101 protein-coding genes, 1 pseudogene and 1 riboswitch (1 of these 103 running past the window's edge) are annotated in these 115,343 nt (G+C 68.8%); of the genes and pseudogenes, 52 read left to right on the forward strand and 50 right to left on the reverse strand.

All coding sequences use genetic code 11. From position 1 onward, the window contains the following. Window positions 1-332, forward strand: a 332-nt coding sequence (locus tag GLP40_RS15630; protein ID WP_230329627.1) for an integrase core domain-containing protein, incomplete at its 5' end; no start/stop codon positions are given. Here the strand turns inward: GLP40_RS15630 and GLP40_RS15635 are convergent. Together GLP40_RS15635 and GLP40_RS34845 are read right to left on the reverse strand one after the other, a co-directional pair. Next, the gene (locus GLP40_RS15635) at window positions 320-499 is read right to left on the reverse strand and encodes a hypothetical protein (RefSeq protein WP_154788679.1); all 180 of its coding nucleotides are present in this window, start codon (window positions 497-499) and stop codon (window positions 320-322) included. The genes GLP40_RS15630 and GLP40_RS15635 overlap by 13 nt on opposite strands. Before the next feature lie 391 nt (window positions 500-890). Continuing rightward, a complete protein-coding gene (locus tag GLP40_RS34845; RefSeq protein WP_196054690.1) occupies window positions 891-2,801 on the reverse strand; it encodes a CHAT domain-containing protein in 1,911 nt (636 codons plus the stop codon). A gap of 1,006 nt (window positions 2,802-3,807) precedes the next feature. Between GLP40_RS34845 and GLP40_RS15645 the strand changes: the two genes are divergently transcribed. From GLP40_RS15645 to GLP40_RS15665, 5 genes are all read left to right on the forward strand, one after another. Continuing rightward, entirely contained in the window at window positions 3,808-5,259 is a 1,452-nt protein-coding gene (locus GLP40_RS15645; RefSeq protein WP_328290217.1) for a lipase/acyltransferase domain-containing protein, read from the forward strand. A 367-nt stretch (window positions 5,260-5,626) separates the two neighbouring features. Beyond that, on the forward strand, window positions 5,627-6,610 hold the full coding sequence (locus GLP40_RS15650; RefSeq protein WP_328290218.1) for an RNA polymerase subunit sigma-70: 984 nt from the start codon (window positions 5,627-5,629) through the stop codon (window positions 6,608-6,610). Between the two features lie 61 nt (window positions 6,611-6,671). Next, the gene (locus GLP40_RS15655; protein ID WP_328290219.1) at window positions 6,672-7,271 is read left to right on the forward strand and encodes a maleylpyruvate isomerase family mycothiol-dependent enzyme; all 600 of its coding nucleotides are present in this window, start codon (window positions 6,672-6,674) and stop codon (window positions 7,269-7,271) included. A 755-nt stretch (window positions 7,272-8,026) separates the two neighbouring features. Then, window positions 8,027-8,296 (forward strand): hypothetical protein, encoded by a 270-nt coding sequence (locus tag GLP40_RS15660; RefSeq protein ID WP_154788681.1) that lies wholly within the window; start codon window positions 8,027-8,029, stop codon window positions 8,294-8,296. A 25-nt stretch (window positions 8,297-8,321) separates the two neighbouring features. Continuing rightward, a complete protein-coding gene (locus GLP40_RS15665; protein ID WP_154788682.1) occupies window positions 8,322-8,495 on the forward strand; it encodes a hypothetical protein in 174 nt (57 codons plus the stop codon). A gap of 161 nt (window positions 8,496-8,656) precedes the next feature. Here the strand turns inward: GLP40_RS15665 and GLP40_RS15670 are convergent, their stop codons facing one another. The 4 genes from GLP40_RS15670 to GLP40_RS15685 form a co-directional block, all read right to left on the reverse strand. Continuing rightward, window positions 8,657-9,289 (reverse strand): pentapeptide repeat-containing protein, encoded by a 633-nt coding sequence (locus GLP40_RS15670; RefSeq protein ID WP_230329628.1) that lies wholly within the window; start codon window positions 9,287-9,289, stop codon window positions 8,657-8,659. A 9-nt stretch (window positions 9,290-9,298) separates the two neighbouring features. Next, entirely contained in the window at window positions 9,299-9,436 is a 138-nt protein-coding gene (locus GLP40_RS15675; protein WP_154788683.1) for a hypothetical protein, read from the reverse strand. 356 nt (window positions 9,437-9,792) lie between these two features. Beyond that, window positions 9,793-10,260, reverse strand: coding sequence for a zinc-binding dehydrogenase (locus tag GLP40_RS33270; RefSeq protein WP_196054691.1), 468 nt, complete (start codon window positions 10,258-10,260; stop codon window positions 9,793-9,795). After that, the gene (locus GLP40_RS15685) at window positions 10,203-10,700 is read right to left on the reverse strand and encodes an alcohol dehydrogenase catalytic domain-containing protein (RefSeq protein ID WP_196054692.1); all 498 of its coding nucleotides are present in this window, start codon (window positions 10,698-10,700) and stop codon (window positions 10,203-10,205) included. Before GLP40_RS15685 ends, GLP40_RS33270 begins: the two co-directional genes overlap by 58 nt. 144 nt (window positions 10,701-10,844) lie before the next feature. On the opposite strand from GLP40_RS15685, the gene GLP40_RS15690 reads away from it, so the two are divergent. Further along, on the forward strand, window positions 10,845-11,405 hold the full coding sequence (locus GLP40_RS15690) for a TetR/AcrR family transcriptional regulator (protein ID WP_196054693.1): 561 nt from the start codon (window positions 10,845-10,847) through the stop codon (window positions 11,403-11,405). Window positions 11,406-11,467: 62 nt separating this feature from the next. Here the strand turns inward: GLP40_RS15690 and GLP40_RS15695 are convergent, their stop codons facing one another. Together GLP40_RS15695 and GLP40_RS15700 are read right to left on the reverse strand one after the other, a co-directional pair. Beyond that, complete coding sequence (locus GLP40_RS15695; RefSeq protein WP_154788686.1) at window positions 11,468-11,782, reverse strand: hypothetical protein; 315 nt, start codon at window positions 11,780-11,782, stop codon at window positions 11,468-11,470. Next, window positions 11,779-12,597, reverse strand: coding sequence for a GH25 family lysozyme (locus GLP40_RS15700; protein ID WP_154788687.1), 819 nt, complete (start codon window positions 12,595-12,597; stop codon window positions 11,779-11,781). The genes GLP40_RS15695 and GLP40_RS15700 overlap by 4 nt, the downstream gene beginning before the upstream one ends. 643 nt (window positions 12,598-13,240) lie before the next feature. Here GLP40_RS15700 and GLP40_RS15705 point away from each other — a divergent pair. Both GLP40_RS15705 and katG read left to right on the forward strand, forming a co-directional pair. Beyond that, complete coding sequence (locus GLP40_RS15705) at window positions 13,241-13,654, forward strand: Fur family transcriptional regulator (RefSeq protein WP_154789001.1); 414 nt, start codon at window positions 13,241-13,243, stop codon at window positions 13,652-13,654. A 52-nt stretch (window positions 13,655-13,706) separates the two neighbouring features. Next, entirely contained in the window at window positions 13,707-15,920 is a 2,214-nt protein-coding gene (gene katG, locus GLP40_RS15710) for a catalase/peroxidase HPI (RefSeq protein ID WP_328290220.1), read from the forward strand. A gap of 173 nt (window positions 15,921-16,093) precedes the next feature. Here katG and GLP40_RS15715 read toward each other — a convergent pair whose 3' ends face one another. Continuing rightward, complete coding sequence (locus tag GLP40_RS15715) at window positions 16,094-16,621, reverse strand: hypothetical protein (RefSeq protein WP_154788689.1); 528 nt, start codon at window positions 16,619-16,621, stop codon at window positions 16,094-16,096. Window positions 16,622-16,989: 368 nt separating this feature from the next. After that, complete coding sequence (mmuM, locus tag GLP40_RS15720; RefSeq protein WP_328290221.1) at window positions 16,990-17,922, reverse strand: homocysteine S-methyltransferase; 933 nt, start codon at window positions 17,920-17,922, stop codon at window positions 16,990-16,992. Window positions 17,923-17,952: 30 nt separating this feature from the next. Between mmuM and GLP40_RS15725 the strand changes: the two genes are divergently transcribed. Continuing rightward, a complete protein-coding gene (locus tag GLP40_RS15725; protein ID WP_328290222.1) occupies window positions 17,953-18,804 on the forward strand; it encodes an alpha/beta fold hydrolase in 852 nt (283 codons plus the stop codon). Between the two features lie 55 nt (window positions 18,805-18,859). Here GLP40_RS15725 and GLP40_RS15730 read toward each other — a convergent pair whose 3' ends face one another. Further along, window positions 18,860-19,606, reverse strand: a complete 747-nt coding sequence (locus tag GLP40_RS15730; protein ID WP_154788691.1) for an SCO6745 family protein — start codon at window positions 19,604-19,606, stop codon at window positions 18,860-18,862. Window positions 19,607-19,844: 238 nt separating this feature from the next. Here GLP40_RS15730 and GLP40_RS15735 point away from each other — a divergent pair, with 238 nt between their 5' ends. Both GLP40_RS15735 and GLP40_RS15740 read left to right on the forward strand, forming a co-directional pair. Then, on the forward strand, window positions 19,845-20,555 hold the full coding sequence (locus GLP40_RS15735; protein ID WP_328290223.1) for a metal-dependent hydrolase: 711 nt from the start codon (window positions 19,845-19,847) through the stop codon (window positions 20,553-20,555). Window positions 20,556-20,637: 82 nt separating this feature from the next. Further along, window positions 20,638-21,132 carry a phosphoribosyltransferase gene (locus tag GLP40_RS15740; RefSeq protein ID WP_154788693.1) on the forward strand — a complete coding sequence of 165 codons (495 nt, stop codon included), beginning with the start codon at window positions 20,638-20,640 and terminating at the stop codon, window positions 21,130-21,132. Between the two features lie 82 nt (window positions 21,133-21,214). Here the strand turns inward: GLP40_RS15740 and GLP40_RS15745 are convergent, their stop codons facing one another. The 6 genes from GLP40_RS15745 to GLP40_RS15770 all read right to left on the reverse strand — a co-directional run bounded on the left by GLP40_RS15745 (window position 21,215) and on the right by GLP40_RS15770 (window position 25,634). Beyond that, window positions 21,215-21,706 (reverse strand): peptidylprolyl isomerase, encoded by a 492-nt coding sequence (locus GLP40_RS15745; protein ID WP_154788694.1) that lies wholly within the window; start codon window positions 21,704-21,706, stop codon window positions 21,215-21,217. Window positions 21,707-21,929: 223 nt separating this feature from the next. Further along, window positions 21,930-22,316 carry an SMU1112c/YaeR family gloxylase I-like metalloprotein gene (gene gloA2, locus GLP40_RS15750; protein WP_154788695.1) on the reverse strand — a complete coding sequence of 129 codons (387 nt, stop codon included), beginning with the start codon at window positions 22,314-22,316 and terminating at the stop codon, window positions 21,930-21,932. Window positions 22,317-22,414: 98 nt separating this feature from the next. Next, window positions 22,415-22,906: a Gmad2 immunoglobulin-like domain-containing protein gene (locus GLP40_RS15755; protein WP_154788696.1), complete on the reverse strand. Its 492-nt coding sequence runs from the start codon at window positions 22,904-22,906 to the stop codon at window positions 22,415-22,417. Between the two features lie 164 nt (window positions 22,907-23,070). After that, entirely contained in the window at window positions 23,071-23,508 is a 438-nt protein-coding gene (locus tag GLP40_RS15760) for an Hsp20/alpha crystallin family protein (RefSeq protein ID WP_154788697.1), read from the reverse strand. A gap of 179 nt (window positions 23,509-23,687) precedes the next feature. After that, complete coding sequence (locus tag GLP40_RS15765; RefSeq protein ID WP_154788698.1) at window positions 23,688-24,068, reverse strand: hypothetical protein; 381 nt, start codon at window positions 24,066-24,068, stop codon at window positions 23,688-23,690. A gap of 234 nt (window positions 24,069-24,302) precedes the next feature. After that, window positions 24,303-25,634 carry a phosphoribosyltransferase gene (locus tag GLP40_RS15770; protein ID WP_154788699.1) on the reverse strand — a complete coding sequence of 444 codons (1,332 nt, stop codon included), beginning with the start codon at window positions 25,632-25,634 and terminating at the stop codon, window positions 24,303-24,305. A 680-nt stretch (window positions 25,635-26,314) separates the two neighbouring features. Here GLP40_RS15770 and GLP40_RS15775 point away from each other — a divergent pair. Both GLP40_RS15775 and GLP40_RS15780 read left to right on the forward strand, forming a co-directional pair. Then, window positions 26,315-27,451, forward strand: a complete 1,137-nt coding sequence (locus tag GLP40_RS15775) for a CapA family protein (protein ID WP_154788700.1) — start codon at window positions 26,315-26,317, stop codon at window positions 27,449-27,451. A 176-nt stretch (window positions 27,452-27,627) separates the two neighbouring features. Continuing rightward, a complete protein-coding gene (locus GLP40_RS15780; RefSeq protein WP_154788701.1) occupies window positions 27,628-27,963 on the forward strand; it encodes a hypothetical protein in 336 nt (111 codons plus the stop codon). Between the two features lie 86 nt (window positions 27,964-28,049). On the opposite strand, the gene GLP40_RS15785 is transcribed toward GLP40_RS15780, so the two are convergent. From GLP40_RS15785 to GLP40_RS15795, 3 genes are all read right to left on the reverse strand, one after another. Next, window positions 28,050-28,901 (reverse strand): fructosamine kinase family protein, encoded by an 852-nt coding sequence (locus tag GLP40_RS15785; RefSeq protein WP_154788702.1) that lies wholly within the window; start codon window positions 28,899-28,901, stop codon window positions 28,050-28,052. A 77-nt stretch (window positions 28,902-28,978) separates the two neighbouring features. Beyond that, window positions 28,979-29,770 (reverse strand): helix-turn-helix domain-containing protein, encoded by a 792-nt coding sequence (locus tag GLP40_RS15790; RefSeq protein WP_154788703.1) that lies wholly within the window; start codon window positions 29,768-29,770, stop codon window positions 28,979-28,981. 89 nt (window positions 29,771-29,859) lie between these two features. Further along, the gene (locus tag GLP40_RS15795) at window positions 29,860-30,726 is read right to left on the reverse strand and encodes an NmrA family NAD(P)-binding protein (RefSeq protein WP_154788704.1); all 867 of its coding nucleotides are present in this window, start codon (window positions 30,724-30,726) and stop codon (window positions 29,860-29,862) included. A 322-nt stretch (window positions 30,727-31,048) separates the two neighbouring features. On the opposite strand from GLP40_RS15795, the gene GLP40_RS15800 reads away from it, so the two are divergent. Further along, window positions 31,049-32,254: a WD40/YVTN/BNR-like repeat-containing protein gene (locus GLP40_RS15800; protein WP_154788705.1), complete on the forward strand. Its 1,206-nt coding sequence runs from the start codon at window positions 31,049-31,051 to the stop codon at window positions 32,252-32,254. Window positions 32,255-32,257: 3 nt separating this feature from the next. On the opposite strand, the gene GLP40_RS15805 is transcribed toward GLP40_RS15800, so the two are convergent. The 3 genes from GLP40_RS15805 to GLP40_RS15815 form a co-directional block, all read right to left on the reverse strand. Further along, the gene (locus GLP40_RS15805) at window positions 32,258-33,844 is read right to left on the reverse strand and encodes a DUF4153 domain-containing protein (RefSeq protein WP_230329629.1); all 1,587 of its coding nucleotides are present in this window, start codon (window positions 33,842-33,844) and stop codon (window positions 32,258-32,260) included. A gap of 411 nt (window positions 33,845-34,255) precedes the next feature. Continuing rightward, window positions 34,256-35,293, reverse strand: a complete 1,038-nt coding sequence (locus GLP40_RS15810; protein ID WP_154788706.1) for a HAMP domain-containing sensor histidine kinase — start codon at window positions 35,291-35,293, stop codon at window positions 34,256-34,258. 34 nt (window positions 35,294-35,327) lie between these two features. Then, window positions 35,328-36,005, reverse strand: a complete 678-nt coding sequence (locus GLP40_RS15815) for a response regulator transcription factor (protein WP_154788707.1) — start codon at window positions 36,003-36,005, stop codon at window positions 35,328-35,330. 119 nt (window positions 36,006-36,124) lie between these two features. Between GLP40_RS15815 and GLP40_RS15820 the strand changes: the two genes are divergently transcribed. The 4 genes from GLP40_RS15820 to GLP40_RS15835 all read left to right on the forward strand — a co-directional run bounded on the left by GLP40_RS15820 (window position 36,125) and on the right by GLP40_RS15835 (window position 38,984). After that, on the forward strand, window positions 36,125-36,718 hold the full coding sequence (locus GLP40_RS15820; protein ID WP_196054694.1) for a hypothetical protein: 594 nt from the start codon (window positions 36,125-36,127) through the stop codon (window positions 36,716-36,718). A gap of 83 nt (window positions 36,719-36,801) precedes the next feature. Further along, entirely contained in the window at window positions 36,802-37,362 is a 561-nt protein-coding gene (locus tag GLP40_RS15825; RefSeq protein ID WP_154789005.1) for a copper chaperone PCu(A)C, read from the forward strand. Further along, on the forward strand, window positions 37,355-38,584 hold the full coding sequence (locus GLP40_RS15830) for a Dyp-type peroxidase (RefSeq protein WP_328290224.1): 1,230 nt from the start codon (window positions 37,355-37,357) through the stop codon (window positions 38,582-38,584). The genes GLP40_RS15825 and GLP40_RS15830 overlap by 8 nt, the downstream gene beginning before the upstream one ends. Before the next feature lie 64 nt (window positions 38,585-38,648). After that, complete coding sequence (locus tag GLP40_RS15835; protein ID WP_154788708.1) at window positions 38,649-38,984, forward strand: YnfA family protein; 336 nt, start codon at window positions 38,649-38,651, stop codon at window positions 38,982-38,984. Window positions 38,985-39,135: 151 nt separating this feature from the next. Here GLP40_RS15835 and GLP40_RS15840 read toward each other — a convergent pair whose 3' ends face one another. After that, a complete protein-coding gene (locus GLP40_RS15840; protein ID WP_328290225.1) occupies window positions 39,136-39,771 on the reverse strand; it encodes a TetR/AcrR family transcriptional regulator in 636 nt (211 codons plus the stop codon). Between the two features lie 121 nt (window positions 39,772-39,892). On the opposite strand from GLP40_RS15840, the gene GLP40_RS15845 reads away from it, so the two are divergent. Further along, window positions 39,893-41,356: an MFS transporter gene (locus GLP40_RS15845; RefSeq protein ID WP_154788709.1), complete on the forward strand. Its 1,464-nt coding sequence runs from the start codon at window positions 39,893-39,895 to the stop codon at window positions 41,354-41,356. Beyond that, window positions 41,353-42,039, forward strand: coding sequence for an SGNH/GDSL hydrolase family protein (locus GLP40_RS15850; protein ID WP_154788710.1), 687 nt, complete (start codon window positions 41,353-41,355; stop codon window positions 42,037-42,039). Before GLP40_RS15845 ends, GLP40_RS15850 begins: the two co-directional genes overlap by 4 nt. 115 nt (window positions 42,040-42,154) lie before the next feature. Here GLP40_RS15850 and GLP40_RS15855 read toward each other — a convergent pair whose 3' ends face one another. Continuing rightward, window positions 42,155-42,505 (reverse strand): hypothetical protein, encoded by a 351-nt coding sequence (locus tag GLP40_RS15855; protein WP_154788711.1) that lies wholly within the window; start codon window positions 42,503-42,505, stop codon window positions 42,155-42,157. A gap of 190 nt (window positions 42,506-42,695) precedes the next feature. Between GLP40_RS15855 and GLP40_RS15860 the strand changes: the two genes are divergently transcribed. Further along, window positions 42,696-43,679, forward strand: a complete 984-nt coding sequence (locus tag GLP40_RS15860) for a glycosyltransferase family 9 protein (RefSeq protein WP_328290226.1) — start codon at window positions 42,696-42,698, stop codon at window positions 43,677-43,679. Between the two features lies 1 nt (window position 43,680). Here GLP40_RS15860 and GLP40_RS15865 read toward each other — a convergent pair whose 3' ends face one another. Beyond that, window positions 43,681-43,869 carry a hypothetical protein gene (locus GLP40_RS15865; RefSeq protein WP_154788713.1) on the reverse strand — a complete coding sequence of 63 codons (189 nt, stop codon included), beginning with the start codon at window positions 43,867-43,869 and terminating at the stop codon, window positions 43,681-43,683. Between the two features lie 92 nt (window positions 43,870-43,961). On the opposite strand from GLP40_RS15865, the gene GLP40_RS15870 reads away from it, so the two are divergent. Beyond that, entirely contained in the window at window positions 43,962-45,014 is a 1,053-nt protein-coding gene (locus tag GLP40_RS15870; RefSeq protein ID WP_196054695.1) for a hypothetical protein, read from the forward strand. On the opposite strand, the gene GLP40_RS15875 is transcribed toward GLP40_RS15870, so the two are convergent. Beyond that, window positions 44,965-45,291, reverse strand: coding sequence for a hypothetical protein (locus GLP40_RS15875; protein ID WP_154788714.1), 327 nt, complete (start codon window positions 45,289-45,291; stop codon window positions 44,965-44,967). The genes GLP40_RS15870 and GLP40_RS15875 overlap by 50 nt on opposite strands. A 195-nt stretch (window positions 45,292-45,486) precedes the next feature. Here GLP40_RS15875 and GLP40_RS15880 point away from each other — a divergent pair, with 195 nt between their 5' ends. After that, window positions 45,487-45,822 carry an RNA polymerase-binding protein RbpA gene (locus tag GLP40_RS15880; RefSeq protein ID WP_040857934.1) on the forward strand — a complete coding sequence of 112 codons (336 nt, stop codon included), beginning with the start codon at window positions 45,487-45,489 and terminating at the stop codon, window positions 45,820-45,822. Window positions 45,823-45,998: 176 nt separating this feature from the next. Here the strand turns inward: GLP40_RS15880 and GLP40_RS15885 are convergent, their stop codons facing one another. From GLP40_RS15885 to GLP40_RS15910, 6 genes are all read right to left on the reverse strand, one after another. After that, on the reverse strand, window positions 45,999-46,781 hold the full coding sequence (locus tag GLP40_RS15885; RefSeq protein ID WP_328290303.1) for an ABC transporter permease: 783 nt from the start codon (window positions 46,779-46,781) through the stop codon (window positions 45,999-46,001). Between the two features lie 92 nt (window positions 46,782-46,873). Continuing rightward, on the reverse strand, window positions 46,874-47,866 hold the full coding sequence (locus tag GLP40_RS15890; protein WP_154788715.1) for an ATP-binding cassette domain-containing protein: 993 nt from the start codon (window positions 47,864-47,866) through the stop codon (window positions 46,874-46,876). Continuing rightward, on the reverse strand, window positions 47,863-61,536 hold the full coding sequence (locus GLP40_RS15895) for a non-ribosomal peptide synthetase (RefSeq protein WP_154788716.1): 13,674 nt from the start codon (window positions 61,534-61,536) through the stop codon (window positions 47,863-47,865). Before GLP40_RS15895 ends, GLP40_RS15890 begins: the two co-directional genes overlap by 4 nt. A gap of 390 nt (window positions 61,537-61,926) precedes the next feature. Further along, window positions 61,927-63,912, reverse strand: a complete 1,986-nt coding sequence (gene lnt, locus GLP40_RS15900; RefSeq protein ID WP_154788717.1) for an apolipoprotein N-acyltransferase — start codon at window positions 63,910-63,912, stop codon at window positions 61,927-61,929. Beyond that, complete coding sequence (locus GLP40_RS15905) at window positions 63,902-65,497, reverse strand: amidohydrolase (protein WP_328290228.1); 1,596 nt, start codon at window positions 65,495-65,497, stop codon at window positions 63,902-63,904. Before GLP40_RS15905 ends, lnt begins: the two co-directional genes overlap by 11 nt. Before the next feature lie 54 nt (window positions 65,498-65,551). Then, window positions 65,552-65,983: a MarR family winged helix-turn-helix transcriptional regulator gene (locus GLP40_RS15910; RefSeq protein ID WP_154788718.1), complete on the reverse strand. Its 432-nt coding sequence runs from the start codon at window positions 65,981-65,983 to the stop codon at window positions 65,552-65,554. Between the two features lie 61 nt (window positions 65,984-66,044). Between GLP40_RS15910 and GLP40_RS15915 the strand changes: the two genes are divergently transcribed. Beyond that, window positions 66,045-67,040, forward strand: a complete 996-nt coding sequence (locus GLP40_RS15915) for an LLM class flavin-dependent oxidoreductase (RefSeq protein WP_230329631.1) — start codon at window positions 66,045-66,047, stop codon at window positions 67,038-67,040. Here the strand turns inward: GLP40_RS15915 and GLP40_RS15920 are convergent. From GLP40_RS15920 to GLP40_RS15930, 3 genes are all read right to left on the reverse strand, one after another. After that, on the reverse strand, window positions 66,982-67,476 hold the full coding sequence (locus GLP40_RS15920) for an FxsA family protein (protein ID WP_154788719.1): 495 nt from the start codon (window positions 67,474-67,476) through the stop codon (window positions 66,982-66,984). The genes GLP40_RS15915 and GLP40_RS15920 overlap by 59 nt on opposite strands. Window positions 67,477-67,556: 80 nt before the next feature. Next, on the reverse strand, window positions 67,557-68,219 hold the full coding sequence (locus tag GLP40_RS15925; RefSeq protein WP_328290229.1) for a response regulator transcription factor: 663 nt from the start codon (window positions 68,217-68,219) through the stop codon (window positions 67,557-67,559). An 86-nt stretch (window positions 68,220-68,305) separates the two neighbouring features. Beyond that, window positions 68,306-69,547: a sensor histidine kinase gene (locus GLP40_RS15930; protein WP_328290230.1), complete on the reverse strand. Its 1,242-nt coding sequence runs from the start codon at window positions 69,545-69,547 to the stop codon at window positions 68,306-68,308. Window positions 69,548-69,636: 89 nt separating this feature from the next. On the opposite strand from GLP40_RS15930, the gene GLP40_RS15935 reads away from it, so the two are divergent. Beyond that, window positions 69,637-70,407 carry a TSUP family transporter gene (locus GLP40_RS15935; protein WP_328290231.1) on the forward strand — a complete coding sequence of 257 codons (771 nt, stop codon included), beginning with the start codon at window positions 69,637-69,639 and terminating at the stop codon, window positions 70,405-70,407. 9 nt (window positions 70,408-70,416) lie between these two features. Here the strand turns inward: GLP40_RS15935 and GLP40_RS15940 are convergent, their stop codons facing one another. Continuing rightward, complete coding sequence (locus GLP40_RS15940) at window positions 70,417-71,241, reverse strand: TetR/AcrR family transcriptional regulator (protein WP_328290232.1); 825 nt, start codon at window positions 71,239-71,241, stop codon at window positions 70,417-70,419. Between the two features lie 187 nt (window positions 71,242-71,428). Here GLP40_RS15940 and GLP40_RS15945 point away from each other — a divergent pair, with 187 nt between their 5' ends. The 3 genes and pseudogenes from GLP40_RS15945 (at window position 71,429) to GLP40_RS15955 (ending at window position 75,786) form a co-directional block, all read left to right on the forward strand. Next, window positions 71,429-72,955, forward strand: coding sequence for a TldD/PmbA family protein (locus GLP40_RS15945; protein ID WP_407671606.1), 1,527 nt, complete (start codon window positions 71,429-71,431; stop codon window positions 72,953-72,955). A 21-nt stretch (window positions 72,956-72,976) separates the two neighbouring features. After that, window positions 72,977-74,374 (forward strand): TldD/PmbA family protein, encoded by a 1,398-nt coding sequence (locus tag GLP40_RS15950; RefSeq protein ID WP_328290305.1) that lies wholly within the window; start codon window positions 72,977-72,979, stop codon window positions 74,372-74,374. Between the two features lie 606 nt (window positions 74,375-74,980). Next, a pseudogene (locus tag GLP40_RS15955) lies at window positions 74,981-75,786 on the forward strand (S1C family serine protease). 9 nt (window positions 75,787-75,795) lie between these two features. Here the strand turns inward: GLP40_RS15955 and GLP40_RS15960 are convergent. Continuing rightward, window positions 75,796-76,065, reverse strand: coding sequence for a helix-turn-helix transcriptional regulator (locus GLP40_RS15960; protein WP_154788720.1), 270 nt, complete (start codon window positions 76,063-76,065; stop codon window positions 75,796-75,798). 78 nt (window positions 76,066-76,143) lie between these two features. Between GLP40_RS15960 and map the strand changes: the two genes are divergently transcribed. From map to GLP40_RS15980, 4 genes are all read left to right on the forward strand, one after another. Next, on the forward strand, window positions 76,144-76,911 hold the full coding sequence (gene map / locus GLP40_RS15965; protein ID WP_154788721.1) for a type I methionyl aminopeptidase: 768 nt from the start codon (window positions 76,144-76,146) through the stop codon (window positions 76,909-76,911). Window positions 76,912-77,230: 319 nt separating this feature from the next. Then, window positions 77,231-77,938 carry a hypothetical protein gene (locus GLP40_RS15970; protein ID WP_154788722.1) on the forward strand — a complete coding sequence of 236 codons (708 nt, stop codon included), beginning with the start codon at window positions 77,231-77,233 and terminating at the stop codon, window positions 77,936-77,938. 119 nt (window positions 77,939-78,057) lie between these two features. Further along, window positions 78,058-78,720 carry a TetR/AcrR family transcriptional regulator gene (locus GLP40_RS15975; protein WP_154788723.1) on the forward strand — a complete coding sequence of 221 codons (663 nt, stop codon included), beginning with the start codon at window positions 78,058-78,060 and terminating at the stop codon, window positions 78,718-78,720. A 304-nt stretch (window positions 78,721-79,024) separates the two neighbouring features. Further along, window positions 79,025-79,405 carry a PPOX class F420-dependent oxidoreductase gene (locus GLP40_RS15980; protein ID WP_328290233.1) on the forward strand — a complete coding sequence of 127 codons (381 nt, stop codon included), beginning with the start codon at window positions 79,025-79,027 and terminating at the stop codon, window positions 79,403-79,405. 386 nt (window positions 79,406-79,791) lie between these two features. On the opposite strand, the gene cobN is transcribed toward GLP40_RS15980, so the two are convergent. Then, window positions 79,792-83,427 carry a cobaltochelatase subunit CobN gene (cobN, locus tag GLP40_RS15985; RefSeq protein ID WP_328290234.1) on the reverse strand — a complete coding sequence of 1,212 codons (3,636 nt, stop codon included), beginning with the start codon at window positions 83,425-83,427 and terminating at the stop codon, window positions 79,792-79,794. A 47-nt stretch (window positions 83,428-83,474) separates the two neighbouring features. Then, a riboswitch (adenosylcobalamin-variant (AdoCbl-variant) riboswitch) is annotated at window positions 83,475-83,544 on the reverse strand. A 182-nt stretch (window positions 83,545-83,726) separates the two neighbouring features. Here cobN and GLP40_RS15990 point away from each other — a divergent pair. Continuing rightward, window positions 83,727-83,981 (forward strand): hypothetical protein, encoded by a 255-nt coding sequence (locus tag GLP40_RS15990; RefSeq protein ID WP_154788724.1) that lies wholly within the window; start codon window positions 83,727-83,729, stop codon window positions 83,979-83,981. A 245-nt stretch (window positions 83,982-84,226) separates the two neighbouring features. Beyond that, window positions 84,227-85,426: a precorrin-3B synthase gene (gene cobG / locus GLP40_RS15995; protein WP_154788725.1), complete on the forward strand. Its 1,200-nt coding sequence runs from the start codon at window positions 84,227-84,229 to the stop codon at window positions 85,424-85,426. Window positions 85,427-85,587: 161 nt separating this feature from the next. Here the strand turns inward: cobG and ddaH are convergent, their stop codons facing one another. Continuing rightward, the gene (gene ddaH / locus GLP40_RS16000; protein ID WP_230329632.1) at window positions 85,588-86,460 is read right to left on the reverse strand and encodes a dimethylargininase; all 873 of its coding nucleotides are present in this window, start codon (window positions 86,458-86,460) and stop codon (window positions 85,588-85,590) included. A gap of 154 nt (window positions 86,461-86,614) precedes the next feature. On the opposite strand from ddaH, the gene GLP40_RS16005 reads away from it, so the two are divergent. From GLP40_RS16005 to GLP40_RS16020, 4 genes are all read left to right on the forward strand, one after another. Continuing rightward, entirely contained in the window at window positions 86,615-87,052 is a 438-nt protein-coding gene (locus GLP40_RS16005) for an Lrp/AsnC family transcriptional regulator (RefSeq protein WP_154788726.1), read from the forward strand. Window positions 87,053-87,137: 85 nt separating this feature from the next. Further along, window positions 87,138-87,773 (forward strand): precorrin-8X methylmutase, encoded by a 636-nt coding sequence (locus GLP40_RS16010; RefSeq protein WP_154788727.1) that lies wholly within the window; start codon window positions 87,138-87,140, stop codon window positions 87,771-87,773. Then, entirely contained in the window at window positions 87,770-89,344 is a 1,575-nt protein-coding gene (cobJ, locus tag GLP40_RS16015; RefSeq protein WP_154788728.1) for a precorrin-3B C(17)-methyltransferase, read from the forward strand. The genes GLP40_RS16010 and cobJ overlap by 4 nt, the downstream gene beginning before the upstream one ends. A gap of 36 nt (window positions 89,345-89,380) precedes the next feature. Continuing rightward, window positions 89,381-89,926 (forward strand): PadR family transcriptional regulator, encoded by a 546-nt coding sequence (locus tag GLP40_RS16020; protein ID WP_328290235.1) that lies wholly within the window; start codon window positions 89,381-89,383, stop codon window positions 89,924-89,926. A 16-nt stretch (window positions 89,927-89,942) separates the two neighbouring features. Here the strand turns inward: GLP40_RS16020 and GLP40_RS16025 are convergent, their stop codons facing one another. Further along, on the reverse strand, window positions 89,943-90,689 hold the full coding sequence (locus GLP40_RS16025) for a cobalt-precorrin-6A reductase (protein WP_154789017.1): 747 nt from the start codon (window positions 90,687-90,689) through the stop codon (window positions 89,943-89,945). Then, the gene (locus tag GLP40_RS16030) at window positions 90,686-91,243 is read right to left on the reverse strand and encodes a hypothetical protein (RefSeq protein WP_328290236.1); all 558 of its coding nucleotides are present in this window, start codon (window positions 91,241-91,243) and stop codon (window positions 90,686-90,688) included. The genes GLP40_RS16025 and GLP40_RS16030 overlap by 4 nt, the downstream gene beginning before the upstream one ends. A 1,118-nt stretch (window positions 91,244-92,361) precedes the next feature. Here GLP40_RS16030 and GLP40_RS16035 point away from each other — a divergent pair. The 8 genes from GLP40_RS16035 to GLP40_RS16070 are packed head-to-tail and all read left to right on the forward strand — an operon-like array spanning window position 92,362 to window position 99,922. Continuing rightward, entirely contained in the window at window positions 92,362-92,907 is a 546-nt protein-coding gene (locus tag GLP40_RS16035; RefSeq protein WP_154788731.1) for an MSMEG_0572/Sll0783 family nitrogen starvation response protein, read from the forward strand. Window positions 92,908-92,916: 9 nt separating this feature from the next. Then, window positions 92,917-93,975, forward strand: coding sequence for an MSMEG_0568 family radical SAM protein (locus GLP40_RS16040; protein WP_154788732.1), 1,059 nt, complete (start codon window positions 92,917-92,919; stop codon window positions 93,973-93,975). 1 nt (window position 93,976) lies between these two features. Then, window positions 93,977-95,440, forward strand: coding sequence for an MSMEG_0567/sll0787 family protein (locus GLP40_RS16045; protein ID WP_154788733.1), 1,464 nt, complete (start codon window positions 93,977-93,979; stop codon window positions 95,438-95,440). Beyond that, the gene (locus GLP40_RS16050; RefSeq protein WP_154788734.1) at window positions 95,437-96,360 is read left to right on the forward strand and encodes a carbon-nitrogen hydrolase family protein; all 924 of its coding nucleotides are present in this window, start codon (window positions 95,437-95,439) and stop codon (window positions 96,358-96,360) included. The genes GLP40_RS16045 and GLP40_RS16050 overlap by 4 nt, the downstream gene beginning before the upstream one ends. Then, complete coding sequence (locus GLP40_RS16055) at window positions 96,353-96,673, forward strand: MSMEG_0570 family nitrogen starvation response protein (RefSeq protein WP_154788735.1); 321 nt, start codon at window positions 96,353-96,355, stop codon at window positions 96,671-96,673. Before GLP40_RS16050 ends, GLP40_RS16055 begins: the two co-directional genes overlap by 8 nt. Then, complete coding sequence (locus GLP40_RS16060) at window positions 96,670-97,938, forward strand: MSMEG_0569 family flavin-dependent oxidoreductase (RefSeq protein ID WP_196054696.1); 1,269 nt, start codon at window positions 96,670-96,672, stop codon at window positions 97,936-97,938. The genes GLP40_RS16055 and GLP40_RS16060 overlap by 4 nt, the downstream gene beginning before the upstream one ends. A gap of 8 nt (window positions 97,939-97,946) precedes the next feature. Then, on the forward strand, window positions 97,947-98,798 hold the full coding sequence (locus GLP40_RS16065; protein ID WP_154788737.1) for a carbon-nitrogen hydrolase family protein: 852 nt from the start codon (window positions 97,947-97,949) through the stop codon (window positions 98,796-98,798). After that, window positions 98,798-99,922, forward strand: a complete 1,125-nt coding sequence (locus tag GLP40_RS16070) for an MSMEG_0565 family glycosyltransferase (protein ID WP_154788738.1) — start codon at window positions 98,798-98,800, stop codon at window positions 99,920-99,922. Before GLP40_RS16065 ends, GLP40_RS16070 begins: the two co-directional genes overlap by 1 nt. A 175-nt stretch (window positions 99,923-100,097) precedes the next feature. On the opposite strand, the gene GLP40_RS16075 is transcribed toward GLP40_RS16070, so the two are convergent. Both GLP40_RS16075 and GLP40_RS16080 read right to left on the reverse strand, forming a co-directional pair. Then, on the reverse strand, window positions 100,098-100,742 hold the full coding sequence (locus GLP40_RS16075) for a flavodoxin domain-containing protein (protein ID WP_154788739.1): 645 nt from the start codon (window positions 100,740-100,742) through the stop codon (window positions 100,098-100,100). 16 nt (window positions 100,743-100,758) lie between these two features. Continuing rightward, window positions 100,759-101,718, reverse strand: coding sequence for a 1-phosphofructokinase family hexose kinase (locus GLP40_RS16080; protein WP_196054697.1), 960 nt, complete (start codon window positions 101,716-101,718; stop codon window positions 100,759-100,761). Between the two features lie 290 nt (window positions 101,719-102,008). Between GLP40_RS16080 and GLP40_RS16085 the strand changes: the two genes are divergently transcribed. The 3 genes from GLP40_RS16085 to GLP40_RS16095 are packed head-to-tail and all read left to right on the forward strand — an operon-like array spanning window position 102,009 to window position 106,773. Then, complete coding sequence (locus tag GLP40_RS16085; protein WP_154788740.1) at window positions 102,009-102,401, forward strand: hypothetical protein; 393 nt, start codon at window positions 102,009-102,011, stop codon at window positions 102,399-102,401. After that, window positions 102,398-103,954: a bifunctional aminoglycoside phosphotransferase/ATP-binding protein gene (locus tag GLP40_RS16090; RefSeq protein WP_154788741.1), complete on the forward strand. Its 1,557-nt coding sequence runs from the start codon at window positions 102,398-102,400 to the stop codon at window positions 103,952-103,954. Before GLP40_RS16085 ends, GLP40_RS16090 begins: the two co-directional genes overlap by 4 nt. Next, entirely contained in the window at window positions 103,951-106,773 is a 2,823-nt protein-coding gene (locus tag GLP40_RS16095) for a cation-translocating P-type ATPase (protein ID WP_230329633.1), read from the forward strand. Before GLP40_RS16090 ends, GLP40_RS16095 begins: the two co-directional genes overlap by 4 nt. Window positions 106,774-106,853: 80 nt before the next feature. On the opposite strand, the gene GLP40_RS16100 is transcribed toward GLP40_RS16095, so the two are convergent. The 5 genes from GLP40_RS16100 to acsA are packed head-to-tail and all read right to left on the reverse strand — an operon-like array spanning window position 106,854 to window position 112,226. Further along, on the reverse strand, window positions 106,854-107,102 hold the full coding sequence (locus tag GLP40_RS16100; RefSeq protein ID WP_154788742.1) for a phosphopantetheine-binding protein: 249 nt from the start codon (window positions 107,100-107,102) through the stop codon (window positions 106,854-106,856). Window positions 107,103-107,106: 4 nt separating this feature from the next. Then, window positions 107,107-108,453, reverse strand: coding sequence for a dihydrolipoamide acetyltransferase family protein (locus GLP40_RS16105; RefSeq protein WP_328290237.1), 1,347 nt, complete (start codon window positions 108,451-108,453; stop codon window positions 107,107-107,109). A 1-nt stretch (window position 108,454) separates the two neighbouring features. Next, on the reverse strand, window positions 108,455-109,423 hold the full coding sequence (locus GLP40_RS16110; RefSeq protein WP_154788743.1) for an alpha-ketoacid dehydrogenase subunit beta: 969 nt from the start codon (window positions 109,421-109,423) through the stop codon (window positions 108,455-108,457). Beyond that, window positions 109,420-110,412, reverse strand: coding sequence for a pyruvate dehydrogenase (acetyl-transferring) E1 component subunit alpha (gene pdhA, locus GLP40_RS16115; protein WP_407671608.1), 993 nt, complete (start codon window positions 110,410-110,412; stop codon window positions 109,420-109,422). The genes GLP40_RS16110 and pdhA overlap by 4 nt, the downstream gene beginning before the upstream one ends. Continuing rightward, window positions 110,409-112,226, reverse strand: coding sequence for an acetate--CoA ligase (gene acsA / locus GLP40_RS16120; RefSeq protein ID WP_230329634.1), 1,818 nt, complete (start codon window positions 112,224-112,226; stop codon window positions 110,409-110,411). Before acsA ends, pdhA begins: the two co-directional genes overlap by 4 nt. A 180-nt stretch (window positions 112,227-112,406) precedes the next feature. On the opposite strand from acsA, the gene GLP40_RS16125 reads away from it, so the two are divergent. Next, window positions 112,407-113,054, forward strand: coding sequence for a DUF2267 domain-containing protein (locus GLP40_RS16125; RefSeq protein ID WP_154788744.1), 648 nt, complete (start codon window positions 112,407-112,409; stop codon window positions 113,052-113,054). 79 nt (window positions 113,055-113,133) lie between these two features. Continuing rightward, the gene (locus GLP40_RS16130) at window positions 113,134-114,285 is read left to right on the forward strand and encodes a site-2 protease family protein (RefSeq protein ID WP_154788745.1); all 1,152 of its coding nucleotides are present in this window, start codon (window positions 113,134-113,136) and stop codon (window positions 114,283-114,285) included. 24 nt (window positions 114,286-114,309) lie between these two features. On the opposite strand, the gene GLP40_RS16135 is transcribed toward GLP40_RS16130, so the two are convergent. Continuing rightward, a protein-coding gene (locus tag GLP40_RS16135; RefSeq protein ID WP_154788746.1) for a hypothetical protein crosses the window boundary here: on the reverse strand, window positions 114,310-115,343 show its 3' portion. The gene runs 538 nt beyond the window's last position; the window shows 1,034 of its 1,572 coding nt (coding positions 539-1,572); its start codon lies off the right edge, out of view; the stop codon is at window positions 114,310-114,312.

The raw sequence follows: 115,343 nt of genomic DNA on the forward strand, positions 1-115,343 counted from the left end.
CGGGGCGGTTTGACACCTGCACCTGCATGCCGATATCGAAGGACCTACCTTCATCTCCACAACAGCACGGCGACAACAAGATTCGCGCTTTTACATCACGACCTCCCTATCACCTATCAGGACACACCAACGCGTGGGCGGAATCGTTCAACGGAACCCTGAAGAACGAACGAGTGAACCGCACCCAATACCCGACCCGCGAACACGCCCGAAAGGACATCACCCGCTATATCGAGTTGAGGTACAACCAGATTCGGCTTCACTCCGGAATTGACTACCACACACCGAACGAAGTAGAGTCCGAGTGGTTCCAGCGGAATCAGGCAGCTTGAGATAACCAAAACCTCGCTGTCCGAAAACTTTCCGGCCCCTCAAGCTCGTCGAAAGTTTCGCCGTTGTCTTCACGTAGGCCCAGACCGACTTCGACAACTCCAGGAAGTGCGAGCAGATCGAACTCGACGGCGTTCTTGGCTTGCACGATTTCGGCCGGAATCTCCACGGAGGACTTCCTCAAGACGTCGATCCCAATGGTATCGCTTGCCGGCACAGCAGAACCGAGCATTCGACGAGTCCATACTCATGTCCTCTACCTCGGAATTCGAGTCATCGATGAGCGAACGGCGTACAGCACGACCGTCGTTCGAAGCCCGGGCGCATTCGCGCCGACAGGTCTCCTAATAAGAGCCCCGAGCTGATCGGCGCCGCCGCGACCTCCGGGATCGGCAAAACCGCCCTGACCAAGATCAACCGTGTAGGCACCGTCACCGTCGCACTCCACACATGCCATCGCGCGGATGCGGCGCCATGGTCGCCCACCGCTCGCGCGACACACCCGACCATTTTCATCACCGACCTCGCAGTCGGATCCGGTTGCAGGCACCCTGCCCGAATCAGGAAGAGATGAGGCTGAAAGGCATCATCCTCGTGGGATCGGCCGAGACGCAGGTCGTGACTGCCCGCGCCAGATCGTCCGGGTCGGTGTTGAGCGCTTTGAGGAGCTGTTTGAGGAACTGCGGGCCAACGGTTTTGGCGGCGATCTCCCACAGCGTTCCCGCGACGGTCGCGACACCGGCGTAGGCCAGCGCGTGCGCCACCGACGTCGCGGGCGTAAAGGTGTTGGCCCGCCCGGATTCGCAGGCCACCACCACCGCCCACGGTGTGGCGGTCAGGTCGAGGCAGCTAAGTTCACCGAGCCCGAGGGCGGATGACGCCGAGGCTTTGATACCGGCGCGGGCATAGTCGAACACATCGCTGCGGGTGTGGCAGAACAACACCAGCGCGGTGCCGGGCCGGGCAGCCCCACGGATCTGTTCGATGGTCAGTGCCGCGGTGTCGGATTCGGAGTCGAACTCCATCAGCGATACCGGCAGCGCACGAAACACCTTGCTGACCGCTGCGGGTAGCTCCACCGCCCGATCGGCGATGATGCACACCCGCTCGACCCGCGGTGGACTGGTGGGGTCGGGCTCGCGTTGTTCGATCGCGCGGTGGTGGGGGTGGAATCGGGCGATCCCGCGAGCACCGATCAGGGTGCCGCCGCGGTATTTGAGGGTCTCCCACGGAATCCAACCGGTGAATCCCAGGCTGTTGATACGCACGCGGTCATGTGCCGCGAGAGCGTCGAGGATCGGGGTCAGCGATGCGCTCAGCGTTTCCCGCAATGGCCGGAAGATGAGGACCTCGTCGGTGGGAGGTTTGAGACTGATCTCGAGCAGCTGTCGGATGGTGGCCCTGGGCAGCGGCGCCGTGACGACCTCGACCTGCCCCCGGTGCTCGATGAGGGCGACCACGTCGGTTCCGGAGACGAAGGTGTGGCACACGGTGTCCTGCAGCGGGTGCTGCTGCCGAGTCCACCAGCAGGTCATCGCCCGCACACACTGGGCCGCGCCTTGCCGTGAGAGCTCGTCGGGACGTTCGGCCAGGGCCGCGATCACACCGGTGTAGTGATGTCGGACCCGCGCGACGTAGCCGGCACGGACAGGGCTGTACATCGGATCGGGCTGGGTGAGCAAGATGGTGTCCAAGCGTCGCACGGACTCGAGTAGCCGCGGCGTCGGCAACGCTGGATCGAGCTCGGTCATCAACAGATTCATCAGCAGGTGGTGATCACGATAGGCGTCTCGCCACGCCAGCGCTCGCGCCTGTGCGGCCGCGGTCTCTTCACCACAGACCGACAGTGCCCGCGCGGCTGCCACCATCGACCACCCGAACACCCGGTTCGGGTCATCGACATCGGCCAACGCGTTGACACGACTCACCAAGCGGTGGGCGCGTTTACGGATCGCACGGCCGGGTCGGCCCGATAACGCGCCTTCGTCCGGCGGGCGATTCCTCAACGCCAGAGCGAGTTCGCAGCCCAGAAGCATCGCCTCGAACTCGAGCAAGGCCAGACGTCGTGTCGGGTACGTCGCCGAAGCTTGTTTCCCTGCCAGTATTTTCGCGCCGACGATCACCTCACGGCAGTGGTGGCGGTATCGCCAGATGATCTGGTCGCGGGCGGAGTCCATCTTGATGATCTGGTAACTCATCTCAACCCACTGCAGCGCGCACCGTGAATGTTCGGTGAGAAACAGCAGGGCGACCTCTGTGGCCACCCGGGTCGGTTCGGTATGCAGTCGCCGAGTGAACTCGTCACCTGCCTCGATGGCGGTACTCAATTCCGTCAAGACCACGTCCGGTACGCCAGCGCCGACCCGGGCGTCGCGGGCTAGGGCCAGCGCGGCTGCCAAAGCCTTACTGGCCGCGTGCACATCGGCGTCCGTGATGCCCCCTCGACCGGACCCGACAGCCTCCACACCCACCGGACCCTCCATATCACTCGACACTCGCTGACGGCCACGACTGCATCATCAGGAGCCAAACCTGTTGCCGCCGAAGACGATACCGCTAAATAGCCGGCGCAGCCTGTGGTTTTCCGCGACGCGAACGCTCTGAGCCTTCAACAGCGTGGAGACTAGGGGTGGCGGCACACCGGAGCCTCGACAGCCACACTGCCCGTGAACCGATCCCCGCGGCCGCCGCCATGGTCTCGAAGTGCCGGGTAGCCGAGCCTTCCAGAGGCAGTGGCGCAATACCGGGTTGGCGACAGGGAACGCCGCCCGAACCACGTCGTGCAGCTGCTGATTGGCGGTTCGGCAGGTCATCACGGCTTCGGAGTCGGCGCCGTGAACGGCCCGTGTGACGATGTCTTCCTGCTCGGCGCTGATCAGATTCTCGAAGTAGGCCGCGCGAGCCGACTCCGCTCGGTCGCGGGAGGCAACAGATCACCGAAGAAGCAACACCCCAACTTTCCGTCACAGTGACGCTAGCTTCCCCGCAAAAGGACGCCACGAATCCTCACCCGCGAGCCGCCAACGACCCCAAACGCCTCCGGAACTGACAAATAGACCGAGAATCCCTCCGGAACTGACAACTAAAGTGCGACAACGAGAGCGGAATCCGTCGCATCCAACCTGTCAATTACCAGGTCAGGACTGCCAACTAAACTGCGAACGGACACGTAGAGCCGACCAGAGGACCCACGATCGAGACGGCAAATTCGACTGAGATGTACGGCTACCCCGAAAAGCTTTCAGGTATTGGGGATGTCATTGACCCCGCCCTGGCGAAGCCTGGCGCTGTAGGCCGAACAGTCCGAATCGGCGGCCAGATCCCAGCATGATTTCTCGTTCGCCGGCTTTCGCACCGTTGAGCGCGAACCCGATCGGCCGCTCTGGAGACTTTCGGCCCTTACAGAGATCATCAACGACGGGGAGATTTGTGGGAAAGCGGCTGGTATCCGAACATCTTTGATTTCGGAGGACAAACGTGGCCAAGAATGATCTTGTCGTTGTCCTGCCCGGCATCATGGGTAGTACCTTGGCCAAGCACGGCCACATGGTGTGGGAGCCGTCAGCCGGAGCGGTGCTCCGTGCGATCGCCACCTTCGGTCACAGCATTAAAGACCTACAACTCCCAGACGGGATCGGCGATGATCGGCCGGGTGACAAAGATCCTGGTGGCGGGGTCGAGCCGGTTGCGCTGATGCCCGATGTTCATGTGCTTCCGGGGATCTGGACGCCGATCAAAGGCTACACGGCGCTGCTGCAATGGCTGAACTGCCTTGGCTTCCGTGAGGGAAATCCAGCTGGGCCGCCAGGAAACCTCTTGCCTGTGCCCTACGACTGGCGTTTGTCCAACCGTTACAACGGCAAACGCCTCGCTGGCATTCTCGAGCCTGCACTCGAACGATGGCGCGCCCAAGGAGGCCCTTATGAGGACGCCAAGATCTGTTTCGTGTGCCACTCCATGGGCGGACTTGTGGCCCGTTGGTACATCGCTCATGGCGGCGCCGAGATAACACGCAAACTCGTCACGCTCGGTACCCCATACCGCGGTGCCGCTCGCGCCGTTGACCAGCTCGTTCGCGGAATACCTCAGGGCCTCAGCCAGTTCGCGCTCGATCTGACCTCCTTGGCGCGAAGCCTGCCCTCCGCGTATCAACTGCTCCCGAGTTACGCCTGCATCGAGCAAAAGAACAACACTGCGCTGGCCCCAGCAAAGCAGACAAAACTGCTGCGCCTTGATGAGGTCCAGTCCGTCCCCGAGCTGGCCGGCTGCCGTATCAGAGACGCGATGCGGTTCTACGACGAATTGGAAACTGTCGAAAACGCCGACCGGAACATCCGAGCCATGCGCAACCCGCTCACGGGCACTCGGCAGCGGACCGGCACGACTTTGACGATCAGCGATACTACTGTCACCCTGCTCGACACCTACCGTGGAGAGGACCTGGGTGGCGACGCCACCGTTCCTGCGGTCTCTCTCCCCCGCGGTATCCCTTTAGACGATCCCACCATCAAGCACTATGCCGACAAACACGGCAATCTGCAGTGCAACCCGGCTCTGCTCGAAGAGATCGACGCGGCTGTCAGCATCGGGCGGGTTGTGGCAAGGGAACTTCCACTGCCCATCGTGCAAGTACGTGTCGATGTTCCCGAGTTGATCTTGTACGGCGAGGATCTTCCCGTGGTCGTCGACCTGGACGGCGCTAGTGACCCGATCCAAGTGACCGTCACCGACGAGATCGGCCACGTGCTCGATCGACAGACGCCGAAACCAGTAGACGGCACGGCAACAGCACACTTCACCGACCTGCCACCCGGCGCCCACATCATCGACGTCACCGGCACCAACCCCCAATGGCTGGTCGGACCAGTCAGCAGCGTCAGCCTCGTCTGGTCGGACCAAGAACTGGCTCGCCACGGCCTCGAAAGTTGAGCGTGACCTTCATTCCACCAACTTCCCTACGGGCTGAATGGCTGCTTCCGAGATATGCGCGGTCCCAGATTCCAGGCTCGCCCGAGAATTCGGGCCGGGTCCGGTCGCATACGTCTCACGAATGGCTGCTGGAGGGTGGTTCAGGGACCTTGTGTCAGAGTTCCCGGATATCGAGAAGTGTTCCGGTTCGGTCGAGAACTCGACGGTACATCTGCCGCACCTTGGAGTTGGGGCGGCAGCCGCGCTGCGCGCAACGTTTCTTCCTGCACATGTTTGCACCGCCCGGTTACATCCACCGGGGCCGACACCCGCTGCGTCAGTGTCGGTGGCGGGCAGCATCACAAAGGGGCCGGTCTAGCATGGGGTGGTGCGATCATCGACGGGCCAGGCGTCGCTGGATCCCAGCGCTCTCGAGGCCCTACGAGTTCCGTTGACGGGGTACTGCTATCGCCTGCTGGGCTCGGCCGCCGACACCGATGACGCTGTGCAGGAAACGCTGATCCGCGCCTACACCCGCTTCGATGCCTACGACCCGGGCCGGGGGCGACTCTCCACGTGGGTGCATGCCATCGCTACCAATGTCTGCCTGGACATGCTGCGCGCCGCACGCCGTCGAACGCTGATGTGGGAGGGCCCGGCGCCGGGCGGTTTCGATCCTGATGCGGTGTTACCCGCCGACCGGTGGCTGGACCCCATGCCCGACGCTCGCCTGATCGACGCCGCCGATCCGGCCGAACTCGTCGTCCAACGCGAATCGGTGCGTCTGGCATTCGTTGCGGCGCTACAGCACCTGCCGCCGCGCCAACGTGCCGTACTTGTCCTGCGGGAGGTCCTGGCGTTCACCGCGGCCGAGACCGCGGACATGCTGGGAGTCAGCACGGCTGCGGTGAACAGCGCGCTGCAGCGCGCCCGCGCGACCCTCACCACGGCCCGGAAAACCGACCTGGATCCGCTCGATCCCGACTCCTGTGTCGACCGTGACCTGGTGCAGCGATACGCGACAGCGTTCGAAGCCCACGACGTCGACGGGTTGGCGTCGCTACTGTGCGAGGACGCCGAGTCGGGCATGCCGCCGTTCGCATGGCGGATGACAGGGCGCGAGACGATCGTCAGCGTGTTCGCCGCCGCCGATGGATGCGTGGGCGATCGCCTCGTACCGACACAGATCAACGGGTCGACCGGGTTCGGCCAATACCGTCCCGATGCCGACGGCGTGCTCCGGCCCTTCGCGCTGCTCGCCGTGGAAGCGCGGTCGGGGCGGATCGCGCGGTTGGTGACCTTCCTCGGCGCTGGGGACCGGTTTGCGCAGTTCGGACTACCCGAGACGATCGGACCACGGATCAACCGATGACTTCCGCCGGCCTCGTTCGTAGTAGAGGTGACCCTCTTTCCTACGACGAATAGGTCAGCCCGTGACATCCACCGACCACACTGCCCTGGTACGCGAGCACACGGTCGCCGAACGCGTACGCCTCGCCGATCTCCTTGCCACGCTCACCTCCGACCAGTGGGCGACGCCCTCGCTGTGCGACGGCTGGCGCGTCCGCGAGGTCGTCGCCCACATGACCATGCCCTATCGAACCGCACCGCTGAGATTCCTGCGGGGGATGGCCGCCGCTCGCTTCTCGTTCAACAGGTACGCCGACAACGCCGCACGTAGTGACACCGCCAGGATGTCCGACGCCGACCTGCTCGCTGCCCTGCGCGACAACGTGCAACACCCGTGGCGGCCGCCGGGCGGCGGCGCGGTGGGCGCACTGAGTCATGACGTCATCCACGGTCTCGACATCACCGAACCGCTCGACCTGCCCCCTGCGCCGCCGGACCGGATCGCCGTGGTCCTGAACCAGCCCGGTCCCCGCTCCTTCGCCTACTTCGGGGTGGACCTGACCGGCAGGCAACTTCGTGCCTCAGACGCGGACATCGTCCTCGGTTCAGGCACCCCGATCACGTTGAGCGCCAAGGAGATCCTGCTCACCGTCACCGGCCGACGGGCACTTCCACCCACCTGACAGGCCCCGGCTATGGGAGCGGTCCAGCACCCTTGCCTCGGAAAAGGTGGTCGCAAACGTCGCCGTATTCGCGCCGCTTCGGTGAGAAACCTTGGAATCGGCCGGCAGGGTCGTCACTCTCGAGCCCAGATGAGGGATCACCGTCAGTGACGGCCCACTCGGACGCTGTGATCCACCGTCGGCTACGCGTCGGGAACATCGCAGCGATGCCAACGCCAATCTGTGTATCTCCCCCGATTCCATTCGAGCCCTTGATCTCCGGCTCCTCCAGCGGGTCGGGCCACTACTGGTGAACCGTCTCGGGTTTGCGGCCGCCGTGGACTTGCCACGCCGATCGCCGACGCAGGCGATCTCCATCGGCGACGCGACTGGACGCAACCCGTATCGGTCATCTGGACGAGAGTGCGGCCATCGGCCTCGGTGACGAAACCGGTCGAGGTCGCCCACCCACCGACGCGGTCGCTCGCTCCAGCAGATCGGTATCGATCGAAACTGCGATGCTGGCCGGTACGACCGACGCAAGTCCGCTGCGCATCGCGGTGTTGAGTGCGCGTTGCCGTGCGCTGGGTCTCTCGTCGCGTGTTCGACGATGTCAATATCGGTGTGAGTGTCGCCGCATCGAACGGCGACCTCGAGGTGTTCGGAGCGGGTGGTCGTTGCGGCGTCGTCCAGCGGTGCACCCGGTTTCATCTCGAAGTCTTGAACCCACCGCGGCAAGGCTGCGGTTCGGCGGATCCCCAGCGGAGGCTCCCGCCTTGAAACGACCGGTGCGCGTGGAGATCTGGGGCGGTGGTGAGCATCAGGTCAAAGGAGCGTGGATGACGATGTGGTTGTCGGTGTGGAACGAAGCCGTCTGGCTGCAACTGACCCCCGACACCACCGCGGCGGAGGTGTCTGCGTTCTGGTCGGCGGTCGAGGCCGGCGACAAACCCGCTCGCAACATCCTGCTCAGTCAACCGGTCGGCACGGGCCCGCTGGAGCTGGGCGGCCAGACCGGGAGTGTACCTCCGGGTAGCATGTGGTGACACGATTCTGGAAGGGGGACATGTGATGTCGTCGAACAGTCACCGCGAGCAGGTCGATGATCCACGCGCCCGATGGCGCCGCCTGCCCGCCGAACCTGCCCACTACGTCGAGGAAACCCACGTCGACGGGAGTTCGTCCAGCTATACGGTGCCTGCCGTCGATCCGACCCAGGACTTCACTCGTCTCTATGGTGGCTAGCACCTGGTCAGGCAGCCTCGTTGGCGGCACACCATTCCCGCACTTCGCGACGCTTGTGCACCGAGTAGTTATCCACCGGTCAACCGGCCCGGATCAACGTGCCACCCGTCGATTACCACATCAACTTTCTCGGACGAGGCACTAGCTACCCGGCATTGGGACTAGCCGTCCAGTACCTGCACGCCGAGGCTGGTGGCGAGGACGATCGCCTGATTCGCATCGATGATCGTGCGGGTGATTCTGGTTGTCAGTGGGTCGAGTGCAGAGATGTCGCTGCCCCGCAGGTCGGCATTGGTGAAGTCGGCTTTGCTGAGCCAGGCGCCGGATAGGTCGACGTCGTGGAAGGTGGCTTTCTGGCAGCGAGCGAAGGTGAGGTCGGCTTCGCGCATGCGTAAGCCGGTGAAGGTGGTGCCGCGCAGGTCGGCTCCGGGGAGTCCGACGAAGGACCAGTCACCGCCGGTTGCCCGCAGCAGGGTGAAGGTGCAGCGATCGAACATCGTGCCGGTCAATTTGCATGTGGTGAAGGTGGTTTCGAAGAACTGGCATGCGACGAAAGTGCAGTTCAGGAAGCCGGTGTTGGTGTGGGTTGACTGGCTGAAGGTCACGTTACGGAAAGCGCATTCGGTGAAAACCGTGTTCTGGGTGGCGATTTCGCTCATGTCGATGTCGAGGAACTCGACACGGGCATGGCGTTCGTCGACCAGTTCGCGCTGATACCAGTCCTCACCGCGGACGGTAGTCTCGGTCGGTGGTGCCTGCTCACCGTTCCTGCGATCAGCCATGGCGCGCCGCAACAATCAAGGTCATGAGGTGACCGTGGCGGAGTGGAGGATTTCAGCTCCGCGACCGTTGCCGGGAGGCGCGGGGCGGACCAGGTCGCTGAGCTTCGCGCCGACTTGTTCGACGTCGGCAATCTCACGGCAGAGGGTGTCGTAATCCAACGGGTCTCCTTGGTCGATGGCGTCTCCGCAACCACTGTGCAGACCGAGCGGCGGATCGCGATGGACAGGCGCGCAAATTGATCGATACTGTCGAGAATTTCGATACAGACGGTCGTTTCCTGCGATAATTCCCCTGGATTCAGCTGACTGGGACACAATCGGCGGACCGGCGCGGTGGAACTCGGCTTTGTTCTTCTGGGGTGGGTGCGATCAGCACCTGCGTGCGTCGCCTCGTTCCCGCGGATCGCGGTGCGGCCGCGCGGCCTCGGCATGTTCTCCCGGTTTCTCACCGCTGGACTCGCTCGAGACCCGTCACCGGACACCGCCCCGATCGGGCGGGTGATCAATCGAGCCGATTATCCCGCTCCGCCATCGGACACCGAGTTTCCCGGCGCGCCGATCGTCAGGATAGCTTTCCCTGGCTGTCGGCCCCGCCGAATCCTCTCCAACGCCCCCGCAGCCTCGGCCCAGTCCTCGATGCTGCCGATGTGCGGGACCACCACCCGCCGTGCCGCCAGACCGACCAGATGCTCGAGGTCTGACCACAGATCCGGGTCACCATCGGAATAGACGAAGTGGGTCAACGAAAACCCTTGCCCTGCACCGAGAGCCGAGAAGAAGTCGAGAGTCAGCGGCTGGTCGCTGGCTTGGCCGAACCACACCACCCGCCCCTGCGGGGCGACCGCGGCCACGGCCCGGGAGCCGATAGGACCACCCACGGATTCGAAGACGAGATCGTAGCGGCCCTCGAACCTCTCCTCCTCCGCTACGCGGATATGCGCGCCGGCGGCGCGCAGATGCTCGCGTGGCTCGCCGGCGCGCACGACGGCAACCACTTCTTCCGCGCCTTCTTCGCGCGCCAGCTGCACCAGCGGAAGCCCACCCCGCCTGACGCGCCGGTGATCAGCACCCGCAGACCACGCAGATCCCCGGCCGTACGGACCAACCGCCGGGCCACCAGCCCTGCCAAGGGCAGCGCCGCGCCCACGACGGAGCTCACCGAATCCGGCAGCCTGACCAGCTTCGGTGTGTCGACGGCGAGTATCTCCGCGGCGGCGCCGCCTCCGGGCAGGTGAGTCAGCACACGTGCCCCGACGGGCAGCGCATCGGACGCAGGATCGGTCTCGATAACCGTGCCCGCACAATCGATGCCGATCCGCCAAGGGCGCTCGGCCATCTGCATGTACAGCACGTCCGCGCGATTCAGTCCGACAGCCTCTACCCGGATCAGCGTGTGCCCAGGGCCCGGGCGCGGTTCGGTCACGGTCTCCAACCCGACTTCCGGCTGCCCAGGCCGGCACTGCACGAGACGACGCACGACACTCTCCTCAAAACGAAAGTATGACTATCGCTTTGAGTGAAGCAGAAAAATGGAAGTCTGTCTACCAGTTCAGGTAGGGTGAGAGACGTGGGAACCGAACGGCCCAACTCCACCCCCCGGCGCGACGTGACACGCAACCGCGGGCGCATCCTGGCCGCCGCTCGACGGGTCTACCGCGAAAACGGCGCAACCGCACCCAACGACGTGATCATCGCCGCCGCCCAGGTCGGTCTCAGCACCTTCTATCGCCACTTCCCCACTCGGTCCGACCTACACAGAGCACTGATGGACGAACTCGTCACGGCAGCAACGGAAATCGCCGAACGGGCCGACAACACCGAGGACCCGTGGACCGCATTCAGTGATGTCTTCCGCCACGGCTGCGTACTCGACGACGCCGACCTCGCCCTCTTCCACAACCTCGCCGCCGGCACCCCCGAACTCGCAGCCCACGCCGCTGAACTCACCGCCCGCATCGTCACCCCCAGCCTGAACCGCGCCCAGTCAGCGGGTCTGCTGCCGGCCACCCTCGACACCGATACCGTGGTCGACCTCATGACCGCTGCCCACACCGCACCCACTGCGGAACGCCGAGACATCAGGGCCAGCGTTATGCTGGCCGGACTTCGGCACCCGCGACCGGTCTGACCCCTCTACCGAGGAAGCCATATCCGTCATCGACCTGGATCTGCTCGGCGAAGGCGGCGTGCTCAGGTCTTCGGCTGAGGCACGGTGCGCGGCAGCACGAGATCGAGCACATGGCGCGGAGCATCGCCGCGGATCTGCGCGGCAGCCGTCTCGCCGGTAGTGACAGTACCGATGGACAGGGTCGGCGCAGGGTTACCGGTCAGCGCCGTGTACAGGGTCTTGACGATGCCCAGCACGCCGAGGATGACCGTGACCACGGCCGCCGCCGGATGCCATTGCCGCTGCACGGTGAGCAGCAGTGTCGTTGCGGCGGTGCCGAAGGTGATCACCTCGCCGAGGACGGCCACGATCGTCTTCTGATGTTTACCGAGTTTCATGGCTTGATGGCTCCTTTCAATGTTCGCACCTCGGCCATGAGGTCGTTGACGGTCGTGATGAGCCCGGCGAGCGCGTCGACGGGCGTAAGGTTCCGGCCTTCGCCGTTGTGGCCGAGCTGCGGCCAGCCCTGACCGTTCGGGCCGCGTAACTGGTCCCAGATGTCCTGCAATTGCTGGGCTTGCTGTGGTGTCATGTCGCCTCCGATCAATGCGATGAGATCCTCGATGTCGCCGCGGAATGCGTTGGCGTCCAACTTCATCCCGACGATGGACGCTTGATCGCTGAACTGCCAGATGAGCGGTTGCGCGTTGCCGTAGGGCGTCCATCCCTCGCCGGAATCGCCGCCTGCGGCGGCATAGATGTCGCGGGCGTAGCCGCTGCCGCCCGGGTATGCCGACGCGACAAGTCCGGGCACCTGCGACAGGTCAGGAGACCCGATCCGTTCCCAATACCATTGCGGCAGATAGGTAAGCGTGACGTTCACTCCGACGTCATCGAAAGCCCGTACCAGTGCCCAGAAGTCGTCGATGTCACCACTGTCGGACTCGAAGTCGATCATCGCGTTCGGGCCGCCATTGTTGGCCAGCCATGTCCGCACCTGCGCGGCCGGTGCGCAGTCGGCGATGGCGTAGTGGTAGCCGATGATCGGCAGGTCGATCGCCTGCGCAGATGCCAGGAATTCGGGCCACGTCGGGTCTTGCAGATAGTCGCCCTCGGAGACCTTGGCCTCGATCCATGAAAAGCCCTCAGCGGCGATTTCGGAGATGCTGATGCCCGCCTGCCAATTCGAGATGTCCACGCCGTACAAAGTCATCGGGCTCGACCGCCTTTCGCCCGAGCATTCTTGACCGGCGTCTGGGCCGGCATTTCCGCGTGTGTGAGTTCGCTACGTCGCAGGCTCCGAACCAGCACCCGACCATCGCCGCGGTGTTCGAACGGTGCCCAACGTGGAAGAGCGGGTGAAATAGGCATGACAAAGCCCTCTGCTCGATTGCTCTATTCGGGTGATGATCTCGGATCGCTTTGGCGGCCCGCTACTTTCATTAACAACCCGAACTGGTTGCCCGGCAACCCCTTTGCTGATCGGTTTTGTTCGTTTTCCGGATCCCCGCCCGGAAGGACAGCCTGGCCGCGTATTCCGACTGCCTCGAACGCAAGATCGTGGTGCTCGAACCCGAGGGCCGCGGTGATCTTCGGCAAGGCTGGCCTACATCGTCGAGACCGGTCCCGAGCGCTGTCAGGTCGTTGTCGACGCACCAGATCCCGTGCCGGAAATCGACGCCGCCCGAGCCCCGGGGTGGCTATGTTCCGACGTGGGCCGGTAGCCATGGGGTGCGCGGGTGGCCGTCGCGCGGCGCGGTTCGGCTTTTCCCGATCCAACCTTCCGCAAAGACTTGATTGATTCCAGAAAAAGGGGCAGACTTCGGATTGTGCCCACGCCTACGGAGTTCGAGAGCATGTTGCGCGGGGCCGCTCTGCGTGTGACCGCACCGCGGCTTGCGGTGCTGACCGCGGTGCACGAACACCCCCACTCGGATACGGACTCGATCCTCGGTTTCGTGCGCGAGACGCTGGGCGGGGTTTCACATCAAGCGGTGTATGACGTGTTGAAGGCCCTGACCAGCGCGGGGCTGGTTCGCCGTATCCAACCGATGGGGTCCGTGGCGCTATATGAGACGCGCGTCGGGGACAACCATCACCATGTGGTGTGCCGGTCGTGCGGCGTGATCGCCGATGTCGACTGCGCCGTGGGCGACGCGCCCTGCCTGACCGCCTCCGACGACAACGGCTTCGCGCTCGACGAGGCCGAGGTCATCTACTGGGGCCTGTGCCCCGAATGCTCGAAAACTGCTGCGACACAAGACAAGTAGCGGCCACAATCGTGGCCGACAGCCCGATGATCACTCGCTGAAAGGACACACCGTGCCTGAAGAACACCCGCCCATCGGTGAAGCCAATACCGAACCCGCCGCGGCCGGTGGCTGCCCCGTCGCGCACGGCCGGCTCAAGAACCCGGCCGAGGGCGGTAACGCCAACCGTCAGTGGTGGCCCAACCAGCTGAACCTGAAGATCCTGCAGAAGAACCCGGCCGTCGCCAACCCCATGGACGCCGACTACGACTACGCCGCCGAGTTCAAGACCCTGGACCTGGCCGCGGTCAAGCAGGACATCGTCGAGGTCATGCACACCTCTCAGGACTGGTGGCCGGCCGACTTCGGCCACTATGGCCCGTTCTTCATTCGCATGGCCTGGCACGCCGCCGGCACCTACCGCATCCACGACGGCCGCGGTGGAGCCGGCGCCGGCATGCAGCGTTTCGCGCCGCTGAACTCCTGGCCCGACAACGCCTCCCTCGACAAGGCGCGTCGCCTGCTGTGGCCGGTCAAGAAGAAGTACGGCAAGAAGCTGTCGTGGGCCGACCTGATCGTCTACGCCGGTAACGTCGCCCTCGAGGACATGGGCTTCCGCACCTTCGGCTTCGGCGGCGGCCGCGTCGACCAGTGGGAGCCCGAGGAGGACGTGTACTGGGGTCCGGAGACCGAGTGGCTCGGCGATGCCCGCTACACCGGCGAGCGTGACCTGGAGAACCCGCTGGCCGCGGTCCAGATGGGTCTGATCTACGTCAACCCCGAAGGCCCCAACGGCAACCCGGACCCGCTGGCCGCGGCCGTGGACATCCGCGAGACCTTCCGCCGCATGGCCATGAACGATGTGGAGACCGCGGCGCTCATCGTCGGTGGCCACACCTTCGGCAAGACCCACGGCGCGGGTCCGGCCGACAACGTCGGCCCCGAGCCCGAGGCCGCCCCGCTCGAGGAGCAGGGCCTGGGCTGGAAGTCCTCCTTCGGCACCGGTGTCGGCAAGGACGCCATCACCTCCGGCCTCGAGGTCACCTGGACCCCCACCCCGACCCAGTGGGACAACTCCTTCCTGGAAACCCTCTACGGCTACGAGTGGGAGCTGTCCAAGTCCCCGGCCGGCGCCCACCAGTATGTCGCCAAGAACGCCGAGGAGATCATCCCGGACGCGTTCGACGAGTCCGAGAAGCGCCTGCCGACCATGCTCACCACCGACCTGTCGATGCGGCTCGACCCCATCTACGGTGAGATCACCCGCCGCTGGCTCGACCGCCCCGAAGAGCTGGCGCAGGAGTTCGCCAAGGCCTGGTACAAGCTGACCCACCGCGACATGGGTCCCAAGGTCCGCTACCTGGGCCCGGAGGTGCCAGAGGAGACCCTGCTGTGGCAGGACCCGATCCCGGCCGTGGACCACGCGCTCATCGACGCCGCCGACGTCGCGGCGCTGAAGGCCAAGATCGCGGACTCGGGTCTGACCGTGGCGCAGCTGGTGTCGACCGCATGGGCGGCGGCCTCGTCGTTCCGTGGCTCGGACATGCGCGGCGGTGCCAACGGCGGCCGCATCCGCCTGCAGCCGCAGGCCGGGTGGGAGGTCAACCAGCCCGACGAGCTGGCGCAGGTGGTCCGGGTGCTCGAGGGCATCCAGGAGTCCTTCGACAAGCCGGTGTCCTTCGCCGACCTGTTGGTGCTGGCCGGCAACGTCGGTGTCGAGCAGGGCGCCAAGGCCGCCGGCTTCGACGTCGAGGTGCCGTTCCGTCCGGGCCGCGCCGACGCCACCCAGGAGCAGACCGACGTGGAGTCCTTCTCCGCGCTCGAGCCGGCGGCCGATGGCTTCCGCAACTACCTGGGCAAGGCCGCCCGCATCCCGGCGGAGTACTTGCTCCTGGACAAGGCCAACCTGCTGACCCTGTCGGCGCCGGAGATGACCGTCCTCGTCGGTGGTCTGCGGGTGCTGGGTGCGAACTACAAAGGTTCGCAACTGGGTGTGTTCACCGACAAGCCGGGCGCGCTCACCACCGACTTCTTCGTGAACCTGCTCGACATGTCAACCAAGTGGGAGCCGTCCTCGGCCGACGACGGCACCTACGTGGGCAAGGACCGCGCCACCGGCAAGACCGTATGGACCGGCTCCCGCGTCGACCTGGTCTTCGGCTCCAACTCGCAGCTGCGCGCGCTGGCCGAGGTGTATGCCGAGGACGACTCCAAGCAGAAGTTCGTCACCGACTTCGTCGCCGCTTGGAGCAAGGTCATGGAGCTGGATCGCTTCGACCTGGCGTGATGACGCCGGTCTGATCCATCGGTAGCACGATGCCCCCGAACCGAACGGTTCGGGGGCATCGTGCGTGCGGCGTAGGTGGCGCGGTGTGACGATGGTGGTCCGGGGCCCACGGCGCACGCCTCGCAGCAAACGCGGCATTCACCCCGAAAACCCGACGGAGCCCGGACGAAGAGCTAATCGACGGCGGTTACGGTGCGGACGCGGCCGATGAAGCGGCCAGCGATATCGCTGCCGTCGTGGTTGTAGGCGTTCATCAGATCGGTCAGTTCCTCGACGAGCGCACGCAGCGCTGACGAGTCGAAACCATCGGCATCGGTCGCCCACCCGGGCGGGATATTGCCGACAGTGATGAGAATGCCTGCATCGTAAGGAGTTTCGACGATGTAGGTGAGCCGGTCGGGCGCATCGCGCAAGGCACTGCGAGTGACGAGGTCGCCGTCGCCGTCGGGGAGGGTGAGGATGCGGGCCAGGGCGATGTCCTCGCCGATCATCTCCGCGATGCGCGACAGGCTCGCGTGCCTGCCCGGACGATCGTGGCGCGCACCGTAGCATCGGTCCCCTGTCCGGTGAGCTCCCCCGCCGGTCTTGCTCAGCAACCGGTCGAGGATGCGCTGCGCGGCCGCCCGCTCCGCTTCCCCGGTGCGCGGATGCTCGATGAGGCTGCGCAGCCGCTGGATTCGACCGATCGTCACCGTAGCCATGCTCTCCCCTTCCGACGCCTGCAGCACCCGATCATGCCAGCGGCAGCAACCGCAAGGCCAGACGCGGACACAACCGCACCGCCCCCGCGCGGCGGGCAGATCAGCGCGCCCCACCACCGGGTCCCCGGTGATCGGGGTCGGCGGAAAGCCCCAATCGTCGGCGGCCGACGGTCTCACCAGCAGCTCACTGCACACTCCACGGCCATCGCAGCGGGTCCAATCGATGTGCAGGCGAAGCGGTTCCATTTATCGCAGCGTTCCGGTTCGGCTGACCGGATCACGGCGACTGCGTCATGATCCGGTCAGCGAACACAATGTCTCCGGACCGCATGAGAATAACCTTGAAACATGCGCATGTCCGCATGTGATTATTCATGGTTGGGCTCTTCAGGCGATCGGCGACCAGCCGAGGCGACAATCGCGGCCAACCGCTCGATATCGGCGGGCAGCACCCGGCAGCATCCACCCACTATGGCCGCACCCGACTCCATCCACTCGACCGCCTGGGCAGCGGAGAATCGCGGCTCCCCCGTCCAGCACCGGCGCTCATCGTTCCAGCCCTCCCCGCTGTTCGGGTAGACGATCACCGGCTTGCCGGTCACCTCCCGCGCGAGCGTGATCGCGACCGCGACATCGTGTGGCGCGCAGCAGTTCACGCCCACCGCGACGATCTCAGGGACCCCGGCGGCGATGGCGAAGGCTTCCCGCAGCGGCTGCCCGGCCCGGGTCCGTTCACCGTCGACGGTGTAGCTCAGCCAGGCGGGCACCCCGCTGCCGTCGAGCAGCCCGGCGAGCGCCTCGGCCTCGTCGATATCCGGGATCGTCTCCAGCGCAAGCACATCCGCGCCGGAGTCGGCCAGCACCTCCAGGCGCGGCAGATGCCAACGCTTCAGCGCGGCGAGGGAAAGACCATAGCGGCCCCGGTATTCGGACCCGTCGGCCAGCGCCGAACCATAGGGGCCGATCGAGGCGGCGATCCAGCGCTCACGACCGTCCTCGATCTCGTCCCGCGCCGCGCACGCGAGTTCGACGCTGCGCCGCAGCAACCGCGCGGCGTGCTCACGATCGATCCCGCGCGCCGCGAATCCCTCGAACGATGCCTGATAGCTCGCGGTCGTCGCGATGACCGCGCCCGCCCGGAAGAACGCGGCGTGCACCGCCCGGATCTCATCGGGCGCGTCCACGAGCAGCCGCGCCGACCACAGCGCGTCGGACAGGTCGTGCCCGCGCGCTTCGAGCGCGGTCGCCAGTCCGCCATCGGCCACCGCGACCTCGCCCACCGGGATTCCGAACTCGGCCACCAAACTGAAACCTGTTCTACTGTGGTGCGGGTGGATGTCACATACGAGAACACCCGACGCGAGATCGCCACCGACAAGGGCGTCCTGCGCTACCACGAGGCCGGCGACGGTCCTCCCCTGATTCTGCTGCACGGTTCCGGAATCGGCGTGAACGGGTGGCGCAACTTCCGCGACAACCTCGGCTTCTACGCCGACCACTTTCACTGCTACGTCCTCGAATTCCCCGGCTTCGGCGTCAGCGACCCGGTCCCCGGGCACCCGGTCCTCACCGCTGTCGACTCCGTCGTCCGCTTCATGGACGCGTTGAACATCGATTCCGCCGCCATGATCGGCAACTCCATGGGCGCCGTCGTCGCCGCGAATGTCGCCATGCACCACCCACAGCGGGTCGAGAAGATCGTCGCCATCGGCGGCGTCGGCCACAGCCTGCTCGCCGCCAACCCGAGCGAAGGCACCCGACTGCTCCAGGAATTCGCCGACGAACCCACCCGCGAGGGTCTGCTGCGCTGGCTGCGCTGCATGATCTACGACCCCACGATGATCACCGACACCCTCGTCGAGGAACGCTGGAACGCCGCCATCGAACCCACCGCCCAGGCCAGTCTGAAGGCCATGTACGGGTCCGAAGCTCTTGCGCTGCAACAGCAGTTCCTGGAGAACTCCCCCACCCCGCCCTACTGGTCCATGCTGCACAAGATCAAGAGCCCGGTCCTCATGGCCTGGGGCGCCGACGACCGACAGTGCCCCACCGACATGGCGCTCATCCCGCTGCGGCAGATCCCCCATGCCGAACTGCACGTGTTCCCCACATGCGGGCACTGGGTCATGTATGAGGCCAAAGAGGCCTTCGAACGCGTCACCCTCGAATTCCTGCACCGCTGAGCAGAATTCCCGGACGGGCTCGGAACGCACGCACCGAGCCCACCGCCGAGCGCGGTCAGCGGCCGCCGAACACCGTCGCCTGACAGGCGTTCAGCAGTGTCACCAACTCCTCGCCCTCCTTGTCGTCGAGCACCGCGAACGCGGGCGCGATCAGATCCTCCGTGATCGACTCCGCCTGCATCCAGCGGCCCTTCAGTTCCGCGGTGATCTCGTCGAACGGTTCCGGCCACCCGAAGTTCCGCGCCTGATCCGGACCGGCCTTCAGCGGCGAACCCGCGATCAGCACCGCCTGCAACGGCGTCAGGCCACTACCCAGCACGCCGACCAGGTGCAGACCGCCACGCAGCTCCCGCAGGACGTGGATCAGCTGCAACACCAGCCCGGGCGCGTCCTCGGCCTGCGGCAGCGCCCGCCAGCCCGCGAACAGCGGCGCACCCACCGGATTCGCGGCCGCCACCACCCGCTGTAGCAGCTCGGCCAGACGGTCCGAGTCCTCGAAGGCGGAAAGCTTGCGGCGGCCGAAGTCCTGGCATGCCTTCAGGTACCCCAGGGCGGCCACGTCGGCCGGAGTCGAGGCGGTGGCCTCCCACGCCTCCCGGATGGCGTCGGGACGGAAGAAGCCGAAGGCCGCGGTCACCACATCGGCGTCCACATCGCCCAGGACACCGCCACGACCGCGGGTGTAGCCGGGCATGAAGCCGGGGACACCGGTGCCGTCGGCGAAGGCTCGCGCTTCCCGGGAGAACATGAATCCCCCACCGATCTGCTGGATCTGATCCTTCACCGCGGACGCTACCGACATGTCCGTTCCTCTCTGAGCGGAAAGCGCAATCGATCCGAGACTATTTCAGCGCCCCGAGCGGCCGCACGCTGGCCACCCGAATGTGACCGGGAAGGCACCCGCCACACCAAACCGACTGTCCCGAAACACATTTGCCGTATGAAAGCGACGCACCACCGGAATCCCCTGCCCAGCAAGGCCCCTCCGCCCACCGCAGGAGCGGAAAGGCCTGTCGGTCACATCCGCTAACCTTCAAGCGGTGCTAGGACATTCACATGCGACCAGCGGCGCGCTCGCCTGGTCGGCGGCGGCTGCGGCGCTACCGTTCACCGTCTTGACCTATCCCGCAGTGCAATCCGGGGCCATCGGCTCCGTCGATCTGGTGATGGGCACCTTCCTCACCGCGGGCGCCGCGCTCCTGCCCGATGCCGATCACCCCTCCGGCACCATTTCCCATGTGCTGGGGCCGATCTCGCACTACGCGTGCAAGTTCATCTCGTGGATCTCCGGCGGGCACCGCCACGGCACCCACTCCTTCGCCTTCGTCGCCGCCGTCACCTACGGCACCTGGGCCGGTGAACACCTGCTCGGCCGCAACTTCACCCTCGCCCTGGTGTTCTTCCTGCTCGCCCTCGCCATCAAGGCGCTCGGCCTGGCACCCAGCGGCGAAGGCCTCAAATCCTGGGGCACCGTCATCATCCTCGCCGTCTGCGGCACCTTCGCCATCGACCACTGGATCAACGACAAACCCGCCTGGCTGCCCTTCTCCGTCGGCCTCGGCGCACTCGCCCACCTCATCGGCGACTGTCTCACCGACCGAGGCTGCCGTTTGCTGTGGCCACTCGAGCTCCGCACCCGGATCCCGATCGTCGACCGCACCGGCAACAAGATCGAGACCATGGTCCTGGTGCCGATCTTCGCGCTCGGCACCCTCGCTCTACTCTGGTACACCCTCACTCACCATCCATGAGCGGGGCACTTGTTCAGACCAGGACGGGGCGACCCGGCTCGTATGATCCGAAGATCACCTCAGCGGGCAGAACGGAGTGGGAATGAGCGACCGCGAAGAACTGAGCTGGGATCGGTTCGGGGACGCCAGCCGGGATCTGGCCCAGGTGATCGCCGATGACGGCTTCGAACCCGACCTCATCCTCTCGATCGCCCGCGGCGGGCTCTTCGTGGCCGGCGCCCTCGGCTACGCCCTCGACGTCAAGAACCTCCACGTCATGAACGTCGAGTTCTACACCGGCGTCGACCAGCGCCTCGATATGCCGGTCATGCTGCCGCCCGTACCCAGCGCCGTCGACCTCACCGGCGCCACCGTCCTGGTCGCCGACGACGTCGCCGACACCGGCAAGACGCTCAAGCTGGTCCGCGACTTCTGCTCCGACCACGTCGCCGAGGTGCGCTGCGCGGTCATCTACCAGAAGCCGCACTCCGAAGTGGACTGCGAATACGTGTGGAAGCGGACCGACAAATGGATCAACTTCCCCTGGTCGGTGCTGCCGCCCGTGACCGAGCGGCAGGCCCACGTCCTCGACGCCTGAGCCGAAAGACCGTACGCGGCAACGACAACGGCCCGGAACCATTCGGTTCCGGGCCGTTGGCACAAGCTACCGCGAAAACCGATCAGACCAGTTCGGCGGACAAGATGGTGATCGGCTCGACCGGCACATCCTGGTGCCCGGCCTTGTTGCCGGTACGCACGCCCTCGATGGCGTCCACCACGGCCGTGCCATCGGTGACCTTGCCGAACACCGCGTAACCCCAGCCGTCCTGGCCCGGGTAGTTCAGGAAACCGTTGTTGCTGGTGTTGATGAAGAACTGCGCGCTGGCCGAGTGCGGGGCCGAGGTGCGCGCCATCGCGACGGTGTACTTGTCGTTCTTCAGGCCGTTGTTGGCCTCGTTCTCGACCTGGTTCGGGGCCGGCTTCTGCTGCATGTTCGCGGTCAGGCCGCCGCCCTGGATCATGAAGTTCGGAATCACCCGGTGGAACACCGTATCCGTGTAGTGGCCGGCCTTCACGTAATCGACGAAGTTGGCGACGGTCTTGGGTGCCTTGGCCTCGTCCAGTTCCAGGGTGATATCCCCGGCGGAGGTCTTCAGGAGCACTTTGGTCATGCGCCCCATCGTATGGGAGCCCCCAACCCAGCGACCGAGCGGCATCGAATAGCCACCCCCTCTTCAAGGTTTGATGGTGATGAGTGCGGTCAGGAAGCTGTGTGCGGTAGCGAGGGCGAGCGTCACTGCGTTGAAGATTGATTCACATGCGTAGATGCGCATAAATCCATTTCTTAATGGTTTTTGATGTCGGCAACATGCGCCTTGGAAGGGGGCTCAGACCTCAGGCTTCATACAGTTCCAGCGGCAGATCGTCGGGATCGGCGAAGAAGGCGAACCGCTTGCCCGTGTACTCGTCGACCCGCATCTCCTCTACCGCCACTCCCCTACCCCTCAGCTCCGCCAGCGCCTCCTCCACATCCGGGACGACGAAGGCGAGATGACGCAGCCCGGCCGCCTCGGGCCGGGAGAGCCGCGGCGGGGGTTCAGGGAAAGAGAAGAGCTCCAGCTGCCCACCATCCGGCAGCGCGAGATCCAGCTTGTACGAGCGCCTTTCGGATCGATAGTGCTCCGCGAGCACCCGCAGCCCGAGGATCTCCGTATAGAACGCCTTCGACTTCTCATAGTCCGAGGCGATGATCGCGACATGGTGAATCCGCTGCAGATGCATTCCCCGGACGCTAGCGCACGGCGCGGCGGCAAGGATTCGATCCCGAAACAGCGAAGGGCCTGAATCCGCTGTGCCGGAGCGGGATACCGCTCCGGCCGTCAGGTTTGAGGCACCCTCACGATCTGCCCGGGTGCGATCCGATTCGGGTCGGTAATCGTGACGGGGTTCGCGGCAACGAGTCGGTGGTAGAGGTTCCCGGATCCGTAGTAGCGGGCGGCGATACTCCAGAGCGTCTCGCTGCTCACGACGGTGTGCTCGAGATACACACGATAGCCGGGCACGATCTTCGGGCCGAAAACCACCGGAACAACGACCTTGTCGAGTTCGGCCCCGTCCTTGTGTGAGGTGTGGAAAACCTCGACGAGGATCCTGTCGAGAATGAACGCCGCACCTGACACGTCGACGACGATCTGGAACTGGCTGTGGCCGCCGACGCCATCGCCGGCCGGGAAAGAGTCCATCACTTCGTCATGGCCTTCATGAAGGCGGTAGGTGAAGTTCGCTTCGAACGCGCCTCCGGCTGTCCCGGCGATCTGAATCCGCGTGCCGACGATTTCATACGGCCGGGGTTGCTGCACATCGATGGACATGATCGAGCCTCCGATCGAATCAATCTTTCCGATCACGATTCACAGCGCCGCCCAGGGCCATACCCATTCACGAGGGACCACGGTTATGGTGACGCAGCGTGGCCCCTTCGCTTCCGCAAGGAATATCCGCGCCGCGGCGTGGGGATGCGGCAGGTCATCCGGTCTCAATCGCCGGATTTCACCTCGACCGTTCTGGTGACTTCCTTGGGCTCTTCCGTTATCGGGACGCTGACGGTAAGGATGCCCTTGGCGTAGTGAGCGTCGATGCCTTCTTCCTGCGCGCCGACGGGCAGGGTCACGGTTCGTTCGAAGGAGCCGTACTGGAATTCCGAATACCCCTTCTCCTCTTTCTTCGCGCTGCGCTCGGCCTTGATGGTCAAGCGCCGATCGTGGACGGACACCTCCACATCCTTGGCGGGGTCGATGCCGGGAATCTCCGCGCGGACCACGTAGTGGCCGTCCTCGACGGTGTCCTCGACACGGATGAGGTGGGCGCCGAAGGTCGTCCTCCGTTCGGTAAGCGGCGAAATAGCCGCGTTCCACATGTCGGCCAAGTCTGCCAGCATGGCGCTGGGGCGGCGGTAGACCGGAAGTAGGCTCATCGTTCCTCCAACTGGGATCGAAAACATTTCCGACACCACCGATCCCACCCCTGATATTGATCAACCGATAGGGCCTCCGGTCGCAGGGAAGCGACGACGGCCGCCGGCGATCAGGTGACCGAAGGCTCTGCCGAGAGCACCGCGACCGCTGAACAACTTCAGCTCAGCCGGGGCGGTGGCTACGGCAGTTGAATGGTGCGCTCATGTGCGGTAACGGCCTGCTGGAGTCGCGTGCGCGCCAGTGTGTGCGGACCGCACTCGCACGAAGCCGGTACCGTGTCGTCGACGAATTCGTCGCCGGCCAGCAGGTCTACGTATGGTGTGCCGTGGTGGTTTTTTCCGTGCGCGGCGTCGACGAAATCACGCGAACCGTGTGCGTGCGGACCGGTCGCCGACCGAAACACCGGGCCGACGGGCGTGTCGAATACCGCCGCCACGTGGTGGCCGCGACCGCATCGCACCTGTACCACGACCTGTTCGCCCCGCTGTGGCATCGAGTCCAGCGCCCGCTGTGCCAGCAATCGCCGTTCGGGAGCGGATAGTTTGGAAGTCTTCGTCATCGATCCACCTTCTCTGTTCGCCGCCATCGATTACGAGGGCCGAAATCACCTGAGTGAGGGGACGATCGGCCACTGCCCGCGTCGGCTTGTCGTCAACACCGACACAGCTCACCGGACTCACGCCCGGATACGCTTTCCATCGCGCGTGACCTCGCCGCGGGCCGCGCGTGGAACCGTCACGTCGCAACTCGGCATATCAGTGGCAGAGCACTGGGTATCCGGTCTCCGACTCGCTCACGCCGACCCCGCCGGCTCGGCCATGGGCAGCCGGCTGGTGAACCAGTCCCGTGCCAGCTCCGCGGCCTTGGACAAGGTTCCCGGTTCCTCGAACAGATGGGTCGCGCCGGGCACCTCGGCCAGCACGGTTTCACACGACATCTCCTTGGCCGCTTCGCGGTTCAGATCCATCACCAAGTGGTCGTGGCCGCCCACGATCAACAGGGTCGGAGCCCGGACTGCCGACAGCGCGCCGTCCGCCAGATCGGGTCGGCCACCACGGGATACCACTGCCCGCACATGTACGCGGGGATCGGCAGCCGCGCACAAGGCCGCGGCAGCGCCCGTGCTCGCTCCGAAGTATCCGACCGGCAGCCCCTCGACGTGCTGTTGGCCCGTCAGCCATGTGGTGACCTCGACGAGGCGCCCGGCGAGGAGGTCGATATCGAAGACGTTGGCGCGGTCGATCTCCTCCGCGGGGGTGAGCAGGTCGAACAGCAGCGTGCCCAGCCCGGCTCGCTGCAGCACCTCGGCGACATAGCGGTTGCGTGGGCTGTGGCGGCCGCTGCCGCTGCCGTGCGCGAACACCACCACCCCGATCGGATGCGCGGGAATGGTGAGATGTCCTGCCAGGTCGACCTTCCCGGCCCGCACGCACACCTCGTCATCACGCAGTCGCGGATCGGCGGCCGGGACCGGTTGCGGTGGCGCCGTCCGGGCCGCGGCGCGGGTCAGCAATTCGACGACCTCGTCGTCGCTGGTCTGGTCGAAGTGGTGATACCACTGGCCGACAGCGTAGAAGAACATCGGCTGCTCGAGGCAGACCACTTCGTCGACCTCCCGCCGCAGCAGGTGCAGCGCCTGCCGGGACGCGACCGGCACGGCCAGCACCACCCGTGCGGCCCCTTGCGTGCGGGCCACCTGGCAGGCGGCGCGGGCGGTGGCGCCGGTCGCGACACCGTCGTCGACGATCACCGCGGTCCGGCCGGTCAACGGGATCCGCGACCTCCCGGCACGGAAGCGGGTCGCCCGACGTTCCAGCTCCGTGCGCTCGCGCCGCTCTACGTGCGCGATCTCCTCGCCGGTGACCCCGGCTCCTGCCACTACGTCGGCGTTGATCACCCGTGCGCCGTCCTCGCCGATGGCGCCGAACGCGAGTTCCGGCTGGTGTGGGACACCGAGTTTGCGCACCACGATGACGTCCAGTGGCGCGTCCAGCCACCGGGCCACCTCGAATGCGACCGGGACGCCGCCGCGCGGCAGTCCCAGCACGACCACATCTGCTTCGCGCAGCATGGCCAGGTTTTCCGCGAGCCGACGGCCCGCCTCGGCGCGATCCTCGAAGTACATCGAAACCTCCTGGCAGACAGGCCCCTCGGCGGCGATGGGCAGGGTGATGGTGTTGTATCCGGGTCACGCTCGGTGTTCGCCGCGCGGTCCGGCCATCGTCATCGCGGTGCAGGCGATCACGACAATGAGCAGGCCAGGCGCTACGACGTGGGTCGCAGCGTGTCCGAGAGCGATCCGTCCGGCGGGCTCGGCCGGAGAGATGTGGATGATGGGCCGGCGCGGCGTAGCCGATGTACTCACAACCGCATCTGCCTTCCCCGCCGAGTGCCGGCCGTTGGGAACCGCGTCGCCATCGATACGGTGGCCATGCCCCCACTCTGGCTGCGCGAGAACCGTCGACCCAGTGCCATCCGTCTCCAACCGCGGGGCCCAAAGTCGCTCTGCAGCCCAACGTATTCGAGGCTCCTCGGCCGATGGCGCGGCGTCGCTCGGCGCGGTGAGACGGCGCGTGTCGCCGGATTCGGCGGTGATCGGTTATGTGACGTTCGGTTGCGGGATCAGGGACCTCCGGCCCGCGCGAATCCGATCGCGGCCGGGAAGCATTGCTGATGCCGGGGAAACCCGTGTCGTGCCCGAAGTGGTGGATCGATCGATCCGGGACGCTGAGCCCGATCGAGACACCCGTCGTCACAACCGGGAAAGCCGCTCTCGGGCGGGTCTCATTTTGGGGTCGGGTGCCGATGACGCAGACGAGTAATCCATCAGCGCAACAGATTCCGATCACCGTATTGCTGGGCGGTGATGTGATGCTCGGTCGTGGCGTCGATCAGATCCTGCCCCATCCGGGCGATCCGCTGTTGTACGAACCATGGGTCGACGACGCCCGCCGCTACGTCGAGCTGGCTGAAAAGGTCAACGGGCCGATACCGTACCCCGTCGATTTCGGCTGGCTGTGGGGTGAGGTCGGGCCGGTGCTCGACCAGCTGGCACCCGAGATCCGGCTGATCAACCTCGAGACCTCCATCACCGACGACGGAGAATTCGCGACCGGCAAAGGCATCCACTACCGGATGAACCCCGCCAATATCCCAGCATTGCGGGCGTTTCGGCCCGACGTGTGCGCGCTCGCCAACAATCACATCCTCGATTTCGGTGCCCGCGGCCTATGCGATAGCTTGGCCGCCCTGACCGCGGCGGGCATCCATACCGCAGGAGCCGGCATGAGCGCCGCCGCCGCCCGCCGCCCGGTGGTGCTGGAGCCGGCCGCCGGGCAGCGGGTGGCCATTGTCTCGGTCGCCGGTACGAGCAGCGGCGTGCCCGTCACCTGGGCGGCAGAGGATAGTCGGCCGGGCGTGTGGCTGATCGGCGAGCTGTCGGACCGCGGCGTCGCCGACCGTGTCGCCGCACAGGCGCTGGCGCACAAGCGAACCGGCGATACGCTGATCGTGTCCATACATTGGGGACCGAACTGGGGCTACGGGGTCGCGATGAGCGAGATCCAGCTCGCGCACCGGCTGATCGACGCGGGCGTCGACATCGTGCACGGGCATTCCTCCCACCATCTGCGGCCCATCGAGATCTACCACGGCAAACCGATCCTCTACGGCTGCGGAGATGTCATCGACGATTACGAAGGCATCCGTGGACACGAGTCCTACCGTCCCGCACTGCGGCTGCTGTACTTCGTTTCGGTCGAGCCCGGCGGGCAGCCGACCGGAATCCGGATGCTGCCGCTGCGGGTACGCCGCATGCGGCTCGAGCGCGCTCCGCGGGCCGATGCCGACTGGCTGTGCGAGACCCTCAACGAGATCAGCCGCAGGTTCCGCAGCCATGTCGACCGAGTGTCGGATGACCTGTTGGGTATCGGGTGGGGTTGAGCCGAGCGCACGGCCGGAGCGGAGTCGGAAAATGACGCCGGGGAGCCGGAATTCGTGGATGAACGCCTTGCTCACACGCAGTGCAACCGGATTGGCATTTGGGTGACCAAAGACTCTTCGTCACCGAGCGTGATGGCGGTTGACTCGAACCGTCGAGCCTCTCGAGAAGGTACGTCATGACCGACTACTCCTTGACCATACACGCTGGAAACCATCAGAAGAGCACGCCCGGAACCCCGTTCGCCGACCCGTGTGTCATCCAGGTCAGCGGCCCCGATGGCGTCGGCCTCGAAGGCGTCGCGGTGCGTTTCACCCTGCGCGGATCGGCCGCGGCGGTGTTCCCATCACCGCCCAGCCCCGACGGCATCAGCTGGCACGCCGTCACCAGCTCGAACGGCACCGCCGCCGCGATTCCGATCACCCCGTTCTTCGAGGGAACCATCGAAGTCCATGTCACCGCGGAGATGATCCCTGCGCCCAGCCCGATCGATTTCACCCTCGTCTCCACATGAGCAGTGGACGGGACTGCCGCGCATCGGGTCTTCATTCGCCCCGTGTCGTTCCACGGCGGACGGCTGCTCCTCCGGCTGACGCGCCGCTATCCGGCCAGCGCGGAGGTCGCGGCGGCCAACAGCATGGCGCGGTAGGAGCCGCCGAACAGCACCACGTGCACCAGCAGAGGGTGCAGTTGATGCAGTGGAATCCGATGCCGCCAGCCTGAGGTCAGAGGTGTGACCTCCTGGTAGCCGGCCAGGATGCGATCCAGGTAGGGAGCGCCGAACAGGGCGAGCATGGCCAGGTCGGTTTCGCGGTGGCCGCCGTGGGCGGCGGGGTCGATGAGCACGGCGTGGCCGGCGGTCCACACGATATTGCCCGACCAGAGGTCGCCGTGGATGCGGGCGGGCGGTTCGGGCGGTCCGGCGAGTTCGGCGATGCGGTCGATGACGCGGTCGAGCAGGCGGACGCCGTCGCGGCCGAGTTCGGGGGCTGCCGCGGAGAGGTACGGGGCGAGGCGGTGTTCGGCGTACCAACCGCCCCACTCCCCCGTGCTCGGGGTGTTGCTCAGAGGCAGTGTCGCGATGTAGCCGTCCCAGGATGCGCCGAACGCGCCGGGTACGGCGGCGTGGAGGGTGGCGAGGTCGCGGCCGAAGCGTTCCGCGGCGGCGGGTGTGGGGGATTGTGGTGGCTGCCAGGGCAGTACGAGCATGTGGGGGTCGGCGGCGAGGACGGGCGGGATGAGGCCGGGATGTCCTTCGGCGAGCCAGCGCAGTCCGGCGGCTTCGGCGGTGAGGACGTCGGAGGCGTCGCCGTCGATGAGGGCTTTGACGAATGTGTCGCGGCCGTCGGTCAATTCGGCGCGGTGGAGGGTCCAGGCGTGTCTGCGGCCGAGGTGGTCGAGGCGTGCGACGGGTACGCCGGTGAGGTCGGCGAGGTGTGCGGGCACGTCCATGGATTCTCATTGTGGGGCATGGGCGATCCCGCGCGGAGCGATGTGTCGGATGGGGTTGGGCCCACTGCCAGTTGTGCCTAGTGCTCGGGGACGGCGAGGCGCTCGCGGAGCAGGGTCGCGGTAGCGCCGTCGGCGGGGAGGAAGGCTTCGATGGCGAGTTCGGCGACGGTCACGTTCATGGGTGTGCCGAACACGCTGGTGACGCTGAGGAAGGCGAGTTCGCGCCCGTCCAGGCGCAGGCGCAGCGGGACGACGGCCTGGTCGGGTTCGGGGAGGCCGGGTGATTCCTCGCCGCCGGGGTAGGCGCGCAGTTCCTGGAGCAGGGTCACGAGTGCGGGTGATCCGGTGACTTCGATCTGGCGTTGCAGTCGTTCGAAGAGGTGGCCGCGCCATTCGGCGAGGTTGATGATGTGTCCGGCGAGGCCGTCGGGGTGCAGGGTGAGGCGCATGGCGTTGACGGGTGGTTGCAGCAGGGCGGGGTCGATGCCGTCGAGGAAGAGTGCGATGCCGGCGTTGGCGTCGACCATGGTCCAGGAGGCGTCGATGGCGAGGGCGGGGTGGGGTTCGAGTCCGGTGAGGAGCTGCCGCAGGGCGTCGCGGACGGGGCGCATGGCGGGGGTGTCGAGTTCGGGTTCGGCGTAGACGGGGGCATAGCCGGCGGCGAGGAGCATGCGGTTGCGTTCGCGCAGGGGGATGTCGAGTTCGTCGGACAGGTGCAGCAGCATCTGGCGGCTGGGGGTGGCGCGGCCGGTCTCGATGAAGCTGAGGTGGCGAGTGGAGGTGTCGGCGCGGCCGGCGAGTTCGAGTTGGCTGAGTCGCCGGGTGGTGCGCCAGTGCCGGAGTAGATCGCCTGCCGTGTGTGTCGCCATGTGGTGATCGTACGAATGATCAACCCACACAATCCATTACCAGCGCGGTAAGTGCCGCAATGATCCGGTCCCGCGACGACGGTCCTCGGTCAATGGCCGGGCCGGTGAATGGCGAAATCGGACAGGGTGATCGGCGGGTGGCCGCCGATCTTCTCGATGACGGGGGTGACCTGGTAGAGGCCTGTTCCCTCGCTGAGGACGCGGAAGATCTCCCACAGCTTGGTGAGGTGGTCGGCGGCGTGGGTGCTGCCGTAGAAGTCGACGGCCCATCGGTGCCAGGCGGCGGGGTCGGTGTCGTGGTAGGTGCGGCCGAGGGTGTGGGCGGCCGCGCCGATCGTCACGACGTCGCCGGTGAGCGGGAGGACCGGGTCGGCGTCGAGTTCGAGGTCGGACAGCAGGCCGGCGGCGACGCGGGCGACGTCGGAGGCGGCGACCAGTGGGAGTTCGGTGGTGGCCGGTCCCATGGGCAGGGTGAGGGCCGCGCCATCGCCGGTGTCGGCGATGCGGGCGAGGTTCTCGTGGAAGACGGCGGCGCGCAGGTGGATCGCGCCGATGCCGGCCCAGTCGAGGATCTGTTCGGCGACCCAGTGCTGGCGCATGCGCGGGGTGAGCGCCTGGGGTCCGGCGGCGAGTTGGGAGACGGCGACGACGCGTTCGATTCCGGCTTCGTGGGCGGCGACGGCGAAGGCTCCGGCGGCGTCGAGTAGCCCGTCGATCACCGGATAGGTGAAGTAGGCGCATCGCACGCCGTCCATGGCGGTGCGGGTGAAGGCAAGGTCGCGGACATCGCCGACCACGACCTGGGCGCCGAGGGCGCGCAGGACGGTGGCGCGTTCGTCTTCGGTGTGGACGAGGGCGCGGACGGGGAGGCCGCGGCCGAGGAGTTGTGCGGTGAGATGCCGTCCGGTGGATCCCTGTCGACCTCCGGCGGCACCGGTGACGAGTACTGGCTCCATGCGTCCACGGTACGGGGTGTGACCTTGTGGTCAGGCGGGTTCGGGGCGGCTGTGCGAGGTTCGCGGGTGGCGGCGGGGTTGCCGGGGTCTGCGGTCGGGGGTGTGTAGCGGAAGCTGAGGTGGCTGGGCCTGATGGGGTCGAGGAGGACGAGGTGCCGGCGACCGGTGCCGGGTCGTCGTCGGCTGCCGCACCCGCCCACCGCTGAGCCGAATGGGCGATTTGCCCCTTCACCGGGCATACTCGATCGCGTTGTGCCACAGGGCCGCCCGGGTGACCGCCCGGAGCAGCGGCCCGGGTTCGTGTCGAAGGGAGTCCCGGCCGGTGGGGTTGCGGGCGAATCCGGTCGTCGTGGCTGGAGTCATCGGGGTCGGAGTGCCGGTACTCGCGGCGGGTCTCGTCGCCGGACTGACCATCAACACCGGTGAGACCGGGCCGGACGCGACGACATCCACCAGCGAGCCGGCGGCGACCGGCCCGGCCACCACGGCGACGGCGCTCCCGTCACCGACGGCCACCACCGCCGTCGAGCCGGAAGCGGTTGGCTTCCAACCCGACTCGATCACCTTCATCACCGCCGAGGAAGGCTGGGTACTCGGCCGCGTCTACCCGTGCGACACCGAGCCGTGCCGGGCACTGCGGCACACCACCGACGGCGGGCGTACCTGGCAGCAGGCGCCGCTGCCGGCTCCGCTGCGCACCGCGACCAAGACGGGCTGGGTGAAGTTCGCCGACGCCCACAACGGCTGGATCCGCGCCGACAGCAAACTGTTCTCCACCCACGATGGCGGAACCACCTGGCGGCCGGTCGATCTCGATGTCAACGCGGTCGTGGACGCGTGGACGCTGTCGGTGTCCGAGGACGGCGTGCACATCGCCGCCGCGCAACCGGGTGAGAAGACCGTTCTGTTCTCCAGCCCCCTCACCAGCGACTCCTGGAGCGAGACCACCGATATCCCCGTTGCCTCCGGAGGCGGACCCGACCCGTCGGCGTCCGTGACGGTGATCGGCAGCCGCGCCTGGCTGGTGGTCGCCAACCGCACGCAGGCCGGCGCCCGCCTGGTCGACGGCACCTGGTCGCAGTGGAAACTGCCGTGCGGCGGCAACGGTCCCGCCGACTGGCATGCCCTCAGCGAGCGTCGGGTGCTGGCGCTGTGCGGACGCCCGGGACCCGGCACCAACGACACCGCCACCACGCATCTCATGACCTCCACCGACGGCGGGGTCACCTTCACCGAGACCGGGCAGTTGGCTGCGACGTTGTCCCGCGACGCCGCGCTCGTTCCCGCCGATGCCACCCACCTGGTCGCGGCCCTCGGCGAGCATCTGCTCACCTCCACCGACGGCGGCGCGACCTGGACGACCACCTACACCGCGCCCGACCAGGGGTGGACGGAGACGTCGGGCAGTTTCGTCTCCGACACCAACGGATTCGTCATCATGACGCGCACCGGGGCCGAGCACCACGCCTCGATCCTGCTGGCCACCCAGGACGCCGGCCGGACCTGGACCCCGGTCACGCTCGGCTGAGCGTCAATGGCGCGCGGTCGCCCGCGCGTAGTTCCAGCCCTGCCACGAATCCTGTGACAGCCGGGCGCGAATGACGTTCGCGATGGCCGCGCGCTCGGCGGCGGGCAGCCGGTCGGCTACCGGCAGCACATCCGGGGACAGGGTGCTCAGATAGTCGGTGTCCAGGGACTTGCCCGACTGCCAGCGCTGCACATTGCGTTCGGCGACAAAGCGTTCCGGGTTGACGACCGCCAGCGCCAGCAGTGTGGCCAGGGCCGCGCCGACGGCAGCGCGTGGTACCCAGCCGCGACGCAACCGCACCAGGCTCGCCAGCAGCAACAGGTAGACCAGGGCGATCCAGCCTTCGAACACCTCCACCAGCAGCCGCATCACGGTGAACCCGTACGCCTGCTGATAGGTCCACATGCGGTGCACCGCCGAGGCGACGATCACCAGCGTCGAGGCGGTCACCACCGTGACCGCCCCACGCAGCCATCGGCGTTGTGTCGGGGTCTGCCGCAACGCGTGCCGCAGCACTGTCCCGATCACGGCCAGGGTCAGCATGCTCACGATCGACAACTGCCAGAACCCGCTGCGGGCGTACTGCGCATACGTCAGTCCCGCCGTGCGCTGCACGTAGTCGTCGCCGCCGAACAGCACCGCGATCTGCGCGCCCACGAACGCCGCGAACACGATCGTCAACGCGCCCAGCGGAATACCCCACTCGATCGGCGAGAACCGCCGCACCCCCATCCAGCCGAGCGGATCCATGCCGGACTCCGATCCTTCGCTCGCGGCCACCGGCGGCGGACCCGCCAGCAGATACAGCGCCCCCGCCGTCCCCAGCCCGGCGGCAACGAACACCAAACCCCACCGCACCACCGCGGGTACATCGATCCGCGGCAGCAGCCCGTGCACCAGCCTCGCGAACACCGCGTCCGCGCCTGTCAACAATGGCACTACCAGCACCAGCAGCGCCACGGCGACCGCCAGCGACCACCAGATCCGCTGCGACCCCGTCCCCACCCGCCCGCGGGCCCGGGTCACCGCCCGTGACAGCCACGGCACGGAAGTCAGCCCCGCGAACGGCACCGCGGGCACATCGAACCACAACCCGTACACCGAGCGCCGCACGACCGCCAGCGACCCCGCCGCCGCGGCGCCCACCACGCAGAGCACGAAAAGCCAAGGCGCAGCGCGGAACCCACCGACACCGAGCAAGGCGAGCGCCACTGCGGCCCACCAGATCCGCGCCCACGGCATCCGGCGCGGCCACCGCGAACCATGAGGATCATCCGAGCCGTCCTCCCCGGCGACGAGGGCCTCCTCGCGGTCGGGACTCGCGTCGCCCGCCGCCGGCTTCGTGGTCCGGTCGCCGGCGTCGGTGTCCGCACCACGGGCTGCGGCCGGGCCGTCGGCGGGCTGCGCGATCGCCTCCTGCTCGGGGCCGGCACCACCGGACTCGGCGGGCTTCGCGCGGCGGGCCGCACGATCGACGCCGTATACCGCGGCGGTGATCGCCAGGCCCGCGAGCACCCATCCGATTCCGGGGCGGTCGAGGGGAACGAGGATCGCGGCGGCGCAACCGGCGCCCACGGTCGCCGCGAGCAATCCGCCCGGCAGCGGAACCCGCGCCGATCGCGGTGGAATGCGAAGGCGTGGAACAGGATTCAGTGACCCCGGGTGCACGGGCCCGGGTTGCGCCGAGGGTGACGGCGGCGCGGGCCACGGCCCGGGTGGGATCGTCGGCGTGTCCGGCCGCGGAGGCGGTCCGCCGCGCGCCCGGACGGATGTGGGCGCCGGCGGAGTCGCCGATTCGGAGCTCGCGCGGGTTTCCCCTTCGGGGGCCACCGTCTCGGGCGGCACTGTCGCGGACAGCACTGGTTCGGGCGCGGCCGTTTCCGGCTGCGGCCGTTCTGGACAGGGTGTGCCGGCAGGGTTTTCGGGCATGACGGAGCCTCCGATGGGTGTGCGGGACCGTCCCGCCAGCGCGCGGCGCTGCGGGAGACGGAGCGGGATGGGCTAGGAGTTGGGCAGGGTGACGCGGATGCGGGAGCCGGGGTCGGCGACCGCGATGGTGCCGCCGTGCAGGTCGACGATCCAGCGGGCGATGGCCAGGCCGAGGCCGGTGCCACCACCGGTGGCGCGGCCGCCGCGGGTGAAGCGTTCGAAGACGCGGGCGCGTTCGGCCACCGGAATGCCGGGACCGTCGTCGGCCACGTCGATGACGGTGTGCGCCCGGTCGGCGTGGGCGTGGATGCGGACCTCGCCGTGGGCGGGACCGTGGCGGGTGGCGTTGTCGAGGAGGTTGAGCAGGACCTGGTGCAGGCGGGCGCGATCGGCGTGCACGGTCAGGTCGGGGGTGGCGACGGCGATGGTGAAGCGGACCGGCCGGTCGACCGCGGCGGCCATCACCTCGGCTTCGGCCACGACCTCTGTCAGCAGCGGCTCGACGGCCAGAGGCTCACGGTCCAGCGCGACCGCGCCCGCCTCGACGCTCGACAGCGCGAGCAGCTCCGAGACCAGCAGGCTGAGCCGCTCGGTCTGGGCGAGGGCGGTGCGCAGGGTGGCCGGGTCGGGTTCCGCCACCCCGTCGACCAGGTTCTCCAGTACCGCCCCCAACGCCGTGATCGGGGTGCGCAGTTCGTGCGACACGTTGGCGATGAACTCGCGCCGCTGCTGATCGGCGGCGGCCAGATCGGCGGCCATCTGATTGAACGCCTGCGCCAGCTGCCCCACCTCATCGCGGGAGGTGGCGCGGACCGGGCGCGAATAGTCGCCCTGCGCCATGCGTTTGGCCGCGGCGGTCATCTCCCGCAGCGGAAGGGTCATGCCGTGCGCGAGGACCTGGGAGAAGATCAGCGCGAGCAGCGTGGCCGCGATGGTGGTGCGCGGCGGCAGCCAGCCGATGCGCGAGGCGAAGAAACCGAACGCCACCGCCCCCGACCCCACCATGAGGATGGCCAGCTTCAGCTTGATCGAGCGCACTCGGTCCAGGGGCCGCGGCATCCACGCCGCCACCCGATTCCCGCCCGCCCGCACCGACTCCGCGACACTCATCGCTCCCCCTCCGCCCCCTCGGGACCGCGGGCTCTCATCGCGCCTCCAGCGCGTACCCGACGCCGTGGACCGTGCGGATCAGATCGGCGCCGAGTTTGCGGCGCAGCGCCTTGATGTGGCTGTCGACCGCGCGGGTACCCGAGGCGTCGGCCCAGCCCCAGATGTCGTTGAGCAGTCGCTCGCGGGCCAGGACGGCGCGGGGGCGGCGCGCCAGGTGGACGAGGAGTTCGAATTCCAGTGGGGTGAGCTGGGTTTCGGTATCGGCCCGCCAGACGCGGCGCTGATCGGTGTCGATGCGCAGGTCGCCGACGACGATGGCGGCGACCGGGGCGGCGGTGCGGTCCATGCGGCGCAGCAGGGCGTGGACGCGGGCGGCGAGCACGCGCATGGAGAACGGCTTGGTCAGGTAGTCGTCCGCGCCGACACCCAGGCCGACGAGCATGTCGGTTTCATCGGTGCGGGCGGTGAGCATGAGCACCGGCACCGGGCGGCGGGCCTGGATGCGCCGGCACACCTCGAGGCCGTCGAAGCCGGGCAGCATCACGTCGAGCACCACCAGGTCAGGGTCGCCGGCCGCGTCGGCGTCCACGGCCGCGGGCCCGTCGTGGGCGATGTCCACCGTGTAGCCCTCGGCGCGCAGGCGGGCGGCAACGGACTCCGCGATGGTCGGTTCGTCCTCGACGACGAGAATCCGGCGCGCACTGGTTTCCATGCCCGTGACATTAGGCAACCGGCGTGGAGATGGTTCGCGCCCGCCGTGAAGATCCTGTGGAGACGCCGGTCATACCACCTGGAAGCATCGTCCACGACACGGCGTCGTAGCATGGTCCGGTGCGCTCACCGACGACGGATCACCCCGCGCCCTTGCGCGGCGCTGCCGTCGGCGCGTGTTCGGGCGCGGTGGCGATTCTCGCGCACGGGCTCGGCGGCGGCCCGACCCGGCTGGACGGATCGGCGCTGACGCTGCTGTTCGCGGCGTGCGCCCTCATCGGGGTCGTGGTGGCGACCCTGCGGCCCCGCTATGGGTTGGCCGGCATCATGGCCATGCTGGCGGCGGGGCAGTCGATCGGGCACGCGGCGCTGTCGATGTCGCCGGGCCACCACCATCACGCTGGCTCGCCGTCCATGCTCCTCGCCCACCTGGTCGCGATTCCGGTGGGCGCGTTCGTGATTCGCGCCGCCGAGGCGGGCCTGCGGCGGGCGATCACCAGCGTGCGACGATTCATGCTCGCGCTGGGTTCGGTCCTGCGACCGCCCGCTCGGCGTGCGCGACCGCGCGGGGCCGATGATCGTGCCGAGGCGCGTCGCCTACTGGTCAGTCCGGGGATCGGACGCCGTGGCCCACCCGTGGCCACGGCACCGTTCACACACCTCGCCCCGGTCTGGATCCGCGACGCCTCTTCCCGCTGCGCAGTGGCCGAATAAGCCCTGCGCCGAACGGGTTTCACCGGGCACGGGTCCGGGGTGGTTCCCCTCACCCTGACACACGGAGTCTTCCCATGTCCCAGATGCCCTTCCGCCACAGTTTCCGCGCGCACACCGGCGGATTCGCGCGCCGCGTCGGCGCGGCCGCCGCGGTGACCACACTGGCGCTGCTGCCGGTCGCCTGTTCGTCCTCGCAGACCGCCTCGGAGTCTTCCGGCAAGGCCGCCGACCAGGTCACCATGACCGATCAGTGGATCAAGGCCGCCGACAGCGGCATGTCCGCCGCCTTCGGCACCCTCGCGAACAAGTCCGACAAGCCCGTCAATGTGGTCGCGGCCTCCAGTCCCGCGTCGGCGACCGTGGAGCTGCACGAGGTCGTGCCCGACGGGTCCGGCAACAAGACCATGCACCCCAAACCCGGCGGCTTCGTCATCCCCGCCCACGGCACCACGACCTTGAAGCCCGGCGGCGATCACCTGATGTTCATGGGTCTCACAGGCCCGCTGCGCACCGGCGCGGAAACCCCGATCACGCTGACCTTCTCCGACGGCTCCACCACGACCGTCACCGCCCAGGTGCGTGACTTCGCGGGCGGCAAGGAGAACTACCAGCCCTCCGGCGACAACGCCGCCCACGGTGGCTGACCGGTCGCAACCGCATCCCGCCCGCCTGTCCCGGCGGCGACTGCTCGGCGGCGCCGCCGCGGCGGGCGCCGCCGGGGCGGCCGGAATCGGCTGGGGTGCGGCCGCTGTCACCCACCGCGACCACGACCGTGATCCAGGGCTGGACACGGTCGCGTTCTACGGCGCGAAACAGGCGGGCATCGCGACGGAACCGCCGCTCCACGCCGCGTTCGTCGCCTTCGATCTGAAGCCGGGCTCGCGACGCGAGGATGTCATCGGGCTGCTGAAGATTTGGACCGACGACGCCTCCCGCCTCACCCAGGGCAAGCCCGCGCTCGCCGACACCGAACCGGAGCTGGCCGCCCGGCCCGCGCGGCTCACCGTGACGGTGGGATTCGGGCCGGAGCTGTTCACCGCCGTCGCGCTCGAGGATCAGCGCCCGCACTGGTTGAAGCCGTTGCCGCCCTTCGGCATCGACAAGCTCGATGCCGCCTGGTGCGGGGGTGATCTGCTGTTGCAGATCTGCGCCGAGGAGGCCACGACGGTGTCGCACGCGGTGCGGGTGCTGTCCAAGCATGTGAAATCGCTGGTGACGGTGCGGTGGGTGCAGCGCGGGTTCCGCAATGCCGCCCGGGGCCAGACCATGCGCAACCTCATGGGCTCGGTGGACGGCACCGTCAATATCGCGCCGGGAACAGTCGATTTCGATCGCCTCGTGTGGGACGACGGATCGTCGCGGCCGTGGCTGGCCGGGGGCACCTCGATGGTGATGCGGCGCATCGCCATGAACCTCGAGACCTGGGACGAACTCGACGCCGAAGGCCGCGCCCTCACCATCGGCCGCACCGTCGAGGACGGGGCGCCGCTGTCGGGCACACGGGAATTCGACGTACCCGACTTCGCGGCCGTGGACCGGTACGGCATCCCGAAGATCCCGCCGTCCTCCCACATCGCCCGCGCCCACCGGACTCACGACGGAGAGCGGTTTCTGCGCCGCGGCTACAACTACGACGACGCGCCCGCCCCCGGGCACATGTCGAACTCGGGCCTGCTGTTCGCGTCCTTCCAGCGCGACATCGACGCCCAGTTCCTGCCGGTACAGCGGCGGCTGGCCGACTTCGACGCCCTCAACCAGTGGACCACCCCGGTCGGGTCGGCCGTTTTCGTCATCCCGCCGGGCGTGCCCGGCCCGGGCGGCTACCTCGGTCAGCAATTGTTCGAGAGCGCCGCGGCCCAACGATGATCCGGACCGGTCGGGCCGCCCCCGAGGCGGCCCGACCAGGCACCGGACCATAGGGTTTGCTCCCATGACCGTCTTGCGATCGATCGTGCTCTTCGGACTGGCCGCCGTCGCCGAGATCGGTGGGGCCTGGCTGATCTGGCAGGGGGTTCGCGAGCACCGTGGCTGGGCATGGATGGGGGCGGGGGTGGTCGCGCTCGGGTTCTACGGGTTCGTGGCCACCCTGCAGCCGGACGCCGATTTCGGGCGGATCCTCGCCGCCTACGGTGGCGTGTTCGTGGCGGGGTCACTGCTGTGGGGCATGGCCATGGACGGCTTCCGGCCCGACCGCTGGGACGTGGTCGGCGCGCTGGTGTGCCTCGTCGGGGTCGGGCTCATCATGTACGCGCCACGCTCGGCGTGAGACACACCGAGGTTTTGCTCCACGTGAAACCGGCTGCGCCCGAACTGTATTCACGCACTCCGTGCACCGCGAGCCAAGACCGGCGACTATGCAGTCGATGCGGAATTGCGGCGCGCGAACGGATTACGCGTGGTCACGGTCACGGCGATGCTCAGCGCTCGGACGCTGATCCGAGCAGCCCGTCGACGATCGCGCGCGCGGTGGGCAACGCCGTCTCGTCACCCATGCGCGCCGCCGTATTCGCCGCCGCCACAACCGCATCCAGCTGGAACGCCACCGCGTGCGGGTCCAGTCCGGCCAGGTAGCCCTGCTCCTGGGCGCGGCCGATCTCCTTCTCCAGCACCGCGAACCAGTCGTCGCGGTCGGCGGCCAGGGCGTCGCGCACCGGGCCCGGGCGGCTGTCGAATTCGGGCACATTCGCGCCGCGGAAGCAGCCGCCGGGCAGCAGCGGCTCACCCACGTAGTCGAACCAGCGGTCGACGATCGCGCGTAGTCGCGGCATACCCCTCGCCTGGCTCATGGCCGGGCGGACGACGTACTCGATGAACACTTCGCGCGCCGACTGCACCGCCGCCAGTTGCAGGTTCTCCTTGGTGCCGAACAGTGTCGCCACCCCGGACTTACTGACACCCAGATCTCCGGCGAGCCGCCCGAGACTCAGTCCCGTCAGCCCCTCGACCGAGGCCACGTCGGCGGCATGGCGGGCAATGGCCGCGCGGGCGCGCGCCCCCTTGAGCCGCCGCTGATCGGAGATCTCCTGTTCGACAGGCCGCACTGGTTCATCCACCTCTCCATCTTCGCACCCGTGGTTGCTTTTACACACGATCGGTCGTACTTTTCAATAATACGAACGATCGTGCGTACAGTTTTGATTCCGCTCCGACCGCCGCTTCGCAAGAGAGCCCCTCATGACCGACCTCAGCCACCGTCAGCCCACCAATCCCGACGCCTCCCCGCCGGGCGACGACCACCGACTCAACGCTCACGAATCACCCTCGGCCACAACCACATCCGATCGCCAGGCGCGCCTCGCCCTGCTGGTCGCCTCCGGCGCGGCGTTCATGTCGTTCCTGGACCTGTCCGTGGTCAATATCGCCTTCCCCGCCATCACCCGCGACTACCCCGGCACCGCCACCACCCTCACCTGGGTGGTCAGCGGATACGCTGTCGCCTTCGCCGCCCTGCTCACCCCGGCCGGACAGCTCGCCGACACACTCGGGCGCGGACGCGTATTCCTCACCGCCCTGGCCGGATTCGCACTCACCTCCCTGCTGTGCGCGCTCGCCCCCGGCGCGGACTGGCTCATCGCCGGCCGCTTCCTCCAGGGCGGGACCGCCGCCTTCCTCATTCCGGCCGGACTCGGCCTGGTCCTGAGCGTCACCCCGCCCGAACGCATCGGCATGGCCATGGCCGCCTGGACCGCCGCGGGCGGATTCGCCGCCACCGTCGGCCCGGCCGTGGGCGGTGCGCTCGTCGACTGGTTCGGCTGGCGTTCGGTATTCGTCATCAACCTGCCCGTCGCGGCATTGCTCATCGCGGCCGGGCTGCGGCTGGCACGCGGGGATCAGCGGCACCCGCACGGCCTGCCCGACCTCGTCGGCACCGTCGCCACCGGGCTCGGCATCGGCACGGTCGTCGCCGCGGTCACCCAGGGCCAACAGTGGGGTTGGGATGACTGGCGCACTCTCGCCTGCGGCCTCGGCGGACTCGCGCTGCTGGCCCTGGCCCTGTGGCGATCGCGGAACCATCCGCGCCCGGCCATCGCGGTGGGACTGTGGCGCAGCCACCGCTATGCGCTGGTCAATGCCGTCGCCTTCGTCTTCGGCGCGTCCATGTTCGCGTGGCTGCTGGCCGGGCCGCTATGGCTGGACACCGTATGGCACTACTCGGTGCTGGAGTCGGCCGCCGCCATGACCGTCGGCGCCATCGCCTCCATGGTCACCGCGGTCCTCGCCGGGCGCGCACCGGTTCCGTGGCAGCGTTGGCTGGGCGTGCTGGGTGCACTGATGTTCGCCGCGTCCACCTTCTACATGAGCACCGGCGTCTGGGATGCCACCCCCGCACTGTGGCGGGCATGGGTGCCCGCCGGGATTCTCGGGGGCGGCGGCATCGGCATCCTCACCACCGTGCTCGGCACCGCCGCCGCCCGATCGCTGCCGCCGCAACGATTCGCGGCCGGGCTCGGCATGAACCTCACCGCCCGCCAATCCGGGGGCGCGCTCGGAGTCGCGGTGCTGGCCGCAGTCTTCGCCGCCCACCCCGAGCAGCCGCTGACCGCCTTCCACACGCTGTTCGCGGTGTGCGCCGTCATCGCCGTCGCCGCGGCCGTTCTCGCCGCCGCACCCGTCCGAGCCGAGGAGACCACCGCATGAACGCCCACACCGAAGCCACCGATCCGTTCACCCTGTCCGATCCGGCAGCCGCCGCCATCCTGAGCGAGGTGCCGTTCCGGCGGTTCGCCGTCATCGGCGACTCCACCGCCGAAGGCACCGGCGACCCCTGGCCCGGCTACGAAACCGTGCCCTGGGCAGATCGACTGGCACGCTGGCTGCTCGCCGCCCACCCCCGCACCGACTACCTCAACACCGGGAAGCGGGGTGCGCTCATCGCCGACGTGCACGCCTTGCAGCTGCCCGCGCTCGACGCATTCCGGCCGGATCTGGTCCATATCAGCTGCGGGGGGAACGACCTGTTCCTGCGCGAGGCGAACCTCACCGATGTCGAAGCCGCCCTCGACGACCTCTGCGCGCGAGTGGCCGCTACCGGGGCGCGGCTGTCGCTGTTCACCCTCGCCGACTCCTTCACCGGGCGCATGGCTCCCGTGCGTCCGCTGTTCGCCGGATTCGCCGAGGCCGTGCGCCGGGTCGCGCAGCGCCACGACGCCCTCCTCACCGAGTTCTGGGACCACCCCGCGCGCCTGCGCCCGAACTGGCTCTCGGCCGACCTCATCCACCTGACCATGGCCGGGCACGCCGTGGTCGCCGCCGAGATCGCCAAGAACCTGGCCCGCCACACCGCCCGCGAACTCCCGCCCGAACTCGCCCGACATCCCTAGTGCGACGCCGGAAACGCCCGATGCCGCACAGGGTGCAGCCATGCGCCCTGTGCGGCATCGCCTTTCGCGTCAGAAACCAGCTAGGGAGTTCTCGTGCTCACCGTCTCGCCCTCGATCACTTCCACAGCGCCGCGATGAAGACGTCCAGGATCGCCAGCGCACCGGACGCGTGCGTCATCCACGCCACCTCCTTGCCACGCTTGGCGTCCGCGCGGCCCATCTCGGCGAACGCCGCGACCAGCACGGCCACAACGAGTTTGGTGATGATCTTCGGCATGTTCGGTTCCTTGCCGAGCGAATGGATCGACTCGGCCATGCCCACCAGGATCACGCCGGTGAGGATCTGCACACGCGCGCCCCACACCATCAGTTCCGACACCCGCGGCTGGGAGGCGACATACCCGCCGACCACCGCCGCCATACCGAGCAGATGAGCCGTCACCATGAGGTTGTAGACGAAGGTCATGAGTGCACACGGTAATCCATCCGCCCGCGACAACGACAGCCGGTAGTACTCGCGGTTTTCCGCCACAGTGCGGACCGGTTGCCGGGTTTCACCCCCATTCGGCCCGGGTAGTCCTTTGTCAATTGGTCCCCGCGCGTCCGTGGCGGACCGCAGAGCGTCGTGGGCAGTGTGGCCGGCTAGGAGAGTTCAGGTGGCGGTTGTACTAGTGCTGCGAGCACGCGGGCTCGGTGATCTGCTCACCGCTGTTCCCGCGTTGCGCGCACTGCGCCGGGCCCGGCCCGACGACCACATCGCACTCGCGGCGCCGCATCGCCTCAAACCCATCGTCGATCTCATCGCCTCCGTCGACGAGATGGTGCCCGTCAGCGACCCGGTCGGACTGCGCTGGGACCGTGCGGCGCCCACACTCGCGGTCAACCTGCACGGCGCGGGCACCGACGGCATCGTCGAACTCGCGCGCACCAAGCCCGAACGCATTCTCACCTACCGCAATCCGGCCTTTCCTGACCTGCCCGGCCCCCCTTGGCAACCCGAGATGCACGATGTGGACCGCTGGTGCCATCTGCTCGAATTCGACGGCATCGCCGCCGACCGGCGCAACCTCGGCCTGGTGCCGCCGGTCGCCACCACCAGCCACCGCGACGCCGTGGTCGTGCACATCGGCGCGGGCGCGGCCGCGCGGCGCTGGCCGCCCGACCGGTTCGCGGCCGTGGTCCGACATTTGATGGTGCAGGATCGCGAAGTCGTGTTGACCGGCGACGACTCCGAACGCGACATCGCGCTCGGCGTCGCCTCCCGTGCGGGACTCTCACCGGCGCGAGTACTCGCCGGTCAGCAGAACCTCATCGAACTGGCCGCCACCGTCGCCGAATCCGCCCTCGTGGTGTGCGGCGACACCGGCGTCGCTCACCTGGCCACCGCCTTCGGCACCCGCACCGTCCTGCTCTTCGGCCCCAACCCGCCCAGTCGCAGCGGCCCACCCCCGCACCTGCTCGGCCGCCACGCCGTGCTCTGGGCCGGACAGACCGGCAACCCGGACGCCGACGGCATCGACCCCGGGCTCCTGAAGATCGGTGTCCCCGAAGTCGTCAACGCCGTCGACAAGCAACTCCGCAAACGGCCATGGCCCGGCACCGGCCGCCGCGCCCAACAGGCCTACCGGCGCGTCGGGTAGCTCACAGCGTGTCCGCCGCGCTGCCGGCAGGCAAGGGCCGACTCTGATCCCGTTGCGCGGCACCCGGAATCAGGGCGGCCATCACCGGGGCGACACCCGCGAGTTCGGGAAGGGCCGGGCCATTGCGCCAGAGCGATCGCCCCGATGACGGTCGCAGCGGCGGGAAGCCGTTCGAGATGGTCGTGCTCATACCGTGGAGGCCGCCCTCATACCCGGGTACTACGTGACGACCCCACCGCCGGGGGACGTGGTATGCGGAATCGCGGACCTAGCGTCGCCGTCATGACCACGCTCGATCGTCCGACGCTCGCGCCGCTCACCGCTCCCGCCCGCCGACCGCACCGCCCCCTGCTCGTCACCACCGCGTCCATGGCAGCCCTGGCCGTATTCTCCCTGTGCGCCATGGCCTTCGACGACCGCATGCTGCTGGGCGAATCGGTATGGCTCAAGCCCCTCAAGTTCGCCATCGCCATGGCCCTCTATTGCGGCACCCTGGCCTGGCTGGTGTCGTTCCCGCACCGCGGGCGGCGGCTGACCTGGTGGATGGGCACCGTTTTCGCCGCCACCAGCATCGTGGATGTCGGATTCGTGGTGGTACAGGCCGCGCGCGGCACCTTCAGCCACTTCAACACCCAGCACGACGCGGTCAACACCGTCGGCCAATGGGTGTTCATGACCGGCGTGCCGGGACTGTTCCTCGCGAATCTCGTGATCGCCGTGACCCTTTCGTGGCAGCGCATCACCGACCGGCCCACCTCGCTGGCGATCAGGGCGGGCCTGGGCATCGCGGTATTCGGCATGGCACTGGGCTACACCATGGGCTTCAGCGGCGAACAGCAGACCACCGACGCCTACGGTCATCCCGTGCGCCTGGGCGCGGGCCACACCTTCATCAGCGGGCAGCCCGCCGTCCGCGACGGGATCGAGGGCATGCCGGTCACGCACTGGAGCACCGCGGGCGGCGATATGCGGATCGCGCACTTCGCGGGCCTGCACGGTATTCAACTGCTCATCGTGGCCGCCGTCGTGCTCGCACGACTGGCCCCGACCGTAAACTGGCTGCGCGCCGAACGCACCCGCACCCGACTGGTCGGGGTGCTGGCGCTCGGTTATACCGGCCTGGTGGCGCTGCTGGTGTGGCAGGCGTTGCGCGGGCAGCCGGTGACCCGGCCCGACGGTGAAACCCTCACCGCCCTCATCCTTGTCGCCGCCGTCACCGCGCTCGGCATCGGCCTCGTCCACGCGCTCAGCCTCCGCGCCCGGCGGCCCGGCCGCCACGCCGCGGTCAGCGCAGCCGTTCGGCCTCACGCGTCAGTGCCACCAATGTCGCGGTGAGATCGGCCAGTTCGACCATCTCCGCGCCCTCCGCGACCGCCGTGGCCACATCCTCGGCGGCGCAGCGGGCAGCGAACCAGCGGTCGGACAGATCCGACACCTCCTGAGCACTCAGTACCACCGAATCCTCGGGAATACCGGTGCCCTTCACGCTGTTTCGATGCTCGTACGCCCGCTGGCGACACGATTGTCGGCAATACCGCCGGCGGCGTCCGATCTCCGATTCGGCGATCTCCCGCCCGCACCACTGGCAGCAGGACAGCACGCGTCGAGACATGGTCCGTCACATTAGCGGTTTGCGGCCGCGACCGGGCGGAAGGGCACGCCGCGGTGAGGGCGCCGCGGCGGACGAGTAGGATGTCAGGGTTCTCCCACGGGAACCAACACGTGCGCGGCTGCGTTGACTGTAGGTAGCGCAGCTGCAGAAACACTGATGTAGAACATTGCCGACAGGCGAGAAGGGACCGCACTCATGGCAGATCGCGTACTCCGGGGGTCTCGGCTCGGAGCGGTGAGCTACGAGACCGATCGCGACCACGACCTGGCGCCGCGTCGGATGGCGCGGTACCGCACCGACAACGGCGAGGAATTCGATGTTCCCTTCGCCGACGACGCCGAAATCCCCCCGACCTGGCTGTGCCGCAACGGCCAGGAGGGCATCCTGCTCGAAGGCACCACGCAGGAGCCCAAGAAGGTCAAGCCGCCGCGCACCCACTGGGACATGCTGCTGGAGCGTCGCAGCAAGGAAGAGCTCGAGGAGCTCCTGCAGGAGCGCATGGAGCTGCTCAAGACCCGCCGTCGCGGCTGAGCACAGCCACCACGGGCAAGGGCCCCGCACCACGTTGGTGCGAGGCCTTTCTCATTGCGGGGTCAGTGTGGTGAGCCGTCGTGTGCGGCAAGCAGATTGGCGGCCGGATCGTCGGATTCCGTGACCGATCGACGGGTCGAGCAGGCCGGGCAGCTTGGCGCGCTGCCCGCGCCCGCTCAGTGACTGGCCACCTTCCGGTACCGCAGCAGGGCGATCGGCACCGCGACCGCGAGGATGGCCAGCGAGCAGTAGAGCGAGTATTCGACGCAGTGGTCGGCGGGCCATCCGCGCGCCGGTGTGAACGACGGCGGGGAGCCGTTGCCGAACAGCTTGCGCCCGGCAGCCGACACCGCGGTGATCGGATTCCAGGCCGCTACCGTGCGCAGCGGCCCGGGCAGCGTCTCCCCGGAGATGAACGCCGAAGAGATGAAGGTCAGCGGGAAGAGCCAGATGAGACCGGCGCTCTGAGCCACCTCGACGCTCGGCGAGATGAGCCCGGTGATCGCGCCGACCCACGACATGGCGAAGGCGAACAGCAGAATCACACCGAACGCCAGCACCGCGTCCATGACCGCCCCGTTGATCCGCCAGCCGACCGCATACCCGCAGGCCACCATCACCGCCAGCGCCAGGATATTGACCACCAGGTCCGACAGGGTGCGGCCCATCAGCACCGCCAGCCGCGACATGGGCAGCGTCCGCATCCGGTCGATGATGCCCTTGTGCAGGTCGTTGGCCAGGCCGACGGTGGTGAACGCGGCGTTGAAAGCGACTGTCTGCGTGAAGATTCCGGCGAGCAGGAACTCCCGGTACTGGCTGCCGCCCAGCGATGCGCCGAAGATGTAGGCGAACAGGAATACGAACATCAGCGGCTGGATGGTGGCCGTCACCAGCAGGGTCGGCACCCGCAGAATGGTCAGCAGGTTGCGGTACGCCACGATCGCCGAGTCGCGCACCACCCGGGGTAGCAGGATGGCGGGCCCCTCGACGCGCTGAGGGTCGGGCTCCTGCGCGGGTGGCGCGGGGGCTTCCGGTTCGGCGGGGAGGGTCGTCACGACAGGATCTCCTCTTGGACTGACTCGCGTGCGGGGACTTCCGGTTTGCGGTCGGCGGATTTGCCGGTGAGGGACAGGAATACGTCGTCGAGGGTGGGCCGGTGCACAGCGGCGTCGACCACGTGCACCCCGGCGTCGTCGAGGCGGCGCAGCGCCTCCACCATGGTGCGGGTGCCGTCGCCGACCACCACGGCGACCGCGTCGGCGCCCTCGTCGTATTCGGGTTCGCCGATGCCCACCTCGCCCAGCACCTTCCGCGCGGGGGCGGCATCCTGACCGGCGGCGAGGGTGACGGTGAGCTTGTCGCCGCCGATGGAGGTCTTGAGTTCGTCGGCCGACCCGCGGGCGATGACGCGCCCGCGGTCGATGACGGTGATGCGGTCGGCGAGGAGGTCGGCCTCCTCCAGGTACTGGGTAGTGAGCAGCACGGTGGTGCCGTCGTCGACGAGTTCGCCGATGACCCGCCACATGTCGAGGCGGCCGTGCGGATCCAGCCCGGTGGTGGGCTCGTCCAGTACGACCACCGGCGGCCGGCACACCAGCGCCCCCGCCAGGTCGAGCCGCCGAACCATACCGCCGGAGTACGTGCCCGCCCGCCGTCCGGCCGCATGGTCGAGGCCGAGGGCGGCGAGCAGTTCGGTGGCGCGTTCGGCGGCCCGCTTGTGGTTCATGCCGTACAGCCTGGCCACCATGCGCAGGTTCTCGAATCCGGTAAGGTTGGCGTCGATGGCCGCGTACTGGCCCGACAGACCGATCCGGGTGCGGGCGCGGGCCGGATGCTTCAGCACGTCCACACCCGCGATGCGCACCGAGCCCGCGCTCGCGCGTAACAGGGTGGTGACGATGCGGACCGTGGTCGTCTTGCCCGCACCATTGGGCCCGAGCAAACCCATCACCGTGCCACGCGGGATCTCCAGATCGATCCCGTCGAGCACCCGCACCTTGCCGTAATACTTCACCAGTCCTTGGACTTCCACGGCCAAACTCATCGCGTACCCTCCCGCCGGGCTTGGATGGCCGCCAGCTGATCCCGCAACACCGGCCCGATGACGGCGAGGGATTCGGGCGTGGTCATACCGGCATGCGTGCAGCGCACCAGCTGGTCGTATACGTCGCCGGTGACGTAGGGCTGCCAGGCCGCGGCACAGCGGTCCGGGTCGGCCCGGTTGATCTCGTCGTCGGCTGCGGTGAAGAAGAGCATGTCCCCGTCGAAGACGCGGGGCCTGAACCCGTGCGCCTGCGCCGCGCCGTTCTGGTATCCCGTGTAGAGCCGTTCCAGGTGCTCGACGGTGAGCGCCGCGAACGGCCCGGATCTCCCGCGGAGCAGTTCGGCCGCCTCGGTCAGTGTCAGACGCGGGTCGATGTCGGCGTCGCCGCCGAGCAGGTCGGAACCGAATTCGGCGATGATGGCGGCCACCGACGGCACGGCCTGCTCGAGCCACCGGTCCGACAGTTGGTAGCTGTCCATCAGCCCCAACAGGGCGACCTCGTCGCCACCCTCCTGCAGCTGCACGGCCACCTCGTGGGCGATGAGCCCACCCAGCGACCACCCCAGCACATGGTAGGGGCCCTCCGCCTGAATCGACTTCATGTGCGCCACATAGTATTTCGCGGCCTCGGCGATGGTGCGGTGACTGTTTTCCCCGGCCACGTGCGGCGCTTGCAGGCCGTACACGGGCCGTTCGGGCGGCAGGTGCGACAGCAGCCCGGCGAAGCACCAGGACAACCCGATGGCGGGATGCACGCAGAACAGCGGCGGCACATCGGAATCGGCGGCGGTCCGCAGCGGCAGCACCGCGCCCAAGGCCGCGGTCAGCGATGCCGCGGCCACACCCTCGGCGGCGTCGAGCCGCCGCGCGATGGCGGCCGGGCTGGAGTCGCCGAACATGGCCTGCACGGGCAGGTCGATACCGGCGGCGCGCAGCCGCGCCACCACCTTGGTGGCCAGCAGCGAGTTGCCGCCGAGTTCGAAGAACCCGTCATCGACGCCGACCAAGCGCGGGGAGGAGGAGCGGTCGAGGCCGAGCACCTCGGCGAAGGCGGCACACAGCGCCGCCTCGATCGGCGTGGAGGGTGCGCGGTAGCCCTCACGGGCCGCGAACACCGGTTCCGGCAACGCCTTTCGATCCAGCTTGCCGACCGCGGACAGCGGCACCCGGTCCAGCAGCATGATCGACTGCGGAACCATGTAGTCGGGCACCAGTTCGGCCACGTGCGCGGTCAGTTCGGCGGTGGTGGGCGCGGTTCCGTTGCGCTGCTTCACATACGCCACCAGCGCGGTGGATCCGGCCGGGGTGCGGTGCCCGATGGTGGTGGCGAACTCCACCTGCGGGTGCTTGGCCAGCGCCGCGTCGACCTCGCCGAGTTCGATGCGGAAACCGCGGATCTTGACCTGGTGGTCGGTGCGGCCGACGTATTCCAGTTCCCGTGCGCGGCCGTCGCGTTCGAGCCAGCGGACCAGGTCGCCGGTGCGATACATGCGCGCTCCCGGCTTGCCGAACGGGTTGGCCACGAACCGCTGCGCGGTCAGGCCCGGGCGGCGCAGGTAGCCGCGCGCCAGGGCCGCACCGGCCAGTTGCAGTTCACCGGTGACCCCGGCGGGCGCCGGGTGCAACCGCCCGTCGAGCACGGTCGCGCCGACACCGCGGATGGGACCGCCGATGGTGATCTGCTCGCCCGGCGCCATGGGCTGCGAAATCATCGTCACGATGGTGGTTTCCGTCGGCCCGTACACGTTGTAGAGCTTGCGGCCGGGAGCCCAGCGGGTGATCAGATCCGGTGGCAGCGCTTCACCTCCGACCAGCACGTGCCGCAGCGAGGTCACGCCGGTCGGGTCGACGGTGCCCAGTGCCGAGGTGGTGATGAAGGCATGGGTGATGCCCTCCTCGATGAAGACCTGACCCAGCTCGTGCCCGCCGACCACGCCCGGTGGGGTGATCACCAGGGTGGCGGCGCCGCCGAGGGCGAGCAATAGGTCCAGCATGGCGGCGTCGAAACTCGGTGTGGCGAAGTGCAGAACGCGGCAGCCGGGTCCGACATCGAAGCGCTGAGCGGTCTCGGCCGCGAAGTTGGACAGGCCGCCGTGGGTGACGACCACGCCCTTCGGGATGCCGGTGGAGCCGGACGTGTAGATCACGTAGGCCGGGTTGTCCATGCGCAGCACCGAGGTGCGCTCGGTGTCTCGGATCGGCGCGTCGGAGGTGGCCAGCACCCGCCGCCGGAACGACGGCGCGTCCAACACGGTCCAGCTGGCCCCGTCGGGCATGCGCTCCCGATAGGTCGACAGCGTGATGCCCACGGCCGCACCGGAATCCAGCAGCATGTGGCTGATGCGCTGCTGCGGGTAGTGGGGGTCGACGGGCACGAACGCGGCGCCGGCCTTGGCGATGGCCAGCATGACCGCCACCGATTCGGTCGAACGCGGAATCCCCATCGCGACCAGGGTTTCCGGGCCGACGCCGTAGCCGATGAGCACCCGGGCCAGCCGGTTGGTCCAGCGGTCGAGGGCATCATAGGAGATCTGGGTGCCGGCCGAGCGGACCGCGATGGCGGACCGGTCGAGGTTGGCGGCGGCCTCGAACACCTCCGGGAAGGTGATGGGCAGCCCGGGCTCGGCGCCGCGCACCGGGGCCAGCGCCCTCCATTCGGCCGAGTCGAGGAGCTCCAGATCACCCACCGCGGCGTTCGGATTCGCGGCGACCGCGCCGAGTAGCCGGACGAACCGCTGCGCCAGCCGCTCCGCGCTCGATTCCTCGAACAGGTCGGCGGCGTAGTCGACCGATACCGTGATGCCGTCGGGTTCGCGCCGCTCGGTCCAGGATTCGGTGAGCGTGAACTGCAGATCGAACTTGGCGATGCCCGGATCGGCCTCGTCGGCCTCGATGCGCAGGCCGGGCAGTTCCAGTACGCGCACGGGCTGGTTCTGCACCGACAGCATGACCTGGAACATCGGGTGGTGCGACTGGGAGCGCACCGGATCGATCACCTCGACGAGACGCTCGAACGGCACGTCGGCGTGGGCGAAGGCCTCGAGGTCGGTGTCGCGGACCGTGCGAAGCAGGTCGCCGAACGGGGCGCCGCCGTCGATGGCGGTTCGCAGCACCAGGGTGCCGACGAACATGCCGACCAGGCGGTCCAGCGCCGGATGACCGCGTCCCGCGATGGGTGTGCCGATGGTGATGTCGTCGCCGGAGGTCAGCCGGTGCAACAGTGCGACGAGTGCCGCGTGCAGCACCATGAACATGGTGACGCCGTATTCGGCTGCCAGCAGCTGCAATTCGCGGTGGGTGAAGGCGTCGATCCGGCACTTCACCGTGCCGCCGCGATAGGTCGGCACCGGCGGTCGGGGCCGGTCGGCCGGGACGGCGAGCAGTTCCGGAATGCCGTCGAGGGCGCGTCGCCAGTAGTCGAGCTGGCGGCTGATCACCGACTCCGGATCGTCCTCGCGGCCCAGCACATCCTGCTGCCACAGCGTGTAATCGACGTACTGGATGGGCAATTCGGGCCATTCCGGCGCCTGCTTGCCGGTGTACGCCCGATAGGCCGCGGCCACGTCCGCGGCCAGCGGTTGCAGCGACCAGCCGTCGATGGCGATGTGGTGCACGACGAGCACCAGCACGTGCTCGGTCCGGCTACCGTCGAGCTGCAGCAGCGCCGCGCGCAGCGGAACGCCGGCCGCCAAGTCGAAACCGGCGGCGGTGACGCGGCGGATCTCCGCGGGCACCTCGGCTTCCGAGACCGTGCGCAGCGGGAGAACGACCGCGGCCTCGCCCGGTTCCAGGATCTGCTGGCAGGGCTCACCATCGATCTCCGGGAAGACGGTGCGTAGTGTCTCGTGGCGGCGCTGTACCTCGTGCAAGGTCGCGCGCAGTGCCGGAATGTCCAGCTCGCCGTGCAGGCGCAGGGCGAGCGGAACGTTGTAGACGCCCAGCGATTCACCGTGGTCGCCGGAGGCGTTGAACTTCTCCAGGAACCACAGCCGCCGCTGTGCCGCCGAGAGCGGAATCCGGTCGGGCCGGCTGCGTTGACACGGCTCCGGCCGCAGGCCCGCCGAGGCCGATTCGGCATCCAGGGCCGCGGCCAGCCCGGCCACGGTGGGCGCGGCGAAGACCGTGCGCACCTCCAGCCGCACCCCGGAGGCATTCGCCAGCCGCGCCACCAATTGCGTGGCGAGCAGCGAGTTTCCACCGACCTCGAAGAAGCTGTCGTCGGCGCCGAGGGCCCGGGCGCCGACCAGTTCACCCATCACCTCGGCGACCAGGCGCTCGGTGTCGGTCTCCGGGTCGCGGGAGACCACGGCCACGACGGCCGTGGGTTGCGGCAGCGCGTCGCGGTCCAGCTTGCCGACCGGGGTGAGCGGGATGTGGTCGAGCAGGGTGATGGCGCTGGGCACCATATGCACCGGCAGGCGCTCGGCGCAGTGCGCCCGCACCTGCTCGAGATCCGGTGCGGCGGTGAGGTCCGTGGGCAGGACGAAGGACACGATGCGGCGTGTGCCGGCGATCTCGCGAACCTCGGTGTGGGAGAAGCTGATCGCGCGGTGGGCGGTGAGCACGCCATCGATCTCGCCGAGTTCGATGCGGAAACCACGCAGCTTGACCTGGTGGTCGCTGCGACCCAGGTAGGCGATATCACCGTCGGCGGTCCAGCGCACCACATCGCCGGTGCGGTAGATCCGCGAGCCCGCCGGCCCGTACGGGTCGGCCACGAACCGCGAGGCGGTGAGATCGAACCGCTCGAAATAGCCGCGTGCGCAACCCTGTCCGCCGACGTAGAGCTCACCGGGCACGCCCACCGGGACCGGGCGTAGGCGTTCGTCCAGGATCAGGGCGCGTGCGCCGCGGACCAGGTTGCCGATGGTGACGGGTTCGCCGACGGTCAGCGGCCGGGAGATGGTGACCACGATGGTGGTCTCCGTCGGCCCGTACACGTTGAACATCATGCGGCCGGGGGCCCAGCGCGCCACCAGTTCCGGACCCACAGCTTCGCCGCCGACCATGACCGCGCGCAGGTGCGGCAGCGGCCAGCGCTCACGGTCGATGGTGGCCAGCGCGGCCGGGGTCATGAAGGTGTGGGTGACTTGTTCGCGCTCCATGAGCGCGGCCAGTTCGTCGCCGCCGTACACATCGGCCGGGACGATGACCATGGTCGCGCCGGCGCAGATCGCGAGCAGCAGGTCGTAGACGGAGGCGTCGAAGCTCGGGGACGAGAAGTGCATGGTCCGCGAGTCTCGGTCGACCTGGGCGCGCTCGCGGATCTCGTCGGCGAAATTGGACAGGCCGCCGTGGGTGACGGCCACTCCCTTGGGTTTTCCGGTGGATCCGGACGTGTAGATGATGTACGCCAGATCGGCGGTCCACAGCGTGCTGGTGCGTTCGGCGTCGGTGATCGGCGCGTCGTCGAGCACCTCGAGTTCGTCGAGCAGTTCGGCGTCGTCGAGCAGCAGCCAGTCCACCATGCGGTCGCCGGTGGCGATGAGGAGCCGGTCGGCGTATTCGGTCATGCTGACGCCGACCCGGCAGCCGGAGTCGGCGAGCATGTGCTGCACCCGATCCGCAGGATAGTTGGGGTCCACCGGGACGAACGCCGCACCGCACTTGGCGACGGCCAGCGCCGTCAGCACCGACTCGGCCGACCGGGTCAGGCCCAGCGCCACCCGGTCCCCCGGGCCCAGACCGCGGTGAATCAGGGCCCGCGCCAGGCGGTTCGAGTACACATCGGATTCCAGGAAGGTGAGCTCGGTGTCGTCGAAGCGCAGGAACACCCGGTCGGCATTGAGGTGCGCGGTGGCCCCGAAGTAGGCGGCCAGGCTGCACTGCGGCTCGGGCGCGGGACCCCAGGCGGGGGTGAACATGTCGCGTTCGACCTCGGTGCGGGCGTCGATGTCACGAACTCGCACATGCGCGTCCGCGGTGACGGCGTCGAATACCTCGAGCAGGCGTTCGGCCAGGGTGGCGACCGTGGCCTGGTCGAAAAGCTCGGCGGCGTAGACGAATTCGAAGACGCGCTCGTCCTCGGCGGCGCCGGGTAGCACCCGCAGCTCGAGGTCGAACTTGGCGAGCGCGATATCGAGCTCCTCGGCCCGCAGCGACAGGCCGGGCAGCCGCAGAGCGGGCACCGGGGTGTCCTGCACGGTGAGCGCGACCTGCAGCAGCGGGCTCGCGCCGTAGCGGCGTTGTCGCTCGTCACCGGACCGCAGTTCCTCCACGACCCGCTCGTAGGGCACCTCGGCGTTCCCCATGGCGGCCAGTTCGGTGTCCCGGTCGGCCCGCAGCAATTCGGCGAAGCTGCGGTCGGGGTCGACATCAGAGCGCAGGATCAGCGTGTTCACGAACATGCCGACAAGGTCGTCGAGTCGGGTGTCGGTGCGTCCGGCCACCGGGGTGCCGACGACGATGTCGCGGCCACCGGTGACCACGCGCAGCAGCACGGCCAGCGTGGAGCGCAGCACCATGAACAGGCTCACGCCGTGCGCCCGCGCGACCTCGACGAGCTTGCGCTGCAATGCCTCCGGCACGTCGAAGCGCACCGTTCCGGCCCGCTGGGTCGGTGCCGCCGGGCGGGGCTGGTCGTAGGGCAGCGGCAGCTCCTTCGGCAGGTCCGCCAGCGCGGCGCGCCAGTAGGCCAGCTGCACGGCCGCGGCGCTCTCGGCGTCGTCGGCGGCGCCGAGGACCTCGCGCTGCCACAGGCTGAAGTCGGCGTACTGCACCGGCAGCGGCGTCCACGCCGGGGCCGCGCCGCCGTGACGGGCGGTGTAGGCGATGGCCAGGTCCCGGGTGAGCGGGCCCAGCGACCAGCCGTCGGCGGCGATGTGGTGCAGCACGATGCCGAGCAGGTGCCGACGGGTTCCGGTGCGCAACAAGGTCATCCGCAGCGGGACCTCCCGCGCCAGATCGAAGCCGCAGCGCGCCAGCGAGCGCAGGGCACTGCGCGCGCCCACCTCGTCGGTTTCGACCGCCTCCAGCACCGGCATGCAGCGCGCGGTGTCCAGCACCACCTGGTGGGCGCCCTGTTCGTCCTCGGGGAAGACGGTGCGCAGCACCTCGTGGCGCTCCACCACGTCGGCGAGGGCCGCCCGCAACGCGTCGATGTCCGGATCGCCGTCGATCCGCAGCACGAACGCGATGTTGTAAGCGCTCGATTCGGGGGAATATCTGTTGAGGAACCACAGTCGCTGCTGCGGCAGCGACAGTGGTACGCGCTCCGGGCGCGGCGTACGCACAGCCAGCGCCATACGCTGGGCCCGGGGCGCTTCCGCCAGCCGGACGGCCACCCCGGCCACGGTGGGCGATTCGAAGATGTCGCGCACCGGCAGCTCCACTCCGAACTCGGTGTGCAGGGCCGCGGTGAGGCGGGTGGCCAGCAGCGAGTTGCCGCCGATCTCGAAGAAGTTGTCCTCCGCGCCGGGCGCGAGACCGCCCAGCACACTGGCGAAGACCAGCGCGACCTGCCGCTCCACTTCGGTTTCCGGGGCGCGGGTGGATGCGCCGGACATGAACTCGGGCGCGGGCAGCGCCTTGCGGTCCAGCTTGCCGGACGGGGTGACCGGCATGGCGTCGAGCACCATCAGCGCCGAGGGCACCATGTAGCCGGGCAGCCGCCCGCGCGCGGTCTCGAGCACGGCGGCCGGGTCGAGATCGGTGTCGGTGGTGAGATAGGCGACCAGGCGCGGGATTCCACGCTCGTCGTGATGAACGACGGTGAGCGCGAACGTGACTCCCGGATGCGCGGCCAGCACGTGGTCGATCTCGCGCAGTTCGATTCGGAAGCCGCGGATCTTGATCTGGTCGTCGACACGGCCCAGGAAGCGCAGCTGCCCGGCGCCGTCGACGACCACGAGATCACCGGTGCGGTACATGCGTTCGCCGCGGCGGCCGTGCGGGTTGGCCGAGAAGCGTTGCGCGGTCAGGTCCGGCCGGCCCAGATAGCCGCGCGCCAGGCCGGGTCCGGACAGGTACAGCTCTCCCGCCACGCCCGGCGGCACGGGGTGCAGGCGGCGGTCGAGCACGAACAGCCGCATACCGCGCACCGGCCCGCCGATGGGCACGGGCTGCCCCGCGATCATGGGCCCGGTGGCGGTGGCGGCGACGGTGGCCTCGGACGGGCCGTACATGTTGTGCATGCGCCGCGGCGGCAGGCCGGGCCGAGAATCCGGTGCGGTCCAGACCTTTACGAGATCCTCCGGGCAGGCCTCGCCGCCGACGATCACGGCCTCCAGGTCCGGCAGGTCGTCGGCGGGCACGGTGCCGAGGGCGGCGGGCGTGACGAAGGCGTGCGTCACGTGCTCCTCGCGCAGGACTCGTGCGAGTTCGGCACCACCGTAGATGCCCGCGGGCGCGATCACGATGGTGGCCCCGGCCGCGAAACCGAGCAGCAGCTCCAGCACCGAGGCATCGAAGCTGGGCGACGAGAAGTGCAGGGTGCGAGCCGAATCGGTGACCTTGAACAGTTGCCTCTGCTCGTGCGCCAGCGACGAGACTCCGGCGTTGGTGATCACCACGGCCTTGGGCGTGCCGGTGGAACCGGAGGTGTAGATGAGGTAGGCCGGGCCGCCGATACGCAACGGGTGGTGCCGGTCGGCATCCGTGACCGCGGTGTCGGGAAACTGTGCGCACTCCCGCGCGAGCTGGTCCGAGCCGAGCAGCAGCCAGTCCACATAGCTCTTGCGGTGGCGTCCGCGGTTGCCGGGCCAGGTCGTCGGCATGTCGTCGCGCCGTTCGGCATTGGTGATGCCGAGCATCGCACCGGAGTCGGCGAGCATATGGCCGATGCGGTCGGACGGGTAGTCCGGGTCGATGGGCACGTAGGCCGCACCGGTCTTGGCCACCGACCACACCGCGAGGACACTTTCCAGGCTGCGCGGCAGCGCGATGGCCACCACCACCTCCGGGCCCGCACCGTGCTCGATCAGCACCCGCGCCAGGCGGTTGGAGCGCTCGTCGAGCTCGCGATAGGTGGTGTCCTCGCCGCGGTAGCGCACGGCGACCGCGTCCGGCACCCGCTCGGCGGTGTCGGCGAGCAGCTGGGCCAGGCTGATGGTGGGCTCGGCGGGTGAACCCATAATGGGCACCAGCTTCGCCGTCTCCCGCGCGTCCAGCAGCGGCAGGTCGCCGACCGGGATCGACGGGTCGGCGATGGCGGCGGTCAGGACGGCGCCGAAGCGCCGCGCAATGGCGTCCACCGTGGCCCGATCGAAAACATCAGCGGCATAACCGAATTCAGCGATGAGCGGGGCCTCTTCGGCGTGAGCTCCGGCCGGTTCGTGCACGGTCAGCTGCAGGTCGAACTTGGCGACATCGATGGCCAGGGGCACGACCTCGGCGTCCACGCCGGGCAGGTCGACGCGCAGTTCGGGGCTGCCGTCATAGGACAGCATGACCTGGAACAGCGGGTGGCGGGCCGCGGAGCGCTCGGGGTTGACCACCTCGACCAGCCGCTCGAAGGGCACATCGGCATTGGCGAAGGCATTGAGGTCGGTCTCGCGGACCTCGTCGAGCATGCGGTCGAACCCGACGGCCGGGTCCACCCGAGTGCGCAGCACCAGGGTGTTGACGAACATGCCGACCAGCTCGTCGAGCGCGGGATCGCTGCGCCCGGCGATCGGGGTGCCGATGACGATGTCAGTGGTGTTGCACAGGCGCGCGAGCACCGCGGCGAGGGCGGCGTGCAGCACCATGAACGCGCTGACTCCGCGCTCGGCGGCGACGGCGACCAGGGCGCGGCGGGTCTGCGCGGCGATGGTGAGGACGACCGTGCCGCCGTCGGTGGAGCGGTGCCGCGGGCGCGGGCGATCCAGCGGCAGGTCCAGCTGGTCGGGCAGGTCGGCGAGGGCGGCGCGCCAGTAGGCGAGCTGCCGGGCCAGGGCGCTGGCCGGATCGGCCTCGTCGCCGAGCAGTTCCCGCTGCCACAGCGCGAAATCCGCGTACTGCACCGGCAGTGGCGTCCACCGGGGTGCGGCGCCGTGGGCGCGGGCGGCGACCGCGGTCATGATGTCGCGGGTCAGCGGGGCGATGGACCAGCCGTCCCCGCTGATGTGGTGCAGCACCACCAGGAACAGGTAGGTTTCGGGACCGGTGCTGTACAGCGCCACCCGCACGGGGGCCTGGCTGCGCAGGTCGAAGCCGTAGCCGGCGAATTCGGTTGCCAGCGCGACGACATCGGCGCCGGCGGCGTCGACGGGGTCGAGGGTGAGCGGGATCTCGGCGGCCGGATGTACCAGCTGGCAGGGCCCGTCCGGGGTGTCGGGGAAGGTGGTGCGCAGGCTCTCATGCCGTTCCAGCACGTCCACCAGCCCGGCCCGCAGCGCCGGAATATCCAGTGGCCCGGTCAGTTTCACCGCGAACGGCATATTGTAGGCGGCCGCGTGCTCGGCGAAGCGGTTGAGGATCCACAGCCGCTGCTGGGCCAGTGACAGCGGAACCCGTTGCGGCCGTGGGCCGGCCGCCAGCCTCGGCGACGCCTTCTGCGGTCGCATGTCCGAGATCCGGGTGGCCAGGGCGGTGACGGTGGAGGTTTCGAACAGGTCGCGGATGGTGAGCGCGGCGCCGAGAGCGGCATTGACGCGCGCCACCGCCCGAGCGGCGGTCAGCGAGTTGCCGCCCATGTCGAAGAAGCTGTCCTCGACATCGAATTCGTCGATGCCCAGAACCTCGGCGAAGATGCCGGTGAGCTGACGTTCCACGGCGGTGCTGGGCGCGGCGCCGGACCGGGCCGGACGGCGGGCGCCCAGGTCGGGCGCGGGCAAGGCCTCGCGATCCACCTTGCCGTTGGCGCTGAGCGGCAGTTCGTCGAGCACCACGAGTATCGACGGCACCATGTAGGTGGGCAGTGTGCGCCGCAGAGCGGCCCTGAGATCGGCGGTGTCCAGCGCATCGACGCCCGGAGCCGCCACCACGTAGCCGATGAGATCGTCGTCGCCGCGCCCGCGCCGCGCCACGCACACCGCGCGGGCGACACCGGCATCGGCGAGCAGGGCGGCCTCGATCTCGCCGAGTTCGATGCGCAGTCCGCGCACCTTGACCTGGAAGTCGCTGCGGCCCAGGTATTCCAGCACGCCGGCATCGCCGCTACCGCGCCAGCGCACCAGATCGCCGGTGCGGTACATACGGGCGCCGGGGGTGAACGGGTTGGCCACGAACCGGTCCGCGGTCAGGGCGGCACGGCCCAGGTAGCCGCGGGCCAGCTGCACACCCGCCAGGTACAGTTCACCCACCACGCCGGGGGCGACCGGCTGGAGCCGGGCGTCCAGCACGTAGGCGCTGGTGTTCCAGATAGGCGCGCCGATCGGGACCTCGGTGCTGCCCGGCGCGCAGTACCAGGCGGTGACGTCGACGGCGGCCTCGGTCGGGCCGTACAGGTTGTGCAGCTGCGGCGCGTCCGCGCACGTGCCGAGGGCGGCATGGAATTCGGTGACGGTGGCGGCGGGCAGCGCCTCACCACTACAGAACACGCGCACGAGCCCGGTGCATCCGGCCACATCGGTGTCGGTGAGGAACACCGACAACATCGACGGCACGAAATGCGCCGTGGTGACGCCCTTCTCGGCGATCACGCGGGCCAGGTAGCCGGGATCGCGGTGCCCGTCGGGAGCGGCGATGACCAGGCGGGCCCCGATCTGCAAGGGCCAGAAGAACTCCCACACCGACACGTCGAAGGTGGCGGGGGTCTTCTGCAGGACCACGTCGGAGGAGTCGAGCGGGTAGGCGTGCTGCATCCAGCGCAGCCGGTTCACGATGGCGGCGTGGGTGATGCCGACGCCCTTGGGCTTACCGGTGGAGCCGGAGGTGAAGATCACGTACGCGAGATGGTCGGCGCGCAGCGGCGCGGTCCGGTCGGCGTCGGTGACCGGACGGCCCGAATGCTGCGACACATCCGCGGTGTCGATGTCGAATCGCGGTGCGGTGCCGGGCAATTCGAGCCCATCGCGGGCGGCGGTGAGCACGCACAGCGGCCGGGCCTGGTCGAGGATGGCCCGGATGCGGTCGGCCGGGTGGTCCGGATCGATGGGCAGGTAGGCCGCGCCCGCCTTGACGATGGCGTACATGCCGACCAGCAGGTCGAGGCTGCGGCGGATGGCCAGGCCGATCTGGGTGTCCGGGCCCGCGCCGCGCGCGATGAGTGCACGGGCCAGGCGGTTGGCGCGCGCGTCGAAGGCTGCGTAGGTGAGGGTCTCGTTCTCGAAGTCGAGAGCGATCCGGTCGGCGTCGATGGCGGCCCGGTCGGCGAACAGCCCGGCCAGGGTGCCCTGCTGGCGGGCGACCTCCGTCGAATTCCATTCGCGCAGGACGCGTTCGCGTTCCGGATCGGTGAGCACCGGCATATCGGCGACCACTGTCTCCGGGGCGGCGGACACGAAGCGGGCCAGGTAGTCCAGGAAGCGGCCGTGGTGCATGGACAGTTCGGCGTCGCCGTACAGGCGCGGGTTGGCCTCGAAGTCGATGTGAATGCGGTTGCCCAGGCCGTTGTAGACATTGATCGACAGGTCCTCCACCGGCCCGGTGGAGAGCACGTTGATCGAGCCCATCAGGCTGCCGAATTTCAGCTCACTGTGGAAAAGCATGAGGTTGACCATGGGCCCGAAGAAGCCGCGGGCGTCGCGGGAATAGCCGCAGTCGCGGCGGATGTCGTCGCTGCGGTAGCGCTGATGACGCAGGGCGCCGGTGATCTGCAGCTCGACCGCGCGCACGGTGTCGGCGACGGTGTGACTGTCGCTGAACTGCACGCGGATGGGCACCACGTTCGACACCACGCCGCCGGAGCGGCGCAGCGCCACCGTGGTGCGCGCGGACACGGGCAGGCTCAGCACCACATCCTGAGAGCCGGTCACCGCACGCACATAACCGGCCAGGACGGCCACGAACAGCGCGGAGCTGTTGGAGCCGAACGCGGTCGCGGCCGCCTCGACGGCGGCCTCGACCTCCTCGGAGAGCACCGCGGTGGCGGTGCGGCGGCCCGCGTCGGAGACCGTGGGCAGCAGTCCGTTACTGCACAGGGTGATCGGCTCGCCGGCGCCGTCGAGCTGCCGGCGCCAGTAGTCGCTGTCGGTGACGAAACGGCTGGTCTCCCGGTAATGGTTCTCGTCGGCGTAGATGGCGGCCAGCGGGGTGGCGCGGGAGACCATCGGCTCGTCATGTGCTTCCAAAGCCGTATAGATCTCGGCGGCACGGGTGGTGGCGTTCATGGCGCCGTAGCCGTCGATGACGATGTGGTGGCCGCGGGTGTACCAGATCCACTCCGAGTCGCCGATCCGCAGCACCACATTGATGGTGAGCGGGTCGCGTTCGATGTCGATGGGCGAGCTGGCGTGCTCGTTCATCCAGGCGAGAGCCGCGGCGCGCGGGTCGGGCTCGGCGCGCAGGTCGTAGCGGGCCCAGCCGGGTCGTCGGGCGTGGTCGACGATCTGGTGCGGCACCCCGTCGATCTCGAGCAGGCGCACGTGGCCGCATTCGCTTTCGGCGCCGAAGCGTTCGATGGCGTAGAGCAGGCGGCCGACGTCCAGATCGCCGTGGATCTCTACGAATTGCGCGATGGTCAACGGGATGTCGGGTCGGATGCGCTGCGCGTACCACAGGGCCGATTGCGCGGGAGAGAGCGCGAAAGGTTGAGCCGAGAATTCCCCCGAAGAACATTGGTCGACACGGTCGGTGGCCAATGAACTCATCAAAAAACTCCGTTCTGCCGCTGTAGACGCAACTCCCCGAGCCCCGAAAGTGGTCACCGCGTCCTGGGTGTCCGGCGTTCGCGCGCATGCGCGAGCCGTAGGACGTGATCCACGCCCTATGATTCGGAGCATCCCGCCGAGCGGATCGGTGGTGATCTCGAGTTGCCCGCAACCAACAGCGTTGACGGAACGAAGATTGTTGTTCAGTTACCTCATAGCGAACCTCAGGATGGTCGCTGAATTCACACAAGGAAACCGCACGAACTCGGGCGTATCGAACAAGCCCGAGCCGGAGCCGGCGAACGAACGTCGCCGATGCGGGACGGCCCTCTCACACGTTCCCGCTGGGTAATCCACCGGAAGGCTTCTCCGCCTGCCGGCCCGCCGGTTTCACATGATGCGCGACCGACGTCGGATGAGCGCCGCCACAGTGGCGGCCGCAGCCAGAATACACAAGAGCACCTCCGGCGCGGGACCCAACCGCGTCGCGAGTGTCGTGTCGTCCCGCAGCGGCAGCCTCGCCACCAGCGCCGCCGGCTCGAACTGCGGCGTCTGCTGCCGGATCACGCCGTCGGCGGTGATCATGGCGCTGACGCCGGTGGTCGCCGAGACCACCACCGCGCGACCGTGCTCCACCGCGCGGACACGTGACATGGCCAGCTGCTGATAGGTCATCTCGCTGCGGCCGAAGGTGGCGTTGTTGGTCGGCACGGCGAGGATCTGCGCGCCGGCGCGGACCGATTCCTCGAAGGCGCGATCGAAGACCACCTCATAGCAGGTGGCCACGCCGATGGCGAGCGGGTCGCCGCCGGAGACGGGCCGCACGCGCACGACGCCGTCGCCCGCACCGGGGACGAAATAGCCTGCACGGTCGGCGTATTCGGAGAAGTGCCGGAAGAAGTTGCGGTACGGGAGATATTCGCCGAAGGGCTGGATGATCTTCTTGTCGTGGCGCTCCCCCGGTCCGGCGTCGCCGTTCCAGACGATGACCGAGTTGGTGGTGGTGCGGTCGTCGTTGACGAGTACCGCGCCGACCAGGATCGGGGCCTTCACATCCTTGGACGCCTGCGAGATCTCCTGGGCCGCATCCTCATTGCGCAGGGGATCGATATCGGAGGAGTTCTCCGGCCAGATCACCACGTCCGGCCGGGGGGCCTTCCCGGCCGCGATGTCGCGGGCGAGTTCCTCGGTGCGCTTGACGTGATTGTCGAGAACCGCGCGCCGCTGGGCATTGAAGTCCAGGCCCAGACGCGGCACGCTGCCCTGGATGGCGGCGACCGTGATCGGCCGGTTGCCGTCCTCCGGGCCGGGCAGCGCGCTCCGGAGGATCACTCCGGTGAGGGGAACTATAGCCACAAGCATTGCCGCAGCAACAATCCGGTTCCACGATATGGGACGGACGGCTTTCCATCTGGGAGAATTCGCCGTGGCGCTGGCAACTTCTCCGCTATCTTTTATGGTCGTGGTGAACCGGCGCGGCACATCGACCGCGAGCCAGGCCAGCCCGGTGCCGGTGAGCGCCACCGCGAAACTCACCACCGGCGCGCCGCCGATCATCGCGTACGGCAGATACCAGCCGTCGGCCTGCCCGAAAGCCAGCTTCCCCCAGGGAAACCCGCCGAACGGGAAGCTCGAGCGCGCCCACTCGGTGAGCGACCACACCGTCGCCACCCACAGCGGCCATCCCGGCAACGTCGCCACCCACCGGGTCAGCAGCCCGAAAAACCCGACATACAAGGCACACACCGTCGACAGCGCGAGCCATGGCATCGGCCCCACATAAATCCCCGTCCACGGCAGCAACGGTACGAAGAACGCCAGCCCCGCCGCGAAACCGAGCCCGAATCCCCCACGCGCCCGGCGTGTTCCACGTACGGCGAGGGTCAGCACCGCGATGCCGACCGGAGCCAGGAGCCACAGGGTCCGAGGCGGGAAACTGACGTAGAGCAGCAGTCCCGCGACGACCGCCGCGAGCAACCGCGTCAACCGCGACCATGTCGCGACGACCGCGACCACCCGTGCCGCCACTTGCGGCCGATCCTCCGGCCGGAACGCGGCCCGGGTGGCGGTCGAAACGCCACCGCCCACATCGCCTTCCGGTACGGTGCCGCCCGGGCCACGGGCCGTGTCACCGCCGCTGGGGCCCGTGGCCGATGCCGCCATGGGACTCGATTCAGCGTCGGGCGTACCGGTCTTCTCGACCGGGCCGAAGTCAGCGGCCGATGCTCCTGGACCGGTGGCGTCCTCCGTGTCGGAGCCGACGATCACGGCACTCCCGGGATTCGGTGTGCCGGAAGCGCGGTCGCGCCCGGCGGCGTCGGCCACCCCCGAAGGCTGTGGGCCGGCGGTGTTTTCAGGGTCTGGCTCAGGCTTCATGGATGGTGACTCCACGGTGCACGGTGCGCAGACAGCGAGGCAGGGTGGCGTCCGGAGCGAGGGGCGGGAGGCCGGGGACGCGGGAGCGGGGGTCGGTGGACCAGCGCTGGACGGTGTCCGCCGCGGCCGCGACGACGAGTTCCTGGGCGTCCCAGATCGCATAAGAGGCGGGGGCTCCGGGAACGAGCGTGCCGGCGACGCCGTCGCGGACGCCCCCCGCACGCCAGGCGCCTCGAGTGGCGGCGGCGAAGGCGGCGCGCGGGGAGATCTGGTGCCCCGGGGTGCGGTGGTGGGCCGCGTCACGCACGGCCCCCCAAGGGTTCAGTGCGGTGACGGGGGCGTCGGAGCCGATGGCGAGGGAGATGCCGGCGGCGGCCATGGCGGCGAACGGGTTCAGGGTGGCGGCGCGCTCGGCGCCGAGCCGGGTGGCGTACATGCCGGCGGAGCCGCCCCAGGCTGCGTCGAATCCCGGTTGGACGCTGGCGATCACGCCCCAGGCGGCCAGCTTCGCGATCTGGTCCGGGGTGATCATCTCGGCATGTTCGACGCGGTGCCCGCGCGAGGCGACGGCCGGGCCGCCGAGTTCGCCGACGGCCCGCTCGAAGCCGGCGACGACGGCATCCATGGCCGCATCGCCGATGACGTGGAAGCCGGCCTGGATGCCCGCCTCGGTGCACGCGAGCACGTGCGCGGCAATGGCCTCGGCGTCGAGGTAGGAGGTGCCGGTGGTGTCGCGGTCGGCGTAGGGTTCGCGCAGCCAGGCGGTGTGCGAGCCGATCGCGCCGTCGACGAAGAGGTCGCCGCCGAGGGCGTGCACGCCGAGCTCCTCGACCAGGGTGCGGGCTTGGTCCGCGCCGCGCACGGCCTGTCCCCAGTAGGCACGCACCTCGACGCCGTGCGCGTACTCCAGCAGTTCCCGAACGTCGTCGGCGCCGGAGATCTCGGGTCCCGCGCATTCGTGTACGGCCACAACGCCGTTGGCGGCCGCCGCGTCCAGCGCCACCTGCCGCGCGGCGTCGCGCTGCGCCCGGGTCAGCGCGCCCAGCGCGGCCTCGCGCACGCGGTGGTGGGCGTCGCCGCGCAGCGGCACACCGCCAGTGAAGCCGCGCGCCTCGGCGATTCCGGGCACCGCGTCCAGCAGGGCGGTGGAGACCACGGCCGAATGTGCGTCCACGCGAGCCAGATACACCTGCCGTCCCGGTGCGGCGGCGTCGATCTCCTCGCGCGTCGGCGGTCGTCCCTCCGCCCAGGTGGTCTCGTCCCAGCCCGCACCGAGTATCACACCGTCCGGATGCGCGGAGGCGAACTCGCGCACCGTATCCAGGCATTCCTGCAACGAACGGGCCTGCGCCAGATCGAGTCCCATCAGCTGCACGCCCAGCGCCGTCACGTGCACATGCGGGTCCACGAATCCGGGCGCCACGAACGCCCCGTCGAGGTCGATGATCTCCGCGTCCGGGTGCAGTGCCCGTCCCGGCTTGTCGAGCCCCACCCACACCACGGTCCCGTCGCTCACGGCCATGGCCGTCGCGTCAGGATTGCTCGAACTGTAGATGCGGCCGCCGACAAGCAACTGGGTACTCACGGATCTCCAGTCTGCCCGATGCCCGCGACGCGCCCGTCACCGCATCACCCGGGCTCAACGTGTCAGGGTGCGCAGCGCGGCGATCAGGCCCGGACCGCCGTCGCCGAGGGGTGCGAGGAACCGGGCCTCGGCCTCGGCTCGGACCTGTTCTGCCGCGACCAGTCGAGCGTGGCCGTCAGGGGTGAGTTCGACGATGTTCTTGCGCCGGTCTTCGGGGCTGCGTCGCCGCGCGAGCAGGCCTTTGTCCTCGAGGGTGTCGGTGAACTGGGTCATGGTGGTGCGGTCGATGCCCAGTCGCTGGGCCACGTCCAGTTGCGAGAGCGGGGTGTCGGTGGCGTCCAGCAGGACGAGGATTGCCAGTTCCCGGCTGTCGATTCCCAAGGGCCGCAGGGCGGTTCCGATGTCGTCGGCCAACCGGTTGTAGGCGTGTTTGAGCAGGTAGCCGAGGCGGGAACGGAGCACATCGTCGGGGGTGGGCGCGGCCATGCGGACGATCATACCGTTGCCCTGATAGTCAGCGCTGCTGATGATCAGTATGATTGATGGAATGGTGGATATCGAATTCGGTGTGAAGACCACGCCCATGCGGGTCACGTACGACGACATCCTGCGAGTGTGGGAGGAGGCCGACGGCCTGCCGGAGATAGCGGACGCCTGGTTGTGGGATCACCTACTCCCCCTGACCGGACCCCCGAACGGTCCGGTCCTCGAGGGCTGGACCCTGCTCGCGGCACTGGCCGCGCGCACCCGGCGGCTGCGCCTGGGTCTGCTGGTGACCAGCAACCGAATCCGCGAGCCCGCGGTGCTCGGGAAGATCGCGAGCACGGTCGACACCGTCGCCGGGGGTCGGCTGATCATGGGCCTCGGCGTCGGCGGCACCCGTCAGCCCGCCGACACCGGCGGCATCGCCGGACCGAATCCGGCCGAGACCGAATACGCCGCCTATGGTCTGCCGATCGTCTCCCCCGGCGAGGGCCTGGCCCGGCTGGCCGAAACCATCGAGATTCTCGAAAAGATGTGGCGCGAGCCGGAGTTCGACTTCGAAGGCCGCTACTACACCCTGCGCCGCAATCACAACGAACCCAAGCCCGTCCGCCGCCCACCGCTACTGGTCGGCGGCTGGGGTGATCGCACGCTGCGACTGGTCGCCGAGCGCGCCGACCTGTGGAACATTCCCGGACCGCCGCACAACGGCCTCGACTTCCTCATCGAACGCTCGGGGGTCCTGGACGCGCACTGCGCCGAGCTCGGCCGCGATCCGGCGGAAATCACCCGATCGGTGCAGTACATCGTCGACTACGACGACCCCGCGGCTACCCGGGCCACGGTGCTGGAGCTGATCGACGCGGGTTTCACCCACATCGTGCTCAGCCTGCGCGCCCCCTACCCCGACAAGGTCGCGACGTGGCTGGTCGAGAAGGTGATCACCCGGTGCGCGAACGGCTCTGAGGAGGGCGCACCGGGGTGGGGAAAGGCGGTATGGGTCAGCGGGGATCGATGGCGCGGTGGCCGTGGCCCTGGCCGTCGTCGTAATACTCGGTGACGACGGTGGCGTCGATGACCTCACCGTCCGGGTCGATGACCACATTGCGGTAGCCGTAGGGCCCGACGGCGGTGGCGACGCGGCGCAGGCGGCGCGCGGCGAAGGCGGCCACGATCGGGCGGAACAGGAAGCGGGTGAAGGGCAGCAGGACCAGCAGGCCGAGCCCGGTGGTGAGCAGGCCGGGCACGAACATCAGGACCGCGCCGACAGCGACCAGAGCGCCGTCGGCGACGGCGGTGCTGGGTTCGAGTTCACCGCGGGCGGCGCGGCGGAAGCCCTGGAAGACGCGACGGCCCTGCGAGCGCACCAGCACCAGACCCACGGCCGAGCCCGCCAACAGCAGCAGGATGGTCGGGAAGACGCCGATGAAGTGCCCGACCACGACGAGGGTGGCGATCTCGGCGACGAAGTAGGCGAGGAACAACAGGGCAGGCATCGGGCGATCCTTTCGATCGATCTACCCGTGCAACGCGCGACGGCCCGGATTTTCTCCCGAGTGCGTCACCGGTCACATCGCTAGGCGCTGCCCGGCCGCACCAGTCCCGTCTCATAGGCCAGGACCACGGCCTGAACCCTGTCGCGCAGGCCGAGTTTGGTCAGCACCCGGCCGACGTGAGTCTTCACCGTCGCCTCGGACAGGAACAGCGCTCCCGCGATCTCGGCGTTGGAGCGCCCGGCCGCGATGTGCTCGAGCACCTCCCGTTCGCGGGCGGTGAGCACATCGAGCACCCCCGCATCGCGGCCGGCGGTCGGATCCTCGGCGATGAGCCGATCCAGCAGCCGCTTGGTCACCTTGGGCGACACCACCGCATCCCCCGCGGCGACACTGCGGATCGCGGAGATCAGGTCCTCCGGCGGGGTGTCCTTGAGCAGGAATCCACTGGCCCCCGCTCGCAACGCCCCCAGCGCGTGCTCGTCCAGGTCGAACGTGGTCATCACGAGAACCCTGCTCCCGCACCCGGATTCGATGATTCGCCCGGTCGCGGTCACTCCGTCGGTGACCGGCATCCGCACATCCATCAGCACGACATCCGGCCGTAACTCCCCCGCCCGCGCGATCGCGGTCGCCCCATTGTCGGCCTCCCCCACCACCTCGATGTCGGGGTGCGCACCGAGCACCATCCGCAATCCGGCGCGCATGAGCTCCTGGTCATCGACAACGAGAACGGTGATCGGCACCCTCACAACCTATCCGGCCGCCCGGTGCGCCCGCGCGAGAGGGCCGGGGTCGATATCCGAATGCTCTGGTCACAGCCGGTGCGGGCTCAGTCGGAGACGGCCCGATCCAGGGGGATGGTGGCGCGGACGGTCCAGCCGCCGTGGGGGTTTCGGCCAGCGGTGAGGACGCCGCCGAGAACGGCGATGCGTTCGCGCATGCCGACCAGGCCGAGGCCGCTGCCGGGGATGCGGGCGGCGGCCGGGGATGCGGTGAGAGGGAGAGTGGTTGGGGCGCTGCCGGATCCGGGGTGGCAGCCGCCGGGGGTGGGCGGGGTGACGGGGGTGCCGCCGGAATCGGCGATGTCGACGAGGACGTCGGTGGCGCGGCGGATGACCCGGACCTCGGCGTGCGGGTCGGAACCGGCGTGGCGGAGGGTGTTGGTGAGCGATTCCTGGACGATGCGGTGGATGCCGAGGCTGACCTCGGGGGTGATGGTGTCGAGTTCGCCGGACAGTTCCAGCGAGACGTCCAGGCCCGCGCTGCGCATCATGTCGACCACCTTGGCGATGCCGGCGGTGCCGTGCTGCGGAAGTTGTTCGGGCGCATGCTCGGTGCGCAGCAATTCGACGGTGCGGCGCAGTTCGCGCAGGGCGTCGCGGCCGGTGCCGGCGATGGTGGTGAGGGCCTGCTCGGCGGTGTCGGGGTCGTGGCGCAGGGCGAAGCGCGCGCCGTCGGCCTGCACGATGATGACGCTGACCGCATGCGCGACCACATCGTGCAGTTCGCGGGCGATGCGGGTGCGTTCGGCGGCGACCGCGTCGTGGGCGCGGCGTTCGCGGTCGTAGTCGGCGACGGCCAGACGAGCGGCGACCTCGGAGTCGTAGGCGTGGCGCGCGCCGACGAATTCGGCCAGCGTCCAGCACAACGCGTAGTAGAGCGCGGTGAACGCGATGTCGGTGCCCGACGGTTTGCCGATGGCGGCGGCCGAGATCAGGCTGTCGAGCACCAGGATGGCCAAATAGAGCAGTCCTTGGCGGCGGCCGACGTACGCGACGATCGTGTAGAGCATGATGCCGAGCCCGAGCAGCGCCGGATGCACCGAGGTGTCGCCCACCGCCCCGTGCACCAGGGAGGCGGTGATGGACAGCAGCACCACGCCGAGTGCCGCCGCGCGGGTGTGGGTGCGGCGGAACACGATCGGCAGCGGCAGCAGCATGCTGAAGACCAGATAGGTCGGCTTGTACTGGCTGTTGCCCAGGTCGAGCACATCGATGGTGAGCAGCAGCAACGCCACCACGGAATCGGTGATCAGCGGCTTGCCACGCAGCCATAAACTGAAGCGGCGCACCCGTTCACCCTACGTTCGCGCCAGGGGGTCGCCGTGTTCCGGCGCCCAACCGTTTGATCTTGCTCGGCGGCTTCTGGTTGGGTCGGCCTGTGAGCCTTGCGGACTGGGCGGTCTTGCTGACCGCGGCGACGGTGGCCGGATGGGTCGACGCGGTGGTCGGCGGCGGCGGCCTGATCGTGCTGCCCACCCTGTTCGTGGTGCTGCCCGGCCTGACGCCGCAGACCGCGCTGGGCACCAACAAGATCGCCGCCTTCTCCGGCACCAGCGCGGCCGTGATCACCTTCGCCCGCAGGGTGCCGATGCGCTGGAAGGTGCTGGTCCCCGGCGCGGTCATCGCCGCCGGCGCCGCCGCCGCCGGATCGGCGGCGGTGGCCCTCATCGACAAGAAGTACTTCATCCCCATTGTGATGGTCGTGCTCGTGGGCGTGGCCGTCTTCGTGACCCTGCGCCCGTCGGTGGGCGTCATCCTGGCCACCCATCCCCCGACCCGGCGCAAGACGATCCTGGTGGTGGCGCTGGCCGCGGGCCTGATCGGCCTCTACGACGGCCTGCTCGGCCCTGGCACCGGCACGTTCCTGATCATCACCTTCGCCACCCTGCTGGGCACCGAATTCGTGCGCGCCGCGGCCATGGCGAAGGTCATCAACTGCGGCTCGAACCTGGGCTCGCTGATCTTCCTGGCGAGCACCGGCCACGTGTTGTGGGCGCTGGGTCTGTCCATGGCGGTCGCGAATGTGGCCGGATCCGTAGTGGGTTCGCGCATGGCCGTGGCGAAGGGCGCGGGCTTCGTCCGCGCCGTCTTGCTGGTTGTCGTCATCGCCATGGTCATCCGCCTGGGCTGGCAGCAGTTCAGCGGCTGATCGGACGCGTCAGACGCGCGCGTCCTCGGCGGACCGATGCCCGCCGGGCAGCGAGCGCGGGCCCCCGCCGTCGAAGGCGGAGCGCTGCAAGGACTCCGGGCCGAGCCGGTGCACGGCGGCCGGCGACCGGAAGGCTTCGGGCTCCTGGCGTAGCGGCCCGTCGGGCAGCAATGAGGTTTGCTCCCCGGGAAGTTCGCGCGGCGTGGCCGTCTCGGGCTGAGTCAGCCACGGCGCCAGCACCTTCGAGGTGGTCTCCTGGATCTTGCGTTGCAGCGCTTCGCCGTCCTCGAGACCGGGCCGCTGGAACAGCACGGTGAGCGCACCCGATACGGCGCCCACCACCGCGCCCACGAGCGCGGCCGCGCCGACGTCGTCGAGTTCGTCGGGGAAGGCCGCGCGCAGCTGGCGCGCGATCTCCTGCTGGGAGGCGAGTTGGGCGTAGGCGGCGCGGCCCGATACGGCGGGCACAGTGCGCGACACCTGCGCGCGAAGCACGGCGATGCGGGCGGCCAGGGTGTCGCCGAGGTGCTCGCCGGGATTGTCGCCGGCGGCGCGCAGGGCGCGCAGCAGCACCTCGACGGGACGTTCCCCGGCGCGGCGGGTGGCGATGGCGCGCACGGCGGCCTGCACACGTTCGTCCGGCTCGGGGAACAGCAGTTCCTCTTTGCTGGCGAAGTAGTTGAAGAACGTCCGGGTGCCGACCTCGGCGGCGGCCGCGATGTCGGCGACGGTGGTCGCCTCATAACCTCGGCTCTCGAACTGTTCGACGGCGGCTTCGAGCAGGGCTCGGCGGGTGCGTTCCCGTTTGCGATCGCGGAGTGCGGATGGCGGCACGCGGGCAGACAGTACGGCATCCGATCAGCGAAACGCGGCATGTGCAGCTGTTGTGCGCGCCGTTTCATACTGTGCTGTTGCGCACTTCATGCATTGTTGCAGCGTATGCACGTTTGCAGGGCGCGAATTCCGGTCGGAGTACGCCGATTCTTGAACGCCCGGCGTGTCGGCCTCTAGCGTGGTGCGGGTGAGCATCGCTACCACCGTCGTGGACGAGCAGTTCCGCGCGCTGCCGCTGTCCGCGCTCGCCGACGCCGCACTGAGCGCGGCCCGCGCGGCCGGGGCCGAGTACGCCGACCTGCGCGTACACCGACTTGTGCAGCAGTCCATCCGATTGCGCGACGGCCGCGTCGAATCGGTGTCCGACAGCACCGATCTCGGCTTCGCGGTGCGCGTGATCGTCGACGGCACCTGGGGTTTCGCCTCGCACGCCGACCTCACCACCGACACCGCCGCCGAGGTGGCGCGGCGTGCGGTGACCGTGGCGCAGACCCTGCGCGCGCTCAATCGCGAGCGCGTCGAACTCGCCGCGGAGCCGCGCTACGACGGCGTCGAGTACGTCTCCGCCTACGACCTGGACCCCTTCGAGGTGCCGACACCGGAGAAAGTGGCGCTGCTGCTGAACTATTCGGAGCGCCTGAAGGCCGCCGACGGCGTCGATCACGTGACGGCATCCGTGCTCCAGGTCAAGGAGCAGACCTTCTATGCCGACACGTTCGGTTCCCGCATCACCCAGCAGCGTGTCCGCCTGCACCCGCAGTTCGAGGCCATCACCGTGGACCCCTCGGCGGGCGTGTTCGAGACCATGCGCACCCTGGCCGCTCCGGCCGGGCGCGGCTGGGAGTACGTGACCGGCGCGGACGGCATCTGGGACTGGACGGGCGAACTCGCGCAGATGCCGGAGTGGCTGGCCGAGAAGGTGAAGGCCCCCAGCGTGCAGGCCGGTCCTGCCGATCTGGTCATCGACCCCACCAATCTGTGGCTGACCATTCACGAGTCCATCGGCCACGCCACCGAGTACGACCGGGCCATCGGCTACGAATCCGCCTACGCGGGCACCTCTTTCGCCACCCCCGATCTGCTCGGCACCCTGCGATACGGCACCCCGATCATGCATGTCACCGGCGATCGCACCCAGGAGCACGGCCTGGCCACGGTCGGCTGGGACGACGAGGGGGTAGCCGGGCAGCGCTGGGATCTGGTGCGCGACGGCGTGCTGGTCGGCTACCAGCTCGACCGCATGTTCGCGCCGCGGCTGGGTCTCGAGCGCTCCAACGGCTGCTCCTACGCCGATTCGGCGCATCATGTGCCGATTCAGCGCATGGCCAACGTGTCACTGCAACCCGATCCCGAGCGTGACACCAGCACCGCCGAGCTGATCTCCCGGGTGGAGAACGGCATCTACATCGTCGGCGACAAGTCGTGGTCGATCGATATGCAGCGCTACAACTTCCAGTTCACCGGCCAGCGGTTCTTCCGCATCCGCAACGGCGAGCTGGCCGGGCAGCTGCGCGATGTCGCCTACCAGGCCACCACCACCGACTTCTGGGGTTCGATGGAAGCCGTCGGCGGACCCTCGACATGGATGCTGGGCGGCGCGTTCAACTGCGGCAAGGCCCAACCCGGACAGGTGGCGGCGGTCTCGCACGGCTGCCCGTCGGTGCTGGTGCGCGGCATCACCATTCTCAATACCCGCGCCGAAGCCGGGCAGTAGGAAAGGACCGACACGGTGAGTGTGCTCCCCGCCCCCGAGGTCGTCGATCACGCGCTGCGGGCCTCCCGCGCGGACGAGGCCATGGTGATCGTCACCGACGCCCATGAGGCGTCGCTGCGCTGGGCCGGCAACTCCATGACCACCAACGGTTCCTCGGTGTCGAGGGACTGGGCGGTCATCTCGGTGTTCCGCGACGGGCCGAATGCCGCCCGCGTGGGCAGCGTGAGTTCCACGAGCGTGGATCCCGCCGATATCGAGGCCGTGGTGCGCGCGAGTGAAGAGGCCGCGCGCACCGCCGAACCCGCGCGCGACGCCATGCCGCTGCTGGATCCGGACGCCATCGACGTCGACACCCTGGACCGGTTGCTGGATTGGGAGGGCGAACCGGCGACCACCGATATCGGAGTCTTCACCACGCTGGCACAGGATCTCGCCGAGGGCTTCGACCGCGCGGACCGCCTCTACGGTTTCGCCCACCACCAGATGCACTCCACCTGGCTGGGCACCTCGACCGGCCTGCGTCGGCGCTGGGTGCAGCCCACCGGCTCGGTGGAGATCAATGGCAAGCGCGGCGAGGGTGCGGAGCTGGCCAGCGCCTGGGTCGGCGCCGGCACCACCGATTTCGCCGATGTCGACACTCCCGGGCTGCTGGCCGAACTGTCGCGCCGCCTGGATTGGAGCAAGCGGCGGGTCGAGATGCCCGCGGGCCGCTACGAGACCCTGTTGCCACCATCCGCGGTCGCCGATCTCATGATCTACATGGCCTGGAGCATGGAGGGCCGCGGCGCGCACGAGGGCCACACCGCGTTCTCCCGTGCAGGCGGTACCCGAATCGGGGAGCGGCTCACCGGGATTCCGCTCACCCTGTACTCGGATCCGAGCGCGGCGGGCCTGGAGTATCGACCGTTCGTGGCGACGCCGTCCTCCTCGGAGTCGCTGTCGGTGTTCGACAACGGCCTCACCGCGCAGCGCACCGACTGGGTGCGCGAGGGCGTGATCGAGTCGCTGGTCTACCCGCGCGCCACGGCCGCCGAGTTCGACGCGCCGGTCACGGTGCCGGGTGAGAACCTGCTCATGACCGGCGGCGGCGACGCCACCCTGCCGGACATGGTCGCGCGCACCGAACGCGGCCTGCTGCTGACCTGCCTGTGGTATATCCGGGAGGTCGATCCGGCCACCCTGCTGCTCACCGGCCTGACTCGTGACGGCGTCTATCTGATCGAGAACGGTGAGGTCACCGCCGCGGTCAACAACTTCCGCTTCAACGAGAGTCCCCTGGATCTGCTGCGCCGGGTCAGCGAGGCGGGCCGCACCGAGATCACGCTGCCCCGCGAATGGAAGGACTGGTTCACCCGAACGGCCATGCCGCCATTGCGGATTCCGGACTTCCATATGTCCTCCGTCAGCCAGGCCACCTAGCGCGAAGCCCGACGGTTTCCCGGAAACGTCTCACGACGATATACCTCTTTCACTTCGTCATCGGCGGAGTGAAGGAGGCCGTCGATGTCGGGCGGTGTCACCCGCGACAGGATGGTCGCTCTCAGCGGCGGCGATATCGCCCGTGCCTGCCTGCAACAGGGCCTGCCCGAGGAGGTCCGCGTCGATCTCGTGCCGGTGCCGCTCGGCGACGGCGCCCCGGTGCCGGGTGCGTCTCGAATGCGCCCGTGCTGTCGGAGGATCCCGAGATTATGGCGGTACCTGGCGTCACCTACCTGAAGGACCGCACCCGCGCAGGCGTGGTTGCGCTGTCGGCGAACCGGTTGTCGCGGCGGTCGCACCGCGCGCATCCTGGGAGTGAGGCAACGTAATCATGTAATCGGGATGGTGGTCGTCGTGGACGACGAAGCTGCCCTCTCGTCGATGGACGAGAACGCGAACTCAGCGGCATCGACTCCCTCGCCCGGCTTCGGAACCCCGGATGCCGCGGCGTTGGACTCCTATTCGCGCACGGTGATCGCCGTCGCCAAATCGGTGACGCCGCACGTGGCCAGCGTGCAGACCCGGCGCGGCGGCGGCTCGGCGGTGGTGTTCACCGACGACGGATTCCTGCTCACCAACGCCCACGTGGGGGTGAGGCGACCCATGGGACCGTGGTGTTCGCCGACGGGCTGGAATCGAAATTCGATGTGGTGGGCGTGGATCCGCTCTCGGACCTGTCGGTGTTGCGCGCCCACGGCGGCGCTCCCGCCGCGGTGCGCCTCGGCGACGCCGACCGCCTGGTGGTCGGGCAATTGGTGGTGGCCATCGGCAGCCCGCTGGGGCTGGCCGGGTCGGTGACCGCGGGCGTGGTGAGCGCACTCGGCCGGTCGGTGCCGGTGGGCAATCGGCGCGCCGCCCGGGTGATCGAGGATGTCATCCAGACCGACGCCGCCCTGAACCCCGGCAATTCCGGTGGGGCGCTGGCGGATTCGGCGGGCCACGTCGTCGGCGTCAACACCGCCGTCGCCGGAATCGGCCTGGGTCTGGCCATTCCGATCAATGCCACCACCCGCCGCATCATCAGCACTCTGCTCACCGAGGGCCGGGTCCGGCGCGCCTACCTGGGCGTAGTGGGCGTTCCCGCTCCCCTGCCGACGGCCGTGGCGGCCCGCACCGGCCAGGACGCCGGCTTGCGCATCGTGGAGGTGGTGCGCGGCGGTCCGGCCGAACGCGCCGGATTGCGGCGCGGGGACCTGATGCTCAGCATCGCGCGCACCGAAATCCGTGATGCACAGGGCATTCAGCGGCAGCTGTTCGCCGACGCCATCGGCCGCTCGATGCCGGTGACCGTGCTGCGCAACGGCGCGATGGTGGATGTCATCGCGGTGCCGGTGGAGCTCGCCGCCGATTGAACTGGGCGGCTAGGACGCCGAACGCTGCTCCGCACCGCTGGGCTGCCAGCTATCGGCCAGCGCATCCAAGGGAATCTCCAGTGCCCGGCTCAATGCCACCACGGTCCCGAACGCCGGAGTGGGCAGACGACCCGATTCGATCTTGCGCAGCGTCTCCGGCGAAATACCCGCGCTAGCGGCCACTTCCAGTAGATCCCGGCCGCCGCGGGCAGCGCGCAGCGCGGCACCCAGGCGGCGACCGGCTTCGACCTGTGCGGGCGTGAGAGGCAGTCGGACCATGCCCGCCACCCTACGGCTGGTATTTAAATACCGCAACCCGCTATGGTCGGTATAAAAATACCAATCCAGGAGGTTGTCATGGTAGAGCTCAAGAGCCCGGCCGAAATCGAACGCATGCGGGTGACCGGGCAGTTCGTGGCCGCCGTGCTGAGCGAACTACGGGAGAAGGCGCAGATCGGGGTGAATCTACTGGACCTGGAGGCCGTGGTGCGCGAACGCATCCGCGAGCGCGGCGCGGTCTCCTGCTACTGGGACTATTCACCCTCCTTCGGGCGCGGCCCGTTCCGCAACACCGTCTGCCTCTCGGTCAATGACGCCGTGCTGCACGGCCTTCCATTCGATTACGCGCTGCGCGATGGCGATGTGCTGACCATGGATCTGGCGGTGAGCATCGACGGCTGGGTAGCCGACGCGGCCGTCACCACCATCGTCGGCACCCCTGATCCGGAGGACGCGCGCCTGGTCCGCACCACTGAGGAGGCCCTCGCGGCGGCCATCGCGGCGGCCGAGCCGGGCAACACCATCGGCGACCTGTCCGCGGCCATCGCGCAGGTCGCGCGCGCCAACGGCTATCCCGTCAATACCGAGTTCGGCGGGCACGGCCTGGGCCGCACCATGCATGAGGACCCGCACGTACCCAATCAGGGACGCGCCGGCCGCGGCTTCCGGCTGCGGCCCGGGCTCACCCTCGCCATCGAACCGTGGTTCGCCCGCACGACCGACCGCATCGTCACCGACCCCGACGGCTGGACGCTGCGCTCGGCCGACGGCTCGCGCACCGCGCACTCCGAGCACACGATCGCCATCACCGACGCCGGTCCGCAGGTGCTGACCCGCGCGGTCTGAACGTTGCGGCCCGAGCGCGGAAACCCGAACGGCGCGTCGGGTTTCCGCGCTCGGCCACGCGGCGGCATCCACACGCCGGCCGCACGGCCTCGACCGTCGCTACCAGCGAACGCCCGCCTGCTGATCGACATGAATTCCTTCCATGACCGCGCCTTTCGCGGTGTGCGCTTGACCACGCCACTGTGATCCAGCTAACGTCTCGCCGGACTAAGCGCCCGCTTAGTTTACATGTGACCGGAGCCACGTCATCCCCTCGACGGACATCCGGCTGATTCGATCGGCACCTGCTTCCCAGGTGCAGGCTCGTGAAGGACCACAGATGAGGACAATCGCCGCCACCTCCGCCCTGCTGATCGGCTCCGCCGTCATCGGCTGCGGAACGGCCAACGCCGCCCCAGCCCTCGCAGATCAGGCCCCGGTGAACTACGTCGCGAACACCGGCGCCGATGGCGCCACGGTGATCCGGACCGACGCCGGCTCGATGAGCGTCGACAATGGCGTGTTCACCATCAAGGCCGCCGACGGCGCCGTGCTCACCGGCGCCGAATTGTCCTTCCGCGTGGACGATTTCGTCTTCCCCATCGCCGCCGAGATCCACGACCGCACCGCCACCCTGATCCCGCAGTTCGACGAAGCCCACGCGGTCTACCAGCCGGTCGCGTTGCCGTTCGAGGATCAGGCCGGATTCAAGAGCCAATTCGAGCGCGAGCAGTACGCCTGGAATCGCCTGCGAGACACCGTCGGCATGGGCGCCACCGTCGGCACCTTCGTAGGCGGTATCGGCGGCGCGGCGCTGGGCTGCCTGGTGGGCGCGGGTGTCGCGGGCGTGGCGACCGCGCCGGTGCTGGCGCTGTTCGGCGCGGGCCCGCTCGCGGGTTGCCTCGGCGGCGCGGCCGCGGTCGGCTTCCTGGGCACCCTGGCCGGTCAGCTGTTCGTGACCGCCCCGGTGGCGATCGCCGCCGCGGTCCAGTACTTCACCACCATCAACGCCCCGTTCGCGCCGCCCGCCCCCAAACCGGCGGCCTGACCCCCGAGCTCGCGCCGGGACCGCCACGTCATCAGGGGTCCGGTGCTCGCGCACCGGCCGGGTGTCCCTCGCACCCGGCCGGTGATCGGGTGAAACACTTTCTGGGAGATACTCATTCGATGGGTAACGACGACAACGCGCCGATCGCCGAGGACGGCAGCCGTGACACCGCCGCGGTGGCGCATCTGGAGCTCGCCCAGCGCCGCTTCCCCGAGGGCCAGCGCCGGATCTTCTTGGCCGCCATCGATGCCTTCGCCGAGCGCGGCTTCCACGCCACCACCACCCGCGATATCGCCGCCCGCGCCGGACTGAGCCCGGCGGGCCTGTACGTGCACTTCGGTTCCAAAGAGGAAGTGCTCTATCGCATTTCACTGTCATCCATGCGCCTGACCCTGCAGGTCGCCACGGCCGCGGCCACCGGATCCGGCAGTGCCGCCGACCAGCTCGCCGCCGTGGTCCGCGACCTGACGGTCTGGCATGCCGAACACGCCGCCTCGGTGCGCGTGGTGCTGCACCATATGACCGACCTCACCCCGGAGCATCGCTGCGAGGTCATCGATATTCAGATCGCCATCCACCGGCTGGTCCGCGATCTGGTCGGCCAGGGGCTCGCCGACGGTGTCTTCGATGTCGCGGACACCAATGCCGCCACACTGGCCCTGATGTCACTGTGCGTCGACACGGCCCGCTGGTACTACCGGGATTACCGCCGTACGCCGGACGAGATCGGCGCCGACTACGCCGTCCTCGCGCTGCGCATGGTCGGGGCGAATCCCGCGTAGCGTTGCCCGGCCTCGGCCTGCGGCAGGGCGGCCGTTCACCACCGGATCGACCGGCACCGTTGAGCTAATCGGACGTCAAGGGCTGACAGCGCGGGAGCGGGCGGAACCGGATCGCATCGGCGACCGGGTCCATCAGCGCCGCCGGATCGCAGTTGTCGCCGAGTTCACCGCGGGCCATCGCGCGCTGGGACTCCGGTTGTTCGCGGCCGAGCCGGTCGCCCGAGAACGAGGATCCGACCGCCGCCGGGTGCGGGCGGGTGGCGGGTGCCCCGCGTCGCCCGCCGTGACCGGATAGGCTGCGGATGTGGACAACCCGTTCGGGCCCGTGGGCACCGCGAACTACGTCAATCTGGTCACCTATAAGAAGGACGGCACACCGGTCGGTACTCCGGTGTGGGCCGCACTCGACAACGGCCGCCTCTATGTCTGGACCGTCACCGACAGCTGGAAGGTCAAGCGCGTCCGCCGCAATCCCGATGTCACGCTGCAGCCGTGCGATCTGCGCGGCAAGACTCACGGCGAGATCGTGAAGGGTAGCGCGACCGTGCTCGACGCCGCCGGAACCGAGCGGGTGCGCGATCTCATCAAGCGCCGCTACGGAATCCAGGGCTGGCTGGTTGTCACCCTGAGCAAGGTGCGTCGCGGCAGCGCGGGCACCATCGGCATCGAGATCATTCCGGTGTAACGGAATTCGCGCTCCACGGTAGCGCTGTGCTTTTCGTACAACCGCTCACGATGAGCATCACCGCGCCGATGCCGACTGGCACTGCCAGCGCGTGCCGGTTTCGATCTTTCCTTGTCACTCCGCGATGGTGGACAGCGGGATTACGGAACGACGTCCCTCGGGCGGGAAGCAGGGGGCGAGTTCGCGTCGTCGTGGAGAAGAGCATCATCTGACGGCCACGTCCGTTGATCGGGTGGGGTCGCTCGGTGGCATTGGCTTTGAGTGACTGCCCGAGCGCTGGTACGTCAACAGTGTCGTCGCCGGCCCCGGTCGCCCAGGGCCTCGGAATGCGGACCTACATGAACTGCTGAGCGCCGGATTCCTCAACGATGTGCCTCGACCCGCTGTTACTCCAGCTCGCCTTCGGTTTCCAGATAGATCTGCCGCAGCCGATTCAGGGTGTCGCTCTCCGGCTGCTCCCAGAGTTTCCGCTCCGCCGCTTCCAACAATCGCTCCGCAATTCCATGCAGCGCCCAGGGATTCGACTGCCGCATGAACGTCCGATTCGTCTCGTCGAAAACATAGGATTCGGCGAGCTTTTCGTACATCCAATCGGCGACCACATTCGTGGTGGCGTCGTAGCCGAACAGATAGTCGACGGTGGCGGCCATTTCGAACGCGCCCTTGTAGCCGTGCCGACGCATGGCCTCGAGCCAGCGCGGATTCACCACGCGCGCCCGGAACACCCGGGTGGTCTCCTCGGAGAGCGTGCGGGTGCGCACCGCATCCGGGCGGGTACTGTCGCCGATGTAGGCCTCGGGATTCTTGCCGGTGAGCGCCCGCACCGCCGCGACCATGCCGCCGTGGTACTGGAAATAGTCGTCGGAGTCGGCGATATCGTGCTCGCGGGTGTCGGTGTTCTTGGCCGCCACCGCGATTCGCCGGTATGCGGTACGCATGTCGTCCGCGGCTGGCGCGCCGTCCAGGTCGCGGCCGTAGGCGAAACCCCCCCATGCCGTGTATACCTGGGCCAGATCGTCGTCGGTGCGCCAGCTCTTGGAATCGATGAGCTGCAGCAGGCCCGCGCCGTAGGTGCCCGGCTTGGAGCCGAAAATCCGTGTGGTGGCGCGGCGTTCGTCGCCATGCCCGGCCAGGTCGGCCTGGGCGTGGGCGCGCACGTAGTTCGATTCCAGGGGCTCATCGAGTCCGGCGGCCAGGCGCACGGCATCGTCCAGCAGGGCCAGCACGTGTGGGAAGGCGTCGCGGAAGAAGCCGCTGATACGCACGGTCACGTCGATGCGCGGGCGGCCCAGCTCGCCGAGGCCGATGGCCTCGAGCCGGGTGACGCGGCGGCTGGCCTCGTCCCACACCGGCCGCACGCCCAGCAGGGCGAACACCTCGGCGATGTCGTCGCCGGAGGTGCGCATGGCCGAGGTGCCCCACACCGACAGGCCCACCGAGCGCGGGTACTCGCCGTGATCGGCCAGGTACCGCTCGAGCAGCGAATCCGCCATGGCCTGACCGGTTTCCCAGGCCAGCCGCGACGGCACCGCCTTCGGATCGACCGAGTAGAAGTTGCGACCGGTGGGCAGCACATTGATCAGGCCGCGCAACGGCGATCCGCTGGGCCCCGCCGGAACGAACCCGCCGCCCAACGCGTGCAGGATGCGCGAGATCTCGATCCCGGTCTGCCGCAGACGCGGCACCACCTCGGTCGCCGCGAAGCCCAGCACCTTGCGCACGGCGGCCAACCGGGCGGGGACATCGGTGATTCCGGCCCCTTCGGCGAGTTCCCCGGCGAGCAGGCTCTCGCTGACCGCGTCGATGGAGTCGACATCCCAGTCGACCTCCTGCATGGTCAGTACCAGCTCGCGCGCCAGCTTCTCGAAGGCGTCCACCCGCTCGCGGGCCTCGTCACCGGATTCGCTGAGCCCCAAGGCTTCTCGTAGACCCGGCACGTTCACCTCGCCGCCCCACAGCTGTCGGGCGCGCAGCATGGCCAGCACCAGATCGACCTCGGCCTCCCCCGCCGGGGCCTGCCCCAGGATGTGCAGGCCGTCGCGGATCTGCACGTCCTTGATCTCGCACAGCCAGCCGTCGACGTGCAGCAGCATGTCGTCGAAGGATTCCTCGTCCGGCCGTTCGGTCAGCCCCAGATCGTGGTCCAGCTTGGCCGCGCGCATGAGCGTCCAAATCTGCTGGCGGATGGCGGGCAGCTTGGCCGGGTCGAGGGCGGAGATATTGGCGTGCTCGTCGAGCAGCTGCTCCAGACGCGAGATGTCGCCGTAGGTTTCGGCACGCGCCATGGGCGGGATCAGATGATCGACCAGGGTGGCGTGGGCGCGACGCTTGGCCTGTGTGCCCTCGCCCGGGTCGTTGACCAGGAACGGGTAGATGAGCGGCAGGTCGCCCAGCGCGGCGTCGGTGCCGCAGGACGCCGACATGCCGAGGGTCTTACCCGGCAGCCACTCCAGATTCCCGTGCTTGCCCAGGTGCACCACGGCGTCTGCGGCGAAGCCCTCCGGCGCGGCCAGCCAGCGGTAGGCGGCCAGATAGTGGTGACTCGGCGGCAGATCCGGGTCGTGGTAGATGGCCACGGGGTTCTCGCCGAAGCCGCGCGGCGGCTGCACGATCAGTACCACATTGCCGAAACGCAGTGCGGCGATGACGATTTCGCCGTCGGGATCGGCGGATCGATCCACATAGAGCTCACCCGGCGGCGGCCCCCACGCCGCGACGACGGCCTCGCGCAGATCCTCGGGCAGCGTCTCGAACCACCGCGAATACAGCCCCGCGCCGATGCGAATCGGGTTGCCCTCCAGCTGTTCCGCGCTCAGCCAGTCCAGGTCCTGTCCGCCGGCGGCGATGAGCGCGTGGATCAGCGCGTCGCCATCGGCCTGCTCCAGGCCCGGGATCTCGCCCTCGACGCCGAGATCGTAACCGGCAAGGCGCATTTCGGTGAGCAGCCGGATGGCGCTCGCGGGTGTGTCGAGGCCCACGGCATTGCCGATGCGCGCGTGCTTGGTGGGGTATGCCGACAGCACGATGGCGATCTTCTTCCGGTGCGCCGGAATGTGCCGCAGCCGCGCGTACCGCACGGCGATGCCCGCCACCCGCGCCGCCCGCTCGGCATCGGGCACATAGGTCGACAGCCCGTCGGCGTCGAACTCCTTGAACGAGAACGGCACCGTGATGATGCGCCCGTCGAACTCCGGCACCGCCACCTGGGTGGCCACGTCCAGCGGGGACAGGCCGTCGTCATTGGCCTCCCACTGGTCGCGGCCGCTGGTCAGGCACAGACCCTGCAGGATCGGCACATCCAGATCGGCGAGCGCACCCACATCCCAGGCCTCGTCGTCACCACCGGCCGACGCGATCGCGGGCTTGGTGCCACCGGCCGCCAGCACGGTGACCACCAGCGCGTCCACCTTGCGGAGCTCGGCCAGCAGTCCGGGCTCCGCGGTGCGCAGCGAGGCGCAGTACACCGGCACGGCCCGCGCGCCCTTGTCCTCGATGGCCGCGCACAGCGCCTCGACGTAGCCGGTGTTCCCGGCCAGATGCTGGGCGCGGTAGTACACCACCGCGACCGTCGGGGCGTCCATCGCGACCGGGCGCGAATCCCGTTCCAGCGCACCCCAGCTCGGCATCTCCACCGGCGGCTCGAAGCCGTGCCCGGTCAGCAGCACGGTGTCGGACAGGAAGTTGTGCAGCTGCAGCAGGTTTCGCGGTCCGCCCGCCGCCAGGTAGTTGTGCGCGTCGGCGGCCACCCCGCCGGGCACCGTGGAGCACTCCATGAGCTCGGCGTCCGGGGCGATCTCACCGCCCAGCGCGACCAAGGCAATCCCGCTGGCGCGCACCGTGTCCAGGCCCGATTCCCAGGCGCGTTTGCCGCCGAGGATGCGCACGATCACCAGCTCGGCGCCGTCGAGCAGGGCGGGGAGATCCTCGGGCAGCAGGCGCGCGGGATTGGCGAGCCGGTAGTCGGCGCCGCTGGCGCGCGCGCTGAGCAGATCTGTGTCGGAGGTGGACAGCAGCAGGATCACGGGTTTTCAAGCCTTCCTAGGGTGACGCGCCCAGCACGGTTCGGCGCTCGCCGGAAGGTCTGACTGTCACAGTGGCGCGACCGCACCGGAATTGCACCGGTTTCTTCCGTTCGACGAGCTCGCCGATGCTATCGCGCCGTCCTGGCAGGAGCGGTACCGCGCCCGGATCACAGTGCGGCAAAGCCTCGTCCACACACCTGGGCGACCGACCGGTCCGCGCGTACGCTGCCGGTATGCCAACCACTCCGAGATGGGTCAGGCGGAATCGCTTTGCTGCCTGGTCGGGATACTTTTGCGCATTGGTCGCCTTCGCGACGCTGGCCATGGCCCTCACCGCCGCCGGCTCCGGTCACACCCAGTGGGCGCTGGTCGCCGGCCTCATCTGCGCCGCCACATTGCTGTTCGGCCTCACGGTCATGACCACCACCGTCCACCGCGACCACGTCGAACGCCACAACGCCCCCAGCCTCCTCAACGACACCTGGGAATCCACCCCCGCCTTCGTCCGCCGCCGCGGCGCCCCCCAGGCCATCGAACCCCGCCTCACGCGCTGACCGCCGCGTACGAATCCCACCGCCAGGATTCCGGATCCACGACCGGAATCTCTTCGTGCCAGTGCCCTCGCACACAGATCCGACCCTGCCACTCCCCCGTCTCGCGCATCCTGTCATCCGCGACTCCGACGAGTTATATGCTTAGATTGCAATATCTCTAGATTCGGATACCCGGGCCAGGTTGTTCGGCTCAGCCCGGCCGGTGGGTGCTCGACCTCGGCATCCTCCGTAGGCTGGGGGCCGTCATGACACGAACCGATCCCGATTCCTGCCCGGGCGTGCTGCGCCTGCATCAAGCGGCCGATGGCCCCCTCGCCCGTGTCCGGGTGCCGGGTGGGCGCCTCTCCCCCGAGCAGCTGCACGCCCTCGCCGCGGCGGCCGTCGATTTGGGCGACGGCAATATCGAACTCACTTCCCGGGGCAATGTGCAGTTCCGGCAGGTGCGCGATGCGGCGACACTCACGGACCGACTCACCGAGGCGGGGCTGCTGCCCAGCGCCACTCATGAGCGGGTGCGGAATGTCGTCGCGTCCCCGCTGTCGGGGCGGCTCGGCGGGTGGACCGATGTGCATCCGCTGGTTCCGGCCCTCGACGAAGGCCTGCGTGCGCACCCGCGTCTGGCGGAGTTGCCGGGACGGGTGCTGTTCACCCTCGATGACGGTCGCGGAGATGTCAGCGGCCTCGGCGGGGATTTCGGCGTGCACGCGCTCGACGAGAATACCTACGCACTCCTGTTGGCGGGCAAGGACTCCGGAGTGCGGGTGCCCGCCGCCGAGGCGGTCGACCTCATGCTCGCTGCCGCCCACGGCTTCCTCGAACTGCGGGACGGCCAGTGGCGGTTGCATGAGATCCCGGACGGCGGCGCGCGACTGACCGATCATCTGCTGGCCACCCGTTCCGGGCTGGATGCCTCGGCCCAGCCGCTGGAACTGGCTGTGCACGAGGACATTCCGATCGGCTGGCTGAATCAGGACGACGAGCGGGTGGCGCTCGGCGCCGGCGTAAGGCTCGGTTCGCTGCCCGCCCGCACCGCCGAATTCATCGCCGCCGTCGAGCGTCCCGTCTTCGTCACCCCCTGGCGCAGCCTGGTCATCACCGATCTGGACGAGTGGGCAGCCGAGCAGGTGGTCCGCGTGCTCGCCCCCATGGGCCTGATCTTCGACGCCAACTCCTCATGGCTGCTGGTCAGCGCGTGCGCGGGCATGCCAGGCTGCGCGAAGTCGCTCACCGACGTGCGCGCCGACGCCACCGAGGCCGTGGACTCCGGCCGCGTCGTCCCCACCGGCGCACCGCAATTCGCGCGCGAGCGCCTCGACGCCGAGGATGTCGTCGCCGTCGGTCGCCAGCACTGGTCCGGCTGCGGCCGCCGGTGCGGCCGCCCGAAGGGCTCGGTCACCGACGTCGTCGCCGGCGTGGACGGCTACCGCATCGTCCCCGCGGAGTAGATCGCGCCGAATAGACCCGCGTATCCGCTGGATCCGCGTACTCCCGGCCGAGCGAACACGTTCGACCCCGCCGGGCGAGCCGCACTCAGTTCCACCGAGCAGACCACGTGCTCCCGCCGGCCGCGCCCCCGATCCCGGTGCATCCCCTCACGATCCGGCGGTCAGTCCGTCCCGGACCCGGCTGCCGTTGTGATCCGGTGCAGCTCCAGCGTGCAACATTTCACGCTGCCGCCGGATTTGAGCAGTTCCGACAGGTCGATGCCGACCGGGTCGTAGCCGCGCGCCCGCAACTGTTCGGCCAGGTCGGCGGCCTTCTCGGTGAGGAAGACGTGGTATCCGTCACAGACCCCGTTCAGCCCCAGCACATTCGCGTCCTCCTCGGTCGCGATGACGGCATCCGGGTACATCCGCGCCAGCAACCGTGCGCTGGGCCCGCTGAAGGCGCCCGGGTAGTAGGCGATGGTGTCGTCGAGCACCATGAGTGCGGTGTCGAGGTGGTAGAATCGCGGATCCACCAGATCCAGTGAGACGACCGGCAATCCGAAGAACTCGGCCACCTCGTCGTGCGCGGCACGAGCGCTGCGGAAACCGGTCCCGGCCAGGATGCGATCGCGGGCGATGGCGAAATCGCCTTCGCCCTCATTGGTTTCGCGGGCAGCGGACACGGCGGTGAAGCCCTGCGTGCACATCCAGCCGTGATAGGCCGGACCTTCCTGCGCGCGTTCTGGATTGGCGAAGCGCGCCGAGAGCGCCCTGTCCTCGATGATCAGTCCGCCATTGGCGGCGAACACCATATCGGGCAGTCCGGCAACGGGTTCGATGACCTCGACCCGATGCCCGTGCGCCTCGTAGGCGGCCCGCAGACCGTCCCACTGGGCGAGCGCCAGAGCCCGGTTCACGGGGTCGGAGGTGTTCATCCACGGGTTGATGGCGTAGGTGACGTCGAAGTGTTCCGGACGGCACATGAGGTAGCGGCGGGGTACGGGCCGGCGGGCAGCGGGACCGCGGGCGGGCAGAGTGGCTACGGACGTCAACGAGACTCCCTCGGAAGCGGCGTGGACGGGGCTGAACCGAAGGTAGGGGGCGTAGCGTTGCGCCGGAAATAGCGAATCGTTGCGTTGATCACCGCGATGGCGACGATTCGTTGCATCCGACCGATGCGGAGACGTCAGTGCGACGGGAGCGACCATGGACGACCTCGACCGCCGGATCCTCGCCCACCTGCTCAAGAACGCCCGCGCCTCCTTCCAGGACATCGGCGCGGGCATCGGTCTGTCCGCGCCCGCGGTCAAGCGGCGCGTCGACAAGATGGTGGCGGGCGGCCACATCACCGGGTTCACCGCCGTGGTGAACCCGGCCGCGCTCGGCTGGCGGACGGAGGCGTATGTCGAAGTGTTCTACCGCGACAACATCTCCCCCGCCGAACTGCGCCGCGGTCTCGAACCCATTCCGCAGGTGGTCGGCGTGTGGACGATCGCCGGCGAGGCCGACGCCCTCGTCCACGTGATGGCCACCGACATGGCCGAGATCGAGGCGACCGTCGAGCGCATTCGCGAGAACGCGCGCGTCGGGCGCACCCGCAGCAATATCGTCATGTCGCGCCTGCTCGAACGCCCGCGCACCTGAACCGGCCTGCCCCGAAACCTTTCGATGTGGCCGGCCGCACTACCCGCTCAGCGTCGCCCCGACGGCGAAATCTAGGGTGGACACCATGTCCGACGTGCGTGCCAGCTACCTCAAGGACGGGGCCGAGATCTATCGGCGCTCGTTCGCGACCATCCGGGCCGAGGCCGATCTGGCCCGGTTCCCGGCGGACGTGTCGCAGGTGGTGGTGCGCATGATCCATGCCTGCGGACAGGTGGATCTCGCGGACGAGGTGGAATTCAGCGCCGATGTGGTGGCCAAGGCACGGGCCGCGCTGCAGGCCGGTGCGCCGATCCTGTGCGACGCCAAGATGGTCGCCGCGGGCGTGACCCGCAAGCGGCTGCCCGCCGGCAACGACGTGCTGTGTCTGCTCGACGACCCCCGGGTGCCGGAACTGGCCGCTCGCATGGACAACACCAGATCCGCTGCGGCACTGGAACTCTGGAGCGACCGGCTGGACGGCGCGGTGGTGGCCGTCGGCAATGCGCCGACCGCCCTGTTCCATCTGCTGGACATGCTGGACGCCGGGGCGCCCCGTCCCGCCGCCGTGCTCGGCATTCCGGTCGGGTTCATCGGGGCCGCGGAATCCAAGCAGGCTCTGGCCGAATACGGCGGCGTCGAATTCCTGACCGTGCGGGGCCGGCGCGGCGGCAGCGCCATCACCGCCGCCGCCCTCAATGCGATTGCGAGCGAACAAGAATGAGTAAGCTCTGGGGTGTCGGGCTCGGGCCCGGCGATCCGGAACTGGTGACGGTGAAGGCCGCGCGGGTCATCGGCGAGGCCGATGTCATCGCGTTCCACAGTGCGCGTCACGGCCGCAGCATCTCCCGTGCCATCGCCGCCCCCTACATGCGGGACGGCCAGCTCGAGGAGCACCTGGTCTATCCGGTGACCACCGAGACCACCGACCACCCGGGCGGCTATCAGGGCGCGATCGACGAATTCTACGAGCGCGCGGCGGCCGTGCTGGCCGAACACCTTTCGGCCGGTCGCACCGTCGCGCTGCTCGCCGCCGGCGACCCGCTGTTCTACAGCTCGTTCATGCATATGCATCGCCGCCTGGCCGACCGCTTCGACACCGAGATCATCCCCGGCGTCACCTCGATCAGCGCCGCCTCGGCCGCCCTGGCCACTCCCCTGGTGGAAGGCGACCAGGTCCTCACCGTCCTCCCCGGCACCATGCCGGCCGAGGAACTCACCCGCCGCCTCCGCGAAACCGACGCGGCCGCCATCATGAAGCTCGGCCGCACCTATCCCGGTGTCCGCCGGGCCCTCTCCGACTCCGGCCGCCTCGCCGACGCCTATTACGTCGAACGCGCGAGCTCCGATCGCCAGCGCGTCCTGCGCGCCGCCGACGTCGACGACGCGAGCGTCCCCTACTTCGCGATCACGGTCGTCCCGGGCCCGACACCCGCCACCCGAATTCCCTTGACCGATGCGGCCATGGATCAGAGCGCTCGCGTCACCACCGGCGCGGCCGCGAACGACGCGACGCCCGCACCGAATCCGGTTGTAGCGCAATCGGAGCCGGTCGGCGAGGTCGTGGTGGTAGGTCTCGGCCCCGGCGCGGAGGGCTGGACCACACCCGAGGTGGCGCGGGCGCTGGCCGAGGCGACCGACATCGTCGGGTACACCACGTATGTGAACCGGGTGCCGGTGCGGCCGGGGCAGCGGCGGCATGCCAGCGACAATCGGGTCGAATCCGAGCGGGCCGGCATGGCCCTGGATATGGCCAAGCAGGGCGCGAGGGTCGTGGTCGTCTCGTCCGGGGATCCGGGGGTGTTCGCCATGGCGGCGGCGGTGATCGAGGAGTCGGCGGATCCGCAGTGGCGGGAGGTGCCGGTGCGGGTGCTGCCCGGGGTGACCGCGGCCAGTGCGGTGGCGAGCCGGATGGGCGCGCCGCTGGGGCATGATTTCGCCATGATCTCGTTGTCGGATCGCCTCAAGCCGTGGGAAACGGTGGCGCGGCGTATTTCGGCGGTGGCGTCGGCGGATATGGCGTTCGCCGTCTACAACCCGGCGTCGTCGCAGCGCACCTGGCAGGTGGCGGCCATGCGTGATCTCGTGCTCGAGCATCGCAAGCCGCAGACGCCGGTGGTGATCGGCCGCGATGTGGGCGGTCCCGCCGAATCGGTGCGGGTGGTGACGCTGGCCGAGCTGGATCCCGCCGAAGTGGACATGCGGACCCTGTTGATCGTCGGCGCGTCCACCACCACGGTGTTCGACGCGGCCGGTGGCCCGCGGGTGTTCACGTCGCGTCGCTACGGAGATTAATATTCCACTGTAGAACGTAGGTTGGAAGGAGTGCCGGTGCCAGAAGACAAAGCTCGACGCCCGCTCAACTCGACGGCCGCGTCCCTACTCGGCTTCCTCCACCAGGGCGAAATGTCCGGGTGGGACCTGGTGGCGTTGGCCCAGGATCGCATCGGCGACTTCTGGACCATCACCCAGAGCCAGGTCTACCGGGAGCTGGCCACCATGCACCAGCACGGACTCGTGGAGAAGGGCGAGTCCGGTGCGCGCGACCGCACGCCCTACCGCATCACCGAGGCCGGCCGCGAGGCCTTCGCCGAATGGATCACCCGCGATCCCGGCGCGGAGACCATCCGGGTGCCACTGCTGCTGACCCTGTCCTTCGGCGACTTCGTGGACCCGCAACGGCTGGAGCGCATTGTCGCCGCCAACCGGATGGTCCACGAGCAGCGGCTCTCGGGCTATCTGTCGGGCCAGGACGAACAGCGCATGTCACCCTATGAGCGAGCGACCCTGGATTTCGGAATCCGCTACGAGCGCGCCGTGCTGGAGTGGTTCGATCGTCTGCCCGAGCTGCTCGACCGCACCAGCCGCCTGTCCTGAACCCGGAGCGGGTGGCCTAGCGCCCGGATCCGCGCCGGGCGCGCAGCCAATCCCACGCCGCCGCAACGGTTTCCACCTGCACCGCCCCCTCGGGCAGCGGCGGCCGATCGATCATGACGACGGGTACGCCGAGGGTGCGCGCGGCAGTCAGCTTGGCCTCGGTGAGCGCTCCCCCGCTGTCCTTGGTCACCATGACGTCGATACCCCGCTCCTTCAGCAGCGCGGCCTCCTCGGCGACGCTGAACGGCCCGCGAGCGAGCAGCAATTCATGATTCTTCGGCACCGCGCCGTCGGGCGGGTCGATGGCACGGATCAGGAACCACGCGTCCGAGGCCGCGAAGGCGGCCACACCCTGGCGGCCGATGGTCAGGAAGACCCGTTTCCCCAGTGCCGCAGCGGCTTCCGCCGCGAGGACCAGATCCGGGACGCGGATCCATCGGTCCCCCTCCCGCTCGGTCCATCCCGGCCGCCGCAGGTGCAGCACCGGAAGTCCCAGACTCGCGGCCGCGGTGGCGGCATTGGCGGTGATTCCCCCGGCGAAGGGATGGGTGGCATCCACCACGGCCTCGATCCCGTTGTCGGCCAGCCACGTCCGCAGCCCCTCGACACCCCCGAATCCCCCTACGCGCACCTCGCCGACCGGCAGCACCGGTTCGCGGACGCGCCCGGCGAGCGAGGACACGATCTCGAATCCCCGCTCGCCGGAAGCGATATCGGCCAGTTCCCGGGCCTCCCGGGTGCCGCCGAGAATCAGCGTTCTCAGGGCTGCCCGCTGAAGTAGGCCGAGCCCGAATCGATCAGCGGCTGCCCGCCGACGATGAGCAGACCGATGATGGCGCCCGGAATCGCACCGATCCCGAACAGGAAGGCGCCCAGAATGCCGCCGATGATGCCGCCGAGCGCGGCGTGCTGCAGCTGCCCGAAGAAGTCGGACTGCGAGTCGATGTCCTTGGCGGTGGACACCGGCGCCGACACCGGGGTCAGCGTCAGCTGCGTACCGGCGGCGTCGATGGCGGCGGTGAGCCCGTACTGCTTGCCCGCCAGCACGCCGTTCAACGGCACCTGGGTCACCATATCCCCGGCCTGGTTCTTCAGGAACACGGTCTGCGAGGCCGCATCCAGACTGAACTGCCCACCGGTCACCTTGGTGACGATGTCGTTCGCATCGGTCAGCGCCACGTTGTAGTCGACGCCCTGCTGCGTCCCGTGCAGCGTCGACGGGGACTGTTCCACCGCCGGAGCCGGATCGACAGGGATGGCGTAACCGGTGCCCGCGGCAATCCCGGTCGCGGCAGCGGCAACGAATGCGGTAGCCACGAACTTTGTGTACTTCATGGATCTCCAATAGCTCGAACCGAACCCGATAACAATCGGGTCACGGGCGTTCACCCTACCGTTGGGCCACGTACGTTTCACTCCGAATGCCTCACCGCACCCCCGATCCCACCCGAACGACCGCCCAGCAACCCCGACACCACGGCCTTGGCCCACATGCGCACTCGCCGTGCGCGTGCCATCTGTCTTCGCCGCGACAACCGGAGAAGGCCCGATCTCGCTCGGAGATCACATGCTCAGCGTCCGGCACGCACGGCGAAGAACCCCGCATGACAATGTCCCACCTATCGGTGAGACTGTTCTGTACATCGCGGAGACCCTGTCGGTTTACTCGATGGCACGCCGACCCAGCCCATGGCATGCGGACCCAGCCCATCACGTTCTCCGGGGTAGGAGAATTCTCGCTGTGCGCGGCCGAGTTCGCCTGTGCTACCGGTCGGCCGCCCGGCAACGCCAGGCCGAGGACGCTGCCACCTGTGATCTCGGATTCCGCCGCGTTGTGCTTGGCGAACGCCCGTGAGAAGTGATGTGCTCCGGCGCCTCTGATTCAACGCACATGCCTCTGATCCAACCCGCGCCGCCGCGCTGCAGATGGGTGCGCGACCCCGATACACGAGAGTCCGGCTCCGACGACGAGCACATCCACACGCTCCGGCGCGCTGGTCATCGGTGACGCTTCCGCCCGCCCCTGAAATCGGCTCGATTCTCGTCAGCCGACGAATCAGATTCGTGCACCACCTACCCCGGTCGGGAGTTACCGCTAGGTAGCGATTTCCCTGATGTTACGAGCATTCGAGAACATGCGCCGACAATTGTTAACAGCTTCAGGAAAACCCCAGAACAACGATTACACCGCATCGACGTCACATCCGCTCGATCGCCGGCGGGGCCGGTCGATGTGCGTGAAATAGCTTGCCGTTCAATCGAATACGACTAATACCAAGCTTCGCGCCCATGGTGGGTATTCGGCAACGTCGTATTCTTCCCGACGTGACCAACCGGAAATGCCCCGGGCGTCAACTTGATTCATCGGCGAGCCGCTCCCCCACCCGGCAGACAGTCCGCGCCGATTCCGATCCATCTTTCGCAGGAGATGAAACATGTCCGCACCGGCCAAGACCACCACCGACATCGACAAGGCGATCGAGGAGAACATCGCCAAGTCCCTGGCCGAGATCCCGCATCCGGCACTGCCCAAGGGCACCAACATCTACGGCGCGACCAAGATCTTCCCCGATTATCGGGCCGAGGCCGGGGAGACCTACTTCACCCTGGTGCACGGCATCGCTCACGAGTCGTCGGTCAGCTTCGTGGCGGTGCTGCAGGCCACCCGCGCGCTGCGCAAGGGCTTCGAGTCGGCCATCTACTTCTACGGGCCCGGCGCGATCAACGCGATTGCCACCCGCGGCTTCCCGACCACCGGTGACAGCGGATTCCCGGGCGAGCAGAACATCAACGACGCACTGTCGACCTTCATCAAGGAGGGCGGCAAGGTGTTCGCCTGCCGCTTCGGGCTGGCCTTGCACGGTGCCCGCGAGGAGGACCTCATCGAGGGTGTGATCCCCGCTCATCCGCTCGATGTGCAGGACGCCCTCATCCATTACGCGCGCAAGGGCGCGATCATCAACTCCACCTACCAGGTGTAGGCGGCGGCCATGACCGAGGTATCGACACGAGTGGACCTCGCGCTGCTCGGCATCCGCGTCGATGTGCCCGTGCAGCGCCGCTCCGGAGCCGGGCCCAGCGACGACGGTCATGTGCTGTTCGGGGGTGCCGGCGCTGCCATCCCCATCCGCTCCGATTCGCCCTACACCCTGCGCGGTGACCGGCTGCTGCTCGACGGCGCGGATCTGGGCGTCTCGGTCGAGCCGGTACGGCGGCCGGGCTTCTATGATCTGCGCACCGCCGACGGCGTCGCCTACGAGCAGATCGCCAGGCTGCACGGCGCGAACGTTCTCGCGACCACGGTGGTGCAGACCTGTATTCGCTACGCCGAGGACCAGCGCTGCCGGTTCTGCGCCATCGAAGCGTCGCTGGACGCGGGCCGGACCGTCGCGGTCAAGCGACCCGAGCAGCTGGCCGAGGTCGCCGCCGCGGCGGTCCGGCTCGACGGCGTGCGGCAGATGGTGATGACCACCGGCACCTCCGCCGGAAAAGACCGGGGCGCACGGCATCTCGCACGATGTGTGCGGGCGGTGAAGCAGACCGTGCCGGAGCTGCCGATCCAGGTGCAGTGTGAGCCTCCCGCGGACCTGTCGGTGCTCACCGAACTACGACAGGCCGGGGCCGATTCCATCGGCATCCACGTCGAATCCCTCGACGACCGGGTGCGCGCCCGCTGGATGCCGGGCAAGTCCACGGTGCCGCTCTCGGAATACAAGGCGGCGTGGGCCGAGGCCGTGCGCGTATTCGGCCACAACCAGGTCTCGACCTATCTCCTCGTCGGCCTCGGCGAGGACCCGGACGAATTGGTTTCCGGCGCACGCGAATTGATCGACATGGGTGTCTACCCGTTCGTCGTCCCGTTCCGGCCGCTGGCCGGAACGCTCGCCGTCGACGTCGACGGCGCGATGGCGCCGACCCCCGATCTTCTCGAGGACGTGACCCGCCGGGTCGCACTCGCGCTGCGCGACGCGGGCATGGTCGGCGCCGGCCAGAAAGCGGGCTGCGCGGCGTGCGGCGCGTGCAGCGTGCTCCAGACCGCGGGAGGATGAGATGACCACCACCGAACCCGAACGCGCACAACGCTCCTGGTTCCACGATGCGGCCGCGCCCGGTGCCGTCTCACTGGACTACTGCGTCCTGTCCGGACATCCGTGCCCGGCCGAACCGGAGGACGGATTCCTCATCCGCCCCGCCGACCGCCGCCAGCTCGCCGCCTATCACGCGCTGCGACGCGAGAACTTCGTGGTCGAGCAGGAGCTGTTCCACGGCAGCGACGCCGACGACATCGATGACGACCCCCGCACCACCGTTCTGGTGGCGCTGGCACCGGACGGCGCTGTCCTCGGAGGCGTACGGCTGGCCCCGGCCACCGCCGAGGATCTCGGCTGGTGGACCGGCAGCCGACTGGTCGTGAACTGCGGTCGCCGCACCCGCGGCGTCGGTAATGCCCTGGTGCGAGCGGCCTGCGCGTACGCCGAGAGCAACAACGTCCTGCGTTTCGAGGCGACGGTGCAGGCCCGCTACGGCGCGATGTTCACACACCTGGGCTGGATTCACTGGGGCGACACCGAGATCGGCGGTGTGCCGCACGCCCGGATGCGCTGGCCGATCGATCGCGTCGAGCGGCTGGCGCAGGCCACCAAATCGATGCTCGGACCGCTGCTCGACGGGCTCGGCACCGGGCCGATGACCCTGGGCGGCAGCGGATTCCGGGGAGACGACGGAGCACCGGTGCCCGGCAGCGACCTCATCGCCGCCTGCGATGCCATCATCCCCTCGATGGTGGAGCGTGACCCGGAATGGGCCGGGTGGTGTTCGGTGCTGGTCAATCTCAATGACCTGTCCGCCATGGGTGCCGAACCCGTCGGTCTGCTCGACTCCATCGCGGCGCCGACGCGCTCGCTCTTGACCCGGATCTTGCGCGGTCTGGCCCGCGCCAGCCAGACCTGGGATGTCCCGGTCCTGGGCGGGCACACCCACATCGGCCCGGCGGCGCTGTCGGTGACCGCGCTGGGCCGCGCGGCCCGGCCGGTGCCCGGGGGCGGCGGACACATCGGCGACGAGCTGCGTCTCACCGTCGACCTGGGCGGCTCATGGCGGCCCGGATATCAAGGCCGCCAATGGGATTCCTCCTCCCACCGCAGCGGTGCCGAGCTACGGGCACTCGGCCGGTTCGTCACCGCCACCGCCCCGGCCGCCGCGAAGGACATCAGCATGGCGGGCATCGCCGGCACCGCGGGCATGCTGGCCGAGGCGTCCGGCGTGGGTGTCGAACTCGATGTCACGCGCATCCCGCGACCGGCGAATGCCGCACTCGCGGACTGGATCACCTGCTTTCCCGGTTTCGCGATGCTCACCGCCGACCGGCCCGGCGCCGCGATCTCCGACCCCGGGCCCGCCGCTTCCGCGGTATGCGGGGAGCTCGCCTCCTCCCCCGGCGTGCGCTTGCGCTGGCCGGACGGAACAACCACGACAGCGGTGCCCGGCACCGTCACCGGATTGGGACACTCATGACCGAACTCACGATTTCCGTGGCCGCCGCCGAATTCGGCCGCGATATGGAAGCCTGTTACGCCACCATCGCCGGACTCATCGCACAGGCGCGCGCCCGTGGCAGCCGCCTGCTGGTGCTGCCCGAAGCCTGCCTGGGCGGCTATCTGCCCAGCCTGGGCGGCGGTACAGAGAGCGAGGAAGCCAAACAGCGTCGGCTGCGCAGCCTGCCGCCCGCCCTCACCCTCGACGGCCCGGAGCTGCGGCGCATCGCCTCGATGGCCCGGGAACTGGTCATCACGCTGGGCTTCTGCGAGGCCGACGGCGACGTGCGCTACAACGCCGCGGTAACCCTCGATGGCGACGGCGTCCTGGGCTCCTACCGCAAGGTGCATCAGCCGCTCGGCGAAAACCTCTGTTATGCGGCGGGTTCGGAGTACCGGGCCTTCGAGACCCCGGTCGGCCGGATGGGCATGCAGATCTGTTACGACAAGGCCTTCCCCGAGGCGGCGCGCGCCCTCGCGCTCGACGGCGCGCAGATCATCACCTCGCTGTCGGCATGGCCCACCTCACGCACCGCCACCGCCGACCGGCTCGCGGACGACCGCTGGACCCAGCGATTCGACCTCTTCGACCGCGCCCGAGCGGTGGAGAACCAGGTCGTGTGGATCGCCTCCAATCAAGCGGGCACCTTCGGATCGCTGCGCTTCGTGTGCAGTGCCAAGATCGTCGGCCCGGGCGGTGACATCCTGGCCACCACGGGCACCGAGCCCGGATTGGCCACGGCCACCGTCGATGTCGAGCACGCGCTCGGCCAGGCGCGCGGCGGCGGCATGTACAACCTGGGCGACCGGCGGCCGGAGGTCTACGACAGCGTCGTCGCCCGCTACGGCGTGGTCGGGCGGCCCGCGCGATCCGAGCAGCCGGCGGCCGCCCATGCCTGAGATGACCTTCGATGTCCGCTGGCCCAATGGCACTGTCCAGAGCTGCTATTCGCCGTCCCTGGTCATCCACGACCATCTCGCCGTCGGTGTCGACTATCCGATCGACGAATTCCTGCACCGCGTCTCGACGGCGTTGAATACCGCCGCCGAGCGCGTCAAGGAGAAATTCGGCTTCTACTGCACCTCGGCCATGTACACACTCGACGCCATCGAATCGGCCGCGGCGACCGCCCGCACCACACCCGGCGCCGTGCGCGTGCTGTCGATGACACCGCCGTCCGCGCAGGCCGCCATCTCCGGAGGAAAACCGTGACCCCGCAACCCGATTCGAATCCTGTGCCGCACCACGATGTCGTCGTGATCGGCGGCGGGCAGGCCGGGCTGTCGATCTCCTGGCATCTGACCGCGCGCGGCATCGACCACGTCGTCCTCGAACGCGACACCATCGCCCACGAGTGGCGAGATACCCGCTGGGACAACTTCACCCTGGTGACGCCGAATTGGCAGTGCGCGCTGCCCGGCTACCGCTACAGCGGCCCGGAACCGCACGGGTTCATGAGGCGCGACGAGGTCTACGCCTGGGTGCGTCACTACGCCGACACCTTCGACCCACCGCTGCGCGAACACGTCGCCGTCACGTCGGTCACCGTCGGCTCCGACGGCGGGTTCGACATCGAAACCACGTCCGGACCCTTGCATTCCGATCAGGTCGTGGTAGCCGTGGGCGGCTACCACACACCGACGGTCCCACGCTTCGCCGAACGCCTGCCGCGCTCGATCCGGCAACTGCACTCGGCTGAATACCGCAGTGCCGCAGATCTTCCCGACGGCGCCGTGCTGGTCGTCGGCACCGGACAATCCGGGGCGCAGATCGCCGAGGATCTGCACCTGGAAGGCCGGAAGGTCCACCTCGCGGTCGGCAGCGCGCCCCGCGTCGCGCGCTTCTACCGTGGCCGCGACTGTGTGGCGTGGCTCCAGGACATGGGCCACTACGACATTCCCATCGAGGACCAGCCCGGCGGTCTCGGCAAGCGCGAGAACACCAACCACTACGTCACCGGCCGCGACGGCGGCCGCGACATCGACCTGCGCCAATTCGCGGTCGAGGGAATGGCGCTCTACGGCCGCATGGTCGACGTCGCCGACGGCACAGCCTATTTCGAGCCGTCACTGGGGAAGGATCTCGACGCCGCCGACGCCGTGGCCGAGAGTATCAAGGACTCCATCGACGCCCACATCGCCCGCACGGGCATCGAGGCGCCCGCCGAACCCCGGTACCGGCCGGTATGGCGGCCCGAGTCCGAGGTCACCGACATCGACCTGGCCGCAAGCGGCATCACGTCGGTGGTGTGGTCGGTCGGATTCCGCACCGACTACCGGTGGCTGCGGGTCGGCGTCTTCGACGGCGAAGGCCACCCCTGCCACAACCGCGGCGTCACCACGACGCCCGGCCTGTACTTCCTCGGCTTGCCGTGGCTGCACACGTGGGGATCGGGCCGATTCGCCGCCATCGCCCGCGACGCCGAACACCTCGCCGACCGGATCACCGTCACCGCGTGCGCCACCGCCGCCGCCTGAGGACCGCCATGGCTGTCACCCGAATCGCCGCTGTCGCCGCCCATTTCGGGGCGGATATCGCCCGGGCACTGGACAAGATCACCGGGATCATCGACCGGCTCACCCAGGACGGCGTCGACCTGCTCGTGCTGCCCGACGCCAGCCTCGGCGGCTATATCGGCGACCTCCGGAATCCGGACCCGTCCACCGGACCGGAGGCCATCGACCCGGACGGACCCGAGATCCGCCTGCTGTGCGGGATGGCCAGGGATATGACCATCTGCATCGGCTACGCCGAAGACGCCGACGGGATTCGCTACAACGCGGCCGTGTGCCTCACCGGTGACGGCGTCCTCGGCCGTCACCGCAAGGTGCACCAACCCGCCGGGGAACATCTCGCCTACGCCGCCGGAGATCGCTTCGCGGCCTTCGATACTCCGGTCGGCCGGATCGGCATGCTCATCGACTACGACAAGACCTTCCCCGAATCCGCGCGCGCCCTCGCGCTGGACGGCGCTCGCGCCATCGCCGCGCTGTCGGCCTGGCCCGCCAGCGTCACCGATCGTGCCTCCCGCATGCCCAACGACCGCCAATCCCGACTGTTCGACCTCTACGACCAGGCGCGCGCCGCCGAGAACCAGATCGTGCTCGCCTCCTCCAACCAGACCGGCATCACGGGCCATCTGCGATTCCTCGGGCAGGCCAAGGTCGTCGGCCCGGGCGGCGACGTCCTCGCCCGCACCTGGTCGAAGGGCGGGCTCGCGGTGGCCGACATCGATATCGACGCCGAGGTCGAACGAGCCCGGCGGGTACTGCGGCACCTGGAGGAACGGCGCGTCGACACCTACCACAATCTGCTGACCGACGAGGGCTGCCACTGATGCGGATCGCGCTGCTCACCTACTCCACCAAACCTCGCGGCGGCGTCGTGCACACCCTCAACCTCGCCGAAGCACTCGCCCGCCTCGGTGCCGAGGTCACGGTCTGGACGCTGGGCCGCGGCGGCGACGCCGGGTTCTTCCGGCCGGTCGATCCGGCGGTCGAGGTGCGCGTCGTCGCCTTCGACGGTATCGAAGGGGAATCCGTCGGCGCGCGAATCATGCGCTCGATCACCGTCTTACGAGAGGCTTTCGGCCCGCACGACTACGACATCGTGCACGCACAGGACTGCATCAGCGCCAATGCCGTCGATCGCTGTATCCGCACGATCCACCACCTCGATACCTTCACCACCCCGGAACTCGCGCGCTGCCATGAGCGCGCCGTCGTCGAACCCTACGCCCGGATCTGCGTGTCGGCCGCGGTCGCCGCCGAAGTCCACGCCGGCTGGGGGCTGCGGCCCACGGTGATCCCCAATGGCGTCGAATACGCCCGTTTCGCCACAGCCGCAGGCGATTCCCCCGACGCCACCGCCGCGCGTTCCACCTGGCTGCGGCGCCTGGGCCGCTACGTCCTGGCCCTCGGCGGTATCGAACCCCGCAAGGGCAGCCTCGATCTCCTCGAGGCCTTCGCCCTGCTCGAACGCGACCACCCCGACCTGAAGCTCGTATTCGCCGGGGGTGAGACACTTTTCGACTACCGCGACTACCGCGACCGGTTCGACAGCCGCGCGGCCGAACTCGGCATCCACCCCACCATCCTGGGCACGGTCGCCCACCACGACCTGCCCGCGCTGATGGCCGCGGCCGCCGCGGTCCCCTTCTTCTCCACCAAGGAGGGCTTCGGACTGGCGGCCATGGAAGCCCTCGCCGCCGGAACACCCGTCGTCGCACGGGATCTGCCCGTCCTCCGTGAAGTATTCGGCGACATCATCGACTACGCGACCACCCCCACCGAGATGGCCGCGCGCCTGTCCGGAGTCTTGAAGACCGACCCGTTTCGAGCCGAACACGGGAAAGCGCTCGCCGCCCTCTTCACCTGGGACCGCGCCGCCCGGGCCCATCTCGATTTCTACCGAGACCAGCCCACCGACATCTCGAACCGCGTGCTGGCCACCGATCTCTGAGCCGGAGACATCATGGAGATCCCCGCCAACCCTGGTCCAGGTTCGCTCCGTCGACTCCGCCCGCATCCCATGGAACACCCCGCTCATCGAGCACGACGGTCGAGAATGGCGTCGGAGCGGCCGCGAATCACCGGGTCGGATTCGGCCACCGTGATCCGGCCGGCCGGAGCGGAAGTCACCGAGCCCGCGGTGTCCGCCACGGCAGTTGCTGGTCGGCGATGTAGTTGCGGATGGTCGACAGGGTTGCGCCGGCGCGGGAGATCCCGGTCGGTTCGGCGGTGGACGGATACGGTTGCGCGGTGCGCGCGTTCAAGGCCGCGGCCACATCGGTGGCCCACCCGCTGATGGCGTCCCAGTTCCGCAGATCCGAGGCCGGAAGCACATGCAGGGGTGAGCCGGGCAACTTCAGCATCCAGCGGTCCAGTCCGCGCAGGGCAGCGGGGTTCCAGCGTCCGCCGAACAGTGCGACCGAGAAGGGCGCGAGCCAGGCGTAGCGGTCGAGCAATCGGTCCAGCTGGGAACGGGTATCGGATTCGGATTGGCTCGGGTCGATCTGGCCGATCGCGAAGAGGGCGATGTCGCGCTGCGCGAGCACCGGGCCGAATCGGTTGAGGAAGCGGCGGGCCGGCCGCGGCCAGCGGCCGTAGTAGAACGGCGCGCCGAGGATGATGCCGCGGTAGTCGTCGATCGTGCGGAGCTCGCGCATCGCGCGGCAGTCCACCTCGAGACCCGATTCTCGGAGTGTGGTCGCCAGGTGGTCGGCGATCTCCCGCGTCGCACCGTAGCGGGTAGCGTACGCGACCAGAATTCGGCCTTTCATGGTGTTTTCCTTTGTGTCACTTCGGTACGGCGAGCTGCCCGCTGTCGTCGGGCCGTGGTGAAAGCCGTTGGAACAGGTCGGCGATCCGATCCGGGTGCCCCGGCGCGGTGCCCGGAGTCGACAGGGCCGCCGTAGCGGCGGCGATGCCGAGGCGTATGGCGTCGTCGAGCGGGTAGCCGCGGGACATCCCCGCGGTGATGCCACCCACCTGCGCGTCCCCGGCGCCGATTCCGGTACGCACCGGGACGTCCAGTGCCGGAAACCACTCGTCGCCGTCGGCGGTCACCGCGAGCGTGCCGTCGGATCCCAGTGACACCACGACGATTTCGCTCACTCCGCGGGTGATCAACTCTCGCGCGGCGGCGACCCTGGAACCGCGGTCCGGTAGTGGACGGCCGGTGTATTCGGCGAGTTCGCGCACGCTCGGCTTGATCAGATGGACGCCGCGGCGAACGGCGCGCAGCGCGGCCCCCGAGGTATCCAGCACCAATGGCACACCGAGGTCGGTGAGCAGATCGGCCAGACTCTGGTAGAAGTCCGCCGGAGCTCCGGGCGGCAGACTGCCGCTGGCGACCACATACCGGCAATCCTGCGCTATCCGTTCGATTTCGGCGAGGCAGCGATGCAGTTCAGGGGCGGTCAACCGGGGGCCCGGCAGCACGAAACGGTACTGTTCGCCGGTATCGGACGCCGTCACCGCGAAGCTCTCGCGAGTGGGGTTGGCGATGGCCACCGACCGCATCGAGATTCGGGCATCGTGCACCAGATCTTCGAGCAGGCGGCCCGGCGGGCCGCCCGCCGGGAACACCGCTGTCACCGGCTCGCCCAGTACGGCGATCGTGCGCGCGACATTGATGCCACCGCCACCAGCGTCGAATCTCGGTGCCGTGCACCGGGTCTTGTCGGTGGGCCGGACGGATTCGGCCGTGGTGGCGATATCGATCGCCGGATTCATCGTCAATGTCACGATCGACATCGACCACCTCCTCGTGTGCAGGGCCAATCCAGGCGTTATTCCGCGGACTTCACCTCGACGGCCTCGAATGCGGCGAAATCAGCCGACAGCGATCCGGCCGGCGAAACGTGCGGACAGCTGACTCATGCGTGTCTTCTTCCCATGGGAAGAGGGTTCTGACGCAGCTGATTTCACGCGCATCGGAGGCGATTCGGTAGGGCTTCGGGTAGTCGGGCGGTGGGACCCTGGTCGTCACCGGAGAGACCGAAGTCCTCTGTTTCCCCGGGCACCGGGCGCGGAGCGTTGAAGCCATGGACACCAATGCCTGCACCTCACGTTCCGCGGCCCGGCCCGGCGACGACGCGCGAGGACCGGCCGTCGCGGGCATGGACGGGCCGCGGGCAGCGATCCGCGTCGCCGAGCGCGCGGCCGCGCAGGCCGTGGCCGGGCGTATTCCCCTGCGAGCGACCGCGCAGGACGTCCCCGATGTGGCATTCCGGCCGATCACCGTGCTCGGCGATGCCGTCACCGCTGTCGAACCCCTCAGCGCCATGGCCCGGCTCGTCGTGGACTCCGACCGCTCCGATGCGATCACCCCGTCCCGCTCCGGGCCACCGGCCCACGACCTCGCCCGCCATTCGTCCTGCCCGGTGCTCATGCCCCCGGTCCAGGCCGCCACCCGCGCCGAAGCCGCCTGCCGATGACCGCGGCGGCCGAGCACCTCCGCAGCGGGATCATCGGCGATGCGCGCGCCGCGGAGCTACACGAGACGCACACCGGGCTGGTGGTGTTGTTCGGGGATCGCGCGTACAAGGTGAAGAAGCCCGTCGTCACCGACTTCCTCGATTTCGGCACGACCGACGCCCGAGAACGCGCCCTGCGACGCGAGCTCGAACTGAACCGGCGCTGGGCCCCCGACGTCTACCTGGGCCTGGCCCAGCTCACCGATCCGCTCGACGGTCCCGCCGAACCCGTTCTGGTCATGCGGCGCATGCCAGAATCCCGCCGGCTCAGCGCGCTCGTCACCGCCGGCGAGATCGGCCGCACCGAACTGGCCGCGCTGGCGACGGTGGTGGCGCATTTCCATCGCGACGCCCCGCGAGGCAGCGCGATCGATCAGGCGGGAACCGCCGAGGCACTGCGGGAACGCTGGCGAATCCTGTTGCACGGCTGGCAATCCCATCCTCTCGGCACACTGGATCCCGCCCTGATCGACCGCATCGAGCAGCTGGCGATGCGTTTCATCGATGGTCGCGCACCGCTGCTGGCAGAACGCATTGCGGCCGGGCGGATTTTGGATGGGCACGGTGACCTCCTGACCGAGGACATCTTCGTGCTCCCCGACGGCTTCCGGATCCTGGACTGCCTCGACTTCGACGATTCCCTCCGCTGTGTCGACGGCCTCGACGATGCCGCCTTCCTGGCGATGGATCTGGAGTTCCTCGGACAACCACAGCTCGCCGAGGGTTTTCTCGACGACTACCTGCGCGCGGCCGAGGATTCACCGCCTCTGGCACTGCGCCACCACTACATCGCCTATCGGGCCATGGTGCGGGCGAAGACGAACCACATCCGCGTCGCGCAGGGCGACGAGAAGTTCGTCGGCCACGCTCTGCGACATGTGGAACTGGCAGTGGGCCATCTGGAAGCCGGGGCGGTGCGTCTGGCCCTCGTCGGCGGGCTGCCGGGGACCGGAAAGTCCACCGTCGCAACCCGTCTGGCACAGGTCACCGGCGCCGAGGTCATCTCCAGTGACACCGTGCGAGCCCAGCTCCGCGCCTCGGGAGCGATCACCGGTGCGAGCGGCGTCTTCGATGCGGGGGCGTATCGACCCGCCGCGCGATCACTGGTGTACACGCACATGCTGGAACTGGCACGCCAGCGGCTCGCGCTCGGGGCCTCGGTGATACTCGATGCCGCCTGGATAGATGCCGGGGAACGGGCCCGCGCCGAAGCGCTCGCGGCGCGCGCACACGCCGAACTGATCCCGCTGCGCTGTGAGTGCCCCCCGCAGCTGGCCGGCACGCGCATCCGAACCCGCCGATCCGGCGACTCCGAAGCCACCCCCGAGATCGCGATCGCACTGGCCGCAGCCTCCTCTCCCTGGCCGACCGCGACGGCTGTCGACACGACCGGTCCGCTCGAGACCACCATCGCCCAGGCGCTACGTGGATGGAACGCCGTAGGACGTGACCCGAGCTCTCCGGCGGATCCGATTGCCATCGACCTCCGCGATGACGGCGGCGGATCCGCATGACAGCTGAGACCGATGCGCGCACCGCCGGAATGCCGGAAGGTGCGGTCGAGGGTGGCTCCGCCGCCCGGCCTGATCCGACCGAACGCATCGATCTGCTGCTCCGCGATCTGCGCAGCAGTCGCACCGGGCTGACCGATCGCGAAGCGCGGCGGCGCCTCGTCCAGGTCGGCCCCAATGAGCTCCGGCGGCGGGGCGGCCGCGACTGGCCGCGGGAGTTGGTGCGTCAGTTCACCCATCCCTTGGCGTTGTTGCTCTGGGCGGCAGCGGGATTGGCGGCGGCGGTGGGCATCATGCCGATCGCCGTGGCCATCGTGATCGTGATCGTGATCAATGCCGCGTTCGCATTCGTGCAGGAACGCCATGCGGAGAAGGCGGTGGAGGCGCTGGCCGCCTACCTGCCGACCCGAGCGACGGTGATCCGGGACGGAACCGTCGCCGACATCGATGCCACCGAACTGGTTCCGGGCGATGTGCTCGTGATCTCCGAGGGCGACCGGATCTCGGCGGACGCGCGGATGCTCGAGGGCGGCATCGAGGTCGACCTGTCCGCCCTGACCGGCGAGTCCATGCCCGTGTACCGGGCGGCCGACCTCGCCGACGCCGGTGTGCCCCTGCTGCACGCGCGCGATCTGGTTTTCAGCGGTACCACCTGTACCGAAGGCGAGGCGCGCGCGGTCGTGTACGCGACCGGGATGCGTTCGGAGCTGGGCAGGATCGCGTCTCTGTCCGAGCGTGTGCGACGTGACGAGAGTCCGCTCGAGCATCAGGTGCGCCGGGTGGCCTGGCTCATCGCCCTGGTGTCGGTCACGCTCGGGGCGGCGTTCATTCCGCTCGCGACCCTCGCCGCTCACCTGTCGTTCGTCAACGCGGTGATCTTCGCCGTCGGGCTGCTGGTCGGCAATGTTCCGGAGGGCCTGCTCCCGGTGATCACGCTCGCACTCGCCATGGGTGTCCGGGAACTCGCCCGGCGCGGCGCGGTCATGAAACGGCTCAGCGCGGTGGAGACCCTCGGATCCACCAACGTCATCTGCACCGACAAGACGGGCACACTCACCGAGAACCGGATGCGAGTCGTGGTGGCGCACACCACGAGTGGACAATTCGACTTCGCGGCGGACCACCCGCCGCCGACGCCGCACATCACTCTGACCCGGATGGCCATCGCCATGGCCAGCTGCAACAACGCCCGCATCGGTGGCCCCGGCGACCAGGCGTCCACCGGCGATCCGACCGAAGTGGCGATCCTCGAAACCGCTGCGGCGCTGGGGGTGCGCCTCGATCCGGAGGTTCGCCTCCGGCGCCGCATCCGGCAGTTCCATTTCGATTCGTCCCGCAAACGCATGTCCACCCTCGACACCGACGAATCCGGCGCGCGCGTTATCCACGCCAAAGGCGCACCGGAATCGCTCCTGCCCCTGTGCGATACGGAACTCGATGCCGGCGGCCGACCGGTGCCGCTCACGGTCGCCCGCCGCGAGGTCCTCGATGATCTCGTCGACGAACTGGCCCGGCAGGGTCTGCGGGTGCTCGCGGTCGCCGAACGCCGCCTCGACGAGAAGGCCGCGCCCCCGCGGCAACCCGAGCAGGCCGAACGCGGCCTGACGCTGTTGGGCGTGGTGGCGATGGTGGATCCGCCCCGACCGGAAGTGGCCGACGCCGTGACCGCATGCCACACGGCCGGGATCCGGATCATCGTCATCACCGGCGACCACGGTCTGACCGCGGCCGCGGTGGCCGCCCAGGTGGGCATCACCCGCGGGGAGCCCGTCATCGTGACCGGCGACGAACTCGACCACATGTCCGAGCAGGAGCTGGACCAGCTGCTCGCCGCGGACACCGCCCCGATCTTCGCCCGCTCCTCACCGGAGGCCAAGCTGCGGATCGCCGACGCGCTACGAGCGGCCGGTCATGTGGTCGCCATGACCGGCGACGGGGTCAATGACGCGCCCGCCCTGCGCCGCGCCGATATCGGAATCGCCATGGGCCGCTCGGGAACCGACGTGGCGCGGGAAGCCTCCACCATGGTGCTGACCGATGACAACTTCGCCACCATCACAGCCGCCGTCGAGGCCGGGCGCCGCGTTTACGTCAACATCCGCAAGTTCATTTTCTACATCTTCGCCCACGCCACCCCGGAGGTCGTGCCCTTCCTGATCTTCGCGCTCTCCGGTGGCGCCGTTCCGATTCCGCTGACCGTGCTCCAGCTGCTGTCCTTCGACGTCGGCACCGAAACCCTGCCCGCGCTGGCCCTCGGTCGCGAGCCCGCCGAGCCCGGCCTCATGCGCCAGCCGCCCCGCCCACGCGGCGAACCGGTCATCCGCGCGCCAATGCTGTTGCGTGCCTGGCTGTTCCTAGGCATCATCTGCGCGGTCCTGGCCATGGCGGGATTCTTTTACGTACTTCTGCGCGCCGGATGGCATCCCGGAGCCCCGACCGGACCGGGCGAGCCATTGCACCATGCCTACCGGCAGGCCACCACCATGACCCTCCTCGGCTTGGTCACCGGCCAGATCGGCACTGCCTTCGCCGCCCGCACCGAACGCGCCTCCCTGCGCTCGATCGGCGCCCTGTCCAACCCACTCCTGCTGTGGGGCATAGCCTTCGAACTGGCCCTCACCGCCGCCATCATCTACCTCCCGCCCCTGCAGAGCCTCCTCGGCACCGCCTCTCTCACCCCCGGCATGCTCGCCCTCACCACACCGTTCCCATTCATCGTCTGGGGTGCGGACGAACTCCGCCGCTGGCTGATCCGGCATCGGTCCGTCCGCGGCACACCTGCCGAATCCACGGGCGCTACAACAGATCACGACCGGGGATGAACGAGACAGCAGCGCTGCGGACGAATCCCGGTGTCGGCGCAACGGTATCCAGAAGCCGAACGGCGGCAGCGGATGACCGGTCATTCGGTCAGGAACTGCACGCAGGTGGCGATCGTGGTCAGCCGCCGATAGTCCGATTCCTCGATGCGGCGGTCGCAGGCGGCCGCGAGACGCTCGACGAAGGTCAGGAAGTCCAGGGAGTCCAGGGCGAGGGTTTCCCGCAGCGGGGCGTCGGTGGGCAGGGCGGCCAGGCGGTCGGATGTGTCGAATCCGTGCAGGGCGCCGCGGACGATGCCCTCGGCGACATCGCGAGACAGGGTGGCGGCCATGGTTTCAGAGCTCCTCTGGTTGTTGCAGCAGGTCGGAGAGGGCGTGCAGGAAGCGGGCGCCGATCGCGCCGTCGGTGGCGCGGTGGTCGGCCGACAAGGTGGCGGTGAGCTGGGGGCGCACGCCGAGTAGTCCGTCGACCGCGCAGGGGCGGTCGGTGACCGCGCCGAAGCCGACGATCGCGACCTGCGGTGCGGCGATGACTCCGTAGACCGAGTCGACGCCCAGATCTCCGAGGTTCGTCACGGTGATGGTCGCGGGCGTCGCGTCCGACGAGCGCAGACGGACCGCACGGGCGCGTTCGACCACGCCACGCAGGGCTGCCATCAGGTCCGGCAGGGCGAGCCGATCGGCGTCGGGAATCGTGGGGACGATGATGCCGCCCGCGCGCATGGAGACCACCATGCCGAGATGAACGCTCGAGGCAGGGCGGAATTCGTCATCGATCCAATGTCCGTTCAGCTCCGGCACCGCCCGGGCCGCCCGGGCGGTGGCCGCCAGCAGCAGTGCGGCGGGCAGCATCCTGGCGCTGACGGGCATCCGGCGGTTGTAGTCGGCCAGCCAGGTCGACGCCGCGCTCATGTCGACGGTGCTCGACAGGTAGTAATGCGGCACGGTGCGTTTGGATCTCGTCATCGCGGTAGCGATCAGCTTGCGGACCTCCGCGGGATCGTGCCGGGGTGCTTCCGGAATACCGGGCCGGCCCGGACCAGGAGTGGACGTGTCCACGGATGGGGCGACTTCCGCTGTGGCCGGGAAGCTGCCCGATACGGGCGACGCCGCCGCCCGCACGTCGGCCGCACGCACCGCACCCCCGGGTCCGGTACCGGTGATCTCGGCCAGCGGCACACCCGATTCCCCGGCCAGCCGCCGCGCGTAGCCCGAGGCCCGCACCGGCGCGCGGCGCCCGTCACGGCGTTCGAGGACCGCGCGATCGACGTCGGCCCGGACGATCCGGCCGCCCGGTGCGGATCCTTGCACCGTCGCCAGATCGATCCCCGCGTCGTCGGCGAGCCGACGAATGAGAGGCGTCGCACGGACGGTGGGTTCGCCCGCTTCCCGACCGTGCGCCGCGGTGGGCGGGGCAGGTACGGGAGGGGGCGTCGCCACGGTCGGCACGGTCGTCTCTATGGTCGCCAGCGGCGTTCCGACCGGCACGGTGGTTCCCACGGGGACCAGCAGTTCGCCGATGACGCCGTCGTCGAAGCATTCGACTTCGATCGCCGCCTTGGTCGTGTCGACCTCGGCCACGACATCGCCCCGATGCACCACATCACCCGGCCGGACCCGCCATTCCAGCACGGTGCCCTGGGTCATGTCCGCGCCGAGCGAGGGCATCCGGAACTCGGACACGTCAACTCACCGCCTTGCGGACCGCCTCGGCGACCACGGCCGGTTGCGGTAGCGCCGCCTCCTCGAGGTGGCGCGGATAGGGAATCGGCACTTCCGCGGTACAGACCCGTGCGATCGGCGCGTCCAGCGACCAGTAGCCGTTTTCCGCCGCGCGAGCGGCGATTTCCGCGGAGACGCCCACGCTGCGCCAGCCCTCGTCCACGATGACCAGCCGGTGCGTGCGCGCGATCGAGGCGAGTACGGTCGCCTCGTCGAGTGGCCGCAGGGTGCGCAGGTCGATGACTTCCGCGGCGATCCCCTCCCCGGCCAGCTGATCGGCCGCGGCCTCGGCCACGTGCAACGCGCCGCCATAGGACACCAGCGTGACATCGGTGCCCGTCCGCCGGACGACGGCCGAGTCGATGTCGACCGCGCCCGCGTCCGAAGCCAGCTCGGCCTCGCTGTTGTACAGCGCGATCGGCTCGAAGATCAGCACCGGATCCGGATCCTGCAATGCCGTCCACAGCATGCCGCGGGCGTCCGCGACGGTGGCCGGCGAGAGGACGCGCAGGCCCGGAATGTGCGCGTAGAACGCCTCCAGGCTGTGCGAATGCTGCGCTCCCAATTGCCTTCCCGCCCCCGTGGCCATCCGGATGACCAGCGGCACGCCGAGCTGACCCCCGGACATGTGCCGCAGGGTCGCGGCATTGTTGAGGATCTGATCGAGCGCGAGCAGGCTGAAGTTGACGGTCATGATCTCGACGACCGGTCGCAGACCGCCGAGTGCCGCGCCGATTCCCGCGCCGACGAAGGCCGATTCGCTCAAGGGTGTGTCCCGGATGCGCCGCGGGCCGAATTCGTCGAGCAGACCCCTGCTCACCCCGAAGCAGCCGCCGTAGGCGCCCACGTCCTCGCCCATGAGGAAGACCCGCTCATCGCGAATCAGAGCTTCGCGCAACGCTTCCCGGACGGCTTCCCGATAGGTGGTCATCTCGTCTCCGCATAGACGTGGCGGGCCAGGTCGGTAACAGGTTCGAGAGGCGCGGCTTCGGCAGCGGCGACCGCGGCGTCGATCTCCGCGTCGACCTCCGCCTCCAGCGCCGCCTGATCATCGGGCCCGCACGCACCGTCGGCGCGCAGTTCCGCGAACAGACGCGGGATGGGATCGCGGGACTTCCACTGCTCGATCTCGGCCTTGTCGCGGTACCGGTCCGCGTCGTACATCGAGTGCGCGCGGAACCGGTAGGTGCGCAATTCCAGAAAACACGGCCCACGCCCGCCGCGGATGGATTCCGTCGCCCGCCGGGCCGCTGCCGCGACCGCGACCGCGTCCATGCCGTCCACCGGCCAGGAGGCGAGGCCGTAGCTCGCGGCCCGCAGCGACAGATCGGTGACCGCGTGTTCACGCCGCAGCGCGGTGCCCATCGCGTATTGGTTGTTCTCGCAGGCGAACAGCACCGGCAATCGCCACAGCGCCGCGAGATTGAGGCACTCGTGGAATTCCCCCTCCGCGACGGCCCCATCACCGAACAGACAGACGGTCACGGCGTTTCGGCCCTGAAGCGAGTCCGCCAGCGCAAGCCCGACCGCGACCGGCAGCCCGCCGCCGACGATGGCATTGCCGCCGTAGAAGCGGCGCGCGCCGTCGAACAGGTGCATCGAACCGCCTCTGCCATGGCTGCATCCTGTGGTACGGCCGTACATTTCGGCCATTACCGCGTCCATCGGTATGCCGCGTGCCAGCGCGTGCCCATGCTCACGGTAGGTGGACACGACCGCGTCATCGGGTTCCAGCACGCTCAGCAGCCCGGCGGCGATCGCCTCCTCCCCGATCGACAGGTGCAGAAATCCGCGAATGGCCTCCGCGCTGTAGAGCTGTACACACCGTTCTTCGAAGCGGCGGATGCGAATCATCTGCCGCAGCAACGCGAGTCGCTCGTCGACGGCCGACGTGGCTCGGTTCCCGCCGACGGCCGTCACTGGGCACTCTCCAAGGTGGAGATGTCGCCTTCGGGTAGTCCCCGGTCGCGCGCTTTCAACAGCCGGCGCATCACCTTTCCGCTGCGAGTGTGCGGCAGCGCATCGGTGAAGACGATCTGTTTGGGCGCGACCGCGCCCAATTGCCTTCTGCCGAAGGCGATAATGTCGTCGTACAGCTCTTGGGACGCGTCCCGCCCCGGTCGTAGTTGCACGAATGCCTTGACCAGCTCGCCCGCCACCGGATCCGGCGTGCCGATGACCCCGGCCTCGGCGACGGCCGGATGCGCCATCAGCACGCTCTCCACCTCGAACGGGCCGATGAGGTGACCGGCGGACTTGATGACATCGTCGGCCCGGCCGACGAACCAGTAGTAGCCGTCGGAATCCCGTCGCGCCAGGTCACCGCTCAGATACCAACCGGCCGCGAAAGCCCGCGCGTACTTCTCCGGTTCGTTCCAGTAGCCGCGGAACATCGAGGGCCAGCCGGTGCGCAGAGCCAGCTCGCCCACCTCGCCGGCCTGCGCGTACTCGACCTGTCCGTCGGTGATCGCTGCGCGCCCGTCGCGGCCGCGCCGCAGGATGGTCGCTTCGATTCCCGGCAGCGGGCGGCCCATCGAGCCGGGCCGGATCTGCTCCGCCGCCAGATTGGCGATCATGATGGCGCCGGTCTCGGTCTGCCACCAATTGTCGTGCACCGCATGGCCGAGCACACGCTTGCCCCACACCACGGCCTCGGGATTCAGGGGCTCACCGACGCTGGCCACGAAGCGCAGGCACGACAGGTCCGTGCCGGCGGGCAGTTCGTCGCCACGGCGCATGAGCATCCGCAACGCGGTCGGGGCGGTGTACCACACCGAAACCCGCTCGGCGGTCAAGATGTCGTACCAGCGCTGCGCATCGAACTCGGCCTCGTCGCTGATCAGGGTGACACCCAGCATGAGCGGGGCGATGACGCCGTAGGTCATACCGGTGACCCAGCCGGGATCGGCTGTGCACCAGAAGATGTCGCCGGGACGCAGATCGAGCGCGTAGCGGGCGGTGACCCGGTGGGCCAGCACCGCTCCGTGCACATGCACCGCGCCCTTGGGCATTCCGGTGGTGCCACTGGTGAAATGCAGCAGAGCCGGATCCTCGGGACCTGTTCGCACGATGGGGAATTCGTCCTCGACGAGAGCCATCGCCAAGGTCAAGCCGACGGTATCGTCGACCTGGGGGTCGTCGATACCCGCGTCGGTGACCAGCACATGCCGGAGCGCGGGCAACACCGCCCGATTAGCCGCGATCTTGCGGCGGTAGTGGTCGACGGTGGTGATCAGCGTGGTGGCACCGGATATCTCGAGGCGCTGCCGTACCGGTTCCGGACCGAAGGCCGAGAACAGCGGGACCACGACACATCCCGCCTTCCATGCCCCGAGGCAGGCGATGTAGAGCTCAGGTGTGCGCCCGAGCAGCAGGCATACCCGTTCACCTCGCCGTACACCCAGGTCGCGCAGCACGTGGGCGAATCTGTTACTGAGGGTGGCGAGTTCGGCGTAGGTCAAGGTGGTGACATCACCGGCGGCGGCCAGCCAGCGCAGCGCCGGCGCATCGGCCAGTGGCGTGCCCCGATGCCGGTCGACGGCCTCGTGAGCGATGTTGACTCCCCCGCCGGGCAGCCCGTCGAGAGCGTCACGGGCGACGTCCCAGCTGAACTCTCGGCACGACGACTCGTACGCCTTCAGGTTGGCCTCGGCCCGTTCCTGCGGCGTCTTGTCCACGGGTTCCCAGCGCATCGGTCCCCGCGCCGGCGTGTCCTGGTGGTTCGCGGTCTTCATCGATACCTCCCGCATCCAGTCAACGACCGCGACCCCGATGCGGGGCAGGGCGGAAAGACCATCCCGGCAGTGACCTCCGTCGTCGGTGCCGTGGTACGAGTCCTCTGCCGTCGACGCCCGCCAAGAGCGCACGCTCGAGCCGTCACCAGCGATTGCTCATGTCCCGAAAGGCAGTGTCCGATGAGCCATCACACCGATCCGTTCGCACCGAGCGTGCACACCGCCCACGAGTGGCTGGCGGCCGTGGCCAACGCCATCGACACCGAGGACCGCTTCGTCGCCCATCGCGCCCTGCGCGCCTGGCTGCACACGGTGCGAGACCGCCTGGATATCAACGCCGCGGCGCATCTCAGCGCCCAGCTGCCCGAACTGCTGCGCGGAATGTTCTACGAGGGCTGGATGCCCGCCCGGGTGCCGGTCCCCCACGATGTGGCGTCCTTCCTCGCGCAGTTCGCCCACGCCGCGGGCGTCACCCCGGAGGCGGCCGTTCCGCTGGCGGGCGTGGTGACGGACACCCTCGCCGACCTGTTCTCTCCGGGCCAGCTCGACCACGTCCTCGCCCAGCTGCCGGTGAAGCTGCGCTTCATCCTGCTCGGGACGGACCTGTCGGCGGTCTACGCGGGCGCCGCGCTCTTCACGCAGCCGGACCTTCCGCAGATCGACGACGTCGAGCGTCGACTGAACGCCCTCACCGAGGCGGTCGCCACCCTCGTACACGGCCTCGAGTTCCCGGCCGGTGGCGAACCCGGGAGCAATGCGAGAATCACGGCCGCGCAGCAGGCCCATCGCATTCTGCTCGCCGAGGGCCTGACCAGCTCCGGGCACTGACCCGACCGGCATGACAGCGCCCCGGTAACTGGTCGGCTCAGGCAGCACCGCGGCGCACACCGAACCGAACGAGGACACCATGCAGCTCCAATCCACCCTTCCACTCGGCCGGATCGCCGGCATCCGTATCGCCGCGCATTGGTCCGCCGCGGTCACCGTGGGCCTGTTCACCTGGATACTCGCCACCTACCTGCGTGGCACCGCCGATGCCGGAATCATCTGGGCCGCAGCGACCATCGGCGCTCTCGCATTGATCGCGTGCCTGCTCGCGCACGAGCTCGCGCATTCGATCGTGGCCACCCGCAATGGAATTCACGTCGAACGCATCGTGCTGTGGCTGCTTGGTGGGGCGTCGGAGCTCGCCGGCGAACCGAAGGACGCCCGGACCGACCTGCGGGTCGCCCTGGTCGGCCCGGCGACCAGTCTGCTCCTCGGCGCCATCGGCTTCGGCGCGGCGGCCGTGTCGTCGGTCTTCTCCCCCGGCGGCCCGGTGACCGCCACCCTCGTCTGGCTCGCGACGGTGAATGTCATTCTGGCCGTGTTCAATATGCTTCCGGGCGCGCCCCTCGACGGCGGCCGGGTAGTGCGGGCCGTGATCTGGTGGCGCAGCGGCGACCGCCTCCGCGCCGAGACCGCCGCCGCCCGCTGGGGCCAGGTCCTGGGCATGACCCTCGCCGGCATCGGCGCCGCCGAGATCATCGCGTTCGGCAACTTCGGCGGACTGTGGCTGATCCTGCTCGGCTGGTTCCTCTACGGCGCGGCCAACAGCGAGCTCATTCTCGCCGGCCTGCGACACCGCCTGGGTGCCAGCACCGTCGGCGACGTCATGACCCCGGCCCCCCGAGCGGTCCCCGCCACATGGACAGTGGACCAGCTCCTCCATTCCGACCTCGTCTACACCCATCACCGCGTCTTCCCCGTCATCGACCACAACGGCCACCCGTGCGCCATCCTCGCCTGGGCCGATCTCCTGCGCCCCCGCACGCCCGCGCACCCCGGCCTCCGCGTGGCCGAACTGGCCCGCCCACTGCCTCCGGCCGCGATCGCCCACGTGGACGATCTGCTCGGCGATGTCATCGCCCGAATCGTCTTGCGCCCCAACCTCGACGCCGTCGTCGTCGTCGACCCCACCGGCCGCCTCGCCGGCCTCGTGACCTCCACCGATCTCACGCTCGTCTGCAACCGCTCCGCCCTGGGCCTGCCCGTCCATCCCACCGTCACGCCGTCCTGACCGCCCTTCTCCTCGCCTCGGCCGTCACGCCGAGGCGAGGTCGCGTCGGCGGAAGATGAACAGGGCCTGGGTGAACAGGACCAACCCGATCACTGTGACGACCGTGGCCGCCACCGGAGCGAAGGGCTGCATGGGGATTCGCGCGAGCGCGTGGAAGGGAGACAGGCGCAGGGACCATTCGGGAAACTTCAGCGCGGTACCGAGGGTGTCCCAGAGGTAGGCGGCCACGACCAGGGCGTGGACGAAGGCGACGGCGCGCGGCACGACGGCCAGGGCAAGGGTGGCGGCACCGACGGTGAGGGCGATCAGCGGGAGGCTGTTGGCCGCCGCGGCGAAGAGCGAGCCGAGAACGAGATCCTGACCGGTCCACGCGGCGCCGGACCAGATGCAGAGGGCCGCGAGAAAGACCAATACGGTCGCCGATCCGAAGGCCAGTAACGCGCGTCCCGACAACCAGGCGAAGCGCGAACGGGGCATGGCCAGGACGAGTTCCAGCCGGCCGGTGGCCTCTTCGCTACGTGCGGCCACGACGAGGGTGACGGCCAATAGCGCTGCCAGCAACTGGATCAGCGTGAAGAGCACGGACACGAAACCGTCGACGGCCAGCTTCTTGCCGAAGAACTGCGTGTAGAGGGGCGTGCGCTCGAGGAAGTCGAGCATGGTCTTGACGAGGCTGCCCATCAGCAGCGCGTACAGCGCGGTCCCGGCGAACCAGAAACCCAGTTGGGGCGCATCATCGCGCAGCGCGGCCTGCCAGGACGAGCCCAGCAGCAACAGGCGCGGGGAGCGGCTGTCGCGCGTTTCGAGAAGTCCGCGACCGGTATCGCGGGTCCGCAGCAGCAGAGCCGACACCGCCAGCAGGACAGCGGTTGCCGCGGAGATCACCGCGAGCGCCGGGAGGGAGGGCGGGGCGGGAGGCCGCAGTTCCTCGAACCAGCCCAGCGGCGTTGTCCAACGCAGCCAAGGGATTCCGTCACCGACGTCGGCGGGTGCTCGCACCACGAACGCGATGACCACCACCGTCGCCGCCAGCAGGCGTGCGCCGCGGACGGTCGCCG

Source organism: Nocardia aurantiaca, from assembly GCF_009708175.1.
GTDB lineage: Bacteria > Actinomycetota > Actinomycetes > Mycobacteriales > Mycobacteriaceae > Nocardia > Nocardia aurantiaca.

What these genes read in the sequence shown, in the direction of transcription:
- GLP40_RS15665 (WP_154788682.1), top strand. Translation starts at nt 8,322, where the DNA reads ATGTCGTCGAACAGTCACCGCGAGCAGGTCGATGATCCACGCGCCCGA.
- GLP40_RS15695 (WP_154788686.1), bottom strand. Translation starts at nt 11,782, where the DNA reads ATGAAACTCGGTAAACATCAGAAGACGATCGTGGCCGTCCTCGGCGAG.
- GLP40_RS15700 (WP_154788687.1), bottom strand. Translation starts at nt 12,597, where the DNA reads ATGACTTTGTACGGCGTGGACATCTCGAATTGGCAGGCGGGCATCAGC.
- GLP40_RS15705 (WP_154789001.1), top strand. Translation starts at nt 13,241, where the DNA reads ATGTTGCGCGGGGCCGCTCTGCGTGTGACCGCACCGCGGCTTGCGGTG.
- GLP40_RS15715 (WP_154788689.1), bottom strand. Translation starts at nt 16,621, where the DNA reads ATGGCTACGGTGACGATCGGTCGAATCCAGCGGCTGCGCAGCCTCATC.
- GLP40_RS15730 (WP_154788691.1), bottom strand. Translation starts at nt 19,606, where the DNA reads ATGTCGGTAGCGTCCGCGGTGAAGGATCAGATCCAGCAGATCGGTGGG.
- GLP40_RS15740 (WP_154788693.1), top strand. Translation starts at nt 20,638, where the DNA reads ATGAGCGACCGCGAAGAACTGAGCTGGGATCGGTTCGGGGACGCCAGC.
- GLP40_RS15745 (WP_154788694.1), bottom strand. Translation starts at nt 21,706, where the DNA reads ATGACCAAAGTGCTCCTGAAGACCTCCGCCGGGGATATCACCCTGGAA.
- gloA2 (WP_154788695.1), bottom strand. Translation starts at nt 22,316, where the DNA reads ATGCATCTGCAGCGGATTCACCATGTCGCGATCATCGCCTCGGACTAT.
- GLP40_RS15755 (WP_154788696.1), bottom strand. Translation starts at nt 22,906, where the DNA reads ATGTCCATCGATGTGCAGCAACCCCGGCCGTATGAAATCGTCGGCACG.
- GLP40_RS15760 (WP_154788697.1), bottom strand. Translation starts at nt 23,508, where the DNA reads ATGAGCCTACTTCCGGTCTACCGCCGCCCCAGCGCCATGCTGGCAGAC.
- GLP40_RS15765 (WP_154788698.1), bottom strand. Translation starts at nt 24,068, where the DNA reads ATGACGAAGACTTCCAAACTATCCGCTCCCGAACGGCGATTGCTGGCA.
- GLP40_RS15770 (WP_154788699.1), bottom strand. Translation starts at nt 25,634, where the DNA reads ATGTACTTCGAGGATCGCGCCGAGGCGGGCCGTCGGCTCGCGGAAAAC.
- GLP40_RS15775 (WP_154788700.1), top strand. Translation starts at nt 26,315, where the DNA reads ATGACGCAGACGAGTAATCCATCAGCGCAACAGATTCCGATCACCGTA.
- GLP40_RS15780 (WP_154788701.1), top strand. Translation starts at nt 27,628, where the DNA reads ATGACCGACTACTCCTTGACCATACACGCTGGAAACCATCAGAAGAGC.
- GLP40_RS15785 (WP_154788702.1), bottom strand. Translation starts at nt 28,901, where the DNA reads ATGGACGTGCCCGCACACCTCGCCGACCTCACCGGCGTACCCGTCGCA.
- GLP40_RS15790 (WP_154788703.1), bottom strand. Translation starts at nt 29,770, where the DNA reads ATGGCGACACACACGGCAGGCGATCTACTCCGGCACTGGCGCACCACC.
- GLP40_RS15795 (WP_154788704.1), bottom strand. Translation starts at nt 30,726, where the DNA reads ATGGAGCCAGTACTCGTCACCGGTGCCGCCGGAGGTCGACAGGGATCC.
- GLP40_RS15810 (WP_154788706.1), bottom strand. Translation starts at nt 35,293, where the DNA reads ATGAGTGTCGCGGAGTCGGTGCGGGCGGGCGGGAATCGGGTGGCGGCG.
- GLP40_RS15815 (WP_154788707.1), bottom strand. Translation starts at nt 36,005, where the DNA reads ATGGAAACCAGTGCGCGCCGGATTCTCGTCGTCGAGGACGAACCGACC.
- GLP40_RS15825 (WP_154789005.1), top strand. Translation starts at nt 36,802, where the DNA reads ATGCCCTTCCGCCACAGTTTCCGCGCGCACACCGGCGGATTCGCGCGC.
- GLP40_RS15835 (WP_154788708.1), top strand. Translation starts at nt 38,649, where the DNA reads ATGACCGTCTTGCGATCGATCGTGCTCTTCGGACTGGCCGCCGTCGCC.
- GLP40_RS15845 (WP_154788709.1), top strand. Translation starts at nt 39,893, where the DNA reads ATGACCGACCTCAGCCACCGTCAGCCCACCAATCCCGACGCCTCCCCG.
- GLP40_RS15850 (WP_154788710.1), top strand. Translation starts at nt 41,353, where the DNA reads ATGAACGCCCACACCGAAGCCACCGATCCGTTCACCCTGTCCGATCCG.
- GLP40_RS15855 (WP_154788711.1), bottom strand. Translation starts at nt 42,505, where the DNA reads ATGACCTTCGTCTACAACCTCATGGTGACGGCTCATCTGCTCGGTATG.
- GLP40_RS15865 (WP_154788713.1), bottom strand. Translation starts at nt 43,869, where the DNA reads ATGAGCACGACCATCTCGAACGGCTTCCCGCCGCTGCGACCGTCATCG.
- GLP40_RS15870 (WP_196054695.1), top strand. Translation starts at nt 43,962, where the DNA reads ATGACCACGCTCGATCGTCCGACGCTCGCGCCGCTCACCGCTCCCGCC.
- GLP40_RS15875 (WP_154788714.1), bottom strand. Translation starts at nt 45,291, where the DNA reads ATGTCTCGACGCGTGCTGTCCTGCTGCCAGTGGTGCGGGCGGGAGATC.
- GLP40_RS15880 (WP_040857934.1), top strand. Translation starts at nt 45,487, where the DNA reads ATGGCAGATCGCGTACTCCGGGGGTCTCGGCTCGGAGCGGTGAGCTAC.
- GLP40_RS15890 (WP_154788715.1), bottom strand. Translation starts at nt 47,866, where the DNA reads ATGAGTTTGGCCGTGGAAGTCCAAGGACTGGTGAAGTATTACGGCAAG.
- GLP40_RS15895 (WP_154788716.1), bottom strand. Translation starts at nt 61,536, where the DNA reads ATGAGTTCATTGGCCACCGACCGTGTCGACCAATGTTCTTCGGGGGAA.
- lnt (WP_154788717.1), bottom strand. Translation starts at nt 63,912, where the DNA reads ATGAAGCCTGAGCCAGACCCTGAAAACACCGCCGGCCCACAGCCTTCG.
- GLP40_RS15910 (WP_154788718.1), bottom strand. Translation starts at nt 65,983, where the DNA reads ATGGCCGCGCCCACCCCCGACGATGTGCTCCGTTCCCGCCTCGGCTAC.
- GLP40_RS15915 (WP_230329631.1), top strand. Translation starts at nt 66,045, where the DNA reads ATGGTGGATATCGAATTCGGTGTGAAGACCACGCCCATGCGGGTCACG.
- GLP40_RS15920 (WP_154788719.1), bottom strand. Translation starts at nt 67,476, where the DNA reads ATGCCTGCCCTGTTGTTCCTCGCCTACTTCGTCGCCGAGATCGCCACC.
- GLP40_RS15960 (WP_154788720.1), bottom strand. Translation starts at nt 76,065, where the DNA reads ATGGTCCGACTGCCTCTCACGCCCGCACAGGTCGAAGCCGGTCGCCGC.
- map (WP_154788721.1), top strand. Translation starts at nt 76,144, where the DNA reads ATGGTAGAGCTCAAGAGCCCGGCCGAAATCGAACGCATGCGGGTGACC.
- GLP40_RS15970 (WP_154788722.1), top strand. Translation starts at nt 77,231, where the DNA reads ATGAGGACAATCGCCGCCACCTCCGCCCTGCTGATCGGCTCCGCCGTC.
- GLP40_RS15975 (WP_154788723.1), top strand. Translation starts at nt 78,058, where the DNA reads ATGGGTAACGACGACAACGCGCCGATCGCCGAGGACGGCAGCCGTGAC.
- cobG (WP_154788725.1), top strand. Translation starts at nt 84,227, where the DNA reads ATGACACGAACCGATCCCGATTCCTGCCCGGGCGTGCTGCGCCTGCAT.
- GLP40_RS16005 (WP_154788726.1), top strand. Translation starts at nt 86,615, where the DNA reads ATGGACGACCTCGACCGCCGGATCCTCGCCCACCTGCTCAAGAACGCC.
- GLP40_RS16010 (WP_154788727.1), top strand. Translation starts at nt 87,138, where the DNA reads ATGTCCGACGTGCGTGCCAGCTACCTCAAGGACGGGGCCGAGATCTAT.
- cobJ (WP_154788728.1), top strand. Translation starts at nt 87,770, where the DNA reads ATGAGTAAGCTCTGGGGTGTCGGGCTCGGGCCCGGCGATCCGGAACTG.
- GLP40_RS16035 (WP_154788731.1), top strand. Translation starts at nt 92,362, where the DNA reads ATGTCCGCACCGGCCAAGACCACCACCGACATCGACAAGGCGATCGAG.
- GLP40_RS16040 (WP_154788732.1), top strand. Translation starts at nt 92,917, where the DNA reads ATGACCGAGGTATCGACACGAGTGGACCTCGCGCTGCTCGGCATCCGC.
- GLP40_RS16045 (WP_154788733.1), top strand. Translation starts at nt 93,977, where the DNA reads ATGACCACCACCGAACCCGAACGCGCACAACGCTCCTGGTTCCACGAT.
- GLP40_RS16050 (WP_154788734.1), top strand. Translation starts at nt 95,437, where the DNA reads ATGACCGAACTCACGATTTCCGTGGCCGCCGCCGAATTCGGCCGCGAT.
- GLP40_RS16055 (WP_154788735.1), top strand. Translation starts at nt 96,353, where the DNA reads ATGCCTGAGATGACCTTCGATGTCCGCTGGCCCAATGGCACTGTCCAG.
- GLP40_RS16065 (WP_154788737.1), top strand. Translation starts at nt 97,947, where the DNA reads ATGGCTGTCACCCGAATCGCCGCTGTCGCCGCCCATTTCGGGGCGGAT.
- GLP40_RS16070 (WP_154788738.1), top strand. Translation starts at nt 98,798, where the DNA reads ATGCGGATCGCGCTGCTCACCTACTCCACCAAACCTCGCGGCGGCGTC.
- GLP40_RS16075 (WP_154788739.1), bottom strand. Translation starts at nt 100,742, where the DNA reads ATGAAAGGCCGAATTCTGGTCGCGTACGCTACCCGCTACGGTGCGACG.
- GLP40_RS16080 (WP_196054697.1), bottom strand. Translation starts at nt 101,718, where the DNA reads ATGTCGATCGTGACATTGACGATGAATCCGGCGATCGATATCGCCACC.
- GLP40_RS16085 (WP_154788740.1), top strand. Translation starts at nt 102,009, where the DNA reads ATGGACACCAATGCCTGCACCTCACGTTCCGCGGCCCGGCCCGGCGAC.
- GLP40_RS16090 (WP_154788741.1), top strand. Translation starts at nt 102,398, where the DNA reads ATGACCGCGGCGGCCGAGCACCTCCGCAGCGGGATCATCGGCGATGCG.
- GLP40_RS16095 (WP_230329633.1), top strand. Translation starts at nt 103,951, where the DNA reads ATGACAGCTGAGACCGATGCGCGCACCGCCGGAATGCCGGAAGGTGCG.
- GLP40_RS16100 (WP_154788742.1), bottom strand. Translation starts at nt 107,102, where the DNA reads ATGGCCGCCACCCTGTCTCGCGATGTCGCCGAGGGCATCGTCCGCGGC.
- GLP40_RS16110 (WP_154788743.1), bottom strand. Translation starts at nt 109,423, where the DNA reads ATGACCACCTATCGGGAAGCCGTCCGGGAAGCGTTGCGCGAAGCTCTG.
- acsA (WP_230329634.1), bottom strand. Translation starts at nt 112,226, where the DNA reads ATGAAGACCGCGAACCACCAGGACACGCCGGCGCGGGGACCGATGCGC.
- GLP40_RS16125 (WP_154788744.1), top strand. Translation starts at nt 112,407, where the DNA reads ATGAGCCATCACACCGATCCGTTCGCACCGAGCGTGCACACCGCCCAC.
- GLP40_RS16130 (WP_154788745.1), top strand. Translation starts at nt 113,134, where the DNA reads ATGCAGCTCCAATCCACCCTTCCACTCGGCCGGATCGCCGGCATCCGT.